Source organism: Halomicrococcus pelagicus (assembly GCF_050954125.1).
This window is the reverse complement of record NZ_JBPBWC010000009.1, coordinates 1-115,343: the sequence shown is the minus strand read 5'-3', so window position 1 is coordinate 115,343 and position 115,343 is coordinate 1. Positions and strand designations below refer to the sequence as shown.

General features: G+C 54.9%; 84 protein-coding genes and 5 pseudogenes (1 of these 89 running past the window's edge). 42 read left to right on the top strand and 47 right to left on the bottom strand.

What is annotated here, in order from left to right; genetic code table 11:
* Positions 1–584: pseudogene (locus ACRYA2_RS16485) on the bottom strand (RNA-guided endonuclease InsQ/TnpB family protein); it reaches 784 nt to the left of the window's first position.
* Positions 585–680: 96 nt separating this feature from the next.
* Positions 681–1,862 (bottom strand): bifunctional sugar-1-phosphate nucleotidylyltransferase/acetyltransferase, encoded by a 1,182-nt coding sequence (glmU, locus tag ACRYA2_RS16480; protein ID WP_433630458.1) that lies wholly within the window; start codon positions 1,860–1,862, stop codon positions 681–683.
* A gap of 473 nt (positions 1,863–2,335) precedes the next feature.
* On the opposite strand from glmU, the gene ACRYA2_RS16475 reads away from it, so the two are divergent.
* Positions 2,336–2,635 (top strand): hypothetical protein, encoded by a 300-nt coding sequence (locus ACRYA2_RS16475; protein ID WP_433630455.1) that lies wholly within the window; start codon positions 2,336–2,338, stop codon positions 2,633–2,635.
* Positions 2,636–2,760: 125 nt separating this feature from the next.
* Here the strand turns inward: ACRYA2_RS16475 and ACRYA2_RS16470 are convergent.
* Together ACRYA2_RS16470 and ACRYA2_RS16465 are read right to left on the bottom strand one after the other, a co-directional pair.
* Positions 2,761–3,030, bottom strand: a pseudogene (locus ACRYA2_RS16470) (transposase family protein); the annotation flags it as partial.
* Positions 3,023–3,799 (bottom strand): SDR family oxidoreductase, encoded by a 777-nt coding sequence (locus tag ACRYA2_RS16465; RefSeq protein WP_433630453.1) that lies wholly within the window; start codon positions 3,797–3,799, stop codon positions 3,023–3,025. The pseudogene ACRYA2_RS16470 and the gene ACRYA2_RS16465, both read right to left, overlap by 8 nt.
* A gap of 747 nt (positions 3,800–4,546) precedes the next feature.
* Between ACRYA2_RS16465 and ACRYA2_RS16460 the strand changes: the two genes are divergently transcribed.
* The gene (locus ACRYA2_RS16460; RefSeq protein ID WP_433630450.1) at positions 4,547–5,782 is read left to right on the top strand and encodes an RNA-guided endonuclease TnpB family protein; all 1,236 of its coding nucleotides are present in this window, start codon (positions 4,547–4,549) and stop codon (positions 5,780–5,782) included.
* Positions 5,783–5,991: 209 nt separating this feature from the next.
* Here the strand turns inward: ACRYA2_RS16460 and ACRYA2_RS16455 are convergent, their stop codons facing one another.
* The 3 genes from ACRYA2_RS16455 to ACRYA2_RS16445 form a co-directional block, all read right to left on the bottom strand.
* Positions 5,992–6,726: a DICT sensory domain-containing protein gene (locus ACRYA2_RS16455; protein WP_433630449.1), complete on the bottom strand. Its 735-nt coding sequence runs from the start codon at positions 6,724–6,726 to the stop codon at positions 5,992–5,994.
* Positions 6,723–7,139 (bottom strand): DUF7344 domain-containing protein, encoded by a 417-nt coding sequence (locus tag ACRYA2_RS16450; protein WP_433630446.1) that lies wholly within the window; start codon positions 7,137–7,139, stop codon positions 6,723–6,725. Before ACRYA2_RS16450 ends, ACRYA2_RS16455 begins: the two co-directional genes overlap by 4 nt.
* 431 nt (positions 7,140–7,570) lie before the next feature.
* The gene (locus ACRYA2_RS16445) at positions 7,571–9,082 is read right to left on the bottom strand and encodes a M1 aminopeptidase family protein (RefSeq protein ID WP_433630443.1); all 1,512 of its coding nucleotides are present in this window, start codon (positions 9,080–9,082) and stop codon (positions 7,571–7,573) included.
* A gap of 232 nt (positions 9,083–9,314) precedes the next feature.
* Here ACRYA2_RS16445 and ACRYA2_RS16440 point away from each other — a divergent pair, with 232 nt between their 5' ends.
* Positions 9,315–10,124, top strand: a complete 810-nt coding sequence (locus tag ACRYA2_RS16440) for an FkbM family methyltransferase (protein ID WP_433630440.1) — start codon at positions 9,315–9,317, stop codon at positions 10,122–10,124.
* 352 nt (positions 10,125–10,476) lie between these two features.
* Positions 10,477–11,697 carry an RNA-guided endonuclease InsQ/TnpB family protein gene (locus ACRYA2_RS16435; RefSeq protein ID WP_433630437.1) on the top strand — a complete coding sequence of 407 codons (1,221 nt, stop codon included), beginning with the start codon at positions 10,477–10,479 and terminating at the stop codon, positions 11,695–11,697.
* A gap of 11 nt (positions 11,698–11,708) precedes the next feature.
* On the opposite strand, the gene ACRYA2_RS16430 is transcribed toward ACRYA2_RS16435, so the two are convergent.
* Positions 11,709–13,058 (bottom strand): polysaccharide deacetylase family protein, encoded by a 1,350-nt coding sequence (locus ACRYA2_RS16430; RefSeq protein WP_433630435.1) that lies wholly within the window; start codon positions 13,056–13,058, stop codon positions 11,709–11,711.
* 240 nt (positions 13,059–13,298) lie between these two features.
* Here ACRYA2_RS16430 and ACRYA2_RS16425 point away from each other — a divergent pair, with 240 nt between their 5' ends.
* Together ACRYA2_RS16425 and ACRYA2_RS16420 are read left to right on the top strand one after the other, a co-directional pair.
* Positions 13,299–13,592, top strand: a complete 294-nt coding sequence (locus ACRYA2_RS16425) for a hypothetical protein (protein WP_433630432.1) — start codon at positions 13,299–13,301, stop codon at positions 13,590–13,592.
* A 186-nt stretch (positions 13,593–13,778) separates the two neighbouring features.
* The gene (locus tag ACRYA2_RS16420; RefSeq protein WP_433630429.1) at positions 13,779–14,783 is read left to right on the top strand and encodes a hypothetical protein; all 1,005 of its coding nucleotides are present in this window, start codon (positions 13,779–13,781) and stop codon (positions 14,781–14,783) included.
* A 417-nt stretch (positions 14,784–15,200) separates the two neighbouring features.
* On the opposite strand, the gene ACRYA2_RS16415 is transcribed toward ACRYA2_RS16420, so the two are convergent.
* On the bottom strand, positions 15,201–16,001 hold the full coding sequence (locus ACRYA2_RS16415) for an FkbM family methyltransferase (protein WP_433630426.1): 801 nt from the start codon (positions 15,999–16,001) through the stop codon (positions 15,201–15,203).
* Positions 16,002–16,180: 179 nt separating this feature from the next.
* Here ACRYA2_RS16415 and ACRYA2_RS16410 point away from each other — a divergent pair, with 179 nt between their 5' ends.
* From ACRYA2_RS16410 to ACRYA2_RS16395, 4 genes are all read left to right on the top strand, one after another.
* The gene (locus ACRYA2_RS16410; protein ID WP_433630423.1) at positions 16,181–17,704 is read left to right on the top strand and encodes a lipopolysaccharide biosynthesis protein; all 1,524 of its coding nucleotides are present in this window, start codon (positions 16,181–16,183) and stop codon (positions 17,702–17,704) included.
* Positions 17,705–17,974: 270 nt separating this feature from the next.
* Complete coding sequence (locus ACRYA2_RS16405; protein WP_433630420.1) at positions 17,975–19,693, top strand: asparagine synthase-related protein; 1,719 nt, start codon at positions 17,975–17,977, stop codon at positions 19,691–19,693.
* Between the two features lie 134 nt (positions 19,694–19,827).
* Positions 19,828–21,204 (top strand): DUF1616 domain-containing protein, encoded by a 1,377-nt coding sequence (locus tag ACRYA2_RS16400; RefSeq protein ID WP_433630418.1) that lies wholly within the window; start codon positions 19,828–19,830, stop codon positions 21,202–21,204.
* Positions 21,204–21,791 carry a metal-dependent hydrolase gene (locus ACRYA2_RS16395; RefSeq protein ID WP_433630415.1) on the top strand — a complete coding sequence of 196 codons (588 nt, stop codon included), beginning with the start codon at positions 21,204–21,206 and terminating at the stop codon, positions 21,789–21,791. Before ACRYA2_RS16400 ends, ACRYA2_RS16395 begins: the two co-directional genes overlap by 1 nt.
* A gap of 126 nt (positions 21,792–21,917) precedes the next feature.
* Here the strand turns inward: ACRYA2_RS16395 and ACRYA2_RS16390 are convergent, their stop codons facing one another.
* From ACRYA2_RS16390 to ACRYA2_RS16370, 5 genes are read right to left on the bottom strand one after another with little or no spacing between them, the layout of a single operon-like run.
* Positions 21,918–22,832 carry an NAD-dependent epimerase/dehydratase family protein gene (locus tag ACRYA2_RS16390; protein WP_433630412.1) on the bottom strand — a complete coding sequence of 305 codons (915 nt, stop codon included), beginning with the start codon at positions 22,830–22,832 and terminating at the stop codon, positions 21,918–21,920.
* Between the two features lie 40 nt (positions 22,833–22,872).
* Positions 22,873–24,858, bottom strand: coding sequence for a hypothetical protein (locus tag ACRYA2_RS16385; protein WP_433630409.1), 1,986 nt, complete (start codon positions 24,856–24,858; stop codon positions 22,873–22,875).
* Between the two features lie 41 nt (positions 24,859–24,899).
* Entirely contained in the window at positions 24,900–25,967 is a 1,068-nt protein-coding gene (locus ACRYA2_RS16380; protein ID WP_433630406.1) for a DUF354 domain-containing protein, read from the bottom strand.
* Between the two features lie 22 nt (positions 25,968–25,989).
* Positions 25,990–27,033: a glycosyltransferase family 2 protein gene (locus tag ACRYA2_RS16375; RefSeq protein ID WP_433630403.1), complete on the bottom strand. Its 1,044-nt coding sequence runs from the start codon at positions 27,031–27,033 to the stop codon at positions 25,990–25,992.
* The gene (locus tag ACRYA2_RS16370; RefSeq protein WP_433630400.1) at positions 27,033–28,397 is read right to left on the bottom strand and encodes a nucleotide sugar dehydrogenase; all 1,365 of its coding nucleotides are present in this window, start codon (positions 28,395–28,397) and stop codon (positions 27,033–27,035) included. The genes ACRYA2_RS16375 and ACRYA2_RS16370 overlap by 1 nt, the downstream gene beginning before the upstream one ends.
* A 510-nt stretch (positions 28,398–28,907) precedes the next feature.
* Here ACRYA2_RS16370 and ACRYA2_RS16365 point away from each other — a divergent pair.
* The 3 genes from ACRYA2_RS16365 (at position 28,908) to glmS (ACRYA2_RS16355) (ending at position 33,838) form a co-directional block, all read left to right on the top strand.
* Positions 28,908–29,495 (top strand): DUF7344 domain-containing protein, encoded by a 588-nt coding sequence (locus tag ACRYA2_RS16365; RefSeq protein ID WP_433630397.1) that lies wholly within the window; start codon positions 28,908–28,910, stop codon positions 29,493–29,495.
* Positions 29,496–29,752: 257 nt separating this feature from the next.
* Positions 29,753–31,189, top strand: a complete 1,437-nt coding sequence (locus tag ACRYA2_RS16360) for a helix-turn-helix transcriptional regulator (RefSeq protein ID WP_433630394.1) — start codon at positions 29,753–29,755, stop codon at positions 31,187–31,189.
* 834 nt (positions 31,190–32,023) lie between these two features.
* The gene (gene glmS, locus ACRYA2_RS16355; protein ID WP_433630391.1) at positions 32,024–33,838 is read left to right on the top strand and encodes a glutamine--fructose-6-phosphate transaminase (isomerizing); all 1,815 of its coding nucleotides are present in this window, start codon (positions 32,024–32,026) and stop codon (positions 33,836–33,838) included.
* 3 nt (positions 33,839–33,841) lie between these two features.
* Here the strand turns inward: glmS (ACRYA2_RS16355) and ACRYA2_RS16350 are convergent, their stop codons facing one another.
* Positions 33,842–34,042, bottom strand: coding sequence for a hypothetical protein (locus ACRYA2_RS16350; protein WP_433630388.1), 201 nt, complete (start codon positions 34,040–34,042; stop codon positions 33,842–33,844).
* 348 nt (positions 34,043–34,390) lie between these two features.
* On the opposite strand from ACRYA2_RS16350, the gene ACRYA2_RS16345 reads away from it, so the two are divergent.
* Positions 34,391–34,885 carry a DUF7344 domain-containing protein gene (locus ACRYA2_RS16345; RefSeq protein WP_433630385.1) on the top strand — a complete coding sequence of 165 codons (495 nt, stop codon included), beginning with the start codon at positions 34,391–34,393 and terminating at the stop codon, positions 34,883–34,885.
* Positions 34,886–34,898: 13 nt separating this feature from the next.
* On the opposite strand, the gene glmM is transcribed toward ACRYA2_RS16345, so the two are convergent.
* A complete protein-coding gene (glmM, locus tag ACRYA2_RS16340; RefSeq protein WP_433630383.1) occupies positions 34,899–36,215 on the bottom strand; it encodes a phosphoglucosamine mutase in 1,317 nt (438 codons plus the stop codon).
* A gap of 81 nt (positions 36,216–36,296) precedes the next feature.
* A complete protein-coding gene (locus tag ACRYA2_RS16335; RefSeq protein WP_433630380.1) occupies positions 36,297–36,536 on the bottom strand; it encodes a hypothetical protein in 240 nt (79 codons plus the stop codon).
* A 383-nt stretch (positions 36,537–36,919) separates the two neighbouring features.
* On the opposite strand from ACRYA2_RS16335, the gene ACRYA2_RS16330 reads away from it, so the two are divergent.
* Positions 36,920–37,807, top strand: a complete 888-nt coding sequence (locus ACRYA2_RS16330; protein WP_433630377.1) for a sulfurtransferase — start codon at positions 36,920–36,922, stop codon at positions 37,805–37,807.
* A gap of 315 nt (positions 37,808–38,122) precedes the next feature.
* Here the strand turns inward: ACRYA2_RS16330 and ACRYA2_RS16325 are convergent, their stop codons facing one another.
* Together ACRYA2_RS16325 and ACRYA2_RS16320 are read right to left on the bottom strand one after the other, a co-directional pair.
* The gene (locus ACRYA2_RS16325; RefSeq protein ID WP_433630374.1) at positions 38,123–39,778 is read right to left on the bottom strand and encodes an ArnT family glycosyltransferase; all 1,656 of its coding nucleotides are present in this window, start codon (positions 39,776–39,778) and stop codon (positions 38,123–38,125) included.
* Between the two features lie 258 nt (positions 39,779–40,036).
* Positions 40,037–41,455, bottom strand: a complete 1,419-nt coding sequence (locus tag ACRYA2_RS16320) for an aryl-sulfate sulfotransferase (RefSeq protein WP_433630371.1) — start codon at positions 41,453–41,455, stop codon at positions 40,037–40,039.
* Positions 41,456–42,643: 1,188 nt separating this feature from the next.
* Between ACRYA2_RS16320 and ACRYA2_RS16315 the strand changes: the two genes are divergently transcribed.
* Positions 42,644–43,840: an orc1/cdc6 family replication initiation protein gene (locus tag ACRYA2_RS16315; RefSeq protein WP_433630368.1), complete on the top strand. Its 1,197-nt coding sequence runs from the start codon at positions 42,644–42,646 to the stop codon at positions 43,838–43,840.
* A gap of 314 nt (positions 43,841–44,154) precedes the next feature.
* Here the strand turns inward: ACRYA2_RS16315 and ACRYA2_RS16310 are convergent, their stop codons facing one another.
* The gene (locus ACRYA2_RS16310) at positions 44,155–44,415 is read right to left on the bottom strand and encodes a PKD domain-containing protein (RefSeq protein WP_433630555.1); all 261 of its coding nucleotides are present in this window, start codon (positions 44,413–44,415) and stop codon (positions 44,155–44,157) included.
* 127 nt (positions 44,416–44,542) lie between these two features.
* Here ACRYA2_RS16310 and ACRYA2_RS16305 point away from each other — a divergent pair, with 127 nt between their 5' ends.
* Positions 44,543–44,977, top strand: a complete 435-nt coding sequence (locus ACRYA2_RS16305) for a hypothetical protein (protein WP_433630563.1) — start codon at positions 44,543–44,545, stop codon at positions 44,975–44,977.
* Between the two features lie 347 nt (positions 44,978–45,324).
* Here ACRYA2_RS16305 and ACRYA2_RS16300 read toward each other — a convergent pair.
* Positions 45,325–45,645 (bottom strand): annotated as a pseudogene (locus ACRYA2_RS16300) (M14 family metallopeptidase); the annotation flags it as partial.
* A gap of 967 nt (positions 45,646–46,612) precedes the next feature.
* On the opposite strand from ACRYA2_RS16300, the gene ACRYA2_RS16295 reads away from it, so the two are divergent.
* Positions 46,613–47,098 (top strand): hypothetical protein, encoded by a 486-nt coding sequence (locus tag ACRYA2_RS16295; RefSeq protein ID WP_433630365.1) that lies wholly within the window; start codon positions 46,613–46,615, stop codon positions 47,096–47,098.
* A 439-nt stretch (positions 47,099–47,537) separates the two neighbouring features.
* Positions 47,538–48,620, top strand: coding sequence for a PGF-CTERM sorting domain-containing protein (locus ACRYA2_RS16290; RefSeq protein ID WP_433630362.1), 1,083 nt, complete (start codon positions 47,538–47,540; stop codon positions 48,618–48,620).
* Positions 48,621–50,351: 1,731 nt separating this feature from the next.
* Here ACRYA2_RS16290 and ACRYA2_RS16285 read toward each other — a convergent pair.
* Positions 50,352–50,918 carry a metal-dependent hydrolase gene (locus ACRYA2_RS16285; RefSeq protein ID WP_433630359.1) on the bottom strand — a complete coding sequence of 189 codons (567 nt, stop codon included), beginning with the start codon at positions 50,916–50,918 and terminating at the stop codon, positions 50,352–50,354.
* A 644-nt stretch (positions 50,919–51,562) separates the two neighbouring features.
* Between ACRYA2_RS16285 and ACRYA2_RS16280 the strand changes: the two genes are divergently transcribed.
* From ACRYA2_RS16280 to ACRYA2_RS16270, 3 genes are read left to right on the top strand one after another with little or no spacing between them, the layout of a single operon-like run.
* Positions 51,563–51,838, top strand: coding sequence for a DUF8044 family membrane protein (locus ACRYA2_RS16280; RefSeq protein ID WP_113277695.1), 276 nt, complete (start codon positions 51,563–51,565; stop codon positions 51,836–51,838).
* Position 51,839: 1 nt separating this feature from the next.
* Entirely contained in the window at positions 51,840–52,904 is a 1,065-nt protein-coding gene (locus ACRYA2_RS16275) for a DUF4350 domain-containing protein (RefSeq protein ID WP_433630356.1), read from the top strand.
* A 59-nt stretch (positions 52,905–52,963) separates the two neighbouring features.
* Positions 52,964–53,962 (top strand): AAA family ATPase, encoded by a 999-nt coding sequence (locus tag ACRYA2_RS16270; RefSeq protein WP_433630354.1) that lies wholly within the window; start codon positions 52,964–52,966, stop codon positions 53,960–53,962.
* Positions 53,963–54,439: 477 nt separating this feature from the next.
* Here the strand turns inward: ACRYA2_RS16270 and ACRYA2_RS16265 are convergent, their stop codons facing one another.
* From ACRYA2_RS16265 to ACRYA2_RS16230, 8 genes and pseudogenes are all read right to left on the bottom strand, one after another.
* Positions 54,440–55,066 carry a DUF7344 domain-containing protein gene (locus ACRYA2_RS16265; RefSeq protein WP_433630351.1) on the bottom strand — a complete coding sequence of 209 codons (627 nt, stop codon included), beginning with the start codon at positions 55,064–55,066 and terminating at the stop codon, positions 54,440–54,442.
* 197 nt (positions 55,067–55,263) lie between these two features.
* Complete coding sequence (locus tag ACRYA2_RS16260) at positions 55,264–56,121, bottom strand: M14 family metallopeptidase (RefSeq protein ID WP_433630349.1); 858 nt, start codon at positions 56,119–56,121, stop codon at positions 55,264–55,266.
* Between the two features lie 169 nt (positions 56,122–56,290).
* Positions 56,291–56,899, bottom strand: coding sequence for a hypothetical protein (locus ACRYA2_RS16255; protein WP_433630347.1), 609 nt, complete (start codon positions 56,897–56,899; stop codon positions 56,291–56,293).
* Positions 56,900–57,316: 417 nt separating this feature from the next.
* A complete protein-coding gene (locus ACRYA2_RS16250; protein WP_433630345.1) occupies positions 57,317–57,532 on the bottom strand; it encodes a hypothetical protein in 216 nt (71 codons plus the stop codon).
* 89 nt (positions 57,533–57,621) lie between these two features.
* Positions 57,622–58,248, bottom strand: a pseudogene (locus ACRYA2_RS16245) (RNA-guided endonuclease InsQ/TnpB family protein); the annotation flags it as partial.
* 377 nt (positions 58,249–58,625) lie between these two features.
* Positions 58,626–59,546 (bottom strand): DUF7982 domain-containing protein, encoded by a 921-nt coding sequence (locus ACRYA2_RS16240; RefSeq protein WP_433630343.1) that lies wholly within the window; start codon positions 59,544–59,546, stop codon positions 58,626–58,628.
* Positions 59,543–60,004, bottom strand: coding sequence for a DUF8163 family membrane protein (locus ACRYA2_RS16235; protein WP_433630342.1), 462 nt, complete (start codon positions 60,002–60,004; stop codon positions 59,543–59,545). The genes ACRYA2_RS16240 and ACRYA2_RS16235 overlap by 4 nt, the downstream gene beginning before the upstream one ends.
* Positions 60,001–61,470, bottom strand: coding sequence for a DUF58 domain-containing protein (locus ACRYA2_RS16230; protein WP_433630340.1), 1,470 nt, complete (start codon positions 61,468–61,470; stop codon positions 60,001–60,003). The genes ACRYA2_RS16235 and ACRYA2_RS16230 overlap by 4 nt, the downstream gene beginning before the upstream one ends.
* A 279-nt stretch (positions 61,471–61,749) precedes the next feature.
* Between ACRYA2_RS16230 and ACRYA2_RS16225 the strand changes: the two genes are divergently transcribed.
* On the top strand, positions 61,750–63,873 hold the full coding sequence (locus tag ACRYA2_RS16225; RefSeq protein ID WP_433630338.1) for a hypothetical protein: 2,124 nt from the start codon (positions 61,750–61,752) through the stop codon (positions 63,871–63,873).
* Positions 63,874–64,161: 288 nt separating this feature from the next.
* Here the strand turns inward: ACRYA2_RS16225 and ACRYA2_RS16220 are convergent, their stop codons facing one another.
* A complete protein-coding gene (locus ACRYA2_RS16220) occupies positions 64,162–65,982 on the bottom strand; it encodes a hypothetical protein (protein ID WP_433630335.1) in 1,821 nt (606 codons plus the stop codon).
* 1,206 nt (positions 65,983–67,188) lie between these two features.
* Between ACRYA2_RS16220 and ACRYA2_RS16215 the strand changes: the two genes are divergently transcribed.
* Positions 67,189–67,587: a DUF7344 domain-containing protein gene (locus ACRYA2_RS16215; protein WP_433630333.1), complete on the top strand. Its 399-nt coding sequence runs from the start codon at positions 67,189–67,191 to the stop codon at positions 67,585–67,587.
* A 552-nt stretch (positions 67,588–68,139) separates the two neighbouring features.
* Here the strand turns inward: ACRYA2_RS16215 and ACRYA2_RS16210 are convergent.
* Positions 68,140–68,919 (bottom strand): helix-turn-helix transcriptional regulator, encoded by a 780-nt coding sequence (locus ACRYA2_RS16210; protein WP_433630330.1) that lies wholly within the window; start codon positions 68,917–68,919, stop codon positions 68,140–68,142.
* A 738-nt stretch (positions 68,920–69,657) separates the two neighbouring features.
* Here ACRYA2_RS16210 and ACRYA2_RS16205 point away from each other — a divergent pair.
* The 6 genes from ACRYA2_RS16205 (at position 69,658) to ACRYA2_RS16180 (ending at position 78,346) form a co-directional block, all read left to right on the top strand.
* Positions 69,658–69,924, top strand: a complete 267-nt coding sequence (locus ACRYA2_RS16205; RefSeq protein ID WP_433630328.1) for a DUF7344 domain-containing protein — start codon at positions 69,658–69,660, stop codon at positions 69,922–69,924.
* Positions 69,925–71,048: 1,124 nt separating this feature from the next.
* Positions 71,049–71,687, top strand: coding sequence for a helix-turn-helix domain-containing protein (locus tag ACRYA2_RS16200; protein WP_433630326.1), 639 nt, complete (start codon positions 71,049–71,051; stop codon positions 71,685–71,687).
* A 982-nt stretch (positions 71,688–72,669) separates the two neighbouring features.
* Entirely contained in the window at positions 72,670–73,860 is a 1,191-nt protein-coding gene (locus ACRYA2_RS16195; protein ID WP_433630324.1) for a DUF1616 domain-containing protein, read from the top strand.
* A 3-nt stretch (positions 73,861–73,863) separates the two neighbouring features.
* Complete coding sequence (locus tag ACRYA2_RS16190; protein WP_433630322.1) at positions 73,864–76,902, top strand: FtsX-like permease family protein; 3,039 nt, start codon at positions 73,864–73,866, stop codon at positions 76,900–76,902.
* A 785-nt stretch (positions 76,903–77,687) separates the two neighbouring features.
* On the top strand, positions 77,688–78,101 hold the full coding sequence (locus ACRYA2_RS16185; RefSeq protein ID WP_433630560.1) for a thioredoxin domain-containing protein: 414 nt from the start codon (positions 77,688–77,690) through the stop codon (positions 78,099–78,101).
* Positions 77,984–78,346, top strand: a complete 363-nt coding sequence (locus ACRYA2_RS16180) for a DsbA family protein (RefSeq protein ID WP_433630553.1) — start codon at positions 77,984–77,986, stop codon at positions 78,344–78,346. Before ACRYA2_RS16185 ends, ACRYA2_RS16180 begins: the two co-directional genes overlap by 118 nt.
* 890 nt (positions 78,347–79,236) lie before the next feature.
* On the opposite strand, the gene ACRYA2_RS16175 is transcribed toward ACRYA2_RS16180, so the two are convergent.
* Together ACRYA2_RS16175 and ACRYA2_RS16170 are read right to left on the bottom strand one after the other, a co-directional pair.
* Complete coding sequence (locus ACRYA2_RS16175) at positions 79,237–79,941, bottom strand: ABC transporter ATP-binding protein (protein WP_433630320.1); 705 nt, start codon at positions 79,939–79,941, stop codon at positions 79,237–79,239.
* A gap of 107 nt (positions 79,942–80,048) precedes the next feature.
* Positions 80,049–82,481 carry an FtsX-like permease family protein gene (locus ACRYA2_RS16170; protein WP_433630318.1) on the bottom strand — a complete coding sequence of 811 codons (2,433 nt, stop codon included), beginning with the start codon at positions 82,479–82,481 and terminating at the stop codon, positions 80,049–80,051.
* Positions 82,482–83,437: 956 nt separating this feature from the next.
* On the opposite strand from ACRYA2_RS16170, the gene ACRYA2_RS16165 reads away from it, so the two are divergent.
* Together ACRYA2_RS16165 and ACRYA2_RS16160 are read left to right on the top strand one after the other, a co-directional pair.
* A complete protein-coding gene (locus ACRYA2_RS16165) occupies positions 83,438–85,084 on the top strand; it encodes a sodium/phosphate symporter (protein ID WP_433630315.1) in 1,647 nt (548 codons plus the stop codon).
* A gap of 267 nt (positions 85,085–85,351) precedes the next feature.
* A complete protein-coding gene (locus ACRYA2_RS16160) occupies positions 85,352–86,686 on the top strand; it encodes a glycosyltransferase family 2 protein (RefSeq protein ID WP_433630313.1) in 1,335 nt (444 codons plus the stop codon).
* Between the two features lies 1 nt (position 86,687).
* Here ACRYA2_RS16160 and ACRYA2_RS16155 read toward each other — a convergent pair whose 3' ends face one another.
* The 3 genes from ACRYA2_RS16155 to ACRYA2_RS16145 form a co-directional block, all read right to left on the bottom strand.
* Entirely contained in the window at positions 86,688–87,821 is a 1,134-nt protein-coding gene (locus ACRYA2_RS16155; RefSeq protein WP_433630310.1) for a glycosyltransferase family 4 protein, read from the bottom strand.
* 436 nt (positions 87,822–88,257) lie between these two features.
* Positions 88,258–89,928: a hypothetical protein gene (locus ACRYA2_RS16150; RefSeq protein ID WP_433630308.1), complete on the bottom strand. Its 1,671-nt coding sequence runs from the start codon at positions 89,926–89,928 to the stop codon at positions 88,258–88,260.
* Positions 89,929–90,442: 514 nt separating this feature from the next.
* On the bottom strand, positions 90,443–91,717 hold the full coding sequence (locus ACRYA2_RS16145) for a sulfatase-like hydrolase/transferase (protein ID WP_433630306.1): 1,275 nt from the start codon (positions 91,715–91,717) through the stop codon (positions 90,443–90,445).
* A 95-nt stretch (positions 91,718–91,812) separates the two neighbouring features.
* Between ACRYA2_RS16145 and ACRYA2_RS16140 the strand changes: the two genes are divergently transcribed.
* Together ACRYA2_RS16140 and ACRYA2_RS16135 are read left to right on the top strand one after the other, a co-directional pair.
* Positions 91,813–93,339, top strand: coding sequence for a flippase (locus ACRYA2_RS16140; protein WP_433630303.1), 1,527 nt, complete (start codon positions 91,813–91,815; stop codon positions 93,337–93,339).
* Between the two features lie 292 nt (positions 93,340–93,631).
* Positions 93,632–95,107 (top strand): sulfatase-like hydrolase/transferase, encoded by a 1,476-nt coding sequence (locus ACRYA2_RS16135; RefSeq protein WP_433630300.1) that lies wholly within the window; start codon positions 93,632–93,634, stop codon positions 95,105–95,107.
* On the opposite strand, the gene ACRYA2_RS16130 is transcribed toward ACRYA2_RS16135, so the two are convergent.
* A complete protein-coding gene (locus ACRYA2_RS16130) occupies positions 95,098–96,030 on the bottom strand; it encodes a hypothetical protein (RefSeq protein WP_433630297.1) in 933 nt (310 codons plus the stop codon). The genes ACRYA2_RS16135 and ACRYA2_RS16130 overlap by 10 nt on opposite strands.
* 123 nt (positions 96,031–96,153) lie before the next feature.
* Positions 96,154–97,626, bottom strand: a complete 1,473-nt coding sequence (locus ACRYA2_RS16125) for a sulfatase-like hydrolase/transferase (RefSeq protein WP_433630295.1) — start codon at positions 97,624–97,626, stop codon at positions 96,154–96,156.
* Positions 97,627–98,381: 755 nt separating this feature from the next.
* Here ACRYA2_RS16125 and ACRYA2_RS16120 point away from each other — a divergent pair.
* Entirely contained in the window at positions 98,382–99,830 is a 1,449-nt protein-coding gene (locus tag ACRYA2_RS16120; RefSeq protein WP_433630293.1) for a sulfatase, read from the top strand.
* Positions 99,831–99,846: 16 nt separating this feature from the next.
* Here ACRYA2_RS16120 and ACRYA2_RS16115 read toward each other — a convergent pair whose 3' ends face one another.
* The 4 genes from ACRYA2_RS16115 to ACRYA2_RS16100 form a co-directional block, all read right to left on the bottom strand.
* Positions 99,847–100,974 carry a glycosyltransferase family 4 protein gene (locus tag ACRYA2_RS16115; protein ID WP_433630290.1) on the bottom strand — a complete coding sequence of 376 codons (1,128 nt, stop codon included), beginning with the start codon at positions 100,972–100,974 and terminating at the stop codon, positions 99,847–99,849.
* A gap of 233 nt (positions 100,975–101,207) precedes the next feature.
* Positions 101,208–103,010 carry a glutamine--fructose-6-phosphate transaminase (isomerizing) gene (gene glmS / locus ACRYA2_RS16110; protein WP_433630287.1) on the bottom strand — a complete coding sequence of 601 codons (1,803 nt, stop codon included), beginning with the start codon at positions 103,008–103,010 and terminating at the stop codon, positions 101,208–101,210.
* A 4-nt stretch (positions 103,011–103,014) separates the two neighbouring features.
* Complete coding sequence (locus tag ACRYA2_RS16105) at positions 103,015–104,172, bottom strand: sugar phosphate nucleotidyltransferase (protein ID WP_433630284.1); 1,158 nt, start codon at positions 104,170–104,172, stop codon at positions 103,015–103,017.
* Positions 104,173–104,296: 124 nt separating this feature from the next.
* On the bottom strand, positions 104,297–104,545 hold the full coding sequence (locus ACRYA2_RS16100) for a winged-helix domain-containing protein (RefSeq protein WP_433630551.1): 249 nt from the start codon (positions 104,543–104,545) through the stop codon (positions 104,297–104,299).
* A gap of 843 nt (positions 104,546–105,388) precedes the next feature.
* Between ACRYA2_RS16100 and ACRYA2_RS16095 the strand changes: the two genes are divergently transcribed.
* The 4 genes and pseudogenes from ACRYA2_RS16095 to ACRYA2_RS16080 all read left to right on the top strand — a co-directional run.
* Positions 105,389–105,733 carry a hypothetical protein gene (locus ACRYA2_RS16095; protein ID WP_433630281.1) on the top strand — a complete coding sequence of 115 codons (345 nt, stop codon included), beginning with the start codon at positions 105,389–105,391 and terminating at the stop codon, positions 105,731–105,733.
* Positions 105,730–106,137, top strand: coding sequence for a hypothetical protein (locus ACRYA2_RS16090; protein WP_433630279.1), 408 nt, complete (start codon positions 105,730–105,732; stop codon positions 106,135–106,137). The genes ACRYA2_RS16095 and ACRYA2_RS16090 overlap by 4 nt, the downstream gene beginning before the upstream one ends.
* A complete protein-coding gene (locus ACRYA2_RS16085; RefSeq protein ID WP_433630276.1) occupies positions 106,130–107,095 on the top strand; it encodes a hypothetical protein in 966 nt (321 codons plus the stop codon). The genes ACRYA2_RS16090 and ACRYA2_RS16085 overlap by 8 nt, the downstream gene beginning before the upstream one ends.
* A gap of 651 nt (positions 107,096–107,746) precedes the next feature.
* A pseudogene (locus tag ACRYA2_RS16080) lies at positions 107,747–108,411 on the top strand (RNA-guided endonuclease InsQ/TnpB family protein); the annotation flags it as partial.
* 671 nt (positions 108,412–109,082) lie between these two features.
* Here the strand turns inward: ACRYA2_RS16080 and ACRYA2_RS16075 are convergent.
* From ACRYA2_RS16075 to ACRYA2_RS16060, 4 genes are all read right to left on the bottom strand, one after another.
* Positions 109,083–110,336 carry an RNA-guided endonuclease InsQ/TnpB family protein gene (locus tag ACRYA2_RS16075; protein WP_433630273.1) on the bottom strand — a complete coding sequence of 418 codons (1,254 nt, stop codon included), beginning with the start codon at positions 110,334–110,336 and terminating at the stop codon, positions 109,083–109,085.
* A gap of 1,599 nt (positions 110,337–111,935) precedes the next feature.
* Complete coding sequence (locus ACRYA2_RS16070; RefSeq protein WP_433630270.1) at positions 111,936–112,121, bottom strand: hypothetical protein; 186 nt, start codon at positions 112,119–112,121, stop codon at positions 111,936–111,938.
* Entirely contained in the window at positions 112,118–112,336 is a 219-nt protein-coding gene (locus tag ACRYA2_RS16065; protein WP_433630549.1) for a HalOD1 output domain-containing protein, read from the bottom strand. The genes ACRYA2_RS16070 and ACRYA2_RS16065 overlap by 4 nt, the downstream gene beginning before the upstream one ends.
* A gap of 214 nt (positions 112,337–112,550) precedes the next feature.
* Positions 112,551–113,195 carry a helix-turn-helix domain-containing protein gene (locus tag ACRYA2_RS16060; RefSeq protein ID WP_433630267.1) on the bottom strand — a complete coding sequence of 215 codons (645 nt, stop codon included), beginning with the start codon at positions 113,193–113,195 and terminating at the stop codon, positions 112,551–112,553.
* Positions 113,196–113,386: 191 nt separating this feature from the next.
* Here ACRYA2_RS16060 and ACRYA2_RS16055 point away from each other — a divergent pair, with 191 nt between their 5' ends.
* The 3 genes from ACRYA2_RS16055 to ACRYA2_RS16045 all read left to right on the top strand — a co-directional run.
* The gene (locus tag ACRYA2_RS16055) at positions 113,387–114,040 is read left to right on the top strand and encodes a helix-turn-helix domain-containing protein (protein ID WP_433630264.1); all 654 of its coding nucleotides are present in this window, start codon (positions 113,387–113,389) and stop codon (positions 114,038–114,040) included.
* 152 nt (positions 114,041–114,192) lie between these two features.
* Positions 114,193–114,600: a DUF7344 domain-containing protein gene (locus ACRYA2_RS16050; RefSeq protein ID WP_433630261.1), complete on the top strand. Its 408-nt coding sequence runs from the start codon at positions 114,193–114,195 to the stop codon at positions 114,598–114,600.
* Between the two features lie 293 nt (positions 114,601–114,893).
* The coding region (locus tag ACRYA2_RS16045; protein ID WP_433630547.1) for a bacterio-opsin activator domain-containing protein at positions 114,894–115,343 on the top strand (450 nt) is incomplete at its 3' end.

Below are 115,343 nucleotides of genomic sequence, written 5' to 3'. Positions count from 1 at the left end.
TTTGCAGACGAGGTGCAGTTCCCACCGCTCGTTCGCCTTGTCGTAGACGGCTCGAACTTGTTGCAGGTTCTCGACCGTGACGCCGGGGCAAGTTTCGTATTCAACAACGATGTACTCCCACGATCTCGGGTGTTCCTTGTGATTTGCGCCCTTTGAGATCCTGATTCGGTTATTCTTGGTGTCGTGGCGGATGCCGTTTTGTTTCCACGTCACCGTGCTACGCGGGTGTTCTTCGTGAACGCAGTTGCCATCTTGGTCGTAGTAGTTGCGTTTGCGGTAGCCGGGTGGATTCGCTCGACTGTCAGTTTTCCTCTTTTCGTACCACGAGTTGAAGGCTTCAGCGAGTTCCTCCAGAACGCGCTAACTGGACTGACTGTGCAGTCCCTTGTATTTGAGTGACCTTTCAACTCGTCTTTGAGATCGCCGTGGTCGGGAATCTCGCCCGTTTCCTCCCAGACATGGCGGGAGTGGTAGTTGGCGACGTTCCAGAGTTTGCTGGCACTCCACCCATGCCGGTTGAGCGAGTCCTCTACCTGACTATGGTTGAGGATTTTCGCTCGATGAGTGCGGTGGACTTCCACCATCGTGAAACGTCTGTATAATAACCCCAGTGGTAGTGTCGCTGATCCGCAGTACAGCGTGTGCCGGACCCTCGACGTGCCAACGCAGATAGGTGCTCGCTACTTGTCCCGCGAGACGGTCTCATTAGGCATTGTCGTCGCATCCTCCGACAGCGTCACTCCTGGATAAAGGCTGGTGTCGATGCCTGTCTTTGCGCCATCGCCGACGACAGCGCCGAATTTCCTGCGGCCGGTCGAAATGCGCTCGCCCTTAACCGTATGTTTGACGTCTCCACCGTCGTGGCGGAGGTTGGCGACGTTTGTCCCAGCACCGAAGTTCACGTCGCGCCCGAGGACGCTGTCGCCGACGTACGAGAGGTGGCCGACCGTTGCGCCCGGCGAGAGGACACTGTTTTTCACTTCAACGCTGTGACCGACCTTCCCGCCCTCGTCGACGAGAGTCGCGCCGCGGATGTAGGCGTTCGGACCGACGGTCGCGCCCGACCGAATAAGGGCAGGTCCCTCAACGACGACGCCCGATTCAACGGTCGCACCCTCCTCGATAACGACATCCCCCTTGACGGTGGCGTCCTCGCTCACGTCGCCCCGGAGGTCCCGGTCCAGTTCCGCGATCTTCCACTCATTGGCCTCAAGCAATTCCCAGGGGCGACCCACGTCGAGCCAGCGATCTATCTCGATGGAGGTCACGTCAAACTCGTCGACGACGCGCTCGACAACGTCCGTAATCTCGTACTCGCCGCGCTCGCTCTCGGAGACATCAAGCCACTCGCTGGCACGTTCCGGAAAGACGTATGCTCCGGTGTTGGCGAGGTCGGTCGGCGGATTGGCAGGCTTCTCGACGATGCCGGTCACTTGATCGCCGTCGGTCGAGAGGACGCCATAGTTCCGCGGATCTTCAACCTGATAGGAGCCGATGCTGGGGGCGGCGTCGAACAGTCGGCTGACCGCGTCGGTGTCGTAGAGGTTGTCCCCGTTTAGGACGGCGAACGGACCATCGATATGTTCGCGAGCGGCTCGAACGGCGTCAGCGGTGCCACGCTGGCGCTCCTGGACCGCATACTCCACCGGGATGCCGGCGTACTCCTGGCCGAAATATTCCCGGACGGTGTCGGCCTCGTAGCCGACGACCAGGACGAGTTCGTCCGCACCAGCCTCGACGGCGGCGCGGGCAGTGTGTGCGACTAGGGGCTCTTCGGCGACTGGCAACATAGGCTTGGGACACGACTCGGACAGCGGTCGCATCCTAGTCCCTTGGCCCGCAGCGAGAACGATCGCTTGCATGGCCTCTACTTCCGGCAGGGGACGTATTATTATTCACGGGCTAACGGTCAGCGGTTGGAGAGACTAATGCAGTAAGGCCATCACATCGCGAGAATCGATGTCAGAAAACACGGTGACGGCATCGAATTCGGGACTCAGAATCGGGGCAAATCATCGCTGGTGTGGGGCAAGTTCTGGAACGAATTCGACCATTTGTGGGCCAGCAAGTACGACCAGCTACTTGGGTTATCGTAAGTACCTCCGAACGCCATGTACTCCAGGCCAGCCCCAATGGTTCCTCGACTCCAGTCTCTAGAGGGTGAGCAAGCGCTGACCCACTCCCCTATTGGTAAGACAATAGGACAGTAAGAGTTCAGGGTACGGGGCAGCGATATTAACGATCTTGTAGAGAGCAGAACTATCTGGAACTGTATTCCGGCTTTAAGTTGGAGCCGCACCGACCAATGATCAACATGAACGCAGCTGAAACGAGTATGTCCGACGCGAGGCGCCGCCAGCAGCCTGTCTCCGATATGGTGGACACCTTCGTCAATCTCTCCGTCGACGACGACCTCCAAATAACGGTCTGCGGCGTGACGATAGACTGTCACGTTCACCACATTGACCGCACCGACAGTCGGTTCACGCTGCTACTCGCGACGTTCGCCGACGACTACCTCCGCGTCGAGACCCAGAGGGTCAACGGCTGGCTCGATCCACAGGTCGACCGCCTCAAGCCGGTCGCCGAAGAACGCCAACCGCTCGGCGAACTTGACGCTATCAGGCCAGTCTGAGCACAGTTAGAGACCAACAGGAGGAACATTGATGCAAACGGTGGCGGAGGAACTATACAGTACAGACAACGCATTGACATCCTCCCATGGCTGAAGCCGTGGGATGCCTCCGGTAGGGATGTTGGCTACGCCGCACCCACAGAGGCAAGTTTCCCGTCGCCGGTACTCCGGTTTGTGCGCTCCTTGTTGGAACTTACTCTCTCGGGAGAGCGTGGTAACTCCGACCAGTTGTGGTCGTCCCACTTGAGGCGCACAGGCCGTGCCATCGACCCGACTTCCAGACTCGTGCTAGCCTGCTGATCGAGGAACATCCGTGAAGCCCCAAGGTCGGCGTGGCCTTCATAGCCGCACGGACACCGGAACAGGTCACCGTTCCGCTCCGTCGGGTCAGTTTGTGTTCGTCATCCCACCGTCGACGACCAGTGACTCGCCGTTCACGTAGTCGGCCATATCGCTCGCCAAGTAGAGCGCAGCGTCCGCGACGTCCTCCGGTTGCCCGAACCGCCGAGAGGGGATGGTCTGCATGTACCCTTCGCCGGCCTCGGTACCCAGGATGGGGACGTCCTCGGTCGTCATCGCCGTGTCGATGAGACCGGGATGGATGGCATTGACCCGGACGCCCTCCGGGCCCAATTCCGCCGCGAGAGAGTACGTGAGGAGCCTGACCGCGCCCTTCGACGCGCAGTAGGTGACGAACGAGGCCGACCCGGCGAGGCCGGCGACGCTCGACATGTTGATGACGACTCCACCGTCATCCTCGACCATCCGCCTCGCGGCCGCCTGTGCGCCGAAGAAGACGCCCTTGACGTTCACGTCCATCAACCGGTCATAGTCATCCTCAGTGACGTCGAGGAACTCCTGGCTGCGGAAGATGCCGGCGTTGTTCACCATCACGTCGACACCGCCGAGGTCGTCGGCGGCCGCGACCGCCGCCGCCAGGTCATCGGTGTCCGTCACGTCACACTCGACGAACCGCGCCGTCCGATCGGTCTCATCCTCGATTCGGTCGTGCGTCGGGTCGCCGCCCTCACGGGGTTCCTCCTGGAGGTCGGCGACGACCACGTCGGCTCCCTCGTCCGCGTACGCCAGCGCTATCTCGCGTCCGATACCGCTCGCTGCACCCGTTACGACCGCCACCTCGCCTTCGAGCAAGTCCCCTGCCATAGGCTTGCCACGACATATGAACACATAAAACGTCGCGGCGATTCACCGGAACTGGTTCGGACGCGACGGTGTTTGTCCCTGGGCCACCTACTCAACGGGACCACGACGACCGACCATCTTTCTACAAGCAGGGAATCCCGGCCTTTAGGCCGGGAGGGAATGCGACACGATACTGACCAACCGCTACTCAGTGGCCGGGCCGGAATCCAACTCCCGTTGCGCGTGGAGTAGCATCCCGCGCCACGTCAGGCCGTGGCGCTTCTTCGTCGCTTTTAACTGTAATTGAGGGCGCTAAGCCCCCTTCCTCAAGCGTGAGCGAAGCGAGCGGTAGGGAGGGGATACAGCGCCCGCACGGTTCGCAAGCAGTTCTCCGTTGCACTTACTACCCAAGCGGTTGACAGTGGGGAGTACGATACTCACCACGCTTCCGTCGGTGTTCAAGCGCGACACAAAGCGCGCACCGTCGGTTGTGGCCGAGTGTCCATCAGGTAGGAGTGGGACACTCCGAACCACCCGTAAAGGGAAGTCGCCTGCGGAGTCTGGAATCCCTGTGCCTTCGGGTACAAATTCCGACACAGAAACAGGAAGCCCTGTCCGCACCAAGCGAGGGGCGGGTAGCCCCGAGCGCGGTAGGGCAGGGTAGTTCACGCTCTCGTACTGTTCCTCGTCTACCTCGATATTGATGTTCTTCACGTTTCATGGTTTGTGACCGACGGTGATAGGTATGACTAACACTATTGTAACATTGTGTCCGAGACGGTGACGAAGACGCTACAGGCCACGCTCGCAACGCCTACCACGGGCAAAGAGCAACGCCTCCAGCGTCTCTTGGACACCTACCGCAACGCACTCCACGACGCCTTCGACAACAGGGCGGACACAATGTCTACCGTCAACGACGTTGTAACGCCCTACGACCTGCCGTACCAAGCCAAAGACGCGCTCAAGTCCTACGTCCCGAAACTTCGGAAGACGTACAACGCCGAAGAGTTAGACGACGAGCATCCGCTTCGACTCGTCAATCGAGCCGCGAAGTTCGACTACTCGGAGGAGCGCGAACACGGCTTCGTGTGGCAAGCCCCGCAACCCGGTCGCGGGACGAACTTTTGGATTCCACTTCGGATAAATCCCGAACAGGAATCCCTGTGGTTCGACCTGCTCACCGAGGACGTGAAAGCGGGCGAACTGCGCCTACAGCGACACCGCACGTCGTGGGAGTTGCACGTCACCGTCGAGTACCCGGTCGAAGAACCGACAGAACCGGACAACCCGACGTACATCGGTTTCGACGTTGGTGAGAGCGCGTTGATTACGGGCTGTGCCCTCAAACGCGACGTGCCACGGAAACCGATGCTCGTCAGCGGCAGTCGAGCGCGACACCTCCGCAAAGAGATGTTCACGGCCCTCCGGCGGCTACAGTCGAGAGATGCCGCCGAGTGGCGCGTGGATGAACGATTTGACCACTACCAAAACGCCCTGACGGATATTGTCGAGAAAACCTCTCGACAGGCCGTCAAATACGCCCGTTCCTTCGAGAACCCGGTTATCGTCCTCGAAGACCTGTCGTACATCCGTGAGCGGTTGAACTACGGCAAGTTCATGAACCGCCGCCTTCACGCGTGGGCGTTCGCCCGGCTACAGGGCCGAATCGAAGACAAAGCAACCGAGGCGGGTATCCGCGTCGAGTATGTCAACGCGGCGTACACCTCGCAGACGTGCCACACTTGTGGTCGTCTCGGTCGGCGGAGTCAGCAAGCGGAGTTTGTGTGTCCGCACGACGACTGCCACGTATCGGAGTTCCAAGCAGATATTAACGCGGCGGTGAACATCGCCGGTCGCGCTAACCCGTGGGGAGAGAGCGTCCGTTGGGAACCCGGACGCGATGACTCGCCTCGGGATGGGAGCGCCTGTGACAGCGCCACAGTCCACCGAGAGACGAGTCCGAAAACCGGGCAGATGACGCTCACGGCCTATTCGGACTGAAACCTGCCAGATTGGATTCCCCTCGTAGGGGAAGCCCCGCCGTTTACGGCGGGGAGGATGTCACGTCGCACTCGCCCAGTCGAACTACACCGTGGGGACGTGGAGGGGAACGCCGCGACGATAGCGGCAGCCGTCGATCGCTGACGCGTCAGCGGACGCCACGAGCACGAGCATGAGCACGTAGACCGACGAGTACCGGCGACGCGCGGTCAGGACTCAACGTATGTCTGCCGGAGGTACGCGACGACCTGGTCGACGGTCGCTGGGTCGTACGTCCAGAAGCCGTCGTACGTGCTCGGTCCGCGCTGCTCGGCGAGGAGCGCGCACTTAATATCGTCCTCCCCGCCACCGTCGTACGCGAGGAACCAGACGTCGCCGATTTCGTCGTTCGATTCGACGTGCCAGGTGATGCCCGTGTCGTCGGGCGGCGTCCACTCCGGTCGCCCGTAGACGTGGACCGACAGTTGCGGCCGGTTCGCCAGCAACCGGTAGACGGTGATCTGCGTGCGAAACGCCGTCAGCGACTGGAAGCCGACGTGAATCTGGCCCGTCCCGTATCGCCACGCTCGGTCCTCGATCTCCCGCGACGTTGCGAGCAATTGCCGCCGGTTCATCGACCGGAACAGGGTGTCGTCCAGTAGCGCGAGGAACGCCCGGAAGTCGGCCGTGTCGACGTCGGCGGTCCCGGACAGTGAGACGGGCGGCGTCAGGAACGCCCGGAGCGTCGCGATGCCGACGACGGCCCGGAACCCCTCGCGGTCGCGGACGACGACGAAGCCGTCCCCGCCGACGTCGGGTAGCAGTCGGTGCGTGACGGCGACATTCCTGGTGGCGAACCGCTCGGCGAAGTCGTCGTCCGCCGTCGCTGCGTACACGACGAACTGCTTTTCGTCCGCCGCTACCTCGTCTATCTTCGCCTTGAGGAACGGACGGGAGGAACTCATACCTCTCCGTTTCGATAGTCGGTCGTAGAGCGGACATCCCGACCGGTCCGTCGTTCGTACGCCCGTGACCACTGCACCAGTTCGAGCACGCGAACGCGAAGCGCGGAGAGTTCGATGACGGTGTACGCCTCGTCGCACTCCACGAGTCCGGCGTCGACCAGCATCGGCAGGTGAACGTGGTACAGGTCGCGTCGGACCCGTTCGCGCTCCTCCGGCCCTGCCATTCCGCGTCCGGCGGCGTAGAGCCATCCGGTGAGAACGTCCGCGAGTTCGCTCGTCTCGATGGACTCCCGGTCGAGTAGCACGTAGAGCGCGTACCGTCGCGGACGCTCGGAGAGCGCCCGAAACACCTGTTCGTCGATAGAGGTGTCCACTAACACGTCGGGGATTCCATCGGCACCGTTTCGGTCCATTGCCACTCTAGTCGTCAGTATCGGCGCACCGGCCGGTAAGTGTTTTGTTACCAACCACCATCGTCGGAGTCGTACGCCGGCCTCAACCGGTCAACGGAGAGCAGGACGGTCCTCTCGGGACCGATAACGTCGCCACTCGACGGTGGAAGACCCCCGAGAACGGTCGGGGGAACGACGGAGCGACGGCTGGTCGACGAGAACACCGGGGAGAACGAGCGTCGTCTCCGCTCGTATCTATCCGTTGTCGCGAGAATCACTAAAGGCCAGTCGGCGGAGGGGAGGGTGCCGTGACGAGCGCCGAAACCGGTCTCTCTCTCTCCGGGGGTCGCCGCCCAGTTCCTGGTCGACCGCCACCGACGGCGACGGTCGGGAAGCGAACGACCCGTCCGCGAACACCCGAACCGTTGCGGCTTCGGGTTCGACGCGTCGACCTACCGCCGGTCCCGGAACCGCTCCGCGGCGTCGGCGACGCGACCGCCGAGCGTCAGTCCGACCGCCAGTCCGACCAGCGCCAGCGCGCTCCACAGCGCCAGCGCCGAGGAGAGATACTCCGCCGCTCCCGGCAGTCGGGGGCGGTCTCCGGGGGCGCCCCGGCCGTCGCCGGGCGGTCCGTCGACCTCGGCGGCGGCGACGCCGAGTTGCTTGACGCCGGGACGCTCCGTCGTCGTGACGTACCGCTCGAGCCACGCGTCCAGCGACCGGCCGGCCACGTCGGCGACGATGCGCTCGAAGTCGGCGTAGCTCATCGCCCCCTTCTGGCGGTTCATCCGGTCGAACACGTCGCGCAGGTCGCGGTCGCCGTCGGTCGCCTGTCGAATCCGGCGGTCCAGCGCCCAGAGGACGAGCGGTCCGCGGTAGTACGGCACCTCGTGGCTCGACCACGTCGACGGCTTCGAGAGGGTCGCGTCCGCGAACGCCTTGCCTCGCAGCGTCCGCGCGACCGTCGCGCGCTCGACCCGTCCCTGTCGCATCGAGGCGTTGGCGGCGAAGTAGCCGGCGCTGGCCTCGCGGAACCACTGCATCCGCGTCTCCAGGGAGAACGACTGGCGCGTGTGGACGTACTCGTGCACCCAGAGATTCGACGGGTCCGAGAGTTCGGCGTCTTCGTGGACCCAGAACTCGTCCGTCTTCGCGGCGGCGAACCCACCCCGCCGGATGGGGTCCGGCAGGACGAACGCCAGCACGTCGTCGGGTGACTCACCCGGGAGCCGCCGGCTGGCTGCCGCGAGCGCGTCGAGCGCCTCGGGGGGTTTCGTCGCTGGCGTCGCGTTCGCCGCGACGACCACGCGGAACCGCTGGCCGTCCGCGCGTCGGGTGTACTCCTCGTACTGGCCGACGTAGAGGAACGACCCGCCGAGGACGCCCGCTTCGACGAACTCGACGCGCTTCGGGTACGACTCCCGCTGGAGCGGTCGGCGATAGCGCCACTCGCTGCCGTCCGCCGGCAGCCACGCCACCGCGAGCTTCGGCGTCGGCACGAGCGTCCACGCGTCAGTGGCGGCGTACTCGCTTCCTTCGGAGTCGCCGCTCCCCGCGGCGGCGTCGACGCTCGTCTCGACCGTCATCGACGGCGACGCCGTCTCGCCGTCCCAGCGGTAGCCCGAGTCGCCGTCCTCCGTCTCGTCCGCGACGAACCCCTCGGTGGACACCACGTTTCCAGTGTAGTCGAGTACCCAGAACGACCGCGCTTCCGCCGGCGCGTCGAACGAGAGGTGGAGACGGACCGTCTCGAGGTCGTCGCCGCGTTCGACCGTGACGTTCACGCTCGGCGGCGACGCGGCCGACTGCGACTGGAGCGACGCTGCCGAATCCGGTCGCGCAGCCGGAGCGGCGTCCGTTCGCGCCGTCGCCGCCGCCACGGGCGCGAACGCGGTCGCGACGACGAGGAGCGCGACCAGCAACGAGACCGTCGGTTGGGAAACCCATCCCCCGGGGCGCGTCATCGACTCGGGCGACGACTCCCGACGGGTTTGTTATACGACGCCTGCGGCGCCGTTGGGGCGGTCGTACGGCCGGTCCGTCGGCGAATAGGGCAACGCCAGTTCCACGTGACCGCGGACGGGTCGGCGCCCCACCCCGCCGCAGGTCGCGCTCGTTCGCCAGCGGAGGCGGCGAAAACCGCGCATCGGGATGACCCCCACACTCAAGGCTCTCGGGAGAAAATACACCCAAACAATGTCATCAAATAACCTCGCGTCGGTCGTCCTCCGGGCCGGACGGAAGGCGCTCGCTACCCCGCCCGCGAGCACCGCCATCCGCCGTCTCGGCCTGCAGTCGACGCTCTCGCGGGCGTACTGGTGGCTGAACTACCGTGCCGCCGGCGGCACCCACGAACGACGGGTCGGGGACGTCGAGGTCGCGTTCCGCGCCGACTCGGCCGACGAGTTCCGCCACTACCAGACGCTCGTCGACGAACGGCCGGTGCTCGCGGATCTGCTCGGTCGCCTCAAGCCCGACGACACGGTCTTCGACGTGGGCGCGTACGTCGGCACCTACACCTGCTTCGCGGCCGCGGCGCTCCCCGACGGCCAGGTCGTCGCCTTCGAACCGCGCGAGGAGAAAGCCGCTCGCGTCGAGGCGAACCTCGCGCACAATGGGGCGACCGCGGACGTGCGCCGCGAAGCGCTGACGGACGAGAGTGGCGAGGGCGCGATGGCGACCGACGGCGTCGCCCAGCTTTCGACCGACGGCACCGAATCGGTGACGATGCGCCGGGGCGACGCGCTGGTCGAAGCCGGTGAGGTACTGCCGCCGAACGTCATTAAGGTGGACGTCGAGGGTGCGGAGGTGGACGCTCTCCGCGGACTCGCGGCGACGCTCGCACGACCGGCGTGCCGGCTGGTCTACTGCGAGGTGCATCCGACGTTGCTCGACGAGTACGGCGCGAGCGAGGCCGACGTGCGCGAGATGCTGAACGACTGCGGTTTCGCGGTCGAGACGATACACGACCGGGGCGAGGAGTACTTCCTGCGCGCGGCGAAGTAGACGTAAGACGCGAAGTGGAAGGGGACCAACAGGCGGTGACCGTTGGTGCGACCAATCAGCGTAATTACCTGAAATAGGCACTAAGGGCCCCTTCCTCAACGAACGAGCGAAGCGAGTGAGTAGGGACGGGATACAGCGCCGCACACTTGTTCATACATGCTGCACTGGCTGGCCCACAGGCCCACCGCATCCTACTGGAGTCTTTATAGAGTGTTGTGTGTATCATACGTGTGGCAACGCGCAAGAACATCACCGTCCGCGACGACCAAGAGGAGTGGATTCAGGACAACCACCTGAATCTCTCCTGATTCGTCCAAGACAAGTTGGACAAACTCATCGAAGAACGTTCTGAATGATCTACAGCTACAGGTATCGTCTCCGACCGTCCGACGCGCTCGAAGAACGGTTAGCAGAGACTGTCGATACCTGTAGGCAGGTCTACAACCACTTCCTTCACCACTTGAATCGGAACGATGACACCTCGTCGTATTCCGAACAGAAGCGACTCCCCGACCTCAAGAAGTGGTGGAACTACTTGAAACACGTTCACTCGAAGGTGCTACAGAAGGTCGTCCAGCGGGTGTACGATAACCTCACGACGCTCCGTGGCCGCAAAGAGAACAGCCACCGCGTCGGGACACTCAAGTGGAAAGGACAAGGCGAGTACCGTTCGTTCACCTATAGTCAATCCGGCTTCGAGCTCAAGAACACGAGTGGTCGGACCAAACTGTGGCTCTCGAAAATCGGTGAGATACCCTTGGCATTCCACCGGGACCTCCCGAACGGCGCCAAGATAAAGACCGTCACGGTCAAACGCGAGGCGACCGGCAAGTGGTACGCCATCCTCGGCGTCGAAACTCCCGACGGCCCGCCCGAGAAGCCGGAGACGCCCAAGCGGTGCGTCGGTATCGACGTTGGTATACTCACGTACGCCCACGACACCGATGGCACCGCCGTAGGGTCGCTCGACCTCTCGGACGAACGCGAGCGGTTGGAACGCGCCCAACGCGACCTTTCACGGAAGGAACACGGGTCGAACAACTGGAAGGAACAGCGGCGCGTCGTGGCCGAACGTCACGCCGACCTGAAGAACAAGCGCCGTGACTTCCTCCACAAGTTGTCGAACCATTACGCCCGAGAGTACGACCTTGTGGCGGTCGAAGACTTGGACGCCGCCGAGTTGCTCGAACTGCCGGGCAACTCACGGAACCGCGCCGGCGCGGCGTGGGGAACGTTCCTGCGGATGTTGGAATACAAGTGCGAGCGCGAGGGGACGCATTTCGTGGCGGTCAACCCGAGAGGAACGACCAAGGAGTGCGCGGCGTGCAGCGTCGAGACGGACAAACCGTTGTGGGTCCGCGAACACTCTTGCCCGTCGTGCGGGTTCACCGCCGATAGGGACCGGAACGCGGCATGGAACATTCTTTCTCGCGGCATCAAGCGATTAGGAGCTGGACGCTCCGAATCACCGCCTGTGGAGACTGCGCTCGCTGTGGATACCTCAGTATTTGCAAAGCGCGTCGTAGAAACAGGAAGCCCCACTCGCAAGCGCGAGCCGTCAGGCGAGCGGTAGGGTGGGGTAGTTCACTTGGGCGTCTTCTGCAAGAGGCCTTGCTTGTCGAGGTCCGACGGCGTGACGACGTCGACGTTCTTCTTCTTGATGTAGTTCAGAATCGTCTTGAAGTCCTTCATCGGAATGCCGTTCTTGCCGCCGATCCGGTGGAACAGCAGCGGCGTCAGCTGCTTGTATTGAGCGGCCGCGTCGATCCGTTGCTTGACCGTTCGCATGCTCGTCTGGCTCTTCTGGTGGGCGTACATGCGGGAGACGAGCGTGTCTTTCGTGATTAGCGGGAGTGCGTTCGGTGACGCGCCCCAGCTGAATGTGAGGTCGAACATGTCCTGGGCGAGTTTGAACGTCGTCGGGCCGACGACGTTCTTCGGGACGGCCATGTACTTGTGACCGTCGAATCCAGCATCCCGCAGGTAGTTCTTCGACTGCTGCATCAGTTGCTTCTGTTTCTGCTTCGAATATCCTGGCATCGGCTTGGCCTGGGCGTTCGGGTGGCAGATCACGTCCCAGCCGTTTTTCTTGCTCATCTGGTGCAGCTGCTCGTAGGACATGAAGTCGCCGTTGCCGATGGCGTCCGTGATAACTGCGGCAACGCCAGGGAAGTCGTATTCCGGCTTCTTCATCAGCTGATACGCCTTCTGGTACTGCGACGACAGTCCATCGTCGAACGTCAGCATCACTTTGCCCTTCTTGGGCTGTTTGACGGTCTGCAGATCATCGACGAGGAACTTGATGCGGTTGGAGGATTTCTGGTCGCGCGGCCGGCCAATGATGCGGATTTTGTAAATACTCGAGAGATCAAAGTTATTCGGATTCGTCACACCCGTCGTTCCGAGGTTCACGCGAACCCAGGTATCCTTTGGACCGACGAGCGTCCGCTTCATCTCCATCGTACGCTTGCCAATGTCGATGAGGCGAACAGATATCTTCGAGTACCGGTGTGATTTGCACTTGAACGCGAGTGAGAGGCTCTTGTTGCTAAAGTCAGCGAGGTTGTTGTTCTTGCCGAACTGGGCGGCAGCGGCCTCGATCTTCCCCTCGTTCGTCTTCTTCCCGCCCGTAACGAAGGCGGCCTGCGAGCCGGTGTAGGCGTTCTTGCTCTTCTTGAGCGTCCCCATCTGGTCAAGAGCGGACCAGCGGCTGAGGTCCTCAAAGTCCGCGAACGCCTGCGACCCGTTCGAGTTGGAGGAGGTCGTCTTGTTGTTTGTGGTTCCGTCACCACCGTCGTTGGTTGTGGTCGTCTTCGTCTGAGACGTGGTTCCGGAGGGCGTGTTGGTCGAGTTATCGCCACTTATTGCGGAACATCCCGCAAGGCCGGTCGCACCGACAGTAGCGAGGAACGTACGTCGAGTCTGTTTACTCATCGCTACCTCATCAAAACAGACACGGGTATTTTCTTATATGGCGCTTAAGCGAACTGTGACGTGGATTATACGACTGTGAACATCGTTCACCAGATACCGTTCACAACGTTTCCGACGGCTCAGAACCTGAAATACAACTCGACTAGGTATCAGTAATTAATGTTCCCCATCAAGATGGCCGAGTTGATGGCGTCAGACAGACGAAATTGGAAGAAAACAAGCCGTCATTCATATCTCCAATTGACGAGTGCTGCCGTCGCGGCTACTTTGGTCGTCGGCACCGCTGCCGCAGGCGATGACATCGCGGAACGATACGGAATAGTCATCGAAGTAACAGAAGAAGGAGCAGACCCCAACGGGAGCGAGTCGATCATGTCCGTCGTCGAGGAACTGGCCGGCGACGATACGCTGCTGAAGTTCCTCCCAGGGCAGTACTACGTGGACCAGCAGGTTTGCCACGTCGGCTTTAACAACTTCGAGATGGTCGGCCACGACGCGGAGCTCGTCGGCGAACTTCCACGACTTCGACGATGAGGGCGACTGGAACTACCGACTGTTCCGCCTCGGCATCGACTACGCACCGGGTGCCGACCTGCACGTCAAGGGGTTCACCGTCGACCAGACGCGCGAGGACACAGGCATCCGGGCCGTCGACGCGGTCGTCGCCGACGGGATGGTCGTCCGTGACGTCGACGTAATCGGCCATCACGACAGCGGCGCGTGAGGACCCGTCCGGTTCATCGTCACCGACTCCGACGGCTCTGGCCTCGTCGAGCGCTTCGCAGCCCTGGGGGTGCCGCGCTGACGAAGAACGCTCCGGGTGACCGACTCTGGAACGGTCCCTCGGGCATCGTCTGCAACGGCACGAACGAGGGCACGATGATGTTCCACGACTGCGTTCTCCGCGGGTGCCCGGACAATGGTCTCTACGCCGCCCACGGTACCGGAGCCATCCGCGTCGAAGGCGGTCTGTTCCAGAACAATCTGGGCACGAACGTACGCCTCAGGGGCCACGACAGCTACATCAAAAACGCGACGGTCGTCGTCGACGGCGAGGATAGCGGTTGGGCCCAGCGCGGCGTCCATCTTAAAGCCGGCAACCTCCTCGTGGTCGACAACGTCGACTTCCAGACGAACCTCCGTGAGAGTCCCATCATCTGGATCACCGACGGTGCGGAGTACAACTACATCGTCAACTCGACCATCACGGTCCAGTCCGACGAGCCGACCGCCACGGTTTCCGTCCGTTCCTCCGCGGGGAAGACCCGCATCAAGTGTACCGACATCGACCACGACGCGGGCGGCGGTCCCGCGGTGAAGATAAAGGAAGGGAAGGACAACGGACCGGTGTTCCTCGAACACGTCACCGTCACCGGCGAGGCACCCGAGAACGGAACCCGGGGCGCGATTTACAACGCCCGCGACAACTGCGAGTTTCGGGACGTGAACGTCGACCACAGCAGCAACGAGGGCCGCCACGCGCTGATAAACAGGGGCGCGAACTGCCTCGTCTACCAGGGGAACTACGTCTCCCCCGACGTTCCCATCGTCGACCACGGCGACGACACGTGGATCAAGGACGTCAGCGCTCGCTCGCGTAACGGTCGTGCGGGCCTGCACCTGACCGACGACGCCGAGGATATCTACGTCAAGGAGAGCGACATCGAGAACGGTATCCGCGACGACAGCGCCGACGGTTACAGCGGGTACAATAACAGCTTGTGAACTACCCTGTCCTACCGCGCTCGGGGCTACTCGCCCCTCGCTTGGTGCGGACAGGGCTTCCTGTTTCTGCGTCGGCACTTGCACCCGACGTGGGCACAGCGGTCCCAGACTCCGCAGGCGACTTCTCTTCACAGGTGGTTCGGAGTGTCCCACTCCTACCGAATGGACACTCGACCACAACCGACGGTGCGCGCTTGGTGTCGCGCTTGAACACCGTCGGAAGCGTGGTGAGCATCGTACTACCACAATTCGACCGTGTGGGGAGTACGTGTGTCGGTGAGAGAGAGAGAGTACGAATGACGATGACGGCGCTGTATCCCCTCCCTACTCGCTCGCTCCGCTCGCTCGTTGAGGAAGGGGGCTTAGCGCCTCAATTCAGCTAATATCCGGTGCTGCCCGCACGAAGAGGCTCGGACGCTACTCTCGCACGGCGCGGACGTGGTAGGCGTCCGAGCGCTCGTTGAGGCGCTCGACCGAGAAGCCGTGGTCGCGGAGATACTGCTCTATCTCATCGGTCGAGGTGCCGTAGTCGGCGCTCAGGCCGTGGTGGAGTTCTGCGTAGACGACGCGCACGTCGTCAAGCCGGTCGCCGAGCCCCCGTAGCACGCGCAGTTCCGCCCCTTCGACGTCCACCTTGAGGACGTCCGGCGGCGGATAGGTGCCATCGTCGATTAGCGACTCGCCGCGCCGGACGTCGATGGACAGGTCACCGTTCGTGCTAAGGGCGTGTTTCCCCGCGCCGTAGTCGTCGCCTTCGACCGACAGCTGCCCCGAGCCATCTTCGTCCGAGAGCGCGAATTCGGCGACCCGCCAGCGACCGGCAGGCGCGTTCACCGAGAGGTTGTGGCGCAGCCGTACGGCGTTCGTCGGCATGGGCTCAAACGCGACGGCGACGCCGTCCCGGAGTCGCCTGCTGACGAAGCAGGTGTGGGTTCCGATGTTCGCGCCGACGTCATACACCACATCTGAACCGCGAACGTCGGTGAGCAACGACTCAACGACGGATCTCTCACCGACGAGTGAGGTAACGCGCTGGTACTCTGTGCGCGTGTCAGCGGCGAACTGAATGGTGTGGCCACCGACCGTCGCCGACGCCGACCAGAGGTGAGTGGCGAGCTTCGCATGCCAATAGAAGGAGGAGAGATATGACGCTATCCCGGCCTGCTTGCAAACCGTCCAGAGGCGGCTCTGGGCTGCCCGGCGGGCCAGGTCAGGCATGAATGAATGAATGTCAAGAGGCTACGTATAAATATATGTCACCGCTAATCCGATGCCGGCGGGCAAAGGAATGCGGCTTAGCAGGTCCATAATAAAGTCCGCGAGCACAGTAGCAGTCGACGGGATACTACGTCCGGTGAGCCGACGAGTGCTCGCTAGACGACCTTGAGAATAGACTGATGACGCCGAAGGAGCTTCTCGCGCGGTTGCGACGATTGAAGCGGCGGCTGACCCCCGGTGGCGACGTCTCCGAACGGGCAGTCAAGAGTGGTATCTGGGCGACGATGGCGAACGTCCTCGGGCGCGGGCTCCAGATGGTGAAACTCGTCATCCTCGGGAATATCCTTGGACCGAAGCAGTTCGGCCTGGTCGCATACGCTCTGTTGACGTTGGCGGCGATGCGGCGGTTCTCGAACCTCGGCATCAAGGAAGCGCTCATCCAGAAGGAAGAGAACGACATCGACGGCTACCTCGATACGGCGTGGACGCTGACCGCGCTCCGCGGGGCGATACTGGCTGGTATCGGTATCCTCGCCGCGCCGTACATCGCGCGCGACTTCTTCGGTGCCGGCAAGACGGCGACGCAAGTCATCCAGGCGATGTCGCTGGTACCGCTGATAACCGGCGTCCAGAACCCTGGCATCGTCTACTTCCGGAAGGACCTCGACTACGACAAGCAGTTCGTCTACCTCGTCGGGAAGGCGGTCGTCTCCGTGTCGGTCGCCGTCGGACTGGCGTTCGCGTGGGAGAACGTCTGGGCGCTCGTGTTCGGTGACGTCGCAGGTGTGCTCGCGGCGACGCTGCTGTCGTACGTCCTCCACGAGCACCGGCCCTGGCCTGCGTTCGACGTGCCGAAGGTGCGGGAACTAGTCGGGTATGGCAAGTGGATTACGGCATCGGGGATCGTCGTTTTCCTCATCACGGAGGGCGACGACGTGTTCGTCGGCTGGCTACTCGGCAGCGCGGCGCTCGGCCTCTACCAGTACGCCTACAAGATATCGAACGCGCCGGCGACAGAGGTGACGAAGGTCATCTCGAAGGTTATCTTCCCGACGTACTCGAAGCTCCAAAACGACGCCTCGAACCTCCGACGAGCGTTCTTCAAGACGGTCCAGCTGACGACGTTCGTCTCCATCCCGCTCGCTATCGGCATCGTCGCCGTCGCAGAGGCGTTCGTCCGCGCGTTCCTCGGCCCGCAGTGGTTGCCCGCCGTCACCGTGATGCAATTACTTGCACTGTGGGGGCTGTTGCGGTCCATCGGCGCGACGACCGGCCCGCTTTTCCAGGCAGTCGGCAAACCCGAACTCGCGACGAAGATCCAGGTGGGCAAACTCGCCATCATGGCGGCGACCATCTACCCGGCGACGGCAGCGTACGGCATCGTCGGCGCGAGCGCGGTCGTCGTCGGCAATGCCCTCTTGTTCTCCGCGCCCGTCTCGTCGTACCTCGGCGTGCGCGTCGTCGACGGGAGTTACCGGCGGTTGCTCACCATCGTCGGCTACCCGCTGATCGCCAGTGGAATCATGTACGCGGCGGTGGCGTTCGTCGGAACAAACGCACCAGTCGCGGGCATTCCGAAGTTCGTCGTTATGGTCGCTACGGGTGTGGCGACCTACGGCGCGACTATCCTTGCAATGGAGACGTGGGGCGGGTACGGTATCCGCGACGTGCTCAGTACGGTGACCGGTGCAGTCGGAGAGTGACACCGGTTCAACGAGTGATCTAACCTTAGAGAGTGGATAGAGTCCATTCCATCCCAGTTTAATCAAAATTTAGCTGATGTTATCTACTGTATAGTTAACTCCTCTAGTGACGATAGCGTTAGCAAAGCTACCCGTGGCACAAGTGAACTGCGCAACAGACGGCGTTACCCGACGAGGAGTCGTCGCGAGTTGGGAGCCGATGGTGGACGGACAACCCGTCGCGAGCCGTACTGGCGCAGCTGGCATTGACCACGGAGCGAGGCTAGAACGATGAACAAGGAGATATTCGGCGTGTTCGGTGACCGGGAAACATTCACCCGGTTCCGGTCCGAGCGAGAGTTTGATGACGTTGTGGAAAGCGATATTGCGACAGTCGGAATTCGAGATACCGGACTCGGAATTCCAGGTCGAAGCGCATCCTACTCCAGCGAAGAGGGGAATTGCGTCATCTGGGGGGAGGCATACCCCAACAAACGCGGCTGGTCAGAGCCGGCGCGCTGGCTGCTGGAGCGCTACGCCGAAGACGGCGTCGACGCTATCCGCGCGCTCAACGGCTCGTACCTCGCATTCATTGAACACAACGGCGAGGCGATTGTGCTCACCGACCCAATTCGGTCGTGGGAGTGTTTCTATACCGACGATCCTGGTGTCCGTGTGTTTGGGTCGGACGCTGCTGCAGTTGCCCGCACCGTCGAGGATACGTCGATGCGCCGGCGCTCGGTCGGTGAATTCCTCCATATGGGCGTCGTCCTTGGGAACAAGACACTGTTCCATGAACTACAGCGGACGCCGTTCGACGGCTATCTGACGGCCAATGAGGCGGGCGAGCTCGACCGATTCGTCTACGACGAGCAGGAGATGGACTACGCCGGCGAACTCGCCGACCGAATGCAGCGGGCCATACGGCGACGCTCGCGCCAACCGGGCGACAAGGGCCTGCTACTGTCAGCTGGCTACGATTCGCGCACGATACTCTCGCAGTTCGGGGAACTCGACCACACCTACACGGTCGGAATGCCGGATGCCCAGGAGGTCAAGGTCGCTCGCCGGCTGGCGAACCAGTATGGCGTCGATCACACGACGCTGGTGACCAACGACCGCTACATCGTACCGGGCGAAGAGAAGGTTCGAGCCACCAACGGCATCAAGGAGTCCATCCACGTCCACCACGCGGGCTACAACAACGACATTGAAGTCGACACGATGTATCATGCCCTGCTGTTCGACACGCTACTGAAAGGGTTTGCCCAGAAGCGCGTCGAGGTAGAGTTGTTCGGCAAGACCGTTCCCTTGGGACAACTTGAACAGAACCCCGACGCCGTCACGGCTTCGCTGGATAACTTCGGCTTCAAACCCGACAAGAGTCGACAAATAGCCGAACAGTATACTGGAGACTCGGAGGCCGGTGAGAAGTTCGTCCGACAAGCCATCGCCGACGAGTTCGACCGCTGTTGGGATCGAACGGACACAACCCAGAATGCGCTGTCCCTGTTCAGTATCAGCAACCAGCCGACCATTCCGTCCCGGACACATCTCGCAGACCACTATCTCGAATCGTTCATCGCCGCCGACACGGAGCTACTGGAGTGGCATCTCCAGACACCACCAGAATACCGGACGACGAAGACGTTCATCCGGGCTATTCAGCAACTAGATGGCGACCTGTTCCGGCATCGACCGCCGGACCGTCCGTACACGTCTGACCTCCTATCGGGCATGGAGCAGTTCGCCCGGCGTAAACTACCGTTCGTCAGTGAGTTCGAGCCTGCGTGGCCGGACCGCGATACGGTGTATGACCAATACAACTTAGACCAGCGGCTATTCCCCGAGCACGAGACCGTTCATGAACTGCCTTCGCGGCACAAACTGCGCATCAACGATATGGTCGGCTGGGTGGCCCAGTGCTCGGAAAAGGCCGTCAACCCGACAGATGTGCTCCACATGCCCGCAGACGAGTACCCGAACGACAGCATTGCCTCCGAGCAGTAGGCGATGATCCACTCCGGTCATCGAACTGGTCCGGTCGCCGATTCTCGCCGCCATATTTTTCCGACACGACGGCATCGGCCTTCGGCGGCTTAAGAGCCGTATAATAAAACCCGTCGAACGCATCTCTATTGGCAATGAGTGCGAACAGCCGCTGGTGGTTCGTCGATCTGCTGGTGGTCCTCGTTCTGGCCGTGGTCGGGGGACTCGTGGTGCTTGCCGATCTCGGTGGGCGACTGCGTGTCGCGCTGGTCATGCCGCTTGTTGTTTTCCTGCCGGGATACGTGCTACTGTCGGCGCTATACCCCTCGGGCAATACAGGCGGCGGTCGGCGGACCTTCGGGACCAACGAAACGGACGCGACGTACAATCTTGGCGGCCCTGAGCGCCTTGCACTGTCGGTGGCGCTGTCAGTGGCCATCGTCCCGTTGGTCGCCGCGGCGGCGAACTTCACACCGTGGGGCATTCGGGTGACCCCAATTATCTATGGGATCATCGTTTTCACCGTCTTCTTCGCGATAGTGGCGTTCGTCCGGCGACTGCGTGTACCATTCCAGGAGCGGTACTCACCAAGCGTCCCTGCGATGCTATTCAGTCCAATCGGACGCGGCGACGATGGCGGTCGGCGCGCGCTACTGAACGTCGTCATCGTAGTGAGCTTCCTTCTGGTTGCCACCACAGCGGCGTACGCGATGTTCAACCCGCCGCAGGGTCGGGAGTTCACGGAATTCTATGTCGAGACAGACAACGTCAGCAGCGACACCAACTCGATGTACCAGACGACGTATCCACCTGGTGAGACCTCTACGCTGCCGGTCAACGTCGGCAACCACGAGGAATCGCGGACGAGCTACACGGTCGTCGCGGTGCTCCAGCGCGTCGAGGACGGGGAGGTGACCGAGCGACAGCGCCTCGGCGAGCGGTCGGTCACCGTGGACCAGGGGAAGACCAAACAGGTGAACCTGGACGTGCAACCGGAGATAACGGGCGATAACCTGCGTATCAAGCTATTCCTCTACAAGGGCGACCCGAGCGACGCGCCTTACCGGACGACCCGCCTCTGGGTGTCGGTCCAGGAGTCCCAGCGGGCGAGCCGAACGGAGACTGACGCCGGAGACGGGTCGCAGGACGACGGGTCGGCAGGAGACACCGCTGCACCACCGTCGGACACAACGACCGCCCGGACGACGCGACCGACGACAGACACCACGAGCACGACGACTACCTCCGGATTCCCGACTCCGACGACAGGAACAACCGCACAGACTACTAGCGGAACCACAGGGGACACAGGAACAGCCACTGGAACCACTGGAATCACCGGAACCACGGGAACGACCACCGGAACTACCGGGGGGACGACAGGGATCACCACTGGAACCACCGGAACCACTGGAACTACCGGAACCACTGGAACTACCGGGGGGACGACGGCGACCACCACCGGAACCACCGGAACGACGACTACCGACGGCTTCTTCGCCCGCGACCGGCCGGACGGTGGCGGCCGCTGATGTGGCCGTGGGAGCATCTCGCCTTCGGCTACCTCTGTTACTCGCTGGCCGTCCACCTCGTCAGACGGAGAGCGCCGGAGACGCGTGAAGTTCTCGTGCTCGCGGTCGCCAGCGTCCTCCCGGACCTGGTCGACAAGCCGCTATCGTGGTCAGTCGGCCTCTTTCCGTCGGGGTACTCGATATCTCACTCCGTCTTCGTCGCGCCGGTCGTCGTCGCGCTCGCGCTCGGCCTGGCCGGCTGGCGGCGTCGCCTGCGCTACGGCGCGGCGTTCGCGGTCGGCTACTGCTCGCATCTCATCGGCGACGTGATTTACCCGGCCGTCCTCGGGGAAGGACTGAAGCCGGAAGTGCTGCTGTGGCCCATCGTCGAGATGCCGGCCTACGAGAACGACTACGGTCTCGTTGAGCGCTTCGTCGTCTACTTCTCCGAGTACTTGGAGATGCTGGCGGAACTGGAGCTCTCGCCGGTGCTCGCGTTCGAACTGGTGCTGGCGGCCTCGGTCTTCCTGCTGTGGGTGTACGACGGCATGCCGGGCGTGCCGACGCCGTACTGGCTCTCCACGGGAAAGCAGCGGGACCACTCGTGAACCGCCGGAGCGCTCGCGGACGGTAGGCGACCGCGAAGCGTTGAACCGCTCACGAACCGGCGTCGGCACCGTCGCCGCGTTCTCGCGCGAGCACCACCGAGCGCCTCGAGAAGAGAAGTCGGTCGACTACTGGTACTGCTCGCAGACGCGCCGAACGCCCTCTTCGAACTGTATCTGGGGTTCCCAGCCGGTCGCCTCCGTCATCTTTGAGATGTCGGCGCAGGTGTCGTGGACATAGTTCTCAAGCGGGATTGGTTCGTACTCGGGTTCGACGTCAGTTCCAAGTACGTCGTTGATTATCTCGACCATTTCGTTGAATGAGTAGGGGTCGCCGGTGCCGAGGTTGTAAACACCGGTGAGTTCGTGGTCGGCAGCGAGTTCGAGGCCGCGGACGATGTCGGAGACGTGAGTGAAGTCGCGCGTCTGCGAACCGTCGCCCCAGAGGACGGGCGATTCACCGTCGGCAATCTTATCAGCGAACTGTGAGATAGTGTTCGCATACTGGCCCTTGTGTTCCTCTGTACCGCCATAGCCCTGGTAGACCGAGAAAAAGCGCATCCCCGCGAGCGTCAACTCGTCGTAGAAGTCGCTGTAGTACTCGGCGTAGCGCTCGCGTCCGAGCATTGAGGCGTCGTAGCCTGTGGATGCCTCGAGGTCCATGTCCTCCGGGGACGGTTCGGTGCGACTGCCATAGGCCGAGGACGTCGAAGCATAGACGAAGGTGTCACAGCCGTCCGCCTTGGCCTGCTCAACGACGTTGATGAAGCCCTCGATGTTGACACGGGCACCCTGGCGAGGGTTCTCCTCAAGCATCTGGCGACTAGAGAGGGCCGCCAAGTGATAGACGACATCAACGTCGGTGGGGAGGTCCTCGTCGAGCACGTCCGCCTCGACGTACTCAACGCTCTCGTCGAGATTTTCGGGAGTGCCGAGATATCCGTTGTCCAGAGCGAGGACCTCATTGTCTTCGGCGAGGTGGTTGGCGAGGTTTGACCCAATGAATCCAGCACCGCCGGTGACGAGCACGCGCTTGTCCTGCATACGTGGGCCTGCACCGGGGTGAAAGAAAAGGTGTTCGCTTCTATGTCGTCCGATTTGAGCACATAACTACCTGTCCGTTTGAATAGAGGACGCTCTGACCCGGCCGACAGATCCGGTCGCGTTCAACGGTCCGGCGAACCGGGACGCTGGCGTTCGCACTCTCGTTGACCATTCGGAACTTCGGTGCGCCCTCGGACTGGTAGGTACGGTAGACGGTAATCGGGTGGTTGGTCCGGCCGCCATTGACCGAGAGGTTGGCTGCGTCAGCCGGATACGCATGTGTTCTAGTGAACACTGTCTGATAGGGATGGTCCGTACGGAGCACCTGGCTGGGGAGAACATTCGACGATTCCGGAGAGCCAGTCATGTCCGCGATAGAGTGGACGGCGGCCATCTCCGGTTCGGTATAAGTGAGTCGTTCCTGCTCGCTGGGGAAAGCAGGGCTATCGAGTGTACCGTGACCGGACATCATCATCATCGGCGGGTAGATGAAGGCGACGAGCACCAGCATCGCAACAGCGACGCGGCGATCCAGGTTATGGACGAGGTAGCCGACACCGAGTGCCGAGAGCACTGTCATCGTCACGTAGAGGAACGCGAACCACCGCTGCGGGATGAAGTTGCGAATACCCATCAGCGGGAGCCCGAGCGTGAACACGGTCATGACGACGGTTGCAACCAGCAATGTGAACACGGAATGGCTGACCCGCCTGCGCCGGAGCACGTAGAGGCAACCGATGACTGTGAGTCCGAACAGAATGATAAATCCGAGCGTGTTGACGTACTCGACAGCCTGTTCGAAGAGCGTCGGCGGTGGGAGCGGGACACCCTCCGCGCTTGGGTCAACAGTATTCAGGAATCCTGCGCTCGACCGCAGCGTCTCCGCAAGATACAGTAGGACAGTTTCGAGGAACGAGTCGCCGTTGTACGGCGTGAACGACCACATGAACGTGATGAGGCCGGCGTCGAACGCCAGCAGTCCGGCGAGGTTCACTGGCTCCATCTGGCGGTAGACCCCCGGCCTGTTCGCGGTCGCCTGGAAGAGGTCGAGTCGGAGCGCGAACTGCGCGACCAACCCGGAGCCCAGGACGACGAGCATGATGAACGTCGAGACTTGGTGAGTGAGGATGATGGCGACCGAAAGGAAGACAAGCAGCGCGAAGTCACGTGCGCCGTACTCTAATTGCATGATACGCAAGAGAGCGTAAAGGATGGCGACGAAGAAGAGGAGACCATGGCTCGTCGGAATCAGGTGGATACCCCACTCGATGAAGTAGTCGCCGACTGAGTAGAGCATTGCCGCGAAGACGGCCCAGCGTACTGGGACTAAGAGCTTCGTCGTGGCGTAGACGAATAAGATGGACATCGGTACTGCGACGCCAACGGAGAGATAGAGGGCATTGCGCAGTGATACATCATACAGCATCGCCGACGACGCGACCAACAGGTGGTATAGCGGCGCGGCGATATGCTTGTTGCCCTCCATCGCCGTCAGGGAGTGCTGGCGCAGGACGCCGCCTGCCAACTGAGTCGTATGCGTCCAAATGTCGATTCCGATGTACGACGGAGTGGTGTACACCGCCATGAACCGGACGACGAACGCCAGCGTCAGCACCTCGACGAGGAGCAGGGACGGAAGAAAGTGTTCCTCGTCGGTGAACAGTATTTGGAAGATGATGAGCGCCCCTGTGATCGCCGAGAAGAGGTGGAAGGGGAGCGAGCGCTCGCCGGTGTAGAGGCCGATGGCGATGAGCATCGCTGAAAGGACGAACACAGCGCTCGGCAGGAGTTGCGCCACTGGCCGTGAGACGGAGGGGAATTCGACCGCTGAGTAGCGGTCGTCGTTGCGTACCGCCAGCAGGTACACAATGCAGCCGAGGCCGAGGACGATGGGGATAGTATTGACGTATATCTGGTCGAGGACGAACCGTAGCGGGAACATCAGCAGCGCCAGAGCGAGACCGATGATGGCGGCGTCGACGTCGAAGCGGCGTTGGCGAAGCCAGCCAGAGACGTTTCCAGCCATCGCTCATCGCCTCCAGTCGAAGCAAGGTTCTGTTTTCATAGTTAAATCTCTGTATTCGTTTCTGCAGTCGCTGCGCTGTCGCGGTTAGGACGCGCGCGATTCTCGATAGCGCGTACGATCACGTCGGTCGTATCCACTTTGTCGGCGAGCAACCGCTCGCGGCGGGCCGCCCAGTCGTCGTCACCGTCCAGTATCTCGACCGAGGTCGAGAGCGCCTCGGCGTGGCGGCGGTCACCTTGGAAGTTGAAGAGCAGGTCGTAACGCTTGTCGAGTTCATCGGTGTAGCCCATCGACAGTGAGTTGACGTAGACCGCGGGCGTCCCGAGGACGGCGCTCTCGGCGGCCATCGTCGCTCCCTCACCGACGAACAGGTCGGCGTACGCCAGCAGGTTGTGCATCCGGTGCGGGGCGACGGTTGCGCGGTACTCCTCCAAGTCCGGCGGGAGGTCCGCCTCTGACGTTATCAGTACCTCCGCACCAGCGTCTTCGAGGCGGTCGACGACCTCGCTTGCGTCGTCGAAGCCGGCATGACCTACATCGTGCGACGCCCCCCAATCAACGAGGCGGAGGACGACGAACTGGTCATCGGGGTCAAGACCAAGATCGCGAACTATGTCAGGGTCCGGCGTGAACCGGTCAGGGTGGAGGTAGGCGAGTTCATGATAGCCGGCGTACCGAACCTGCTTCGGGCCGACGCCACGCTGATAGCAGTCGGGCGTATAGACAGCGTCGGCGAACGGGAATGCAAGGTTCTGGATGAGGTCGGCATGCTCGGTGTCGTAGAAGATGACGCTTCGGGAGCGGGTGAGCGTCGCGACGTGAGCGGCCGCGACACCGCCGATGGCTGTTATGACGTCAGGGCGTCGTTCGAGCGCGTGGCGGAGCAGCCGCGCCTCGTAGGTTGCCTGCGTCCGGGCGAGTTCCGACAGTCCAGACGCCGAACCGGCGAGCACCTCATGGTCAATGTCGAACCGCTCTAGCAGTTCGACCGCCATCTCCTTCTCGCGGGCGAACACGTCGACGTCGTGGCCGGCGCGCTCCAGTTCGTCGATAGCATGCCGGAAGAAGTGGACGTGGGCCGGATGCTGGATAGTAACGAACACCCTCACAGGTTACCCCTCCTGTCGACGTTCACGGCTCCTCCCTCCGATCAAAGACGACGCCTGCGGCCAGGCCGACGACCGCGACGAGGAGCGAGATGAGGATGCCGTGACTGTCCTCGTCGTCGCTCGCGCCCGTCGCTTTCGACGCGACGGCGCGGACGGCCTGGACGACGGTCGCCAGGACGCCGAGGAGACCGACGGCGTAAGCCGCCCCGGTCGGCCGGGAGCGGTAGCGCGTCGCTAGCCGCCAGAAGAAGTTCCGCAGGAGCATCAGCGACACCTTCGGAATGTAATCAATGTAGTCGATGTTGCTCTCCTCGTCACCGTAGCTCGCCGGCATTGGCACGTCGACGACGCGCATACCGGCGACGTTGAGCTTCACGAGCAGGTCGTTACAGTAGCCGTAGTACTCGTACATCGACCCTATGTCGACAGCCTCCAGTGCCGCCAGGGAGATGGCAGTGTAGCCGTTCTGGGGATCCGAGAGATCCCAGTAGCCGCTGGCGATGCGGGTCAGTCCGGTCAACAGCCAGTTGCCGACCAGTCGGAACGTCGGCATGTTGTCGCGAAACTCCGGGTTAGTGAGGCGGTCGCCTTTCGTGTATTCCGCGTCGCCAGCCGCTATGGGATCGATGAACCGGGTCATCATCTCAGGGTCCATCTGCCCATCCGCGTCGATGGTGACCGTCACGTCGACGCGGTCCTCCCGCGCGGCGAGGTAGCCGGTCTTGATTGCGCCGCCGGCACCCCGGTTCTGCTCGTGGCGGATGGCGACGATGTATGTCCCGTCGCCGTCGGCCCTGGTAGCGTCGTCCGCCACGTCCTCACGGTTCTCGCCCTGCGGATTGCCGGCGGCGGGCCGGGCGTTTCCGCGGGCAACAGCCGGGCCGCCGCGCGGCGGCCGTTCGACGGCGGCGCGCTCGCGAATCTCGGCCCAAGTGTTGTCGGTCGAGGCGTCGTCGATGACGTACGCACGGTCGACGAACGCGGGCAGGGAATCGAGCACGTCGCCGACGAACCCCTCCTCGTTGTATGCTGGAACGACGACGCCGATTGTCTGCCCCCCGTACATTATACCCTCCGGTACGCGAAGCCGGCCGTCTCGACGTCGTCGGGGTCGAATGTACCTGCCACGTCGACGAACGCAGGGTCGTCGTTCATCGCCTCGGCTGCCGAGGTCAGGTTGACGTCCTCGAACTCACTATGGGGTGTCGCGAGGACGATGCCGTCGAAGCCTTGGAAGTCTATTTCCTCCTGGACGGTGACGCCGAACTGCTTGCGCATCGCCTCGTCGTCGCCGTTCGGGTCGTAGCCCACGACGTCGATATCGAATTCCTGCAGTCCCTCGATGATACCGTCGACCTTCGAGGTGCGGATGTCGGCCACGTCCGCCTTGTAGGTCAGGCCGAGCACGAGGATACGACTGTCACGCAGCGTCTTCCCCGACTGGTTCAGCGCCTTTATCGTTAGGTCAGCGATGTGTTCTGGCATCGCCTCGTTGACGTCCCGTGCGGTTTCAGTAAGCCGCGGAACGAATCCATCCTGCTTCGAGCGGTGGATGAAGAAGTACGGGTCAACGGGGATGCAGTGACCACCGACGAGACCAGGGTAGTAGTGGTGGAAGTTCCACTTCGTTCCCGAAGCTTCCAGCACCGATCGGGTGTCCAGTTCCATATCCATGCTGTCGAACGCCATCGCCAGTTCATTGACAAGGGCGATATTCAGGTCGCGCTGGACGTTCTCGACGACCTTGCTCGCTTCAGCTACTTCAAGCGACTCCGCATGGTGGACACCGGCGTCGATGACTGTCTCGTAGAGTTCTGCGATGTCCTCGCATACCTCGTCGTTCTGGCCTCCGACGACTTTCACCACGTCGCGCAGGCCGTGCTCGGGGTCGCCCGGCGTCGCGCGTTCGGGCGAGTAGCCAACGAAGAACTCCTCGCCGCAGGTCATGCCTGATGCCGCCTCGATGGCCGGGACGAGTACCTCGCGGGTCGCACCCGGGAACACCGTCGATTCGAGGATGACGGTCGTGCCGGCCGTCATCGACTCGCCGACCGTTCGGCCAGCCGCCTCGATGAAATCGAGATTCGGCTGTCGGTTCTCGTCCACGGGCGTCGGGACGGCTATCATCACGTAGTCCGCGTGAGCCATCTCGCCGGGATCGGTCGTGTACGTAATCTCGCTCTCTGCGATCGTGTCATCGCCAAGATCTCCCGTTGTGTCAGTACCCCCGCGGAGTGTCTCTACCTTTCCGTCGTCGACATCGAAGCCGACGACACTGTAGCCTTCTTGATCGAAGCCGACCGCCAGCGGGAGACCAACGTATCCCAGGCCGACGACGCAGATGGTTGCGTCACGGCTATCGTCTACGTCATTCTCCCCGCTTCCGGTGTGTTTTGGCCGGTCGTCGATGTCGCCTATAGTCGAGTTCATAGATGCTGTCTCCGTCGTTACGCTCTCTACTCCGACCACGCCGTCTACGGCGACACGGGCAAAAACGCCGTGCGGTGACTGTTTCGGTCGGACGCGAGCCTCGCTTCAACGATGAAACGCGGTGGGCTTTATTATACAGTAGCTAAGCCGTCAACGGCCGGAAATCAGCGCGCTGGCTCCACTCGGCCACGTTGCTTGCTACCAAGGGCAAGCTGTGCGACCGAAGGCATCGGAGAGAGACTGTACGCCGGGCGAAATGGCAATCTACTAACTGATTTCGCCGTCACCAAGGCCAAGATGACCGCCGCCATTGATGGACATCGGTGCATCCCGCACCATAGTTGAAATACAATTCCACTAACATAAACCGCTATAATCGCCTGATTGCACCGTGATAAACTCGGCACAACGGTTGGGAAAGTAGAAAATACACTCAAACGGAGTGAAAATTCGGTGCAACGGCCGGGAACGCCGACCCCCTTTTTCATCCATCTACGACAATGGTATATCATGAGTAGAACAGAGAGTGAAGTGAGAACGGGCGTAGCAACCGAAAAAAGAGACAAATCGAGAGATCTCACCGCCGACCAGGCGTATCATCTCCTCCAAAACCAGCGACGACGGAACGTATTACGATATCTCCGAGACGCCGACGGACCGGTTGAGATGCGCGACGTCGCCGAGCAGGTCGCCGCATGGGAGAACAACACAACGGTGACGGCGCTCTCCTCGGATGCACGCCAGCGCACCTACATCCCACTCTACCAGTCTCACCTTCCGAAACTCGACGAAGAGGGCGTCATCGACTATGACCAGTCACGAGGCATCATCGAGCCGACGCCACTAGTTGAGGAGCTGAACGAGTACCTCAGCCCGTCGACCGCGACGGAAACTAACGATGAGGAAGACGAACACGCGGGCGCATGGGGACGGTATTATCTCGGCGCATCCGGCGTCGGGACGGCCGTCTTGGTCGGAGCTACGCAAGGCCTCACCCCGTTTGCAGCACTGTCATCGACGAGTGCCGGTGTTATCGTCCTCGCCATGTTCTGGACGCTGACACTAGGTCAGGATCTTACCGACCGTCAGAACAATTGACCCATACGTCGAAGAAGTAAAATAAACGTCGTTACTTGACGTTCTGCACGCTCTTGGTCCGGTAACCACCGGGAGACTACAGATTTAGCCATTCCACGTTTCTCTTGTCTCTCCGAACCGAGGGTAAAATATATCTATAACTAAAAATAACACCGTTTTAGAGTGGAGATTCCAACCCCAAAGGAAAAATACTCGACGACAAAATACCAAACACAGGACGAGTTACCCGTCGAAACAGGGGCCAGTCCCAAACAGATATGAGTACCAGACCAGTCGCCGCGTTCGTCGTGTGTCTCCTACTGTTGTCTACTACGGTCACATCCGTTGCCGCAACGTCACCTGGAAACCAGCTCATTATCAAGAACTCCTCGTACACTGGTCCTGGCGTCGTGGACGGGGAATACAACGTTACCCATCTCTGGCAGTCTAAACCACACAACCTAAGCGTGTTCCTGTACACGGGGTCGCAGTCGGGACCGCACCGCGTGTGCGCCGAGCTACAAGGGCCAGGGAACAACTCGACGGCGCTCGGCTGCCAAGAAACAACGTTGTCACCGAACGCGAGTCAACGCGTGAACTTCACATTCGCCAACGTCACCGGGAACGTGACCGGCGACCAAACACTCGTCGTCACCGTCAATCAGGCCGACAAGAAAAACAATGAGGTCGTCGCTCAATCGAAAAAACAGATCACGATTCTCCGACAGACCGGCGATCCTGACGGTGATGGGCTCACTAACAAGCATGAAGTAAAATACAATACGAACGTCAGCAAGCGGGACACAGACAATGACAGTCTCAGCGACTACGAGGAGGTCAAGGAGTACGATACCAACCCGCTCAAACCCGACACTGACAGCGACGGTCTCCGTGACCCTGAAGAGGTGAGCAAAGGGACCGACCCGCGCGCCAAGGACACCGACGAGGACGGCCTGCTAGACGGCAAGGAGGTGAAAATTGGGACGAACGCGTCGAATCCTGATACGGACGGCGACGGACTGACGGATCCTGTGGAGGTGAAGGGGTCAACCGACCCGACGGAGAAGGACACCGACAGTGACGGTCTTGACGACTACGAAGAAACGTCTAAGTACGACACTGACCCGACCGAGGAGGACACCGACAACGACGGTCTCAATGACTCCACAGAGATCGCAATAGGGACCAACCCGACCAACCCCGACTCCGACGACGATGGTCTCGACGACGGCAGGGAGAGAAAGCTCGGAACAAACCCGATGAAAGCCGACACCGATGGCGACGGACTGAGTGACGGATTCGAACAGAGGTTCGGTACGAATCCGGCCAACTCGCTGATAACAGGCGGACTATATCTGGTGTTGCTGGGAGTAATCGGGGCCGCGGCGGTGCTTGCCGGGCGCTCGAACCGCAACTGGCTCGCAGATCTCCGCAACGACGGTGACAATCCGCCTAGCGCCTCCCCGCAGCCGACGGCCGAGTCGCGCGAAATCGTGACGGACGCGGACCGTGTGCTTGAACTTGTGCGAGAGCACGGTGGTCGACTCCCCCAGAGCAAGATAATCAAGGAGACAGATTGGTCGAAGTCAAAGGTGAGTCGCCTACTCTCGAGGATGGAAGAGGACGAGCAGATTAGTAAGATAAATATCGGTCGCAAGAACATCGTCGTCCTTTACGGCAACGAACCGGACGACGAACCCGTTCCAGATACGTGACGAGTCGTCCTTGTCACGACGCATGTGAACTACCCCGACCTACCGCGCTCGGGGCTTCCTGTTTCCGCGTCGGAACGTGTAGGGACCGGTGCCACAGCGGTTCCAGACTCCACAGGCAGTTCGGAGTGTCCTATTCCTACCGGATGGACACTCGGCCACACCCGCCGATGCACGCTTCGTGTCGCGTTTGAACACCGCCGGAAGCGTGGCGAGCGTCTTCTTACCCCATTTGACCGCGGTAGTAAGGGCATGGCGCACAGTGAAAGTGAGCAAAGACGGCGGGTAAGCCCCCTTCCTCAACGAGCGACTGAAGGGAGTGAGTAGGAAGGGGGCTTACCCGCCTGCATTTCAGCTGAGAGAAACACGAGCGGTGCAGAACGATGTCTCCCGGAGAATCAGGCGACATCTCACCGCTGGTATGTCGCGAATCAGCTGTCGGTACTGTGGTCACAGGAGATACTCCTACCGCCAGTCATGGTCGACGTGACGGCTGAAAGCCAACAGAAAAACACGTCGTCTGTCGATTCTACGGTGTCTAACGCTGGGCTAGTGGTTTAGAGTAGCAAAGCGAAAATCTGGACTGTATTGTCTCATGTTTACAGCGAGGCTAATTGTGGCCTTAATCAGTCTATAGTAATGGGGGTAGGGTGAAATAACCAGGATAAGGGCCAGTGCCGCGTCCGAGAGGGCGTCGGCATGGCAGGAGGTACACACCCATGAAACACCCAGACACCACAGACGAACATATGACAACTCGTTTCGGAACGGTTCCCGCTAGAGGCGTCCTCGTACCATATCACGAGCAGGCCACAGTTCAGCAGGAGGCAGTGTAGAATGTGTGGAATCATCGCCCGAATCGGCGAGGGCGACGCCATCACGAAATTGGTTTCCGGGCTTGAGAACCTCGAATACCGGGGCTACGACTCGGCCGGCGTCGCAGTCCAAAACGGGTCCGGTATTTCTGTGTACAAGCGCTCCGGACAGGTCTCGGAACTGAAAGACAGTCTCGTCAGCAGCGTCCCGAAAGGGAACGTGGGGATCGGCCATACGCGCTGGAGCACCCACGGCCCGCCGACGGACGAGAACGCTCACCCGCACACGAGCCAGACTGACGAGGTCGCCGTCGTTCACAACGGCATCATCGAGAACTACACGGAGCTGAAAGAGATGCTCCGCGAGAAGGGCCACGAGTTCACGAGTGACACCGACACCGAGGTCATCCCCCATCTCTTCGAGCAATACCTCGAGGACGCTCCCGACAATGTGACGGCGTTCCGGCAGACGGTTCGTGACCTCGAAGGGAGTTACGCGGTGGCCGCACTCGTTGACGGCGAAGATGCAATCTACGCGGCCCGACAGGGGTCGCCGCTCATTCTCGGACTCGACAATGGTGAATACTACCTCGCCAGCGACGTGCCGGCGTTCCTCGACCACACGGAGGATGTGGTCTATTTCGAGGACGGCGACATGGCGATTCTAGAACCGACCGGCGTCACCATGACCGACATGGAGGGCAACCGAATCAACCGAGACGTCGAACACATCGACTGGGACCCGGAGGACGCCGGCAAGGGTGGGTACGACCACTACATGCTCAAAGAGATCAACACCCAGCCCAACGCCCTCTCGAACACCATCGAGGGACGCGTGCAGGACGGCGAGGTCAACCTCGAAGACTTCCCGCCAGGCACGTTCGATAACGTAGACGACGTTCACTTCGTCGCCTGCGGGACGAGCTACCACGCCGCCCTGTACGGTCAGCAGCTCCTGTCCAATGCGGGCATCCGCGCGCAGGCGTTTCGGGCGAGCGAGTATGTCGATGCTAGCCCCGGCCCCGTCTCGGAGAACACGCTCGTCATCGCGGTCACCCAGAGTGGCGAGACAGCCGACACCCTCGGCGCGCTCAGACAGGCGAAAACAGAGGGCGCGCAGGTCATCACAGTGACGAACGTCGTCGGGTCGACCGCGGCCCGGACCGCCGACGAGGCGCTGTTCATCCGCGCCGGACCGGAAATCGGCGTAGCCGCGACAAAGACGTTCTCCTCACAGGCGGTGACACTATCACTGCTGTCGGTCCGCCTCGCCGAAGATATCGACGGTGCGTCGCTGCCGGGCGACGTCGACGAAATGCTCGAGACGGTCTACGACCTGCCGAAGCATGTCGATCAGGTACTAGAGACGACTAACGCCAGAGCTATCGCGGAGAAGTACACCGATAGCGAGTCCTTCTTCTTCATCGGTCGCGGGCTAAACAACGCCGTCGCGAAAGAAGGCGCGCTCAAGTTCAAGGAAATCACCTACGAGCACGCCGAAGGGTTCGCGTCGGGTGAGCTCAAGCACGGCCCGCTCGCGCTGGTGACGCCGGACACGCCGGTGTTCGCGGTGTTTAGCGGCGACGGGGACGGGAAGACAATGAAGAACGCCGAGGAGGCACAGGCTCGCGGTGCGCCCATTGTCGCAGTGGCCAGCGCCGACCACGACGTGATCGACATCGCCGATTCCCACCTCGAGATTCCGGAGACGCACCCCGTGTGGGCCGGCCTGCTTGCCAACGTCCAGCTCCAGCTTGTGTCGTACTACGCGGCGCGACTGCTCGATCGCCCTATCGACAAGCCGCGCAACCTCGCCAAGAGCGTCACCGTCGAGTAGCGGTCACGGGTCTGGGTTTACTTTTCGGAGTCGCCTTTCGGACGCGCGAGCGTGTAGCAACGCCAGTGTTGCGAACGCCGCGGCGGTGGCGAGTGCAAGAGGGACAACAAGTTCCCGTTCAACCATCCAGGCAAGCATCGTGGCGGCGACGCTGCTAATTGCGAGAGCAAGATACCGACTGCTCCAGTCGAGGGCGTCGATCATCGTCCGGACGTCGTACGAGCAGGTCATTATTATCTGGTCGCTAAGACTATGATGGTCGGCGAGGGCCCGTAACGGCCGTAAATCATTACTTTATCCGCGATTTAGAAATAAATCCGTCCCGTCGCCGTGGCATCGTCGTCGGGACGTCTGTCATCCACCCGTTCTGTCCCGTCGAGCCCCATCACCGTCAAGCAACGTGGGGCGCTACTCTTCCGTCCGTCGATGCCCTGGTCGCGGAGCGACTGCTGGTTCAGCGACGAAGACCCGAGATGACTTGAAAGGACAGCATCAGAAACCCCAGTTTACACCTAACGACGGAGCGGCAGATTACGTGGGAGGAGAATGTGGATGATTGGCTTCGAACCACTAATTACGCGCACCAGCGACAGGGACGAGAGCATCGACTCTGAACCACCAGCCAAGGCGTGGCGCGAAGAGTGGTCCCGGTCGACCGCAGTCGACGCGCCGGTGTCGCTGAATCGCGTGTTGTCGGTCCTGTCCCATCACGACCGGCGCCAGGCGCTATACTACCTCCACGAGTGCGGCGACGACGCGTCGGTCTCGAGGCTCGTTCGGCACGTCGTCGCCCGGCAGTCGAACGGCGATCTGGCGTCGATCCCCGACGAGACCTTCGAGCGGACGTATCGGTCGTTCCGGGAGACCCACCTCCCGAAGCTCGCACTGGTCGGTCTCGTGGACTACGACATCGAGGAAGACTGGGTCGCCCTCTCGGGGAACGCGGACGTCGTCCCGAACGCGTTTCTTGACCACCTGCTGGAGTTGACCGCGAGCGCGGAGCGGCCGGACGGGACGACCGCAGTCGACTGCGATGCGGGCTGGTGAGAGTGAACGGTCGCTACGGCCGGTGGTCCTCGACGAACGAGACGGCGGTGTCGAACACCTCGTCGGCCGTCTCGGGGTCGCGGGCCTCCGCCGCGATACGGACGAGCGGCTGGGTGCCGCTGGCGCGGATGAGGAACCAACCCTTATCCAGCGTGACGCGGACGCCGTCAACCGTGTTGGCGTCGTCATAACGTTCGGTCACCGCATCGCTCAGCCGGGACATCAGTCCGGTTTTATCGTCAGTCTCGATGTTCGTCCGGCGGATGGGGTACTCGCCGATATCGGCTGCCAGTTCCGACAGCGGCCCCTCGTTCGCGACAAGTTCCGCAAGCCGGCATGCAGCGAGCGAGCCATCCGGACAGAGCGTCTGGTCGGGCCATATCCACGCGCCGGACTGTTCACCGCCGAAGACGACGTTCGATTCAGTTGCGCGCTCTGCGACGTACACGTCACCGACCTGCGTGCGCTCGACGGTCGCGTCACGCTCGGCAAGTACATCTTCAACGATGAGACTGGTATCGACCGGCGTGGCGACAGCGTCGCCCGGACCAGCGCGCTGGCGGGCGAAGAGGGTCAGAAGGACGTCGCCCGAGCAGAACTCACCATTCTCGTCGACAGCCATCATGCGGTCGGCGTCACCGTCGTGGGCGATGCCGAGGTCCGCGTCGGTGGCCGCGACGTGCGCACATAGCGATTCGCAGTTCTCCGCGGTCGGTTCGCTGGGACGGGCGGGAAACCGACCATCCGGCTGCGCGTTCAGCGTCTCCACGTCACAGCCAAGTTCGTACAGTGCGTCCGCAGTGACCTCGCCGGCCCCGTTGCCCACGTCCACCACGACCGAGAGATCGAGGTCACCGGCAACGGCGTCAACAAGCGTCTCGACGTGGCGTTCAGCCGCACCGTCCCATCGTGTCTCTATCCCTGAATCGTCCCACGCCGCGAGGTCGAAGTCCTCCGCCTCGACAGCGTGCGTAATCTCCTCTCGCTGGTCGGCGTCGAACGCTTGGCCCGACCGATTCCAGAGCTTAATGCCGTTGTCCTCCGGCGGGTTATGGGACGCCGTCACGGAGACGCCAGCGTCGGCGTCCCGCCATGCGACACTCCGAGCGACCGTCGGTGTCGCCGCAAGGCCGAGGCGTACTACGTCCGCCCCACACTCCCGAACACCGGCCGAGAGAGCGTCCGCAAGGAACTGCCCGCTTCCCCGAGGGTCACGTCCGACGACGACGCGCTCGGCACCCGTCGAGGCGAGCGCACGCCCGACAGAGAGGGCGAGGTCCGCCGTGACGAGTTCACCGACCGGTCCCCGGACACCGCTAGTTCCGAACATAGTTCAGTCTCACTCCGGGAGCGGAGAAAAGAGTTCGCTTTCGGTGAAACCGTACGAAAGAACAGTTAGGAGACCAGGTGGTCACCCAGAGTCGTCGAACGCTAGTGACTCAACACTCTCCTCGGAGATGCCGAGGTCGAGCAGACGTTGACGTAGTCGCTGCTGGTCGTCCGTTGAGAGCGCACGTGGGGTGTCCATACCGGAGTCCGTCGCCTGGGCGCTAGCGCGGGCGGCGAGTGCTGCATACTCATCGGCGATGAGTTCGGCCTCCAGTTTCGGCACGGACCGGGGGACTTGGGGCGTCCTTGTTTTTCCTGACATCGTTCGCAGGACCTCACGGACGGTGCATAAGTGTATTTACCGCCGAAGGACTTGTTTTTCTTCAGTTTCCGGACGCGGTTGCTGTATTCGATCGCTCCAGGTATTTCGCTCGATCAGTCATCGAAACACGAAAGAGCGGTGTATCGTCGCAGATGCTGAATAACACATAGTTAGTGAGTAGGGTCGGGTCGTTCATTATCGTCTCCGACGTGACACGGAGTCGGGCGTACGCCCCATTCGATGCAGCGTCACTGCCTCCGTCTCAAGGGTAGCAGCGGCGAACGTCATAGATGCTAGCAGCGGCATTCATCCCCGGGTCGGTCACCGGGGTGACCGGAGCGGCCACGACTGTTTTGATGCTACACGTTGACTCTGGTGCGGCCATGAGTCAATACGAAACAGACGTGCTCGTCAGCGCCGACTGGGTCGAAGACCACCTGGACGAATTCCAGAGTGACGACCCCGACTACCGCATCGTCGAAGTGAACAGTCCCGAATCGCCGGACGAGGACTTCCCGTCACGCTATGACCAGGGCCATATCCCAGGCGCGATCGGGATGCAGTGGGACGAAGATCTCTCGGACAAAACCGAGCGCGACATTCTAAAGAAGGAGGAGTTCGAGCAGGTGGTCGGCGACGCCGGCATCGACGAGGGGTCAACCGTCGTCTTCTATGGCGACGGCTGGATAGCAAACTGGTTCGCACTGTTCGCCTACTGGGAATTCAAGTACTACGGCCACAAGGACGCCCGCGTCCTCGACGGCGGAAAGGACTACTGGGTGAACGAGGACTACCCCCTGACCGAGGATGAACTGGAGTTCCCGACCCAGGAGTACGAAGCCCGCGGGCCATTCGAGAGCATCCGGGCGTACCGCGACGACGTCGAGATGGCGATGGAGAGCGGGCTTCCGCTTGTCGACGTGCGCTCGCCAGAGGAGTTCACGGGTGAGATGATAGCACCTGCAGAGCTTCAGGAGACCGCCCAGCGCGGCGGTCACGTCCCGGGCGCAAGCAACGTTCCCGTTGCGGATGTTCTGAACGACAATGGGACGTTCAAGTCCGCCGACGAACTCCGGGAGCTCTACGCCAATCACGGAGTGGATGGCGAGGAGTCAGTCATCACCTACTGTCGGGTTGGCGAACGCTCGTCCATTGAGTGGTTCGTACTCCACGACCTGCTTGGGTTCGACGATGTGCGAAACTACGATGGTTCATGGACGGAGTGGGGGAACCTCGTTCGCGCACCTATCGAGACTGGCGATAGTCAGTGACGGTCAAGCGTGTCGCAGATTACGGGATCACGGTGACCGTCGGCAGAAATGATGGGAGTGACACCGAGCGTGCTTTGACATCCTCCCACCGCTTCAGCCGTGGGATTCCTCCAGTGGACATCTCGCACACGCAAAATGGGCGCGTGAAAGACTAGGCCGAGCAGCAAAACGTGAGTCTCGAAGAAGCCTATCAAGAGATTATCGAAGCAGGGTTGGAAGCAGTAGAACATCCAAGCAAGCCGTAGTACATGGATTGGTTGGCCGTGTTGTCGCTCACACCCACCCCTGAAGGGGTGAGCTTCCGCTCGCTACGTGTCAGGCCGGCGCGCCGGAGAGCGACTGCTCGGGTTGGGGTCCGTCCTCGGGCATCTGGACATCCCTCAGGGGTTCCGTGACGCGGAACACCATTGCACCCTCGTTCTCGTACACCATCTTGTACCGAGTCGATTCAACGAGACTATCACGCATCCATGGCTGCTGGTACGTATCGGCACCTCGGACCGTGTAATGGCCTTTCGGCACGTAGATGTAGTCGGGATTGACGTCGTTCGCGATCATACTCTCTGAGAGACAGGCCATACCGGGACAGCGCGAGAGGCTCTTATACAGTTGCAAGTGGTGGCGGTACTGCTTGTGGCCCTCCCACTCGACCCCCCATGGCCCAACGAGGATGGCACGGTCGGTCAGTAGTGGGAACCACTCAGCAGCGTCGCCAAGCACGACGAAGTCAGCGTTCGACTTCGTGTTGGCCTCAATCCAGTTCATCGCGGCCTCATCGTCTTCGTCGATGAAGGCAGGCTGACTGTTACTTCCCTGGTGGGAGTGTAACATCCCCGCGGCGAACGCGCCGCCGACCGCAGTTGAGAGGATCGCGAGCACGCCGACGACGACGAGCGGAGCCGACCCCCTGTACCGGGATGACCACCCGCGAACGCGGGGAACGACAACCTCGAAGACAAACACGGACGCCATCATCGCCCCGGCTGGGAATTGGAAACGGGTCTTCCCGAGCATGAACGCGGCAGACACCAGCCACAGCGGGAGGAAGATGCGCCGCTTCGCAAGCAGATACGCTCCGCCAGCGAATGAACCGAGGAAGAATATTAGCGGGGGGCTAAGATCAAGGGGGTAGACGAGCTGTCCGAACAGTCGCATGAATCCGCCGCCGATTCCGGTGTGAGTTCCTGATGCGGCGGTAAACACGTCAATACCGTGCGTGGCCACAATCTGGGTCCACCACGGAGAGGCCAGCAGGATTCCGCCCACAGCGACGGTCGCGCCACTCACCAGCCCGGACACTGATCGATTGAAACAGGCGTACATGACGAGATACGTCGTCCCGAAGAAGACGGTATAGACTGGATGTGTGAGGATCGTCAACCCGAACAGCACCGCTGACGGGATGAGCCACGTCCGGTTGCCGGTCCGGAACAGCTGCAAGCCGGTGTACGCACCAGTGATTGTGAACAGGAACGCCGGTGCACGGACGATACCGCCGGCCGAGAGGTGCCACTGGAGCGCCGGGGGCGTCACCGCCAGCAGCATCGTGGCGAAACCGGCCTGGGGTGTCGTCTGGAGCACCTCGCGTGCCAGGTAGTAGAACGGCAACAGGTATAGCACGATGATGAATCCAGGCAAGAGACGGCTGAGCGTGATAGGGTCGATGCCCGTTGTATCCATCAACACTGCTGAGACGTAGTACATCAGTGGCGGGTAGCCGAACGGTACGCCATCGGCGGTGTATTCCGGAATCTTCGTCGGCAGCGCGTACCCGTGTGCGCTGATTTCCTCGGCTATTTTGATGTACAGTCCAGCACCGTAGGCTGGATACGGATGCGTCGTCAGATAGATAGTGTACACTAGCAGTCCGGTCGCGATCGCAGTCGCGAGCCAGACACGCTCGTCATCAGCGAGATCAAGCAGTCTCGATACAACGTTCCGGCGTTCCTGCTCGTTGACTCTATGCGACATCCGGTATCACCTCGGTATCGATACTCTGCTCATTGATGCGTATCGGGCGTCGAGTACGTTTCCTCGCTGTTCTCATCATATGTCTGTCAGTGTATTCGCTGTGGGTTGCGTTCAATGCGTTGGCATTCGTCGTCCGTGTTGGCCGGGTCGCGTAGCATTGATCACGGTCGACGTATCCGCCCCGAGTGCGTCGGCGTTCAGGATGAGAGTCCTGTCGGGGGCGACGGCGTTCGGTCGGATGTGCAGGGCAGAAGCCTATCATTGTTTCCGTTCGACGTTAATCGTCCACGGGACGGACAGCGACCGTTCCGACCAGCGCCATTCGGTGATAGCCCAAGCGAGCACGCTCAGGACGGTCACTAGGAGCGCGGCCAGTTCCGTCGGTCCCATCCAGGCCGGGAGGACGTACATGAGCGCGTTCATGTATCGGCCTGGGACGAGATTCTTTATACCTACCCAGATACTTCCAGCTATACCTTCTTTCTGGTTGTCGTTTACCTGACCACCACTCTCGGAGTTGCTCGCCTCCTCTGATCCCAGTCCGAGCGACTTCGCACTCTGGCCGCCCGTACTCTCGTCACCCGTCCCAAGGCGTTCGGCCTCGTAAGGGAACGCGATGTCGACCGACCAGACAACCTTGCCTTGGTCGTTCACCTCAACGACGCGGTTGCCGTTCGAGTCGGTGATGAGTGTGTTCCCATTCGGCAGACGGTCGGCGTCGCGCGGCCATTGCGTCCGCGCGTCCTGCCACGTCCACGATTGGTTCCAAGAGCCGTTCTCGCGCTGGTACTCGACGACCCGGTTATTCTCAGAGTCGCCGATGAGAACGGCTGGCCCGCCGTTGGAGGCGTTGATGTAGTCCGGATTATGCTGCTCATAGAGGACGTCATGGTTATCGTCCGATCCGAGCGTCCAATTCTTCACGACGCCCGTCTCGCGGTCGAGGAAGACGACCTGGTCGTGGTTGCGGACGCTGACCATGATGCGGTCGTTCTGGACCACCTCAACGTCGTTGATATGCGTCCAGTCCTCAGGGTACGGACCGCCGCTCGTCTGGGGGTCGAACGCCTGCTGGGCATCCCACGACCACTCAACGAGCCCAGTTGTCGTGTTGACGACGAACACCCGGTCCTGGGCGATGTCGGCGACGACGTACCGTGTGTCGTTGAGGCGGTCGCCGTCGTGCCACCGCGTCGAGTGTTTGCCCGGCGTGACACGACTGAAGATCGGCGTCACTTCGCCAGTCGAGAGGTTCACCCGCTCGATACCGTTGCGAGTACACACTTCCTGCCCACACTTGGATTTACTAATGTGGTCGGCGTAGAAGTACTCGACCGTGGCACGAGTGCCGTTCACCTGGTCGACGTCCCAGTAGCGCGTATGGCTATCGTTGTAGTAGAGGACCGTTCCATTTGGGTTGAGCCCGACGAGTTCCGCACGTGATCGCGGGCCGTCCCCTGCTTTCCCCGTCCACGTGTTTGAGTCCGTCGCGACGACCGTGATACCGTTACGAGGGTCGGCGACCGGCTTTTCGCTGCCGCCGTCGGAGATGTTCGCCTGGCGGAGCTGTTTGTCGGTCTGCCCCACTGAGGAACTGGCCGCTCCGTTCGCCAGAGCAAGTAGTGAGAGAACGATAAGTGAAACGAAGCCGAACCGATAGAGCTTCTTGGAGGGCATCCTCTATCTCAATATAGATTTCCCCACTTTTTATTATCTCGTGTCTAACTTGCTTCCAGACGTGTGAACGGTTCTGAACGACGGTTTGAACTATTTATGTCGGAGTAAAATTACCTAGTGCTCAGCGTTAGTTATCGAATTTGTAGAACAACGATCTCGTTGAACCCGTTATGTGGTATATTATTATACGTATACATAATGTCTCTGTCGCCTAGTCAGTTCACGTCATTGCTAGTCGTGCTATTCGGTAACAATTAGCTCTAAGACACACACACCGTGTTTCCAGTGAAATAGGGAAAAGGAGGGGGAGGGTGGAAGAGAAACGAAGGCTTGGAGAAAACAAAAGAGGAAGGAGAAGAACGGGAGTGAAGAAAGAAAACGAGTGTCGGGGGAAGAAAGCAGGGAAAACACCTAGGCGAGAGAATTGAGCTATCGGATTAGAGATGCCTTTCACTGGAAACACGGTGTGCTGCCGACCCGGATCGAGATTTCAGCGTTTTCCTTCGGGAGGCTAACCACCATCTTTTCTCTCGATCAGCTCATTCCGAATAAATCAGGCCGCTGTCGTAGGTTTCACTGGAAAGGAGGTGTGTGGTATTCCTAAATCCCACCTTCAAAGCTGGAAACGAGGGTTTTCACCGGAAACGAGGTGTGTTTCACTGGAAATGAGGTGTCCAATACAGAACTGATCTTTAGCTTAGTTCTATTCTTTCTCTCTCCCGCCTTCCTTTAGTCAAATCCTCACCTTCACTCGCACCGTCTTCTCCTTTCTGGTGCTGTGGAGATAGAGACACCATGTTTCCAGTGAAAACCGATAGAGTGCAAGCACCGAAAAGAGCGAAAACCCTGATTTCATGTGGAACATTTTGCGACTTCGTCGCATTTTCTATTTTTGATTTCGATCTATTTAATGGACTATAGACCTTTATCACACTTAAAACAAACGGTACCTCGGTAGGATTAGTCAGCGTTTCTACCGTCTTTTGCTCCTCTCATCCCCCACCCTCAACCGCCATTTCACTGGAAACACGGTGTGTGTCTCTCGACTCTCTCGCCATTTCGTTGGTCCCTGCTCTTAAGCCGGCTTCTTACCCGAAGTCTAGCCCACTCGTTGCCAGTATCCGTATCTGCCGTTTTCATCGCCTTTCCCCGCAACAGTAAAGGGATTTCACTGGAAACGTGGTGTCTATGAGCGACGCCGACTCGGACGATCTGTTCTCCCGCGAAGACATAATCTTCGCCAAGAAGGAACTCCTCGAAATCAACCATCTCCCTGACCACGGGCGAATCGTTGGACGCGATGACGAGATTTCAGCGCTTGCAAATGCACTTAATCCGGCGCTGTTCAACCAATCTCCGAGTAACGTCCTCCTCTACGGCAAAACTGGCACTGGCAAATCACTCTGTGCGAAACATGTCTCCCGCCGACTCGTCGACGAAGCAGACGAGGAAGGTGTCTCGGTCGGCGTGGCCTACGTCGACTGTGCCCAAGACAGCACCGAGACCCAGGCGGTCCAAACCATCGCCAGCGGGACGAACACCACCGCCACCGATATCTCTATTCCGGATAAAGGAATCTCGACATCGACGTACTATAAACGGCTCTGGCGTATTCTCGACGAAGAGTACGACGTAGTCATTGTCATCTTGGACGAGATCGACAAGCTAGAAAACGACGACATCCTTATGCAACTTTCGCGCGCGGGCGAAGCCGGAAAACTCGAACGCTGCAAGCTCGGCGTTATCGGCATTAGCAACAAGATCAAGTACAAGGACCGAATGGACGAGCGAGTAAAATCGAGTCTCTGCGAGCGTGAATTCGTCTTCCCGCCGTACGACGCCAACCAGTTGCGGTCAATCATGGAGGCGCGCAGTGACGCCTTCCGCGAAGGCGTCCTTGAACCCGGAACCATCCCGCTCGCCGCCGCCCAAGCCGCCCAAGAACACGGCGATGCTCGGAAAGCTATCGACATCCTCCGGTATGCAGGCGAACTTGCGCAGACGGAGAATGCTGCTACCGTTCGGGAGGAGTACGTCAAGAAGGCTCGCGAACGCGCAGAAAACGACCGGTTCCGCGAGCTCATCCGCGGTGCAACACCACACTCAAAGTACGCGCTTCAGGCGCTTGCTATCCTCTCGCTGGACAATGACGAGGACGCTTTCAGGACAACTCGCGTCTACGAAGTGTATGAACAGGTTTGCCGGCAGATGGACAGTGACCCACTCTCTACGCGACGTGTCCGGGATCTGCTTCGCGAGCAGGCTTTTCTTGACGTTATTGAGCAGACGCGTCAGAGCGGTGGGAGCGCAGAAGGAAGCTATACTGAACATCGACTACTCGAAGATCCTCAGGTCGTCAAGAAAGTTCTCGTCTCAGAAACATAGTTGTAGTGATACAAGAGCGGGCGCTTGAGAGTCGATCTGAACCAGTTTCCGTTCACCGATCTACCCGAAATCACGTATCACAGAGTCATTACACCCACTGTAATCCCGACTTCCAACGCACCTGCTTCGATATAGCGCTTTTGACTTTATAGCAAGTGCGAGACGAAAACCCACGGCCTTAGCCGTGGATAGCTCAAGATCCTCAAGAAACGAATTTTCCCTGGAGTTCAGCCATAGAATGTCTGTGAGATTGACAGAACATTTTCGCCGCAAGTGGTGAGAGAAACGAGGTCAGTTCAGCTAGCGAACAGCCATTATGAGGTCGAGACAACAATTTTGGCAGTATCCGTAGCACCGTCGTCACTCTGGACTTGCAGCCTCACGGTAAATTCTCCACAGACACGCGGCGTCATCGTAATTTGCTGTCCGGTCTTCTCGATCTTTCCGTCGCTGTCAAGATCCCACCGGTACTTCGCAATCTTACCGTCGGGATCTTTCGACTTGGATGCGTCAAATGTTATTTCCGTATCCCTACTCACACGATTACCAGCGTGTGTTGCCTTAATTTGAGCCACAGGCGGTTTGTTCCGTTTATCTGCCTTCTTGTCTCCCTGTGGTGTTGTCGTAGTCGTTGTAGTCTCGCCACTAGTTGTCGATGGCGTCCCTTGAGACGTCGTAGTTTGCGTCGTTTTCTGCGCTGTGGTGGTTGACGATGTCGGCGTCTTCTCAGATACCGTCGTAGTCGTCGACTTACTGGTTGTTGTGGTGGGTGTCGGTTGGGCTGTTGTAGAGGTGGTTGATGCAGAGGTTGTTTTCTTGGTTTTCGTCGTTGTTAGGTTGCTGTCCGGTGTCGTGGTCGCTGTTTTCTTCGATGTTGTCGACACCGTCGTTTGGTCTTCGGTTGTCGTTGTCGACTCTGTTGTCGTTGTTGTAGTCGTTTTTTCGGGGGTCGTAGTAGTTGCCGTCTTTGTCGTCGTAGTCGTGGTGGGTGTGGTAGTGGTTGAGGTGGTAGTCGTGGTGGGTGTGGTAGTGGTTGAGGTGGTAGTCGTGGTGGGTGTGGTAGTGGTTGAGGTAGTAGTCGTGGTGGGTGTGGTAGTGGTTGAGGTAGTAGTCGTTGTTGGTGTTGTTGTGGTTTGATTTTGTGAAGTGAAGAGTTTGTCTTGGACGAGTTGTCGAACGAGCTGCTGATGCCACTTGATTCGTTTCTTTTCGGCTGTATTCTGGGATGTTACTTCTGCCAGATATGCGTTTGCACCGGCATCTCGCGCTGCCTTATGTGCGAGCATCCCAGCGGGTTCATCTCCTGGGCTGGAGAAGGGGACGGTTGTGAATTCGTATGCTTTTCGCGAAACGTAGTTTTTGTTCAGGTGCTTGGCCGTGGCTTTGGCTTCCTGTTCAGCTACCTTGTCCCAGGAACGGAAGATGGCTTGTCCGACACCGCCAATCATGTTGCCGTCCCAGATACCCCTCGATGAATGTAGGTCGATGAAGACGTCCGGCTGGAATTTAGCTACAACGCCCCAAATGGCGCGTGCGAGTTTTGTTGTGGGTTTCTTGCCGGTCGGGAATTGACGATTTAGATCGTATCCTCCACTTCCGGTTCGTCCCCTGGCTTTGACAGCGTATGCATTTGCCCGCGGGATTACTATGAGTGTCCCACGGTCAATATTCCACTTTGCTATCTTTGCTGCAGCAAGAAAGCCAGCTTGTTCATTCCCGTGCATTCCGCCGACGACCATCACTGTCGGACCAGCCTCGGCTGCAGTAGTAATGTACACTGGTGTTTCTCGTTTTGTGTTAGCCATAAGAGTCAACGAGTTACGTGTCAGATTTCCATCTTCCTTGGCACTATTCGTTTGTAGTGCGTTCATGCCGAGTAGTCCGACACTGCCTGTTGCCGTCAAAAACATCCGTCGTGAGGGGGTCATGGATTTCAGTCCTACAATCAAAGCACTTCTATTTTAGGTTTTCGATACTGGATAAATATTACAACTTATTCACAGTTACAACAAACCATTATATAATGTCTGTGTTTATCTGAAATATAGGCACTAGACTCTCTCAAGGAACGACCAAGGGAAGTGAGCAGAAAGGGAAGACAGCGCCCCATACATCGCAAAACAAGTTTGACAACCTCTGACAGATAGGATGACAGGCAAATAAGCCCCGTCCGTAAGGGCATAGAGGAACCGCTGTGTTCGTTTGCTTTTACTGTCTACTGAAGGTTCACGCTCCGTCGTCTTGTCCAGGCGAACGCGTGCGGACAACTGGCAGTTGGTTCGGTGTTTGCCACGGCGAAAGCCGAAACCAAATAGGTAAGCCGACCGCGCTGACGAATACAAAAACAACGCTATCTCGAAGCCGTCACAGGTACGAGTATTGGCTTCGTAGCAACGTCATTACCGTCGGTCAGACACCTTCAACTCCCACCTATCCGAAGTGACGAGAGTAACAGAAGACCCTCGAGAGCCTACGTCTGTAGGCGCAGGAGGATATCACCAATCGATACTATATTATGGGAATTATAAGGCGATCTCACCATATCTACAACTGCTTATCGGTACTAAAATAGGGCTTGGAAGCAAAAGAAATAGATACTCTATGGAACGACGAATGTTCATAACCGGTCTAGGTATAAGTACAGTAACGCTTCTGGCGGGTTGTTCAAGCGATGAGGGCACAGACTCGACATCTACTAGTCCAGCGAGTACGACCACCACACCCGAATCGACGAGTCAGTCAGTTTCTGAAACAACTGACGGGACAGCCTCAATGACCGACGAAGAGAGGTCAACAACGACCAGTGAAGAAACTTCAACAGAGACCACGAGCTCTACTCAGGAGGTAAGAACTACTACGATCGGAGAACCTGTTGAAATAAAGAACGGCCTTCGAATGACAGTTTCAAATCCTCGTCTTGTGGACTCTTATACCATCAACGGCGAGGAGGTAACTCCGAAGAAGGGGAATGTCTTGGGTATCCTTACATTTAAATTGCAAAACACGAATGAGAGTGCCCAGGCGTTACCTAGTATGGAGGCGCCTTCCGTTCGGACGGAAGAAGGAAAATATGGGTTAATCACTGGCGTTGGGGAGAAATGGGAGATGTTTACATCTACAGATATCGATCCAGTGAGCTCAAAATCTATGAAGGGTGTTTTTGAGGTCCCGAAGTCAGCCCGGTATTCTGGTGGACTTGCGGTACAGCTCTCGTACAGTATTTCCGGAGAGAAGCGGACTATCCGTTGGAAACGGTAACGATCTCCTCTCCGATTCTGCTTGCGGTTGTTGTCCTAATGGCACTGCAGTTCCTTCTCCCGTGTCGGTTGTGAGAACGACCCTGTTCGTTGAATTTCTGTCTTTCTATCAAACCTATATAGCATAAAATAAGTTATATCTGATACTATAGGGGGCATAAATGGTAGTTCTGAATATGAGTATTTCTATGATAATATTTGCGTATTTTCTCGCTAGATTCGAAATCTACCGTATCTATGACCAATTCTTTATCTTCTATACTAATACCTACTTATTTATGAATTTATACCTACTAGACTGGTACGATATATTGATGGTATATATTATAGAAACAACTCTGTCATGTTGTTCATCATACACAAGATTTAAACTTAAGGCAAGTATTTTGTTAAAATACGGTCCCTAACCAAGCTACTGCCATAACAGAACAAAGATGAACATGAAGAAATTCCTGAGCATACTCCTCGCCGGTATGCTCTGTGTTTCAGCATTCGGTGTCGTACAGGCTGGAGACACGGCGAACGTCTCCGAGAAAAAAGAAAAACCAACGCCTCCTGATGAATTCATCATAGAGGCGAAAGAGGTAACAATGGAGAACTGGTCGTTCGTGATCGGTCCAGATCAGGAAGTCGACCGGACAGTTACCATAGAAGAGACTACAATCAAAAATAAGGAATTCACTATCTCACTCAAGAAGCTGGCACAGAAGCCCTCCATGATGGAGACTGCAATGATGCCTGCGAAAAAACAGGCTCAGAAGCAGGCTAAAAAGCAGATCAAACGAAAAAAGGGAGAAACTGTTCGCATTCGCATTAAGAGCGTCAAAATTCGAAACGTCGCCATCGTTGTTGACCTCCCGGACAAAATGTCGAAGATGAAGCAGCTGGCGAAGAAAATGCAGAAGAGCCATAAAAAGCATATGGCGTCAGACAAGAAGGGTCCGAAGGCCAATTATCGCCTTAAGATCGAAGAAATGCATATCGATAAATGGTCCTTCGTCGTGGGCACTGACCGCACTCCCGAGAAGACGCTGACGTTCGGTGACTTCACGATGAAAGACCGCGTCATCCGTCCGGCCCAGCTTGTCGCAGGCGACCAGCAATCCAAAATGCTGGAAAAAATGGGCGGCAACTCCGACATGCCAAACAAAAATGTCGGAACCTACTGTGTCCTGATTCAGAACGTTCACATCGAAAACGTCACCATCCTCTTCGGCAACGCGAAGATGCCCGACACCCCAGATGAGTCCGAACCGACAGAGGACGGAAAGACGACCGATTGTAACTGCGAAGACGGCGGTGAAAACGGTCACTCGGACACGACGACTACCGCAGACGACGGTAGTGAGACCGGTGACTCAACGACCACAACCGACGAAAGCACTGAGGATGACGGCAACGGAAGTGACGAGTCCACCACTACGGAAACCACGACGAGTAGCAGTGGACAGCCTGGATTCGGCGTTGCCGTGAGCCTAATCGCGATCCTCTCCGCCGCATTCCTCGCGTATCGTCGAGAATAACAAGGGTACATAGACCCTTTCTTCCAATTCTGAGTGTGGGACCGCTCAGATCACAAAATCCTTCTTTTTAGTGGGACACGGTCAGTGGAGCGAGTACTGTCCAAGACTTGTACGTTGTAAACTATCCCTCCCACATGGGTACGAACTCGACGGCGACTACAATGCCGCGAAGAACATCGGCAAACGATTGCTAACTGTACCCGAGGGCAAACGTCCCTCGGGATTGAGCGACGGTCAACTTGCCCTGACGTCCGGGACGCTAAACAGGTACGGGGATTACACCCCCGACGACCCATCCGGGTCGGCAGACTGGGAGTCCACGGACAAGCCCGCCCTCAGACGCAAGCGTAAGCGGGCGTCAGGGCGGGGTAGTTGACTGGGAAATAGTTCCTTCCCCTATAGGATATTCTACAAGCTGAGTAGGGCGAGTGTCTCGGGGCGTGCCCCCGAGGGTGACGCCCGTCAACAGGTTTACCGTACCACGTCTCGTACCGTGGTTTAACGACCGTGACGTGGGTTAACGACCGTACTCCGAAGCGGTCGTTCTCGGAAGTGGGGAAATGCGACTCCTCTCAAAACCCGCCATCGGCGGTGAGACGGGTGTTGTCGGGTCGTGGTGGAGCGACCGATCCTCACGGATACCAGCGAGGTGTTCGGGTGTTACTTCCAGCCGACCCAGTTCGGGAAAGTCGAGGGGAAGTACATTCGCCTGCGTCTGTCCGTCCGTTTCTGGACGACACAGACAAAACGGTGAAGCCTCGGGGCGTGTCCCTGAGGTACTTCACGCCGTACAGCAATTCGTGACATCCTCCCACGACTAAAGTCGTGGGCTTCCCACGCCCGCACTGCAATGCGCTGGTTTGGGAACTTACGTTTACGACCCGACGTGCCGATGGGAGTGCCACGCCCCCGTTACTCCTATCCCGTGAAGGATTCGGAGTTATCTGATTGTTTTATGTCGGTTTGGTGTCAGAAGGCTTACTTATTTGATGAGGCAAACACCAAGTCAACTGCCAGTTTTCGGACCGTCGAATCCGATGGGGTACCATCGAATCGACAACTACAGATACGTAGTGTAGGCACTCAAGCCTTTCGATTTCAGCGTTTAAAGCCGAAGACGGCGATTCATCCCACGACTAAAGTCGTGGGTTTTCTCGCCTGCAATTCATAAGATTACTCTCGTATGAAACACGGCAAGAGAATCGTGGCTGGTCTCTACGACCACGACTCTCCCACTGGTCGGATGACACACCCAGATACCAGCAGTACACCCGACGACTAAACAAATACTCTCCAAGGATAAAATATTACCGGAAAAAGTATTTTCTATTATGAATAGGGGTTAAAATACGAGAATAAAATCGAGGGAGAAACACCATTACAAAATCTGGGCTTCCCACGGCACAAAGAAACTCGTCTATTAGAGAGATCGCAGGTGCTAGTGCCCCCGCCTTTAGCGTGGGGATACAGCACCGTCATTAATTACTTCCATTGTCGAATGGAAATCTACACCCCCATTGCGTTGTTTCAGTGAACCGTCTCGGTGTCACGTGGTTCGAGACGCCGACGGCGTCACGTCATCACGAGCGAGCTTCGCTCTCTCGAACGACCCCGAGGCACTCGGCCTGCTCCGCCTGTAGATGCAGACTTCCGTGAAGTGGTAGCGTCAGTTGTTGCAGACCTAACACTTCTCCTGCTCGGGAGTCCGCCGTGTTCACGCGGAGGCGGATGTCAATCCTCCTGTCTTTCAAGCCGTTTCATAGTAAGTGTCTTGCAGAGGTGTCGGTACCCTGGCGCGTCGTCGGCGATCCAAAGCAGGATAGCGATGATGAGAAGCAGCAACTGTAATGTGAAAAAGGAGGATGTTTCTATCTGTGTGAAATGTGCAATGAAACTTTGCTGGGTCTCATAGTCGGGTGTCGGTAGTATCGGCCATAGCAGGAAACTAAGCCTTGCAAACTCGCCGTTCAGCAATGGATTAAGGACATCGCCAAACAGGTGACTGAGATACCCGACGGCGAACGCCATCACGGGAACGGTGGTAGTACTGCGTACATGCACAAATAGATACCAGAGGCCGCCGAGGATCAGCGCGCACGTCAGGAGTGAGTGAAAGAGGCTTCGTCCCGACGGAAGGACACCGAACGTCCACGCAAGTGGTTTGCCCAAAAGATCTGGGAACTGTGTCCCGATGAGGAGAACGACCGTTTCGGTCGGTGATGGCGGGAAGGACCGTCTGTATCGACAGAGTAACGAGTACAGAATATACCCAACAGCGAAATGTCCCCAGGGCCACATAGTACTGGGTTTCAGACCCGGACTGTTAGAGGCTTCGCTCTTGCCAGGTTAGCTGGTTACAAACGCTAAGTCTCCACCTTCAACGGAGCGAGCGGCGTCAGCCGTAGTTGACATCCTCCCTGTCTTAATGGGCGAGGATTCCAACGCGGGACAGCGAGCCGGTCCCGCGTCCCCGCTGGCAACTTCTCGCCTGCCGAACGGGGTCCGGCAAGGCGATACCGGGTGTGTGGCGTGTTCGGCGTCCGAGTGGACGCAGTATCCGCTTGCGCCGGGCATCCCGTTCGTCTCTCCGGGATGGAGGGGATGCCCCCGGTCGCAGGTTTTCCCGCGTCGGGGCACGGGCCGTGCCATCGGCCTGCCTGCCCTTCGTGCCACGGTGGGCAGGCACAATCGGGCGAGGGTTGCTTTTTGTCTGCCGTGTCACCACGACCTCGGTGACGCCCTCTCTGGAACGGTATGATGGCCTTCGTCTTCCGGGCGGATGCTCCTTGAGGAAGGGGACTTAGCGCCTAAGTCCAGTTAAAACGGGCGGTTGTGGCGGAGTTGTCGGATTCATCTCCGCCGTGAACGGCGGGGCTTTCTCCTCGAACTGTGTAAGTCTACACCGATACCTTAGTAAGACCAACCATCCATTAAGAAATTAAATGGCGACACAGCGTCGACAACGGTTCATCCATGGCCAAGTTGCGTGGATGCTCGGATCTATCCTTGTCCTTGCGCTCCTTGACGCGATAACGCTCGAACTGTTCTTCGTTCTCTCATTTATTGGGTTTCTTGTGCTGATCGAACTCACTGCACCGATCGCTGTCACACCGACATGGCGGCGTCGGCTAAAATGGCTTATCGGACTCGGATTGATCGTCTTCGGTTACATCGTTGTTCGCCGTATACTTGCGATTCTCCCGTCGGGGGTACTCTAAGATGGTGTGGCAAAAACTTGAGTCAACTCCAGCACGCATCCTTGCGGGGTTCATACTAGTCATAGTAGTGGCAGTCATTGTCGCAGCGAGCACCTCTGCGGCCTCCTTCGGCGTCTATAACGGGGCATGGGATGGTACATCGAAATTCCAAACCCAAGTTGAGAAGACTGGTGCCTCAACGACGATTGTTCGTAAAACGACGACATACACTGAAACACGCCCGAACAATACGGTCTCAATAGTGCTTTCACCGGATCAACCCTATGAAGAGGCGTCGCAGCGACACCTCCGGCAGTTTGTTCAAGAGGGTGGAACGCTCGTTGTTGCAGGAGATTTTGGCAGTCATACGAATCCGTTGCTCCGTTCCCTTGGAGCGTCAGCCCGAATCGACGGTCACGGACTTCGTGACGAACGGTACAATTACAAATCACCTGCGATGCCACGTGCACGGAACGTCTCGGATCATCCGCTTGCTGCGGATGTCTCGGCTCTCACGCTTAACCATGGAACAGCAGTTCGGCCGAATAGTGCGACTGCAATCGTCAACAGCTCAGGATTTGCATATCTTGACACGAACGGCAATAGCAATTTAGATTCACGTGAAACCGTTCGGACGTGGCCTGTTGTAACTGTTGAGTCAGTCGGTGACGGCCGCGTTATCGTTGTGAGTGATCCTAGTATCCTCATTAACTCAATGATCGATCAACCCGGGAACCGTCAGTTTGTCCAGAATCTTGTGTCTACGCACGACCGAGTGTTACTCGATTATTCCCATTCTGCGTCGTTGCCGCCACTAGCGGTTGCAACATTGGTGCTTCGAGAGTCTGCATTCCTGCAGCTGTTCGTTGGTCTCCTTGGAATCGGCGTCCTCTTTGTCTGGATGCAACGGCCTATACTTCCTGTGCTCGTAACCCGTCTTCGTCGAGGAGATGGAGCCCTGCAGTCGGCTTCAACGACTGAGCTAGACGCTGAAGAGCTTACGGCGTATCTCGCGCAACAGTATCCGGAGTGGGAAAGAGATCGACTTGAACGTGTAGTGGCCGCTGTTCGTGACAGACGACGATAGTTCTTGATACGTGGCCCGATACCCATAATTTATCCCTATCGTCCAAGAGACTACTATTGATGACTACGCCTGAAGAAATTCACTCTCAGCTTCGCAATGAAGTAAATGAGGTTTTGATCGGTAACGAGGAGATCATCGAAGGTCTCACGATTGCGCTTCTCACACGCGGACATGTCCTCTTAGAGGGTGTGCCTGGAGTTGCCAAGACGACAATTGCGAATCTTTTCGCCCGTGGAACTGGGCTGGACTATAACCGTATCCAGATGACGCCGGACTTACTCCCTGCAGACATCACTGGCACCCACGTGTATCGAGAACCCAGTGGCGAGTTCCAACTACAGCGCGGACCCGTGTTTTCGAATTTACTGGTATCTGACGAGATTAATCGTGCAACGCCCAAAACACAGAGTGCGCTGCTAGAAGCGATGCAAGAGGAGACAGTTACAATCGAAGGCGAGACCTTGTCGCTTCCAACCCCGTTCATGGTGGTTGCAACGCAGAACCCGATCGAGATGGAGGGAACATACGAACTTCCGGAAGCACAACGTGACCGCTTCCAGCTGAAGCTCATCGTCGAGCTCCCCGATGAAACTGACGAACGGAAGCTTCTCGACCGCTTTGACGGCAACCCCACACTTGGCCCTGAAGAAGTCTCGCAGGTAGTCTCTCCGAATTCGATTTTAGATGCTCGCCAGACTGTCGCTGATGTCTACGTCGCCCCGTCAGTAAAGGACTATATCCGTGAAGTAGTCGCTGCAACTCGTGACACCTCAGATCTTGAATACGGTGGTTCGCCGCGAGCTACAATTGCGTACATGCAGTCCACGAAAGCTCGTGCAGCCATCAATGGTCGTGACTACGTCATTCCGGACGATGTGAAGCGGTTAGCGGTTCCAGTACTCAACCATCGCTTGACGTTGAGCACTGACGCTGAACTTAGTGACCAGACGACAGAAACTGTTTTGAGAGAGATTTTAGACACGATTACACCGCCAAGCAGCGATTCATTTACTGAACAGAAAGAAACAGCGACAGTCAATACTTCCGGCTCTAACTAACTAATTGTAAATATCGTTTCACAGAGCAGTCAACCACATGATGACGAGGATCCAAACAGACAATGAAAAGAATACTGCTGCTCCAATTCCTTTCCAGGTGTTCGTAGTTTCAATGGAATTTTGAGACTTACTCGCCATCATTTATCCCCATACGATGCTATGATAAAGACAATCGCATATAATATACTTATCGGTGAGTTCCTATTGAATACCTAACAATAAATGGGGCAGCTACACTATGCAAGCCTTTGTAATGGGGTGGAAGGAAACCGCTGTACACTGCCGACTACCAGGTTCGGGAAGGATGTTCACTACTGGTGGTAGTTTTGGCGCGCGTACACCGGTAACTACTGGTTGTGACTCGTACAAATTAACTGTATCGCTATATACTGGCTTTCTGCCTAAACGTGACCTCGGGAGTCTCCTTTGGCTTTTCCAAAGAAGCAGTGAACTACTCGGAATACGATAATCCGTGTCCTAATCCTGGGCGAGCAGTATCTGGGCGGCCGACAGAATTCCAAAGAGGGCAACAATCACTGCAGCCCATTGTTGTATTCCGACAACAGTAAATAATGAAATGTTAGCCCAGAATCCGAGAAGGACAGTAAGGCCGACTACTGTGAGGTACTGATACGCTTTGAGCCACGGCGTCGATTCTGAGCTTGCTTGCTCATCCGTATTTGAGATGACACTGTCGTCGGTTGTTTCCACTGTATCGTTCACGGCGGCATCTAGATAGGGTTTCAGCTGTTCAGCCAAGGGAGTGAGCTTGACGTTACCGCGACTTTGATCGTACTCAATCACTCCCTCTTTGTCTAGTTTCGGTAAATGAGACTGATAGAGTGAAATATAGACTCGCTGGCGCTCATTCGATGAAAGTTCTGCGAGCGTCGTGTTGTTCTCCCACGCCGCTACCTGTTCTGTGACGTCACGCATCTCAGCCGATCCGCCATGGTCCTGCAGATAGCGAAGGACGTCACGACGTCGTTTGACTTGGAGGAGATGGAAGATCTTGTCGTCGGAGATCTCTTTCAGGGTTTCCTTTGTACTTGCTTCTTCGTCAGTACTATCTGACGATTTGGTGGTGTTGGGCGTAGCGCTCATGAGTTGTGGTGGTTTGTGTTTGGGCGGTAGGCTCGTCTTGCTGCGATCTTGCTGATTCCGCGCTTATTCTTACACGGGGACCATTTCTCGACACCGTAATTTTCTTCATAAGCGTTTTAAAACTATTGGTCCGTGCTAGAGTAGGAACTATAGACGATACTGACATACTTTCCGTGAAAACGGGGACCGAAGCCCGTCTACCGCTTAATATCAATTCCTGACTGGCGGATGAGACTCGCAACCATCGCTGTCATCCACTTCGTTTCCGTCTTCAGATTCGTTCCGTACCGAGTCGTCTCAACAAGATAGCCAGGAATTTTCAGATCGCCAGCTACCTTATGCGTGAGAAGTGGCCGGTCAGCATCAAGGGTGTTCCCGATCTTGAAGTTGTAGATTGGCCGCTTTGAGTCAAGCTGCTGCTTGTTCATGTACTGCACCGTCTGGCTGGCGTTCTTTCGCGCCTGGCCTATGTGCGTGGGATAAATCGCTTGTCCCACACCATTTGGTCCTTCTTTTACACCGAGTATCCCGTGAGAACTGTGAAGACTGAAGAAAACGTCTGGATTCGCTTGTTCAATCCGGCGCCAAATTGCGCGTGCTAGCTTTGTCGTCGCTTTTCGTCCAGGGGGGAAGTGATCGTTTAGATCCCCGTTCTTGCCAACATAGGTCCCTCTTTGAATGGCAACAGGGTTCACCTGCGGAAGTACAACAAGCTTGCCGGAGTCAATCGACCACTGGCGGATTTTGTTTGCTGTATTCCAGCCAACCGGTTCGTTCCCCTGCAGACCCCCGACAACAACTGCTGTCGGACCGGGGATCTTTGACTCGACTGTATAAGTGGGGAACTCCATTTCGGTTCCTTTGAGAACCTTATTTTCCGAACGTTCCAGCCTCGCTGGACAGAACTCGTCCTTCTCCCCGAGAGTGGTTCCAGCTTGGGAAATTCCGAGAGTCGCTAGACCAGCGACGCTCCCCGCTTTTGTAAGAAAGTTCCGGCGTGAGTTACTATCTTTGTCTTGCTGTTTTTCCGTTGTACTCTGTTTTCTACCTTTCATGTATGTTTAATTTATGGGATGGATAGCTATTTTACCTTATAACGCCCGCGGTATCGCATTCCAATTATTCAATATTGTGGGACATACATTAAATTTACTACCCAAAGACTAAATATAGAACAAACAAATAGAATAATTAATAGAAACGAGGCGATTTTAAATGGGGTTCTCAATCCCTCACATCCACTGGACATCCCTTGACCGTACCTCCACGCATACCGTCTGAAACCCAGTAAATGGAGAAAAGAAGCGCGACAAACGAGAGCACTGAAAACGAATGGCCATCGAACGGAAGCAGCGCCAGAAGGCTCGTTGCACCGATTAACGAAAGCACGCCGGCAATAAACGCTGATCCACATGCAGCACATCCTGCACCAAGTGTACCAAGAACAGCCCCGAGTGCACCACCAGTTCCACCACTAACACTCACTCGATGCTCCCGAAAGTGATACACGACCATCGCGATATTTGTACCAAACAAACCCGCGCTTATGAGGAGAAAAACAGTTGTGAACGTCGAAAATGCAGTTCCAACTACTGGATACAGGTTGAAGAGTACGGCTAGCCGTCGATCAAGTGGCAAACTACCACCAATGATAACAGCCTGAACCAACGGGATGTTTTGTGAAAGGACGAACAGTGACAAGCCCATAAGAGAGGAAATGACCGCGACAATTGCATACGAAGGAATAGAAAGAACAAGACGTACTGCGCGAACCGTTATCCGCCAGTCACTGAGCTGAATCGGAAGTCGCTCACGAATACGTGCAGCACTCATTCTCCCATCCTCCCGGCCATTCTGGGACGAATGTCGCTGACTATCATACGGTATGACTCTTAGCGGAACAATATGAAATTTCCGAAACCAATACTATAAAATATTCCCACTCTACTATTTAAATACGTTGTGTACTATCATACCTAAAGATGTGGGTCTCCCAAGAATAATATATTACTTCTGGCAGTTATGATGATTGAGAAGATAAAGTTCGCGGACTATCGGCCACTGGCGCTCCCACGAAGCCAATACTCGCACCGTCAAGGAGCTTCCCTCACGGCCGTGGAAATAGTGTCTATCAACCCTACAAGCACAGTATTCCCTCTCGCGTGTTCCCCGGCGGCACAAGACAAACAGATCAGGACGTGATTTCACGGCAATTCACAGCAACGTTCCTTCCACGAACAGCTAAGGGGCTTACCGATTTGAATACCACGTATACTCCTGGCTCTCTTCGGGAGTATATCCGCTCTCTAACTCTTCTACTCGTTGTTGGAGGTCGTCAATTTGTTCACCGAGCGTGTGGATAGTAGTGCCGAGAAGCCCGATTATGTATCGTGTTTCTGGATCAATACCGCTCTCTGCTTGTAGCTCATTAAGCTCGTGCAAGATTTCGTCCCGATCCTCAGTCATAGTACAGTAGGATTGAGAAGGATGTCAACTAATTCTTTCGGTAAATCGCCTCGGGAGCAAGCCCCGAGGCTTTCGCGTGGACTCCCGTTTTATGCCTCACCCGAGGCAGGGGGTGCGTACTCCCCGCTCACGTTCAGCGTCCCGCGATTCAAGCGCACATCTACGGGTGCGCCTCCATCGTCTGCATTTTGCCGACGACGGAGATACTGCAAACCAATGTTCTTCGAGGCGTTGTAGTCGGCGTGGTTCTCGTACCCGCACTGCTGGCACTCGAACGACTCTCGGTGACGATTGTCGTCGTGGGTAAACCCACACGTCGAGCAACGCTTCGACGTATTGCGTGGATCTACCTTCACGGCTTCGACACTATGTTCTTCGGCCTTGTATTCGACGCCCTCGTAGAGGCGTCGGAACGCCCAGACGTGTTGCCACGTCGCCTCGGGAATATTCTCCCGAATGTGGGTCAAGTCCTCGAACACGATGTGCGAACAATCGTTTTCGACAGCCTCCTCAATGAGTTCGTTCGCCACCCTGTGCAAGTGTATCTCGAACCGTCCGTACTCTTTCTGCCCAACGGACTCAATGTTCTCGTGGGCGTGTCGAGACCCACGTTGCTGGAGCGACCCACGACGCTTCTCGTACTCTCGACGCCAGTGGTTGAACTGGTCTGCCGACCAGAATCGCCCAGCCGAAGCGACTGCGAGGTTGTTGACGCGTGAACTACCCTGCCCGACCGCGCTCGGGCCTCCCCGGCTCTCGCTTGTTGCAGACAGAGCTTCCTGTTTCTGTGTCGGAATTTGCACCCGAAGGCACAGGGATTCCAGACTCCGCAGGCGACTTCCCTTTACGGGTGGTTTGGAGTGTCCCACTTCTACCTGATGGACACTCGGCCACAGCCGACGGTGCGCGCTTTTTGTCGCACTTGAACACCGACGGAAGCGTGGTGAGTATCGTACTCCCCCCTGTCAACCGCTTGGACAGTAAGTGTCACGGAGGAACTGCTTGCGAACTGTGCGGGCGCTGTCTCCCCTCTCTACCGCTCGCTTCGCTCGCGCTTGAGGAAGGGGGCTTAGCGCCCTCAATTACAGCTAAACTATTCAGGAGTGTCCCAGGAACAGTGAATCCGGTAGTCAAACCGGTCATCATCGCCGTCTGTCGGTTGTCGCTCAACCGTAATCGGTTGGTCAAGCCCCTGTGCTAGACCAACCGCGAGAAACGACTGAATCGGATGATCAAAGCGGTCGACAGTCCCGTATGAACTTCCCGTAATAGCAAATGTAATCCCTATTTCGTCACTATCGAGTTCAAACGTCACGTTTTCCACAAGCTCGAAACTTTCGACGAGTGCATCCGTGAGCTGTGACGCTAGCTCCCTCGGCGAATCTGCAATCGTATCGACCTGGGATTCAAACTCCTCGTAGAGAGCTGCCCCAGTCGGCTGGAGCACTAGTCCACGCCCAGCATCATCCTCTGGAATGACGAAGCCCGCATCAAGCGAGGAAGCGTCTGGAAGCGCATACTCCGCGTGCTGAGGAACGAAGAGTCGTACAGGAGCGAACTCATCATTGGTGGCACCCTCGCTCGGGGCGTAAATATTCATATTCTGCAATCCCAGTTCGGTCCGTAACGTTTCTCCCCACGCTGCTGTTGCTGCATACACGCGCTCGCTGACGGCCGCAGTGACGAATCGTTCCGGTGTCAGATAGTACGTCAGAACTGCCGCAAACAAGCCAGTTCCAGCAAGAGCAAACAATATCGTCCGTGATGCTGGGAACAGTACTGCAGCAAGACCCGCCACCACACCGCAGACGGCAAATCCAATCGCTGTTCGTCGATACTTGGCTTGACGGGCACGTTGATACTCTGCTCGAAGACGTGCATTCTCCTCCGTCAGGAGGTCCAGCTGCGCCCTGAGTTCTTCCGTTTCTTCTCCCGATCCTTCCACTAGTTGGTCACCAGTTGTCGCCGATTCATCTGTTGTCCGTGGCTTTGTCGATGTTGTGTTCTTACTCATGAGGTTTCACCCACCTCTACAACGCCGCGCAGCACTCGATCGTAGCGATGGAGGCCGTAGATTCCAACTGCGATACTACTGGTAAGGATGAGGGCCGGCAGCCAGATCGAACTCTGCCAGCGAAAGAGGATCCAGACGCCGCCAGCGAACACGACTGCACAGCCGACTGATAGGAGGACTCGAAAGCGTATCTGATCAAGTGCGAGCGTTGGGCTCACAAGGACGGCAAGAAGCCCACCTTCGCACAAAAGTACAAAAAGAGCGGCGTTCGTTGGAGCGAGGAGTGCAGCGACGATAATCTGGCCAAACGCCACAGTGTACGTTGCTGGGAGAACATACCAAAGGACGGTGAACAGAACACCTGCTAGCAGGCCTGGTATTCCAGTCGCGGCCGTCGCTCCAGCAGTGACGATGAGTGCTCCGAGACCGCCGACCAGCAGCTGCGCTCGGTCGGTCATGAGCTCGCCCTCCGGTTTGCTCTCCCGGACGCGGTCTGGCTGTCGAGAACTGCGTTGAGGCGGTCCTGGGGACCAACTTCGAAGGCAGTGACATCTCTTGTTTGCATAAGATCACGCCGAAAGGACTCGAAGTCGAGATAGCGAGTGTAGGCTGTCGATACATCCGTCAGCGTCCCCGGTTCGAAGAGGACCGTCGGTGTCAGGAAGACGAGCACCTGTGTATACTGCTGGCGTGCCAGTTTCACTGCCTCTCGGAGTTCGACACGATTTGAATCATCCGTCAGGAGAACCGCGATATTCGTCTCTGGGTCTCGTGGCGGTTGTGTTCGTATCGTGTGATAGAGTGGCTTCTCATTGATGCGATGGATGTACTGTGTGGTTGAGTCGAAGAACGGTCGGAGGTGTGTTGCGAAGGGTGACGACTCGTTTTGGAGCCGGGACGCTCGCTTCCGTGCTTGATCTGGGGTTGAAACTGCCTGTGACGCCGTACTCTCCGGAGTGTATGTCATTGTGGCGTCCCCGTCGCCAGTTCTGATCGTGTAGAGAGTATTCCGAAGTCGTTCATAGTATTCTTTTCTCGCCTCAGGCAGCATTTGGACCGTCAGTCCACCATCAGCGACAGCCCTGAGCCCGCATGGTGAATCTGTCTGCTGGGCGTCGGCAATGAAGCCGAGTGCGACCTGGCGCGCGTAGTCAAGTTTCGTCTCACCGGGGTCGCCCATCGCCATCGATGACCGGTGATCGATTAGTACTGTAGTTGTGAGATTTGTTTCAGCCTCGAATGTCCGGATGTGTGGCGCATCCATACGCGCGGTTGCCTTCCAATCGATCTGGCGGGCAGGGTCGCCAGGAACGTACTCCCGTATTTCTGCTGGATCAAAGCCAGACCCGCGATCATTGGTTTGTTGCGGTCCGAAGGGGGCTGCGACTTGTGATCCTCCAAGTCCAATATGAATATCACGCGGCTGCCGTGGATTCACCGTCACGGTCGGCGTTGAACCCTTCGAGAATGTCGTTTCAAAAAACCCGGCTCGGCCGCTTGCTGTCACCGTCGCCTGATTAAATTCGTATTTGCCGGCGACCGGCCATTGCAGTCGAAATGATTGTCGTGCTGAATCATCGTTCACGGCTAGTTGTGTTTTTCGCTGCTCTCCGCTATCAGCGGCAGCTAACGGCGGTGTCGACGAGATAGAGAGCTCAACGGGGCTGGGCGAGGGAGCAGTTACCTCAAGGACGACCTCGACATCAGAGCCGGCAACAACAGTCGTCGGTGATACAGACTGAACGATTGTCAGTTCGTCAGAGAGTTGGTGAATTGTTCGAACGAACGCTGCCTGTTGCGCGAGAATGAATGCGCCGATTCCTGCAGTGCCAACGAGGAGAAGCGGTTGAGCTACCACCAGCGCTCCAACAGTAAGGAACCCACCGAGGCCGAGAGTTGCCCAGAATCGACGCGTTACCCGCATATATTAATCAACTTGAAGCCATCTAATTGAAGGTATTGATTCCGGTCCAGTTAATAACAGTATAAGATATGTTCTCCCGTGAAACGCAACGAATCAAGCCACGCTAAAATTATTGATACTTGCACTACTTTTTGATAAGATGATGAATAGGCTATGAGAGCCCATTGAAAATGGCGGTAGGACTCCTCGAAACGGACTTCTATTATTGGGCGCTGTAACTTTTGCATCTTTCTGTCTTGAGCGAAAAATACTTTCAAGAGCCACTGCAATCAATAGAGTATGTCCAACAACACGCCCTCCCACAGTACACTTTTCTCCGTCTTTTTAGCACTGCTCTTGCTTGCTCCGGGCCAGGCCGTGGCCGGGACCAATACACACTCTACTCCCTCTATCAGTGAGGACATTGACTGGTCCTCGCCCCAAGCACAGGAAACGACAACCAACAATTCATCGCAGTCCCAGCACGAAAATCCAGATGAAGTCGATAAAAAGGGCGAACTCAGTGACGTCCAACGATGGCTTGCTGGACGCCTTGGCTCCCAACTTGGATCGAGCACGGTCAAACTAAGTCAAGGTGAATACCAGCAAGCAAAATCGGTGCTGGGCGACGATTATAATAGTAAGCTCACGCGATACGTCGACGTTGCTGGCGAAACAGATAGCAAGAAAGACGATCAGACAGCAAAGCAGTTCCAACAGGCCAAGGAGAACCAGCGCCAGTACGCATCCTCGGTCCAGCAGTTTCGCCAGACGTACAATAAGTATCAGACAGCGAGGCAGAATGGGAACGACGAGCGTGCCCGAGAGCTCGCCCGTCGACTTGATCGACTCCAGTCACAGATCAACCACACTGGAAATAACCTCACGAAAAACTATAAGAATATCTCCAACACAACGCAAGCTGACCTCCAGAAAGAAACAGGAACCGTCAACAATATTACCCAGAACGTCACCCAGCAGCAAGCAGAGGTCCAAGAACAGGAATTTACAGAAACCGAACTGACCACAGACGTCAACACAACCGAAATTGCGTATCGAGACCCACTTGACGTGTCTGGCCAATTGACGAGCGATAACGGCACTGAACTCGCCAACCGAACGATACTACTCAAACTACGGCCCGGCCGGGTAATCAAAACAAAGACCTCCGAAGTCGGGACCTTTTCATTTGTTGCACGCCCTCGCAAACTTCCCCTCGGACCAAACACGGTCACCGTCCAGTATGCCCCCAAAAATAGCTCCGTCTACCTCGGCTCCAATTCGACAACTAACGTCTCTGTCCATCAGACGGAGACCACGATCGAACTACAAAACACGACGAAGACAGCTGCGTACAATGAGACAATCAATGTCTCCGGCAGGGTAACAGCAGTTGATCGCGGTGTGACGAACGTACCTGTTACTGTGCTCGTCGACGGTGTTCAAATCACGACCGTGAATACGACCGAGAATGGATCATTTGCCGCGTCGGCTGCTCTTCCCGCCAAGATCAACCCGGGTTCGAAAGACATCCGTGTGGCAGTGCCGCTGAGTGATCAGGCGCTTGCGTCTACGAATGCAACTGCTCCATTCACGGTCCAACCGACAGGGACCACTCTCAACATTACGAACGTAAACCAGACCGGGCAACAGCTCATGATTACGGGGGCTCTCACAACTGCGTCTGGGGAACCCGTTCCGAACAAAGTAGTTGCGCTACAACTTAATGGACAGCAGCTTACGACGGTTATGACCAATGCTCACGGCCAGTACCGTGCGAACATAACCATTCCAGAAGCTGTCCTGAACTCAGACAAATCGACGGCAAAGCTTTCAGCTCTTTATTCAGGACGCGGAGCGAATCTGAACAAGAGTCAAGCCAGTTCGCAAGTACCGCTTCCGGCCTCGGAGAAAGAGTCGGACAGCCTCTTCTCTCAGACCACGTACCTCCTCGCTTCATTGCTCGGTCTGGGATTACTGGGTATTGCTGCACTCATGCGAACAGGACTCTTGACACGGAGCTCTGAGACAGACTCGACACCCTCCGACACCACCGCTTCCAAATCGCCGGCCAACACAGAACAGGACCCCGAGCCAGAACCAAAGCCAGATCAATTCGCTGAAACGCTTCTTGATCGAGCGAACTCGGCACTCTCAGACGGCAATAGAGAGCAAGCGGTCGAGCTCGCGTACGCTGCTGCCCGTGACTCGCTTACTACAACGGTCGACGTTGATCCGAAAGCAACGCATTGGGAGTTCTATACTGCCTGCCAGGAGGCAAACATCGCCGACGAAAACCTTGAGCGGTTAGCCGACTTGACAGAAGCATACGAGCACGCCGCATTCGCAGCCACCAGTACCTCCTCCATGGCGGCAGAAACAGCCATCGAGCACGCCACGTCGCTCGTCGAGACACGCAGCTGATTCTTGGCCAGTTGTCTTCTGGTCTTTAGACAGCGACCAACAGGGAATCCTCTATTCCTCACCTAGTGGCGCTCGCGTCGGGATCTCCCCGCTTGTCCTCAGACGAAACCTGCAATCGTACGATGCGCCTCCTATTCTGGTCTCATCGGCCATTAGCTAACCGCTAAAGCGACAAATTCAAAGAATTCATCTCTAAACGTCTAGCTCTCGAATCAGTACTTGAATATCTCACTACTGTAGGAAACTCTCGCCAAAAACGATGGAACGGAGGTGATGCCGTTAGGCTACCTACAGGAAGTCCAGGAACATGCTCAGCGACAGATCGCTGTGCTTAGTCCCACTTTTTCCACACTTCTTTTTCTTCTTCTTCTTGCACTTCTTTCCTTTCTTCCCGTGGTGATGCTTCTTCTTTTTCTTCTTCTTGCCGTGGTGGTGGCCCTTCTTTTTCTTCTTCTTGCCGTGGTGGTGGCCCTTCTTTTTCTTCTTCTTGCCGTGGTGGTGGCCCTTCTTTTTCTTCTTCTTGCCGTGGTGGTGGCCCTTCTTTTTCTTCTTCTTGCCGTGGTGGTGGCCCTTCTTTTTCTTCTTCTTGCCGTGGTGGTGGCCCTTCTTTTTCTTCTTCTTGCCGTGGTGATCTTTCTTCTTACCGTCGTGGTCTTTCTTTCCGTTCCCACTACCGCTTTCGTTGACTGCGGTTGCTTCGGCTGCCTGGATGTTCTCGTTCACTTGGTAATTGAGCTGTTCTGCCGTTGCATTGCCGTTGTTCATAGCGAATGCAACTGCACTGAACTGCTCGTTGACGTTCAGCTGCTGAATAACCTGCGTCTGCGTAATATCGACACTGGCCGTCTGTTGGGTCCCATCATCGTAAGCAACCGCCCAGGATTCGTCGCCCTTCGCGTCCGTGCCGCTCATCACCTTGCACGCCTCGTGATGGCTATTATTGACGTTCACTGCGGTTGCTTCGGCGACCTGCGCATTGAAGTTCGCCTGGTAGCTGGCCTGCGTAGCCGTCGCCTCACTATCCTGGAGCGCAACGGCGACGGCCGCATTCTGCATGTTGATGTTTTCTTGACCAACCCTCTGCACCTGCGTGATGTCCGCTGACGCAACCTGGTTGGACTGGCCGTCCCCGTCCTTCGAATGCGTCATCTCGACATCCGAGACATCAGCCTCGATCTTAGCGCTCGCTGTGACCTCTTCAATCGACTTCGGGTCGACGTTTATCGCGGTGGCATCGGCAATCTGCTGGTTCACGTTATACTGGCAGCTGATCTGCCATGCTTTTGCGACACTGTCGCTGCCGACGGCGATCGCAACGGCAACACCCTGTTCGTTGACGTTGACCTGTGTAACGTCTTGGGACTGGATAACCGACGATGAGGCAGTCTGGGAATCACCATCACCACTGTTTGCCGCCAGCGCTTCAGCAGACTGGTAGTTGTTGTTTTCCTGGTAGCTCCGTTGGTACGCTCGGGAATAGCTACTGTCCTCCGCGATCGCGACAGCAGTACTCTGACTATTGTAGTTGAATTGCTCGACCTCTTGGTCTTGCTCGATCGTCGCCTCAGCAGTCTGCTCGCTCTCGTATGTATCGTCGCTGACAACCCAGCCAGCGAACTCCCGGCACTCTGTCTCCTCAGCGAAGACGATGTAGACGTTCTTAACGCCCTCGAACTTCTGCTTCTCCGTCTCCGTGCCTACGTTTATTGACTGGGCACTACCAGCCTGCGTGTTTTCGTTGTTCTGGTACGTACGCTGGATGGCTTCTGCCTGACCGCCGTTGATGGAGATTGAGACAGCGTTACTCTGCTGGTTGACGTTCAGCTGGGAGACATTCTGGTACTGGATGACCTCTGACGACGCCTGCTGTGACTTCGCGTTGAGGGTGCCTTTGTTGTCCTCAACCCACGACTCAAGGTCGGTCGACGATGTGTCCAGACCAAAGAGCAGGTAGACACTGTCCCCGTCCACATCCATTACGTCGTTCGACTGCGCGCTCGCACGGCCGGCAAAGTTGGTAAGAACACCAGCACCCATGCCGGCTGCGGCGACTCCTTTGAGATAGCCTCTCCGTTTAACCTTGCTACTACGGTTATTGGTTTCTTCCATGACGCGATATAGCAGAAGACGGATTCATGTTTTGTTATGAGCTGCCTGCTCTCAATACTGCTGTAGTAGGCGTTAGCTATACTATCGTGCATAGCAAAAAATAGTGGTTTGACTGTAATTCTATCTCCTCAGGCAGTTTCCTGTGGAGGGAAACCGCTGTTAAAAATGCGTCACCGACAACGCCTTTCGATGCCGACCGACCGGGGAGAGAAACATTGATCCAAGCCCACGTACTCCATCCCATGATGAAATCCCGGGCATCCGCGCTATTCCCGCTGTAACCAGTGATTTCTGGCCAGTAATCACCTTATAATGACATTGGATGCAGTTATGAGATTACCTGTATGCCAACTAAAACTGTCTCTCAATGGCAGCAAAACCCGCTACCAAGCTCACTAAAGCTAATCAAATCGATGAGTCTTGGCCTCAGTGTGCTCCTGGTACTCGCAACACTCTTCGGCGGCGATGTGAACGACGACCCAATGATCTGACAACGGTCAACCAACGTGTTTCGGCCCTCCACTCCCAAGTGACCTCCTCCACACCGTAAATGGCGTGGCATCCCACCATGGGACATCGGCCATCGGCCTTCGAGGTTTTAACCCGCACTCTCACAGGAACCGGCGACACACCGGGGGAATCTCTCGATTTCACTCCCGTGTTAGGGCTGTGGTCCGGTCACTGAGACTCCATCTCCGACCGAGTCATTGGCACACGTGTATTCTCTGGTATAACGCAGTTGCCGCTGCGATCGACGGAGGAGCCATACTATCTAAGGAACGTGGTTTGGGGGCCACGTCCTGTGAACGGACGCATATTCCTGTTCCCAGTATCGGGTGGACGCCAATGCCACGGCATCGCCCGACAATTGCATTTCTATCTCCAATAAATTTAATATTGTGGTAACGGCAGAATTGGTGTTATCTGTTCATCTTGCGGTAGCGAGGAACTTCCCACCGTTTACGGCGGAGAGGAATCGCGTTCGATACATTACAAAATCAATAGCAGAGGCCTAGGGTTTTTTACTCATTTACCACCTAAATCATAGGTTATTAGATTATTACTGAATAGAGGGTCTGAGATGAGCAATGTCAAACGAGTTCGTTGTTCGTTTTATCGGAGCCTCCAACTACCACTCCTTTGTATACTAAATTGCATCAACAAGTAATACTATAAGTGAATGCGAAAAATGCTATAGCGGACTGCATGACTGGCAATGACTCTCAACCTGTCGAAGACAAACAGGTGACCTCTGACGTTCTCTTGAAGACATTATCAAACGAACGGCGACGATATGCTTTGTACTGCCTTGAGAGATACCAAACTCCGATCGCGCTTGCAGATCTCGCCGACGAAGTAGCGCGGTTGGAACACAACGCCCAAACTCTTACTCAAATTCCGGGAGAAGATATTCTGCAAATCTATCTTGATCTGTACCACTGCCATATCCCAAAGATGGAGGCAGCAAATCTCCTTGAATACACCCAAGAACAAGACACAGTACAGCTTCTGCAGGACCTCTCTGAGACAAAATTCAACACAATTATAGAAGATTGTATTGACGGAGATGTTGATCTAATCAATGAAATCCAACCAGAACGATAGTAGGGAGACCAAGATGATTCTAGCGTTCACCTCGCGTTGAAGAGCGAGAATTCCCAACCGCCATTGAAATATTGTGTCTTGATGACATAACCTGTTCTCACAGTCTAAATCAAATAGGGGCGCCGATGGCTGTGCCAACTAGCCGTTACTTCTCTCTTCCTCTTCGACCGCGAGAGTGGGTCGTTTCAGACGAGAGAACAGGGAGACTGCAAACCGTAATATCCCACGCTCGGGATTTCTCTGCCTTTAGGCGGAGAGGGCTGTCAATCCTGCTCTTGAACCTCGATAACACCCTGGTGTTCATCATGTTGGTCACGAACATGGTAAACAGCAGACTGGAACCGCGAGAACTGCTTTTCGCAGAGTGTACATCGATACTGCATAATATACCCACGAACTTATGAAAAATGCAGGTTACGGCCAGATGTCATCTTATCAGGTACTTGCTCTTACTACAAACGGAAGTAGCGGTCTTGCATTCAATGAGACATCCGCAGCACGAATTCTTAGGATAGCATAGCCACCTGATGGCCTTGTTTGGCTTATCTCGGGTTAGATAGGGACCGACAGATACTGTTCAGGTGTCTGTGCCGACGTCCAGTAGTGTTCGAGAAGGTCTTTTCCCCACTGTTGTGCCGCATTAGAGTCGGCGATGAATTCTGTCTGAGGGTCGTATTTACCGTCTAACGTCGGCAGTGAAAGCAGTAGACAGTCATCAGTGATGGTGATCGCAAATGAGACCTCAGTCACACGAATCAGCTCAGGGTTATTGATGTCCTCTGCAGACGGATCTTCAACAAGGGTTTCGAGAACGTCCTCGTCGAATATGATTCGTGTTATGTTGGCATCCGTGGCTGCATCGGCTAACCGTTCGTTATAGACCGGTGTGATAGCGTCGATCGAATTCGCCTTTGTGAGGCACTGTTTGACCTCACAGATGGCATTGGCGGGTCGCGTCTCGGTTGCTCGGATAACGTCGCCGTCAGCAAGTTCTGTGAGGCGTGTCCGGAATTTTGGCGGTAACACGGTCACGTCGTGGGTCTGCCAGTAGTCCGGATCTGTTGCGAGCACTGATTCCGTTTTTCGCTGTCGGTTAATCATGTCGGTAACGACTGTTCCTGTCCCTGTTGGTGACCACCGTTTTGAACGTGGATTATAAATCAACCCTTGCTCTTGGAGTTCAGAAAGCGCATTGTAGACTGCGGATTTACTGGCGAGATCGCGGTCGAGCAGCGCCTGGGTTGAGTCACAGTCCTCGGCCACCGCTAACAGTACCTGCGTACGTGCGTGAGATCGGAGCACGTATTCGATTATTGGCCTGTCTTTCTTCATAGCCGGTTTTGTCCACTCCGCCGTCATTATCTTTTCTAACTATTTTTTGATTTACAGACGGAGGCGAATGCAGTGGGGCTTGACCCCAAGGCGGTTCACTAGGGAGGCGGGCTCCTCGCGCGAATGCAGATACCCGGCCATCGGTCACTTCTCATCCTCCACCTGCCCTTGCTGCAGAGAACAGAGATTCAACAAGAGAACTGTTGTACTTGCCCGGTAGTGAAGTCAAGAATTGGTCATTGAGTCACAGTACGGCACTTGCAGCCATCCAGGTAACTAACAGGAGTCCGACCCAGAGTAGTAACTGAACTATCAAAAACAGCCGAATGGTGAATGCTGAGTGACTTGGCCCCATACTGCTAGCATTTAGCACCCCCTCCATGTTTGTTATACACTACCATGATTCTATGATAAATAGTGGCTATCTGTAGCGGTCCAATATATGTTGACACTACCTGTGTCAACCATTTAGTAGGTTAGGGATGCAGCCGCCTTGAGTCTCTTTCCTATTAGCACAATTACTAGTAGTCCTTACTCGACCCGGGTCAACAAGAAGTGCTCGCCAACTTCTCCTCCCCAACTACCTCATATTGAGTTCCCTCTTCTATATCAAAATAACCACCCATTTATTAATATTTGTCTATCCTCGTATAAAATAGCAGCTCCCTGAGCGGGGATACCCGAGAACAGACAGAGGGGATTTCTCTCCGTCGGCACTCTCTCGATTTCTATCTGGACGTGTTAGCGAACGCGTATCGCCGGCACCTGCTGATCACCTTGCTTGAACAGGACCAGCAGGTCAACATCCAATCGCTGATTCCCGTTGATGTGGCCAGTAACAGTGAGGACGTTGACCTCTTCACAATCCAGATGATCCACTCGCACTTACCAAAGTTGGAGAATGCAGACATCATCGAGTGGGACGAGGAAACAGAGCAGGTGCAGAAGGGCCCTCACTATGAGGACCTCCGTCCGCTCATACAGATGCTAGCAGAGCAATGCTAACTAAACCGCTCCAGTAGTATCCAAGACCAGCTCTTTCCGACGCTTCCAATCCGAGCACGATCGTATTGCTTATTGTCGCTCACTAGAGGCACATGCTGACCTGCATATTGTTGCTTGGCCGTTCGATTATCCTGTGTGTCAACTTCCGCAGCCGAATGTCCACTCTGTTCTACGTTGAGGTAAGCTCCGAAGAATTCGCGGTCGTCCTCCAGGGATAAGACGTGTTCACAGCATGGTGTTTGCAGCGACCCACACAAATAGAAGAACCCCAACCCAGAGTAGTAACTGAAAAAACAGAAATAACCGAATAGTGACTGCTGGCTTGCTTGGTCCCATACTCCTGCCAGTCACGATTCTAGAATTTTGTTCTATACTACCAAGCCCCTGGGATAGGGAACGACTATCTCTGCGAGTCGAATATACGCTGGCAGTACTGAAAAGGTCCGCTTAGAGGACAAAATGTCGCCACTTCGATGGCTTCCCCTAATCAGTATAGCCAATCGCGACCACATGGAAGGCACACCTGTGCAAGAACATCAGAGATACGTGGCTGAATGGGGTGACGCTGAAGGATCCTGATGTGTGATGTACATCTGTACACAACGCTCCGTTGCAACCGACAAAGATGCCTTCTCTACCGTCACAGACGTCTAGCCCTGCGGTAACCACTGCCGTATTCGATTTGCGCCGTTCGGTGAGAACAACGGCGAAGACACAGCAACCTGCTAGAAAACCTAGCACAATCTTCCTGCAAGACGCTTCCGTTCTCGATCGGAACAGAAGGAGAGCGACGTGAAATTCAAATGTTGTCGAAGCAGACACCATAGGGCTTGACACGGAGGCGATTGAGCAGTACTCTATCACCAATTCTGTCGAATACATCGTTTCGCAACGGAGGCCTCGATATCGGTTGCTGTATCATCTGTAGAGCCATTGCTAATGAGGGGAGAGATACTCGTTTGCTGCTAGTTCCAATATTCGGGGGTGGTTGGTCTTGAGACCCTGCTCTTGGCGTGTGTGACGTTCAGGAGACCATGTTTATCGTTCTTTGTTTTCGAGCCGCTGAATTGCTCCTTAGTTAGTCCTCCCTCAACAGCTACGTCTCTTGAGAGCGTGCTGAAGCTATGAGTGTCATCGTTGAGTTCACCATTGAAAAGGAGGACTTAGCATTAGGCCGGGCATTGTCTGGGGCCGGCGATGTCCGTATTGAACTCGAAGAGATCGTTCCCGCTAACAATACCGTCATCCCCTTCTTTTGGGTTGTCGATCCGGATCAAAAAGGACTGGAGGTCAGTGTCGACGAAAGTGAACACGTTGAGAATCTTGCGCGGCTCGATACTCTCGGCCAGCAGTCACTCTACAAGGTCGAGTGGACCGGGAAGCAAGAGGATCTCATGGTAGGCATCATTGAAACAGAAGGGACGATTCTTGAGGGGACGGGGAACGCGGCATGGCATTTCGTTCTCCGATTTCTGGACCACGATCACGTCGGCCAGTTCTACAATTACTGTACCGACCACGAAATTCGGCTTCATATCGAACGCGTGTACACATTGACCGAGGAAGAGCTACGTGGGCGGATGTTCGGATTGACGAACGAACAGCGCGAGGCGGTCGTCCTGGCACTCAAGCGCGGCTATTTCAAAATCCCGCGCGAAGTCCAAATGGAGACGTTGGCAGATGAACTCGACATTAGCCAGCAAGCGTTCTCAGAACGCCTCTGGCGCGGTATCGAAAAAGTCCTCGAAAACCTGTTTAATTGACCTCTTGCTTCGGTTTCCGGCGGGTAATAAACGCTTTGTGTGTACAGACCGTTTTCTCTTTTCTCCCTGTCTTTACGGCTGACGTGCAATGAGTAAAACGAGCTGGGGGACGCAGTTCGAGATAGTAGCGAATACACATCGACGGCGCTTATTAGTTACGTTGCATGAGCACAATCCACAGTATATCGATAAGGCCATCGTTGAGAATCTACAGGTAGGGGAGAAGGAACGAGACGAATTAGCTGAAATGCAGGCGGGTAAGCCCCCTTCCTCAAGGAGCGAGCGACGCAAGCGAGTAGGGAGGGGATACACCCACCGTCTTTGGTTACTTTCACTGCACGCCATAGCCTTACTACCTCGGCAGTCGAATTAGGTCGTAAGACACTCACTCCAATGCGTCCGGTGTTCAAACGCGACAACAAGCGTGCATCGGACGTGGTAGCTGAGTGTCCATCCGGTAGGAGTGGGACACTCCGAACCGCCTGTCACGGGAAGTCGCCTGCGGAGTCTGGAACCGCTGTGGAAACGGTTTCTGCACGTTCTGACGTAGAAACAGGAAGCCCCCACCGCAACAAGTGAGGGCTGGGTAAGCCCGAATGCGGTAGGTGGGAGTAGTTCACAAGCTGAGTTCTACCACAACCATTTGCCACGACTGGACGCAGCAGGATTCATTACATGGAATCAGGAGAGCAACGCGATCACCAAGGGTCCGAACTTCGATGAAATCCGACCCCTGTTAGAGACGATTGAGAACCACTGCGACGAATTTCCTGATGGCGGCGCATAAGAACTATTATCGCCTCGGGGTCAAGCCCCGAGGCTTCCCGTTTCGATGACATAAATAGCAAGTAAGTAGCACTCAGTCACCGCGTATCGCTGATGGGGTACAGCAGGAACATTCCGGTGGCAAGTATAGAACCCCAGGTCGCTATAATCGTTCCTTCGAGGGTTTTTTATCCGAAAAGTACGGAGATAATTACGAATGGCGACTGACGTTGATCCCTGGTTACTGGTCCCGAGTCCTCTCCGCCGTCTTCCTGCAGACCTCACTGCAATCATCGGCTACGTGTGTCTCACCTGCTTCGTCGTCTTAGTACCGGGCATCAACGAGACACCGATTCGCGCGGCAATTGGGCTTCCGTTCGTTCTCTTTCCACCAGGCTACGCATTCATCGCCGCCCTCTTTCCCGAGGCCTCCACAACCCCTGAGCAACAGACCACGGACACGGATGCAGCGACAGACCCGTCTGAGAACGATGAAACCGTTCTTCCGTCGATTGGAACGGGCATTACAGGACTTGAACGCGTCGCACTCTCGTTTGGGACGAGTATTGCTATCGTTCCATTGCTCGGTCTCATCCTCAACTTCACCCCATTCGGAATCCGACTCATTCCCGTCCTCCTCACGATCAGCGCATTCACGCTCGCAATGACGGCTATCGCTGCGTGGCGACGCTGGGAACTCCCAGAAGATGAGCGGTTCTCCGTACCATATCAACAGTGGGGGGCCGCAACGCGAGCCGAGCTCTTCTCACCTGATACACGCGCTGATGCAGTGCTCAATGTCGTGCTTGTCCTCTGTCTCCTGCTCGCCACCTCGAGCGTGATCTATGCCGTCGCAGTACCAAAGCAAGGCGAGTCGTTTTCCGAGTTTTACCTCCTCACCAAGAACGAAACAGGAGACCTCGTCGCCGACGACTATCCGACGAACTTCACAGAGGGCGAGCCCAAATCGCTCTACGTTGGCATTCAGAACCACGAGCACGAGCAGACACAGTATTCGGTGGTCGTCCTCTTACAACGGGTGAACAAAACAAATAGCTCGATCTCTGTCCTGCAAGAACGCGAGTTAAAGCGCTTCCATACAACCCTGGACTCGAACGAGACATGGCGACGCAATCACACAATATCGCCGTCGCTGACGGGACAAGAGATGCGGCTGCAGTACTTGCTGTATCGCGGCAATGTACCGTCGAATCCGAGCGCCAACTCCGCATATCGCGAACTCCACCTCTGGGTGAACGTTACTGCGGCAGACGGCACTCCACAGACGAACAGCCGTTCACCTGACGGACGTCTCACTCCCCCGGCGCACACAGCCCAACCCTCTCCCCAGTTCGGTCACCGCTCGCCCCAAGGGCTCTCACCGGCACCTACCGTCGGTCAGGGGTAAGCGATGAACGCTCGTTCGGGCCTGCTTGGCAGATGGTCACGTCGAGAAAAACTGGCTGTTCTCGTCATCGCCCTCACCGTCGCCTTTCTCACTGGCACAACACTCGTCCTCAGTGCAGCAAGCAACCAAACGACGGCAATCGCGACAGAATACACTGCTAACGGCACAGCAACATACTACGAGTCACCACAGGAGGCACGTGAACGGGCAGCCACCGAACAGAGTGCGATTGTCGTTCCCGTTGCGAACATCACACAGCCAGACGGTAGCCAGACACTGGCTGTTGGTCTACCCAAACAGCGTAGTGGTGCCTTCCAGCGAACAACAGGCATTCCACTAGGGACACCCCCAGCCACAGGTGTTGCCGCTGGGACGGTCCACAATCAGACGGTACAGCAGTTACAGGGCCGAGACGCTACGGTCACTGTGTCCGTCACACCCCGTACGGAGCAATCGAGCGTCTTCCCGTCCCAGTGGTATATCGCAAATACGTCGACTGTCTCGACACTCGGACCAACTGGCGCGTTCGTTATCTCGGCGACAGCCTCACCGTCCCAGGCGACTGGTCCCCAACACGGCGTCCCATTCCAGTCCGTCCTCTTGTTCTTTGTCCAGGGCGCTCAGAGCCTCGTTACACTGCTCACTATCACGAGCATCGGCGGTGGCATCCTGACAGGCGTCACCGTCTTCAGCGTCACCCGAATGAGCGTCCGCGACCGTCTCCCAACAATTCGCATCCTACGATCAACGGGAGCCTCACCCAGAGCAGTCCTACGGATCTTCGTCGTGCGCGCAGGCACAATGACTGGCGTTGGCCTCTGTCTCGGCTACGCCTTTGGTGTTATTCTCACGAATACGGCGGTCAACGTGGCGGTGTTCGCCGGACTGCCGACGTCACTCAATGTTCGTGTGACTGCCGCCGTTGCTCGCCAACTCGCTATCGTATACAGTTGTATTGGCGGTCTCAGCATTCTGTCTGGTGTCTTGGCAGCGCTCCCAGCAGTTCGTCGTCCCCCAGCGCAACTACAGCAGACCGTCGCTCGAACGCAGGTCGGCGAGTCGGGCTCACTGTTTGGTGATAGCGCTCTCTTCCGGCTGCGATTGCTTGACTGGCGGGCCCTTGTTCCGAGTATGGCAACGCTGGCTGTCTTTGCGACAGTCGTAATTCTCGTTGGTTCGCTCGCCGGGATGCTGGCACCCTTGTTGATGGGAACGGGATCGACACTGACGGAACCAGGTGCTGTCCATCCAGTCGCCAGTAGTCTACCAGCACAGTCTGCCGATACACTCCGCGAGAATGGGATCGCTGCAAGCCCGGAAATCCTTGTCTTCTCCATGCATGATGGCCAGCCAGTCGTCGTTCGCGGCGTCAACTATACGGCGTTCGAAGCCGTGTCCGAAGCAGAACTGACGCAGGGTCATCCACCACGGCAGCAAAGACAGGCAGTCGTCGGTGACGATCTCGCGAAGACACTCGGTCTCTCTGTTGGTGACCAGATCACGCTCGGCGGCAGCACAGACCCCGGCATGACACGGGTTCAGATCGTCGGCACCTACACTGCCCCTGGCGCGGTCGACGACCAGCTATTAGTCTCACTCCCGGTCGCACAGCACCTTTCAACGAAACGCCAGGGGACCGTCCAGTTCATTCGGACGAAGAAGCCAGTCGACAACCTCGAAATGAAGGGGCCGACGATCAGTGTGCTCGGCATCACGGCACCGGAACAGGTTGCATCCAATACGTCTGTGCCGGTCCATATCCGCGTCCAGAACTTCGCACCAAAACCAGCAACACGAACGCTGCAGGTGGGGCTCGGGAATACAACAGTGACGGAGACAGTCACGCTCAACGCGAGCGAGCAGCGAACAGTGACAATGCGCGTACCGACATCCGCTCGCGGCGCCCAGACGCTCCGCGTCGCATCGCACACGCAGCCAGTTCGTGTTCGATCACCACAGGCGCTGCAACTTCGCGGCGTACCGTCAGAAGCGCCACCACACAGTGCGCCCCGCGTGCAGGTCCAGACGATTCAGGGGACACCCGTTGAGAACGCCACTGTTCGCGTTGGGACGGACACTGTGACATCAGGGCCGAACGGGACCGTCCAACTGCCGCTTGGAGCAGCCGGCCGCACACAAATTCAAGTCCAGTACCAGAACCGGTCGCTCACGGAGTCGATTCGGGTCACGCCGAACAGCCAACGGCAGCTCACCGCCCGATTACAGCTGTCACCGCCACAGCCAAGTATCGTGACGCGGCCGACGGCAACACTCATAGTGCGGAACCCATGGAATCAGACCCTCTCGAGAACGGTCCAATTGACGGCTAGTGGCCAATCGCGGACGCGTACAGTGACTGTCGCGCCCCGTAATCAGACTACGGTCACATTCCAGCTGGGCCGTCAATCCCCTGGCTCGCATACGCTTCGAGCAACAACTGGTGGTCAGGCCCTTGCAACCGCGAACTACACGGTGACTGGTAGTGACCGCCTCGTCGCAGCGGCAGCAAGTAGCGGACAGCAAACAGGAAGCACCGGCATTGGACGAGCTGTCTCAACCGCCTTCGGGAACCTCAACATCCTATTTGGGGTACTCATTGTGCTAGCTGGTCTTATGACGATCGGGAGCGCAGCGGCGACGTTCGCACAGGCAATCCATGCTCGACAACGGACACTCGGTGTCTATCGAGCGACAGGGGCTCCGCCACGCCGATTGCTTCGGCTTGTGCTCGGCGATGCATTCAAAATCGCGAGTGTTGCCGTCATTGGCGCAACTGTGCTGGCGTTCCTTGCAACACGACTACTTGCAATGATGGGCTATCTCACCATCTATGGCGTCCGTATCGTTCCAACGCTTTCGCCACTGACGCTGGCTGGGCTCACTATCGGTGGATTTGCCGTCATGCTTGTGAGCGCGTTTCTCGTGACGAGCGTGTTCATCCGTACATCTCCAGTGAATCTCCTGCAGAGCTCATCCGGACAGTCCCAGCACCATGGAGAACAGGGCGAGACTGAGTCGATGCCTGGCGATATTGGAGATTAACTCCATTGGGGAGAACCCTATTGGCATCCTCAGCGATCTCAAATCATCATTGTCGACCATCAGCTGATGCTACTCTATAACAGTCTATGCTACAACCAGTGATTTTATAAGACTAGTTGGAAAATAGTACTTCAAGACGAGTTAATATAGTAATAAGGGTAATAAAATTGAACCTGAGAAATTATACTGATAGTATGAGAGCGTAAAAGAAGATTAGATGAAAGACAACCAATAATGTCCCGATACCCACGAGAATCCCGGTCAGCGAAAATCAAATGTATTGCTTGTAATGCACCAGTCGTAGAGACAGTCGATGGTTCATATGCATGCGTCGCCTGTGGCGGCGCCCCCGTGAAACCATCTTGCTCAAATAAAGACAAGAAAATCATTGCAGACGACTGAACGACAGTCAACCAATTCGAGACTAAACGACCTCCATTGTAGACAGAAAGAGAATACTAGACTGGCTTCTCAAACGCCTCCGGCTTAAATACACAGAAACACCTGGTGTCGTAGCGTTTGCTGGTGACTGTACGTGGCGTTTTTGGTCGTCCGATAGGTGAGTGATGGTTCTCTCCTCTTGTGATGGAGGATCTCATCGTATTCACTGCGCTTGCGCTCAGTATTCAGATTTTGTTCTCCTCGTTCTTCATAAGCACTATTGCAGACTAAAAACAACCGGCGTAGTTGCGGCCGCCGGCCTAGGCAGTGCAGTCCCTGCAAGTGCAGCTGAAACACCCAGTGCCCCGGTCCTAGACGACACAGATGCACTCACGTATGCGACCATGGGCACGGACAAAGATAATCCCACGGCTACACTATACGGCAATTTCAAGTGTCCGTACACCCAGGAATTCGTGCGTGGCGGTAACCTCGAAGCGGTACTCAACGAGTACGTCACCTCCGGAGACTTCAATCTCCGGTTCCGCGCACTCGTCTACCAGCCGCCGGGAACATCCTCGCACGGCAGCGACTATTACTATATTTCCGACAGTGACCCGCTTATCTCGCAAGCCGCGCTGGGCGTCTGGGATGTTTCCCCGAGGATTACTGGGGTTTCTTCAATTACATGTTCTCGGACATCATCTCCGGGAACGTCTCATACGGGGAAATGGAAGAGGAGATGCAGGCGGCCGGCGTCGACAACCGCAGCACCATCATCGATCGAGCAGACTCTGGCCGGTACAGCGATGACGTAGAACAGAATCGCTACTCGGCTGATGACCATGGCGTGACGTTCACCCCGACGCTTGTTCTTGACGGCGAAACGATTGCCCCCACCACGGCACTGAGGATCTGCTGGACTGGATCGGCAATCGTATCTCCACCTCGTCGAGTGAATCCAGCGACACGGAGAGCACCTCGGAAGACACCTCTAGCGACGACACGAGCAGCTCAACTGACTCGTCCAGCGATGGGGAGAGCGGCTCCGCAGATTCGTTAAGTGACACGGACAGCAGCTCGACGAACACGTCCAGTGATGGAGGAAGTAGTTCGAGCGATTCATCGAGTACCGAAACCACTAGTACCTCCGACCAGTCATCTGCCGAGTCGGCGTCTACAGACACACAGTCCACTAGTGATACATCGTCGAGCGACGAAACCAGTTCGACGGACTCGTCCAGCGACGAGACAGAGAGTAGCACTGAGCAGTCGTCCGCCGACTCAACGTCCACTGCCAACGATTCTGACTCACAAACTATCTCCGTTGGTGACTTCTGTCGCAAAGTCCTGAATCTCCCAGTCGACGATTCCTAGATCTCGCTCAATCGTTCTCTTCCTGCAGCGAAGTGGGGATGACGGCCAACAGGGATTACGACGCCACAAAAACAGTCGAGAGCGGTTTGTTTGTCGTCGGCCTCATCTCTTACGCGGACGGATGACAGTCACTTCACCCTTGAGTCACGGGCTGTGAAACCCGGTTGGGGTTCATCTTTTGTTGAGCATTCGTCCTTGGACTAGACGCTAGAAGAAGCATCTCGCAACAACTCCCTGCCCAGGCAAGCGAGCGTCAATCTTGAGCGAGTAGGGTGGAGTAGTTGATTATACCATTCACTATTTGTGGGTGGTTGAAACGGGGAAACGAGGGCGGCGAGGGAGGGATATCAAACCGGTTCTGGTGATGGCGCCAGACGCGAACGTTCGTTCGGGGACCCTCGCCATCTGTGATTTCTCCCCGTATAAATAAATACTTTATGGCGATACAAGTAACACGAAACTAGATAGTAACAAGGAGACGCGACGGATAGTCTGACACCGGATTGGATCGATACTAGCGGGGTGAGTTGTGAATATCGTTGCTAACTAGAGGGCCAGTTCATATTGATAGTTCACTCACTGCTCATCTGGAGTTATAGACGGCGGTGATTCAGAAGAAGAACGTGGATCAGTTAATACGCCATCCTCTAGTCGGGCTATCGATTGGAACAGTGATTCTAATTGCGTGTCGTGACTGATTGTGACGAGAGCTGTCTCCGTTGTTGCTTGGAGGCCGAGCAAGAGATCGATCACGTTATCAGTGGTATCAGGATCAAGTTGCCCTGTCGGTTCGTCAGCGAGAACAACTGCCGGGCGATTCGCAAGCGCACGTGCAATAGCAACACGTTGTTTTTCACCACCGCTAAGAGTCGCCGGGTACTGCATCTCCAAGTCCTGAATATTGAGTTTTCCGAATAGAGTGTCAAGCCATTCCTCATCACGCTCGCCAGTATGTTCCTGGGGGAGCGCGGCGTTTTCCCGTGCTGTTAGATCATCGATCAACTGAAAATCCTGGAAGATGAACCCGATCGTCTCCCGTCGAATGCGCGCTCGTTTACGCTCAGGTAGCGACCCAGCGTCCGTTCCCCTGACGGTGACCGTTCCACTCGACGGAGTGTCGAGCAGGCCAAGGATGTTAAAGAGCGTCGTCTTGCCGGCGCCACTTGGACCCTGAATCAGCAGTTGGGCCCCACTGGGGACAGTGAACGAGATATCAGATAGAATCGTTTCTCCCCCCCGTTCGACGGTAACAGAATCTGCCTTCAGTACACTGTTCGTCATCTATACGCACCCACGCCCTCGTCGACAATAACTTTTTATCGAGTCTAATACAACTGAATTCGATCGTCGGCTTCGGACAAGGTCTTCAGCAGGTTCGAGTATCGCTCCTAGCTTGAATCAGATTCGGTCTTCGGGCTGTCGTTGCGTCGTCCTCGCATTTTCGCTGGTGCCGTGGTCAGATACGGATACGAGGCAATACCGGCCCCAAGACACGATAAGAGGAGCGCGCTTACGCCGATCCCGAGGACAAACAATGGCTGGAACGAGAGAGAAACACGGACACCAAACACAACAAGCTGGTCCAGCAGGACAAGCCCCTGAAGTACACACCAGCTAATGAGAAACGCCCCGACTATCGCTGGAATCGATACACGACAGGCATCCACCAGAAGCAGACGGAGCAGCCTCCCTCGGGTCGCCCCCGTTGCACGATAGACACCAAGTGCTTCTCGTCGGGCGTGCACGGCTTGTGCGAACGTCGCGACTGTCCCACCAATCGTTGCAAGCCCTGCGAAGAACACTATCGTGCCCATTACGAACTTGAGGTTTCCAAGGAGACTCTGGACTGCATTCCCGATGCCGGTCCCTCGTGAGTAGTCTGTGGTCTCCGCTAATTGTGACAGCAGTTGGTCGGTGCTATAGACAGTAAATGTGTCTCGGGCGAGCGTCCGATCGTTGCTTCGTACCTTGACGGTGTAATTCCCAGGCGTCAACCGCTCACTGGACGTATTAGTAGTAACGTTTTGCGTGATCGTTGTCTCGCTATGCGGTGAGAGTGTGACTGTTTCATGCACTGTCCGTGCCGGCGTTTCAATAGCTATCGATCTCGTCAGTCTCCGATTCCATGGGTTGTAAATCGTGGCCTCCACTTCCGGCTCTGCGACGACACTCATGTTTGTCGGCGTTGTTTCTACTGTCGCCGTCACCCGTCGAGGCGCCCCGGGTGCTACGCGTACCTGTGTACTGTTCGTTCTCGATCCTGCTTGGACGGTCAGCGAATAGTTGCCCGTCTGCGACGGCATTTGGAGCACAGCAATCCCCTGCTGGTTTGTTCTCGCCGTCACACCGTCAATCTCGACACGCGCGTTCGACACAGGCGTATCAGCCTCAGTCTGGATGAGTACTGCTGGCTTCGCGCCCGGCGGAACCGTTGCAGGAATACTCGGCTCCGCTAATGGTGGCTCTTCATATACTCGTATTGTCCTCGTCTGCGATCCAATCTTCAGTGGAACTGGTCCCGTGGTCGTCGCTGTCAGATTCACTTCGATTTGGCGTGTTTCACCACCCGCTAGCGTTACGGACCGGTTCCGCGATCGAGAGCCAAATTCAGCCGTAAATTCACGTGTTTTCTCCGTCTCTGCGAGATTCCGCACCGTTACTGTCACGGAGAACGGCTCACCACGCATCACGATCTCCGGGACCGAAATCCCGCTAACGATGATATCATTCCCAGCTGACGGCCGCGAGTCCGCGAACCGGCTGAGATTGATGTTAGCCTTGTCCGTTCGAATGAAGTGGACAACCCCTGGCTTCGTCGAGAGATCATGCGCTGTCGCGAGCGGGACAATGAGCTGGTCGTCCGATAGCCCCGGCGCTCGAAATGTCCCGACGATCGTCACCGACGTGATGGCCGGCGACGTCGTCCCACCAATGAGTAACTGCTCGCCGACCTGGACGTCAAGCGTCCGGGCGAGATCCTCCCCGATAACTGCCTCATGCTTCGACTGCGGAGTCCGTCCCTTGGTTAGTGTTGCATCAGACACCGCTGCAAACGCCGTATAGTTGGCACCCCGTGCCAAATACGGCTGGTCACCTCTTACTTGCGAGACGATGATCTCTGGGCTCGCTGTAATGCCTTTATCGCGCAATGCGGTCGTGTAGTTTGCATCAATCCGACTGGCCATCGGATGAGAGACCCCAGGTTCACTAATCGTTCCCGACGACGTTGACGCAAGTGGCGCAAGCACCCCCGCAAGCGACCCAAGAAGAACCACGATCGTAACGAAGATCGTCAGTGTCGCCATCGCTGGAATGAACGCACGCCACCGTAGGAGCGTCGGCGTCAAGAGAGCTCGAAGCTTGGAAGCCGACTCTTGGTCTGCCTGTTTCGTTGACGAACTACCACCAGTCTTCGTGATCCCAAGTTGGGTTGGTGATGTTCGGGTTGCAGGCCACGCAGCGGCGACACCACCAAGCGTCCCCACAACGATGAGGAACACCACCATCGGCCCATGAATTCGAAGCACAGACAGTGTGAGCGTTGGCTTCAGTGTAACCGGCACTCCTAGCGCGGTCGCAGCTATGGTCGCACCACGTGTGAGGCCGACTCCAACGATGTATCCGACTATCGTCCCGATGGCGGTCAGCAATCCAGCACGGAAGCCAAAGAGTAAGAGGAGTTGCCGGGGTTCCCCGCCGGTCGCACGGATGACTCTAATCGTCTGAAGTCTATCGCGGACACTCATCCGGGTGATATTGTAGATGATAACCAGAATCAGCAATCCACCACTGGCAATAGCATATAGAAAGAGCTGCAGCATTCCCTGAATTCCGGTCGTGAAGAACGCGAAAAGGCCAGGACTCGTTACTTCTGGCGTACTGCCCTTAGTTGATTGTTCTGCTTCAGACGCACTTTTGATAACAAGTGCGTCCGTGACACCGAGAGTTCGTACCGTTGTAGTATCACTCACATACCAGGATTGAGGAAAAATCGAGTCATTCTCTGTGTAGGGTGTGACAATGGTTTCGACGGTTTCCGACTGGCCATGAAAGCGTTGCTGAGTCGGTGTTGAAACAGGCCCCTTAATGCCATTTTTATCTGGAGGTGGCGGAATACGGGCCTTCTGCCACGATACCGATGCTCCCTTGAGCATCGTCGGCGCGTCCCGTGGGACCCCAGCAACATATCGGGACGGACCGTCGGTACTAGTTATTGCGAGTGGGAGAACGATATCGGTAGTACTCGCATTCGACCGTGCGGCAGACAAAGACTCGTATTTCGTCGTTTGTATTGAATCGGTATATCTGTCTGAGGTAGATGTTGTGTGCGCTCCAGCGGCGAACAGGACCAGAGTTGTCCCAGAGAGAAACGCGACAGTCACAATGATAATTCCGACTGTTAGATAGTCCCGATGTGTCCATCTGAGCGATAGACTTCTCCTATATCCCATATCTTATTCTCTCATTGCTTTGTAGAGGATGATCCGCGGATATGTACTTGTTTCCCACTTACGCTCTCCTCATACAAGACGATGAGTGTCGTAGCTTTCTCATAGGAAAATCCACTAGAAGGTAGATTGGCTTCGGATTTGTTGCACGTTATTCTTACTAACTTCACACATCGTTATATCCCTTCCGGCTGCTTCTTACCTCAATAAATATGCAGTTAATTATATTTGAACAATAGAATAAGATACCACGAGCTTCCTAAACCTAAGACGGTTAGATTAATAATGCTCATAGTATATCTGCACAAAGATAGAATGAAGATCAAAGGATGGATTTAGTGAACAACCGCAGATCTCCCGTTCTCGTAAGTATCACCGTCTATTCCGTAGCATTAGCGATGCGGACTATTCCGCTGTTTTGGAGTCCGCTGCCGTTCAATGTCGATGGGCTTCATTTCGCAAGAACAGCCAATGAGACTTTGTCCCGCCATCACGCGCCTATGTTCTGGAAGTTTCTTAAACCGGATGAATATGTATTTACAATGCTTCTCGCGACTATAAGCCGACTAACTGGCATCTCTCCCCTTTATATCTCTCAAACCTTTATTGCATGCATTGGAGCCACTCTGTGTCTATTTGTGGTGATTATTACATGGCGTGTTGGAGTTCAACTCGGATGGTCTAATTCAGACATCCGTATTGCAGCATTGCTGGCTGGGGGAGTACTTGCTACAGAAGGGATTTTTCTCGGCCGTTCGACTGCAGTAAGCAGTGAGGGGCTTGGACACTTATTTGTCCTAATGAGTGTGTTTGTTTTCGCTTATGCGTTGATCACGGCCCGTCCAGCATGGATACTGATAACGGGCCTCTGCTTTCTTCTATTTCCTCTTACGCATAATCTAAGCACGATTATTGGGGCATTCAGCTCTTTTTCGTTGTTGACCTTGTGTTATCGAGATTCCTCAACACGAGCAAATCTCTTTGTCGGCGTTCTTATTGTCGGACTTTGGGTGTATGCTGGCATCTATTATACTGCTACTGAAATAAATCAAGTGAGTCGAATTTTTTCAGCTCCAGGCCTCTTTATTGCATGGATTATAGCCCTCATGCTGCTCACAGTTTGGCTTTCAACTACTCAACCACGACTTCAGCGATCGATTCCTCTAATGATGCTATTCGGAGGTGGAGCCCTCGTCATAGTTAATTATTTCGTGCCCATTTTCCCTGGAACAGCTACAGGAGAACAGCTTACTCTACTATTCCTCCTTCCTATTATTGTAATTGGTATTGTCGCTTTCTGGGGGTATCCTTATATAACACAAACTCCTGGTGTCGGTTACGCCATCGCTGCGTTACTCGTTGGAACTCTATCTCTTGTCGGCTTCGCTCTAACTGCAGGACTCACGGTCAAACATCAGGGTCTCGCTGTTCGGGGTCACATTTTCATTCATATCGCCGTTGCTGTTTTAGCAGGGTTGGGGAGCGTCGGATTGACTCGAGCCCGAGGTTCTCACACCTTTCGGATGATGCTTGGTGTGGGTATTATCATTTGTTCTTTCGCTAGTGCCCCGCTTGCGTTTAGTGGACTCCATGCAACGTCTGCCCAGCCATTAATAACACAATCAGAGTTTGAGACCGGAACGTTCGCAGCTAAGCACGTTGACCAATGGACAAGCGACGGTCATATGACTAGGATATCGCTAAGATACTACCCTACGAAAACAAACGCATCAGAAGAAGGTATTTATAGTTGGTTGCATGGAAATAGCTCCGAGCCTAATTGCCCGATAGTTTCTCAGCACTCTTGGACTACGGTTGGTGCTCAACTCTTTCCTGCTTCTCCAGAGAAAATCAGCAAGAAATCGTATAAAAATATATACTTAAAACGCAATGTTGTTTACTCGAACTCCGGCAATGATCCACTTGTACTTTCGATTCCGCGTGGAGAAGATACTACTTGTAGAGGGAATGTATGATGGAAATGTTAGAATCCTAATGAGGAGCCCGACATTTATTGATCGTTTTCTCATAGATTTAGCTCTATTTATTCGGCCTCTATCCTAACATAATATATAATAATCAATGACGATTGCACGAATAGAAAGTAATTTATGCTCGGGAATGATGGTATTTTATACTGAATACGCTTTATCACAACTATGAGGGTGGATAAAACATCCATTTAGATGTTTGGCTGATGAGAGAAGAGAATTATTTCGTGATTAAATAATCACATAGAAACGATGCCTAGCAAAAATAAAAGCTCGTACAAGCTTGAGAAGGACCAAAAAGAAAAGCCTGCAATTGGACTTATCGCAACGGAAGAAAACAGTTCGAAAATATGCCACTTTGTATTACAAGCTTTGGAACGGGACTATCCCGTTTTGGTTATTTCTTCTGATCTAAATCTTGAGGCTGTTCAGTTTGCCGATCGACTTGGAGCCGAAATAGTCACTCCGACAATTGGGAAACCGGACTCAAAGGAACTACGACGAATTCTGGCTACAAATTCAAAAACGAAATCATACCCTGGTCTCATTATACACGAGGGTACAAAGCAAATTGATTTCGACCGGAGTGAGAATGCGCTTGCAGAGAGCGACTATTATATAGATGCAATAACAGAAGCGGAAGTAGAAGAGAGCAAATCTTCGACTACTACACTAGCAGCCATTCCAGCATACAATGAGGCAGCGACAATTAGCCAAGTGGTGTCAGAGTCGAGTAAATATGTGGATAATGTGCTCGTTGTTGATGATGGAAGTCAGGATGATACTGCAGAACTTGCGCGTGAAGCCGGTGCTAATGTCGTCGAACATGAGGAGAACAGTGGGTATGGGGCTGCAATTAAGACTACCTTCGAAGAGGCAGATCAGCGGAATGTCCAACATCTAATCATCATTGATGGTGATGGACAACATGATACATCTGATATTCCTAAGTTAATTGAAGAACAGCGCAACTCGAATGCTGAGATCGTCATTGGTAGTCGGTTTGGTGAAGGGTCTAAGACAGAGATGCCACTGTACCGTCGTATCGGCCTTGCAGTCGTAAATTCCCTCACAAACATCAGCATGGGTGTAGTAAAAAATAAGTCGCGAGTAAAGGATACTCAAAGTGGATTTCGTTCCTATAATGAAACAGCAATTGAGTCATTGGCATCTGATCTAGATATTGGCGACCATATGAATGCTAGTACTGATATTCTCTACCATGCTCACCAGCATGGATACAAAATTGAAGAAGTTGGGACAACGATTGATTATGACGTAGATGATGGAAGTAGTCATAATCCCGTTGCACATGGTCTTATTCTTGTAAGCAATCTTCTACAGACTATCGAAAAAGACCGTCCAATTACCTCTCTTGGCATTCCAGGCTTCGTAAGTGCTTTCCTCGGCCTAGGATTCGGTTACTGGACGTTTGCAAACTACATTTCTACAGAAACATTCCCAATGGGTCTGGCGATCACTGCAGCATTTTTTACATTAGCTGGAATCTTCGCTTGCTTCACAGCTATAATCCTTCACTCGCTGAATACGCAAATTCCCGACTTAAACGAGAAGGCCTCTTCATAAGCTAGTTGTCGTTTTTCGCTATAGTTTGGAAATATTCCTCCGTTTCGATAGCTATTCTGTCCCAATCAAATTTCTTTGCCCGCGATATAGGATCTGTTGGCGGTTCCTCGCCCTTTATCGCACGATCAATGGCATTTGCGATAGCGTTGACAGTAGGTGCAGTGACAAAACCCGCGTTTTTGACAACCTCACTCCCAGCTGAATTAGGATGGTCAACAGTAATGACCGTACAATCAGCCATCATAGCTTCAAGAAAAGTTATCCCAAAGCCTTCGCGGACAGAGGGTGACGCAAATATATCCGCAGCTTGCATATGAGCAAGAACGTCATTATATTCCTCTAAGAATCCAAGAAATGTTATCTGATCTCTACAGTCAAGATTCTCTGCCTTTTTATGAAGTGCACGACGTTGCGGCCCATCTCCAATAATTCCGAGAGTTACATCATTGTCAAGACGGTTGAAAGCTTCCATCAAAAGATCAATATTCTTGTCCTTTATGAGGCGGCCTGCATACAACAAATCGAACCCCTCACTTTTCGGCTCAATATCCTCTATTCGAGTTGTATCTATCCCGTTTGGTATAACTGTCACTTTTTGATCGGTTCCTGGAAGTTCATGGAATTTTCGCGCAGTCATCTTTGAGGGTGCAACAGGAGAATGCGGTACATTCCCAACGACGCCTTCAACTAATTTCCCTATGCTGCCAGTACGGCCCATGTAGTCATACCAATAGTCATCCCATACTTCATGCCAAGTAACCACTAAGGGTGTCTCTTGCAGAGATCCTGCTAGTTGACTCGTTAAAACATGGAAATACGGTGCAACTGGCGTTACCAATATATCATGTTCTTCACCGTACCGTATTATCGGGATAGCAGCACGTATAGCAAATTTGAGTGCTGCAGTAACTGATCGACGACCGTCTTTATCAGTATAGAGGTCACGGTCAGGGCCTATAGACTGTAGAGTTATCCCAGCATGCTCTTGAATTTCTGCCCCCTCCCAACTTTTACGGGTATACACCGTTACGTCATGGCCTCGATTGGATAGACGAGATCCTATTTCGTGAATTCGTTTTTCTGCTCCGCCTTTTGAGAATGGGTAGACGTATGGTGAAAGGTAAGCGATATCCATGTTCAGGTTCTCTACTTATTTCATTATGAACTTGGTGATTTAGATTCCCGTTAAATATTGAGGAATTTCACAACGTAGGATTAATCAATAGTGAAAATACTGGATTTAATGATACATGTCCTAGCTGTTCTTCGGTAATTCTTTCCGGCGAGCTTGGTATGGTTGCCTCTCGTATGATATAGTCGGCTTCGTCATCCTAGTGCGTGTTTTAGACTGAGGTCCCACAGGGCACTGAATCGATTAACCTCCTGTGACACTACCTGGAACCTCCACAAATGTGGGACAGCCTCGATAATCACGGCCTTCATTACCATCGTCTGTAAGCCACTGGATGGCTCAAACAATGGAGAAATAATCCACAGCACTGGAATCGGGATATGGACCAATGTTATTTGCGTGTCAAGGTCATGAACGGCGTTGATACGGTTTCAATAAGTCATCCTATCATCGAATTATTTGCGCGGTCATATACTGATACTGCACCATTCCGATAAACCACGTTATACTCGCGAGACATCACGCGATTCGGCCGCCACTCAAGCCGGAACTTCCGCGACCCCAGCCGGTATATCTCGACATCATGGCGCAATGCCACGGTCTCATAGCCCTTCTCTGGCAGCGTCGCATTCGTCAATTCGTCATGTAGCAGATAGGGTTGATGAACAGGAGGACGCTGATACCAGCGCTTCTCCGTTGCCGCCGCCGCGGGAATATCAATGGCCTCGTCGCCATAGTAGACGTCCATCCATACGCCACGGCCAGCATGGTTGAGAATCCATTGTTTACCGTCTACTTCACCACTATTTAGATAGTACCGCACATCCTCCGGCTGGTTCGGAGTAATTGGGGATGCAACCGCTTGCGTGGCTATCATCCCAATCAAGAGTACTCCTACAACGCCATGCACATGGCTAGCCGACGTGCGCCGTGCAATTCGGACAGCCGCCACGACAACTAGCCCGATTACAAGTGGTTCAATCACAGCCATGTTTCGAGCGAACCCTCCGACTCCAATTGGAAGGCCGACAAACGAGACAACAACGAGTAGCGCGCCAGCACAGACTGCCCCAAGCCCACCTCGTCCAACTGATTGCTTCCACAGCATCCAGAGGCCGGCAATCAGGCCGAGGACAAGAGACATGAAGACAAAGAGAAGATTTACCAGTTGCTTTGAGAGCGGGATGGTTACGACTGACGCCGCTGTTGGCGACGGTAGCGACGAAAAGGAAATCCCTCGTAAGCCGATGGCGCTGAAGATGAGCTTCGGCAGGAAGTCCGTCAAATAGAGAGCCTGAATGACAAACAGAACACCTCCGACCGTCAACACTAGCCATAGATCGAAGGTGGCATGACGGCCACGAACTTTGTCTGTGAGAGTTAGCACGAACGTGGCGGTGAGAGCAACGCCAACGATAACAACCCCTGCTTTGTGCACTGACGCTAGGGCGACCAAGAACCCAACCGCGAGCGCAGACAGCCGGACGTTGTGTTCTGAACTGGCGCGCCAGATGGTGAGCAACGCCATCCAGATGAGCACAGTGCTCAGTGAGTGCGATACCGGCCAGTAGCCGAGTTTCACGGTCGCTGCTCCTAACGCAGCAACGGGAGCCGTGAGGATAGCAGTAGACTGTCGTGACTGAAACCCGATCTGAGCTAGGACTACTGCGGCGATTGGAACCATCACGCCGACAAGAACCGGCATGATAACCATTGCATCCGTAGTGGTGTGGCCAATTATCTGTGCAGTGGCAGCGAGAAAGACGGGATAACTTGCTGCCAGCCGGTAGAATCCAAGACGGATGCCGCTGAGGTCGCCATTTTGGACAATTGTTTGTGAGGTGACCGCGTATGCGTCGGGGTCCATGCCAATGAGGCTGGCCGGGGCAGCGAAGAGGTAGACACGGAGGAGGACAGCGATGAGAATCGCTGCTGTGAGGACGGACACGTAGTGGGGCGTTCGGATTGCGGCGATGAGGAGGACGCAGCAGGCGAGTGCTGTCGGGATTGTTAGCGGCAGGAAGAGTGAACTATAGTAGTGTGATGCGAAAACACCAATGGCGAACAGTGCAAACGCGAGAGATATATACGCGCGAATAAGGCGGTTCATTGTTGACGTGTCTACGGCGATTACTATGAATCCGTTGATGCAGAGTGCGGGAGGAATCTAGCCAGACAATTGATAGCGTAGTATACGACTTAAGCAATGACTATCACGATATACGTGACTCAAGGAAGTGGGTTTCTTTCAAACTATTCTACAACATTAGTAACTTAAAATTATACTGATTGGTAAGTATATATAAATTTTATTAGAAGTATAGGGGAAAAGACGAGAGGTTAAGAACTTATCCGGATAGGCTAATCCAAAAAAATATGCTTAACGGGTTAGAACAATAATTCGATGTCAGATAAACAATCCCATGTAAGGCTACCGGTTGAACTTACTAATAAACTGCAAGAGCGAGCAGAAGCGGCGGGGTATAATGACAAAAGCGAATACGCTGAACACGTGCTTCGGACTGTCCTTGCTGAACAAGACCCAATTGAAGAAAGTCCCGACGAGGCTAATGTCCAATCCCGATTAGAATCACTAGGTTATCTAGATAGATAGAACGAAATAGTCAATATATTTCCTGAACGGTTTCGATTACTTTTCGTTGCTCCTCTCGCTTCGCACACCGGGCATTGAGGATATCAAGAAATGCATCAACAAGTTCTGGATGACTTTCAGCGACATTCTCTTTCTCATTGGGATCAGCCTCAAGATCAAAGAGAAGATGGTCATCCGGTGTTTCAATTAGCTTGAAGCGATCGCCACGAAGAGATCGTCTGTGGGGGGTATAGTTGATCATTTCACTTCTGACTCTAGCTGTTTCGTCGCTCTCAGACATTGATGCAATGAACTGTCGGCCCCAGTTTTCTGGATCAATCTTAGGGTTCACGGCTAGTGTATCGAGTAAATCTGGGAGATCGATAAGTGAGAATTGATCTGTGATAGAACCAGATAAGTCTGGATGATGTGCTGCCATAGGAACTTTAATATTTTCCTCATAAAGCTGATACTCATGACCATTTGTTCCATGCTCCCCCCGTGCTTCGCCGTGATCAGAATGGACAACAAGAATATCATTAGCACTGATTTCATTTCTGATGTCCTTAAGAAATCTATCGGCCGAGCGGGCAGCATCCCGATATCCTTCATCTAGCCATTTCTGTACTCGGTCGGAAAGTTGACTAGATCGAGATGAATTAAACTGATAAAGGGAATAATATGTTTTGAACAAATTCGTCTCTCTTCTAAACGATTGCGGTACAATTGTTGGCTGATGGGTATCCATTAGAAAAATCCAAACAAAATAAGGCTCTGATAGATTGTCAATTTTCTCAAATATTTGTTGTTGGAACGAAGTCCAATGGGTGAACCACTCCCGTTTACCTTGCCATCCGAGAAACTCCTCACGATCAATAGCTTTTAAAAATCGATCAATAGTTTGAACTACAGGAGTCTTTGGAAGTGTATCGATATCGTTGTCGGTGTTAGGATTAAGCTCATAGAACTCGTCAAAGATACTGTCGAAACCCGTATCAGATGCAGTCCATGGATTTGAACTAAAGCCGACCGTGGTGTAGTCTCTTTTTGCAAATCGCTCTGGAATAGTCTCATTTGGGACTATATGAGTCCTAATTCCGTTTCGCCTACCTGCCATCGAAGATTTCTCAGTTCGATAGAACTCGCCAGTCATGGATGGAGGTATAGATGATGGAGTTCGTGGTCCAGGAGCAACCGCCGTTTCAAATTCCAGTCCTTCGTCCGCGAGTTTAGTGAAGGTAGGTATAGCTTCTTGTGAAACATCGCTTCTGAGGCTATCTATTGTAACTAATACTACGTTATGCATAGATTATTATTGGAAGTATATAGTAATAAATCTCTGCTTCTCTTTGTAAGTTCCCGTTTCGAAACGAATAAAAGCTTCGGTAGTAATCTTCGACTGTGGCTAGTCTTACTGACTCAGTTGGATCACTGGCGAAAAGCGCTGGTCTGTTAATGGTAGGATCTCTGTTTGGGCGCTCTCTTGGACTAATTGGAGAAACACTAATTGTTCGCCATCTTCGTCCCGAGATTTATGGTGATATTTCATTTGTATATACTCTCGTTGCTGCACTCAGTAATGTGATCCTTCTTGGAATCCACGAGGGGTTGACTCGGCTAGGATCCGCGGAAGAAGAGCCTGGTGAACGGCTAAACATCATTCTTGCCGGCACAACTATAGTGCTGATTAGCAGCTTTCTAGTCACTGTCGCATTAATTACCGTTCCTGGTGTAATAAGTAAATTTGCGTCAGAGCCAAGTTTAGACCAGTATATCTATTTAGTTGCGCCATTTTTGATACTCTACCCTCTTTCACGAATCGCAATTGCCGTCTTACGTATTCAAGAGCGAACGGCTATAACAGTCCTTACTAAAACATTACTCGCGAGGGTTGTTTCGATTGGACTACTAGTGATTGCTATAATGCTTGGATGGAAAGAAGGTGCTGGAGCTCTGTATTGGCTCTCAGTGCCGTTCACCATTACTGTTGTCGGAGGTTTTTTCGCAATAACGGAGATGGAAGTGACAAAAATTCAACTCCCTCGCCCGAACCAGTATAAGAAACTATGGACTTTTTCATTGCCTCTTGCATTAAGCTCAGTGGTATTTCTTTTCCTTTCCCAACTTGATATACTTATGGTCGGATATTATTTGGATTCTAAAGCGGTTGGATATTACCGCTCTATTCAACCACTGAGACAAGTAACGATGATATTTGTTGGGTCTTTTAGTTTCCTTTTCCTTCCGCTAGCCACCCAATACTATGAACAAAACAAGCTTGGTGACTTGGACAAATTATTTAGCACAGTAACGAAATGGGGTGTAATTCTTACTCTACCGCTTGTACTGGTTTTTCTATATGCATCTAAAAGTATTGTTCAAACCTTATTTGGTCCGGCCTACCAAGCAGCCGCCATGCCGCTGGCTATTCTTGCTGGAGGACTTTTCTATAGAGCCCTGGTTGGACCAAATGGAGATGTAGTAAAAGCAATCAACTCAACAAGAATTGAGTTATACGCAGCAATAGCTGGTATTAGTTCGAATTTTATCTGCAATATTTTACTTATACCCTCCTACGGTATTTCCGGGGCAGCTGTTGCAACTGTAATTGGATATGTTATCTACAATACTGTAGAATTAGGTATAATTTATTCAGAGACTGGTGTTACTCCCTTTTCGTCCAATATTATGAAGCCAGTCATCGTAAGTTTTGTCGGTATGGGGATTATTAGATACCTGATGGAAATTGGTGGAAGTATACAATATCTCATCCTCTTTGGGATTATATCAACAGTAATGGTTGTTACATCAGTTATACTCACGAACAGTGTGGAAGAGACGGATATGGTTCTTCTAGATCGACTTGAATCTCGTGTTGGTCGGCAGTTCGGAACGGTTCATCGAGTGCTAAAATTTGGGATGCAATAATCACTCTTTAGAACTCATTTCTCTCTAAGTGGCTCAATTATTGTTTATCTGGGAGATCACATACTGAGAACAACCTGTTGACGTTGAAAACGAAATATCACTCCCGATAAGGGAACTTGACTTATCACAAGGCAATAATTTTGTATAATAGGTATATAATTAAAAGATGGAAAAGAAACTAAGAAGAGGGTTATTTGCTTGATACTTGTAATAATGGTATTGGCTTTTGTAGCAAAGTATTTCAGAAAGGAGCTCCGTCACTGTAAATATACAGCAACAACATCAGCTTACTATGGAGCCCGATATATACGTGTTTGTGGCAGATTCACTTCGAGCAGATACTGCAACCAGTGATTTGTTACCATTCTGTAACTCAGTCGCGGACGTACGATTTGACCGTGCGTATGCTCCAGGGACATGGACACTGCCAGTGCATGCAACGCTCTACAGTGGAGAATGCCCGACGAAACATGAGATTACGCGGCGTGGAGATACAGTAGGTCCAAAAGAGACTAAAATTCCAGAAAAAGCACGAGATAATGGATACGAAACAGCGTTGTTTTCCGAAAATCCGACTTTCAGTAGAAAAACCGGATTTGACGCTGGAATCGACCAGGTAAATGATGGGATTGACCAGAAGCCATACCGGTCGACCTTTTCTCCAACAACTGCGATAGACGAGATCTCGCCTAGTGCGGCGATCCAGCTTATGGTAGCTGTCGCAAAAGGCTCGAATACGTACAGAGATCTGTTCAATACATTTTACGCAGCTTTCAACCGCATTCGCGATATCGATAGTTCAAGCTATCCACATCATGGAGATAGGGTCCTAAACCACTTATCAGATTATATAGTTAGTATGGATACGCCGAAACTATGCTTTACTAATCTTCTTGATACCCACAATCCTCATCATGCTCCTCCAGAAATTGGGGCTGAATTACTAAATGTTCATATATCGAAAAAAGAACGAGAACTGCTTTCGCTGGCTAACGACAACCGGGAATATTTGCTAGGTGATGGTGAACTCCCAGAAAAGACAGAAAGAATGTTTGGGGATTGGGAGACAGTTTTCCAACGACGATACGAGAATTATCGGTGTCAAGCTAGGTATGTCGATAAGCTACTAGAAAATTGGGCAGAAGAAAACCCTCATCTATGGGAAGAGAGTTTAGTTGTAGTTATTGGCGACCATGGACAGATGTTTGGAGAAGAGAACATGGTCGGTCATCAAACATCCTTACATCCTGCTGGTATCCAGATCCCTATGTTCATTAACTATCCTAAAAGTTGGCCTGAGGCAGCAGATACTCCGGCGGTAGTTGAGAAGCCTGTATCGCTTCGTGGCCTCTCACACGGAATTCAGGGTGTCGTAGACCAGTCAATTGATACTCGAGAAGACTTTGTTCAAAAGGTCGTGGATACGCGCGACATAGATCAGAATATTGTTTCAGTCGTTGATGGGCCGACTTGGAGTGTCGATCCACTCCGAGAGGAAGAGAAGTTCTATAACCAGAAAATCGACCAAGTTGCGGTTCGAAAAGTTGGGATCATAGCCCAAGAATACATGACCGTATACCAGTCACAGTGGGATAGCAATGAGATACAAAGCACTACCTATGAACTAAGTAATTACGATCGTACAGAAAACCCTGAGCTTGAGGCACATGAAATCCCGGAGTCGTATAAGATGTGGCTCCAACGATCACCGGATAACGAAATATCTACTGAGGTTAATTCACGACTTAAGCAACTTGGCTATAGATAACTTTTAAGCATAGCCAAGCGCAGAAAGCTGATCTTCTCGGTCAGTTTCAGTCTTTGTCTGTCGCCAATTGTCAGGGACTCGATCACCGATGTCTTGCGCTTGTGTTTCAACCAAGGGACACGACGTAGATTCTTGAGTGGAAGATTAGGGGGATGCCCGTACACACCCCATTCACCAATCCCATTTCCATGATTGGAAGTGACAATAACACGGTCGGCATCGACGTTGGATAATAGGCTATCTACCTCGTCTAACCCTAAACGTAGATTCTCTTTGTATCCTTCCCAAAGAGTTTCGAGATCAATTTCGTCGTCACGGAGGAGCCCCCACACATCACGCCATTCTTGATTCCCGAATTTATCGATCTGCTTCCCCTGGCTTAGTTCAGGACGTGAGATAAATGGGCAATGAGGTTGCATGTAATGTGCGATAACCCTGTCATGGGACTTTTCTCTTATAAGTCGGATAGTCTCGTCTGTAACCGCCTCCGGTGGGACTGTTCCGGGTTCTATCCAAGCTGTCCGCCATAATTCAATTAGCTCTCCAAAATTAGCCGGGTTCAGTTCACTCTTACTAAAGGGATTACCGCAGATATAGGCAGTGTCCGCTATTTCCGGGTTATGCTCATCTACGAATGTTTTGCGCATCCAGTATGGTGTTGCGCTATCGAGCGAACGAATTTCGCCGACTGTATGCATCCAATTATACTCAGAGGTGAATTCTAAGAACAAATCGAACCGACAAGCATCCAATACGATTAACAAATCCCATTCCCGCTCGTAGATTGAGGTGCCATCAGGACGGAATCTATTTCCAACTGAAAGCAATTTATGTTTCACCGGTCGTGCCGACTCTTTTGCTCCTTCAAGACCTCCGGTACGGATACGTTCATATGAGTTGGCGAGCCAAGACTGAAACTCCATAAAGAGGAAATCAAGGGAAACAACATATTTTTCCTGTACGCCCTTTCATATTTCATCTCCACTTGAGGTGGTTTGTACCGAACCTACATTCTATATCCTATCGGCTAAGTACAGCCGTTTATACTACTCAGTATAACCCATCTGTGAGAGCCGCTCTTTTGTTTGGTCACTTACTTGGCGACCACGAGATGTATCCGGAAGATCCTCAAGAGTACGCACATTCCCATTGATAGCCTCAACTAACGATGTAGGAGCCTTGTCAACATCAATTGGTGACTGCTCTTTAGGGTCCTTTGTGAGGTCAAAAAGGTACGCATCTGAGAGTATGTCATCTCCGGGGGAGAGAGAGCGTGTAATGAGTTTATATTCGCCATTTGTAGCTGAGAATGTATGGCCCTTGTCAGTTAATGCGTCAGAAAGGACAACTCGTGGTTGAGTTTCGGAGAATACTGAATCTAAACCAGAAGATCGGACAAACTCTCCCTGAGGCAGTCCGGCGACTTCAGCGACAAGTTCATTTAACCAGGCAGTTGAAAAGGGAGCAGTGACCGTTTTAGTTTGGTTAACTGCACCGCCAGCACAAATCAAGGGAACGTGGAGAAGCTCGTCGTACATATAATCCCGCGTCTCATCATAGAGGTATCGGTCATTGCCGGATGCATGACCATGCATCCCGCGGTCATAGAGTGCTTCTCCGTGATCGGCTGTAACAATCAAAACTGAGTCCTCCCAAAGCTCGTTTCGTTTTAACTCATCCACGACCTCCCCAATTCTTCTATCAATATACTTAATTGTTGCGTCATACATTCGCTCATACTTCTGGGATGGTTCCTGTCGAATCCGTTCTATATCGCCAAAGTATTGATAAATCTTTGGCATCGACTCGAGTGTAGAATCGTTTACACGATCGGGGTGAATTGGTGCATGTATATCGTTGAAGTGGGCCCATCTGAATAAGGGTTGATCTATGTTTTCTGACTGAGGAAGTGTTTTTATCAATTTGGCAGCTACCTTTTTCCCATCGATAGTTGGCCAGTCGTCACGACGTTGGTATTCACGGTAAGCACAAAACATCGGTGTGTAGAAGAGCTGGCGAGAAATTATACCAGAGTTGCGCAAGCCATCTCGAAAATTACGAACTTTAGATTGTAATTTATCTGTGAAGCTTGTAGGATTGAATTCTGCACCGTTAGAGGTATTGTTCTCAGAAACACCCCATCCAACGCTTCCGACTGCTAAGTTCCTGAAGGAATTAATTCCACGGTCGTATTCCTTCATGGCCGCCAATTGAGGGTTAGCTAATCTAGCTGCTGTATCATAGCCCAAATCAGAGAGCCAACTCCCTATTGACGGTTCTGGAGGTGTACGGTGCCATGCATCCCCGGCGTATCCTGAATCCGTTGAAAGAGCGGCTGCGACGATTCCAGGAAAACTCTCATTTGTCCGAGGTCCTGTTGAATAACATCGGCTCCAGCGGATACCATTGTCAGCAAGTTTGTCAATGTTTGGGGTTGTATTTCGCTCGTAGCCGTAACAGCCGAGACGATCAGCACGGAGACAGTCAACGGAAAGGAGAATGACGTGCTTCGTTGCCATATTGTCTTATGATTATGGTGGTAGTTATATTTTTAGCTTCTTCGAAGAATTCAGCGGCGGGCTTAGTAGTATACAATAGTAGTGAATCAGAAGTGATTGAAAACTCAAATGCTATACGGATCTGTAGAAGATGAAACTCTTTAGAGGAATTCATCGTGATTTCTAATCATTGAACCGGTTGATAGAATCAGTTCGTACTGATTATAGTACGCTCGTATACTGCGTTTCGATATTTCTGTGATTCCCGATTGCGTCCTTGTCCATGATTAACGGCGTTCTATCGGTGTCCAATCATCGTCTGGTGTTTCGCTGCCGTTACCAGGGGGTGGGCGCCGGCGACAGCCTTCTCAGACGTGCCTTCTGACAGCCATCCCTACTTCCCCACTGACGACGCTGACAGTGAGCCGTCACCGTTGCTCGGCTGTGCTTGCCACGACGAGAATGTGTCTGCTGCTGGAGCACGCACTCCGTTACTATTCTTGAAGAACGTGATCTTGCCCTTCGAGAGGGCTTCCATATGCCGGCATGCACGATTCACCAGCTTCCACGACAGCCGATTGTCGACCGCCGTCGAGAGTAAGTTGTGGGGGCCATCCTTCCCCGTCTTCATCACGAGACCTTTCGGGATCCGCGTCGCCCACTGGCGCCAGTGACTGAGGATCTCGACAGCACGCCGGTTACTCAGTCCGAAAGAAGCAGAAGCACTGACACCATTGACAACACCTTTTTATTGGTGCTAACCCCACTTTTGGTATATGGACCATCAGCTAGAAGAGAATCCCAATATCGTTCTGATTGTTATGGACACTGCACGAGCAGACTTTGTAGACAATTCTCTTCCAGCGGAAGTCACTCCGAACATAGCAAATGTTGCAGAAGAAGGGACGGTATTCAGTAACTCCTTCAGTAGTGCACCATGGACACTACCATCACACGCTTCCATCTTTACCGGGGCCTATTCGTCAAAGCACGGTGCACACGCAGGTCACAAACGGTTAGAGAACGACTTAATTAGGCTGCCGGAAGTCTTTGAGGAGGCAGGGTATACGACTGTGGGTATGTCCAATAATCAGTGGATAAGTGAGGATTTCGGTTTTGATACTGGGTTTAATGAATTTTATAAAGGTTGGCAGAGATTCCAAACTCAAAGCAATATAGGTGGCTTACAAGCTGGTGAAAGTTCCCATGGAAAGTGGAATAGAATTGCACGCCAGATGTTATCCGGCAATACACTCTTGAATCTAGCTAATGGATTACATTCGAAACTTATCTCCAATTCGGACAACGGAGCTAAGAGGACTACTTTGGAATTTAAAAATCAGCTATCAAATGGCTATATCGAGACACCGTTCTTTTGCTTCATAAACTTCCTTGAACCTCATCTGGACTATCAACCCCCCAAATCATATGCCAAAGAGTTCCTCCCCGCAGATGTTTCGTTTGATAACGCAATGGATGTTCCTCAACGACCCTGGGAATTTGTCACTAACCAACTATCAATGTCAGATAAAGAATTTGATATACTTGAATCCCTTTATAAGGCTGAACTAAACTATCTTGATAAGAAAATAGGGGAAATAGTGAAGAAATTGAAACGGGAGGGAGAATGGGATAACACTATTTTTACCATCATTGGTGATCATGGCGAAAATATTGGAGATCATGGACTTATGGATCACCAGTACTGTCTCTACGATACACTCATCCATGTACCAACGATTGTCTCCGGTGGAAGTTTCGATAACGGAGAAACGATTGATCCTCTCGTTCAGCTAGTGGACATTGCGCCAACGCTCGTAGAGGAAGCCGGGATTGAGGCCCCAAAATTCGATAGCCAGTGCCAAGGAATCCCGATGCAATCAAATTCAGAGCGAGAGTACATTATCTCCGAATATATGGCTCCCCAGCCGTCAGTGGACGCAATAGAATCGCGAGTCGGAGATCCAAATAATGTAATGAAAAAGTACAATCGATCGCTTCGGTCAATTAGAACAAAAGATTATAAAGTAATCCGAGGCTCTGACGGAACTATAGAGTCGATAAATCTTGGTAATAGAGGTAGTGGTGTTCCAAGTGAGATAGAAGAAGAGCTAATTGAAAAGCTTGACCACTGGGTGCAATCATCGACGAACAATAGCTATGATGGCTCCGTCGATGTTAGTCGAAAGACGAAAAAGCGGCTAGAAGATATGGGGTATATTTGAAAACCTCTAGAGAAAATTAATCACAAAGGGATTCTATGACTTCGTGTGCTTGATCTCGGAAAGCTGCGAATGAATGTTGTTCCGCAGTCTCTAATCCATTTTCGCTTATACGCTCAAGACTTTCAGGATTTGCGATTGCCTCACCTAATATAGTAGCTAGTGAATCCACATCATCCTTCTCGAACAGTAACCCATTGTCCCCGTGTTTTACGTAGTCATGGATCCCTGGTGCATTCGCCCCGACAACGGGGGTTCCTGCTGCCATTGCTTCTAATCCAGTTGTCACGTATCCCTCAATAATCGATGGAATGACGAATAGCAGTGATTCTCTCATCAACCGCCTTTTTTCCTCCTCGCTTACGAAGCCAAGAAACTCGACATTTTCTAACCCTAATTGGCTAGCTAGTATCTCAAGTTCTTCCTGAGCCGGACCAGTCCCTGCAATTTTGAGTTCGTATTCCGGGTACTGCTGTTCAACTGTTTTCCAAGCTCTTAGAAGGCATTGAACGTTTTTTCGTTGCCCTAATCGGCCAAGATAGAGAATTGTTTTACTGTCTTGATTGAAACTATATTCGAATTTGTCAAGGTCAACGCAAGGATTGATTATAGATGTTCTATCATAATTCAACCGTGAATTTATCCGTCTCTCTGTTGAAGAGCCTGCACAGATTATATCGGGCTTATTCATCAAAGCAATAGAATGGTTGAAGAGGGATACTACCGATCCTTTAAGATAACCATCAAATTCACGTGCAAGACCATAATAGATAACATGGATAAAAGCCGCATTGTTTGTATCTTCTCCAGATAAAAAGTGTAGCGGATAAAATGGGACAGGAGTAATATTGTCTAACACTACATCATATTCTTGACTTTCTTCCACCTCTTTAAATTTTTTTGCTCCTCTGAGGCTATTGATAACCTTAGAGATAGGTGATTTCGGAGAGGGATAAGGGAATTCATAAACAGTGACTCCCTCTGGGAGACTAGGTTTTTCTGATATTCTTGGACATAGGAAATCTACGTCCCAGCTTTTTTGTTTAAGTGCAACTGCCAAGTTTAGCATCAGCCTCTCAGCACCGCCTTTGACATTTTCTTCGTGTAAGGGGAAGTGCGAGCGGATAAGAATACGCCGATTGGCCATCATAGGGTAGGACAGGCGAACAGGTAATATATCCTTCGGTATATCTTAGAATATTACCGGAAATGGTTGAACTAACCCCTTGTCCTATCCTATTTTCCTATAAAATTGCGATTCTACAATCCGAAGCTAATCACTATTCATCAGGTCTTCCTTTTTGGTCGAACCTTTACACACTTTTTTGTAAAGCTGACCGATTCCCTCTACCGCTTCTATCCAATTATATACTCTATTTCCTACTCTACAGTCACACTCTTTGCAAGATTCCGTGGTTTGTCGATAGCTCGGCCTTTTTCGTTCGCGATATGGTAGGCAAACAATTGAAGATAGACGTTTGCAAGTACTGGTGTAATATAACCTAAATTAGGTAAACCAAGGAAAGTATCGAGTGTCTCGCTTGCTTCTCCTCTAACGCCAATACCAATGACTGGCGCTTCACGTGCTTGAACCTCTTTAATATTCTTTGCCATCTCGTCAGGCTCCGAACCGGGGGTGAGCAGTGCGATCACTGGCGTCTGGTCGGTGACGAGGGCAAGGGGACCATGCTTGAGCTCACCGCCAGGAAAACCTTCAGCATGGTCGTACGAGATTTCCTTGAGCTTCAAAGCACCTTCCAGTGCAACAGGATGCCCCAGTCGGCGGCCGATGTAGAAGAAGGCATCACTATGGGCAAATCGTTCTGCTAGTCGGCGGACTTGTGACTCGCCATCCAACACGGTCTGGATCGCCTCAGGAAGGTCATGCAGATTCTTTAAGAGCTCTGTGGCGGTTTCGGATTCGAGCTCGTCTCGCTGTCGCCCAAGATGGATTGTGAATAGCGTAAGCGTCACGATCTGGGAGGCGAAGGTCTTCGTTGCGGCTACGCCGATTTCGGGACCGGCGCGGATATAGAGCGTCTGGTCAACTTCACGAGTCACCGTCGAGCCAACAGTGTTCGTCACAGCGAGTGTTCGAGCCCCTGAATCCACCGCCATGCGGAGCGCTTGCAGCGTATCAGCTGTTTCACCACTCTGCGTAACCGCAATGACGAGCGTTTCCCAGGGATCGTAGCTTGTCCGGTACTCGTATTCGCTCGCAACGTGTACCGTCACTCGGAGATTAGTATGGGTCTCAAGTAGCTCGGCTGCATAGCGGGCGGCATAATTCGAGGTGCCACAGGCCACGATCTGGATCTCTTGGATGGATTTCCAATACTCGATCGGTGCATCAATGTCAAGGTCGACATCACCAGTGAGTGAGTCAATCCGTCCAGACAGCGACTGTCGAACGGCATGTGGCTGTTCATGGATTTCCTTGTGCATGTAGTGCTCATAGCCACTTTTCTCAGCGGCATCTGCATCCCAGTCAACGGTCTGTCGATCACGCTCAACCACTGCGCCATCATTCGTGATCGACAAATTGTCTTCAGTGAGATGGGCGACATCGCCATCTTCAAGGAAGGTGACCGTCCGCGTCTGTTCGACGAAGGCCGTGATATCGCTCGCGAGGAATTTTGCGGTATCAGTGTGGCCAACAACGAGTGGACTGTCTTGGCGTGCAGCAACGATTCCGTCGTAGCCGGCGACAGCGACAGCGATTGCGAAACTTCCCTCAAGCTTCTCGACGACTTTCCTGACTGCTTGAGGAAGGTCAGTATCATCTACTAATTCCTCTTCGAGAAGGTGAGCGATGACTTCGGAGTCAGTATCGCTGGTGAATTCGTGCGTTAACGCAAGGTCGCGTTTGTGGTCTCCGTAGTTGCTGATGATTCCGTTATGCACGATCGATATTTCGCCATGACAGTCGGTGTGTGGATGGGCGTTTTCGTCGGTGGGTGGGCCGTGGGTACTCCAGCGAGTATGCCCGATGCCACACGTTGCCTCTGTTGTGGAGGGGAGTGAGAGGTCATCGATCTGGCCGCTCTGTTTGTTGACCTGCAGCGTTCCATCAAGCAGAGCAACGCCGACGGAATCGTAACCGCGATATTCCAGATTTTTCAATGAATTTGCGAGAAAGCTTGAACAATCTTCTGTCCCGACGTATCCTGTTATGCCACACATTGTATTATCCTCTCACCGCTTTCATTGTATCAGATAAATCCTTGTTAATAGTAGTTCCGCTTTCAACTGTTGCAAGCTCGCCAATAGTCGTCCCTGGTTCGACGGTAACGTTCCCGCCAAGCTGAGCCCGATCGCCAATAAGCCCACCAAACGGAACATCTCGATGGATTTCGTCGTCAATCAGGGTAGTGGCCTTTCCGCCTCTAATCACCGTATTCGGGCCAATTTCGGCACCTGCACCAACGACACAGTCACGGAGTACGGCCCCAGGCCCAATCGTCACATCCGGAAAGATCACAGCATTCTCAAGGACAGCGTTCGAACCAATCTCCACATTCTCGCCGACTGCTGTCCGCGGCAACACCCTCACACCTGGTCCGAGTGTCACACTCTCCGCCAACGTCGTCCGTTCCATGACCGTCGCATTGTCATCGACAATCGGCGGTGCTGGCTCTGTTTCGCGATCAAGGAGGTACCCATTGAGCTGGGCAAGATCCCATGGATACGAGATATCGCCCCACAATCCATCATAGGAGACTGGCTGAATTGGTTGGAGGCCATCCTCTTGGGAGAGTGTTACCGTGAGCGCTTGCTCCGGACTTGCATCAGTTCGACGAATCGCAGCAAAAATATCGGGGCCCAGCCCATACACACCAGCGTTAATTTGGCTCGATGATGCACTCTCGTTCTGGGGTTGTTCGACGATGTCCGTGATGATTTGGCCGTCGAAGCGCACAACCCCATAGCGGTTCGGTGTTGCAACACTGGTGACCGCAAGACAGGTATCCTTCGTTTCTTGTCGTGCCGCGGCGACATCCTCGATTATCGAGGGTTCGATGATCCGGTCGCCGTTCAGCGCCAAGAAATCATCGCCGATATGCTGTTCGGCCTGCAGGAGCGCATGGCCGGTCCCAAGACGGCGTTCCTGGACGACATAGCGAATGTCAATATCCCACTGACGGCCGTTCCCAAAGTAGCTCTGGATACGTTGCCGCTGATACCCGACGACTAGAATTACTTCATCGATATCTGTACTAGCCAATGCCTCAACGATATGCTCAAGCAGGGGCCGATTCCCCACTGGTAGCATCGGCTTTGGCCGATTATTTGTTAGCGGTTGAAGACGCGAACCTTCCCCCGCAGCAAGGACGACTGCTTTCATTACTCCAAAGAGCTATCCAAACACTATATATTCTTGGTGTAGCATACGCGTGTATCGGCCGCTAAGAGTACGGGATAGAGGGATCGAATACAGCTATAATTCCCTATAAATGAACTCTGTCATATTAGTCTTGAATTACATGTTCCCCGTTTAGATACGCTTGGCCTTTATCTGTGATTTCATAATGGGTGCTGTCTCCTCCAGTGGCCCGAATTAACTCATGCTCTTCCAGGGGACGAAGAGCTCGGAAGACAGTTGCTCGTGAGGGAGCATCAGAGAGTTTTCGTTCTAAGTTATGGGTGATAGTCGGAGCCGGAAGTGAAAGCTCTGATTCATCTAGAAGTTCCAAAATAGGTATAGAGGCTTTATTCATCCACTGAGCACGATCGCGCACGTCAAGTTATTCGAATAGGCCATACCTCTATGTTTTCATCTAGCTTATATTATTAGTATCTTTTTGATACTGTTAGTCTCAAAGCTTATTACGATGGGACGAATACAAGAGAGTAACGACTGTTCGGTGGGCGATAGTCCAGTAGGAAAACGGATGCGTGATTGAGCACGCACCCGCCGTGCGGTCGTTAGGAGACGAACCGCATGTCCATGTTCGCCGACGCGGGACTAAAATGTCCCGTCCGACAGCCGCAGCACTCGCCAACCACTATAGGGAACCCGACGACACAAAACACGCCAGTAGCCGCTTGCCTACAATACCTGAAACTACCGGCGATCGCCGTTCACGATGTCAGCTGGAACTGGCCGACACAGCTGAATAGCCGTCTAGTCGCTCTCCCTTCTCTACTGGTCACGACTACTGGCCGAGGTGATGGTCAATGACGTCGCCACCGGATTGGGATATCACAGCAGCAGAGATCGAGGAGACGTTTGATCGATGCCCGACTTGCGGGAAGTACGCTGTTTTCGTGACTGACGCGCACTCTTGTAATTCGACACGGTCGACTGGCCTCCCGAACGACGCGGAACGGCGGCAGCGTATTGAGGCCGACCCGTATCCGGGCGATGAAACCGTTGTCGCGATTCAGCACGGACCGAGTACGGCATACGCGTATCACGAAACAACGAGCGACGGCCAGCCGCTGTGCCCACTCACCACCGACCAGCCGCTCGACCACCTCGCACGTGCGGATGCCCAGGCGAACGGTCGTCCGCCATGCCAGCAGTGCCAGCACATCCGTCACGCCCGGGGTGACGAGCGATGACCCACAGCGAGCAAACCCAACGTGTGCTAGCGCTCGCCCACAGTGACTCGATCACAGTCGAGACCGATCACCGAACACTCACGGGCGTCATCTACCGCTGCAACCACCATGAGCCCGAACTGACGCTACGTGGGCCGGAACCCGGTGCACGCGTCCTGTATTTCGTCACGCCAACCTACGACCGCTACCGGCTCGAATACACCTACTACGACGAGTATGACCACCCCCAGATAACTCTCGACCGCTACGGCCGCACACCCGACAGCCAGTACGCCTGGCTTCGGACACACGCCACCGTCGACGCCATCACCAACCCCTCTGAGGGCGGTGAGCAGCCATGACCGCCGGCCACACTCCCAACCCATTGAATCCGCGCCAGCCGGCAGCACTCACCCGCCAACTCTCACCCCGTGATCGTATCCGCCTCACAACCACGAGGCTACCACGCACCATCCTCACCGTCACGCACGTCCAGCCACCGACAGACGCACAGCCGGCCCGGCTCGTCCTCACCGCGCCGCCAGTCACAACCACCGCCCAGCAGTCTGGTCCCCAACGCACATACTACGATTGCATCGCTGCAGCCGCGTCATCGACAATGACCGTCATCGAATCCACCTACACGCCTGCATCCACGACCACTCGCCCTGTTGGTTCGCTCACCACAATCGTTCGCCTCCCCGATTGCTCTACGACGCCAGCTAGCGACGACCGCCCGGCGATGGAGGCGGCTGGCAATGAGTGACACCACTACTTCCGATGTTTTCTCGTCCGATGACGCCGATGACACGGCAGTGAGTGCGCTCGTTGAGCAGGTCCAGCAGCTCACCGAGCGCGTCGCCGACCTCGAACAAGAACTCGCCAACAAGAACGACCGGATCGACGACCTCAAAGCCCGCATCACCGACCTCGAACAGAACCACGACACGGACGTCGGAACACGCCTTGGGAAACTCGAAGCCCGGGACGCCCGTCTCGACCATGTCGACGTTGATACGCGTATAGATAGCCTCCGAGAAGAGCTAGAGACGGAACGCGAGCGCCGTCAAGAGCTTGAAGACCGAATTGAGAACCGGCCGACGATCGAATGGCAGGGCAAAGAGAGCCAAGTCGAGGATCTCTGGGTCGATAACTATCCGATTGGCAAGGTCGTCAAACGTCATGGTGACCGGCTCAATGACCACCAGTCCCGAATCAACGACCTAGAGGACGAAGTCGAAGACATGAACCCCGGGGTTTGCGGCGCGGAAACCACCTTTCACGATACGGTTCTCGAGGAGACTCCGCTTGAGCAAATCTGTGGACTCACTGACGATGAAGCACGGGAACACCTCTGGTCAAACCAGCAACGTGCGCGAAAACTCGCGATGGCAATCCCGAAGATTGCCACAGACGCGCCAAAGGGATACACTATCGACAATAATACGCTTCGATCGGAGCTGACTCGGATAATGGGCAAGCATCCGAACGACAACGACGTAAAGCGCGTCAGGGACTTCCTCAGCGACCTCGGAAAAGACCACGTAGATATTGTCGATCACCGAGGGAGCAAAATGCTCGTTGTGGACAAAGGCTATGCCAAGCAACTCGGGAGGAAATACTTCGCCCCCGAAGAATGCCTCGTCGTAGAGCACAAAAACAACTGGCGAGACCTCTTACACCTGTCGAGTAATCCACCTGCGAAAGCGTCCACAGCAACGTAATCCAGCAGTAGAATCCACTATCGAACAGACCAAAAAATAATCGCGGGGACGACCCAGGCTGATACAGCCTGGGTCAGACACCCCCAATTACAGTAGCAACAATGAGCAGAACCCGTACTTGAGCAGTAGTAGCGTAGTATAAGCAGACGACTCTGCGTTTTTAATTCGCCACAGGATTACGAGACAGACGTAATTCAGACAGGTGACTGTCGCCAGAGGAAACGACAGTAGCGAGAGTCAGCGACGCTACTGCAACCGCTACCGCAGACACGTTCTCCTCCCCTTCGGTCGTCGATGCGCTCGGGCCTACGGGTCGACCCGCAAGGGGTCGCTTCCGTCCGCGAAGCGCGGACTGGGACCCGCGCTTCGCTGTTCCCTCGCTCGGATTGACTATTGAGCCTCCGACAATGGTTGTGGTCAGGATGTATCTCCTGACATGGTTCAGCTAAGATCTATCAGTAGAGTGGTTGCAGCGGTGTTGTTGGTAACAACGTTGTTATCGGCGTCGGACTGCTGACGATAGTGTTAGTACTGGACCGCTGGTGAGGGGTTATTCGCAGTACGCTTATTGAAAGACAATACGATAGCTGGTTAGTATATTATACTAACTTCGAGTGCTCGGAAGCTGGTTCCGGATTTGCTAAAACCTTTAACGGAGTGGTTCTCGGGGTTGACCTGAACGTGACTGGCGCGTTCGCCGCCACCTCCACAGGCGAGTTTCTCGGCAGTGCGGACTACCTCACCCACAAGCGTGACCAGTACGAACAATGCCGTGCCCGCCTGCAACAGACGGGCACTCGTTCCGCGCACCTCACGATTCAGTCCATCGGCAGTACGTTCAGTGAGTGGTCGCTGGACTGGCTCCACAACCGCGCCAACGACCTCATCACGGAAGCGCAAGAAACGGATGTGGACGGCATCATTTTCGAGAACCTTGACTACCTCCGCGAGAACATCGCCAACGGGTCGAAGTTTCAGCAGTGGGCGTATGCGAAGTTCGTGGAACTCGTGGAGTACAAGGTTGAAGCCACGGCGTTGTTCGTGGACACAGTGAATCCTGCTTATACGAGTCAGCGGTGTTCTCACTGTGGGTTTACCACGAGGACAACCGCGACGACAAGGCGTTCTCGTGCGTGGATTGTGGGTATGAGGTGAACGCGGATTACAACGCGGCGAAGAACATTGCCGTCCGATACTGCGGGTATATCCATCGCGGGCAGACGTCTCGCGGTGGATGGGCCACCAGTCAACTGGCCCTCAAGTCAGGGACGTTGAACGTGAACGGCGACTACACGCCTGCCGAGTTACTCGGGTAGAACGGGAGTCCACTGACAAGCCTCGGGGCGTGACCCCGAGGCGGTTGACATCGGCGAGTAACCGACACCGTCAGTCTAAGGCCCAGAACAGCGGAGCGACGGCTCCCGCCGAGCGGAGCGGGCGGAAGCGGGGGCTTGCCCCCCGACCCGCATGCTGGGCCGCACGAGCGACCGCAGGGGAGCGGCATCGAGTAGCGGTTGCGGTGGCGGTGTGGGAGGTATGCTTGAGTGAGGTGCTGACTCTTGCTGGATATCTGTCTGTGTTCGTGAGTGTTGATGTGGAGTGTAGTCTGCAGGCTTCTTTGGGAATCTTGTGTCGGTTGGTCTGGGTGGGGGTTACGGGGGTTGAGGGGTGAGCATGGGGTTAGGCAGCGGTCATTGTTTCGACGGTACACTGGTGTTGTGTTTCTTCGGTGTGTCTTTCTGCTCGGGATTCGGCGCCGATGCGTGATGGGTGGAAGCCGATCTGGCCGCAGGCTTCGCACTGGATCTTGTACATGAGTGCAGTCTCACCAATGGTTCTATCACTAATAATCCTTTAGTTTGACCACAGTATCTGCGCTAGTCCCTCGTGGCCAGTGTGCTCGGTAACTGAGCGATTGGTACCAGTTGGAGATGAGACGGTGACCCGACCAGGGATATACACTGAGGCCAAAGTAGAGGAAATTGAGCTACCCACCGCTAAAGCGGTGGGATTCAGCGTGGACTCCCGTTCTGGCCTCAGATAAGGCAGGAGAATAGCCTCCGTTCACGTTCAGCGTCCCGCTGTTCAAGCGCACGCCCAAGGGTGCGCCTCCGTCGCCGCCAGTTTGGTTGCGACGGAGATACCGCAAGCCGATGTTCTTTGCGGCGTTGTAGTCCGCGTGGTTCTCGTACCCGCATTTCTGGCACTCGAATTCCTCGTCCTCACGGTTGTCAGGATGGGTAAATCCACAGTGTGAACAACGCCGACTGGTGTTTTCAGGGTTAACCTGCTCCACACTGATACCGTATTCTTCGGCCTTGTAATCCACGTAGTCATAGAGGCGGTCGAACGCCCACTTGTGCCCCCACGATGCGCCTGTTCGCTCCCGGATGTCAGTCAAATCCTCGAACGCAATCACCGAACAACCGTTCTCGCGGGCTTCCGCGAGCAATTCGTTGCTAATGCGGTGCATGATCAACTTGAACCGCCCTTCCTCTGTCCGTCCAACGGATTGAATATTCTTGTGTGCCCACCGAGTCCCGCACTGTTGGAGCGAGCCTCGGCGTTTTTCGTATTCTCTGCGCCAGTGGTCGAACTCGTTGCCTGTCCAGAATGTGCCCGTTGAGGTGACGGCAAGGTTGTTCACGCCGAGGTCAACCCCGAGAACCGTTCCGTTCTCGGTGGTCGCCTGTTCCGACGTGTCGGACTCCACCTCCTTCTTGCAGTGGATGTGAAGTACCCAGTCACCGTCTCGGTAGTGTAGTTCCGCACCCGTCGTCTCGTACTCGTCGGAAAAGAGGTATTCTGAGTGCGGTGTGTTACTATCCTCGTCGGGGAGGATGTAGTCGGCTTCGACTCTGCCGTCGGTCGTGGCGAGGCTCACGTAGTCGTCGTGGAACGTCGCAGTGCGTTTGTCGTAGACGACGTGCGGACTGGTGAAGCGTGGTTTTGATGCTTTCTGGCCTTGCTTCCAGCGTGCGACAACACTCTTGCAGGCTTCAGCGGCCTTGTTCCGAGCGGCTTGTACGAGGCCGCCGTTGAAGCCGTCCGTGGCGTCTCGCACGTCGTCGTAGGTTTCGTCATCCAGCGTTGTCTTGCTGGTGGTGACGTACTCGCCTTGGAAGGCGTGGTCTACGACATACTGCGCCGACCAGAGGAAGGTATCTCCGGTATCTTCGAGGAGTGCGGCGTCGTCGCTGTCCACGTCGAGTGCAACGGGGACGGTGCGCCGCACGTCCATATCTTATATGTAGGTGTGTAGGTACTTATTGGTTGGGAGTCGTCCTGCTATCGTCGGTGGATTGTGGCACGGAGCGTACGGATTCATCCCACGGCTAAAGCCGTGGGTTTTCTCCTGCATTCCGGATAACCGCCGCCTGCAGGGGGGTGACTGATTCGTCTACTAGAATCTCTTCGATGCGGTCGAACAGCATCGCGTAGCCGCCCGCGCCTGCGATGTGTCCTGGTGTTGGTTGCCGGTACGTCTGATCCAGTGAACTGCTTGCGTTCAGGTGACTATCGATTCCGATCTGGAATCGCTGCCAATCTCTGCTGCCATCATTCTCTTATCAGAGACGGTGGTACCCGTTCTGGGGGGACAGAATATGTATCGACGACAGTCACGGCCAAAGTCAGCCCGGGAGACGAATGACCAAGAGCTGCGCGAGCATGAGAGGATCACTGATATTGATGTTACGGAGCCGACGCTCACGTGGTTGCAGTGCTCGCAACCGCACCAGCCGATCTCAGTTCGGGATGACGACCGCGTGCTGAACAGCCGGTTTAATCCACAGTTGGATTGCTGGGAGATACTGCTTCTCGTAATGCCACACGAGGAGCGCGAGGCCGACGAGTAATCCACCGGGACGTGGGGTCGAGACGACTGAACAGTACGGACGACTAGCTTGGGTTTTGATTTGGAGTCTCAGGCACGGATAGCGGAACGCTCTCACTCACCGCTGGAGACTGCATTCACTTTGGAAACCACTTCGGTCGCTACTTCGTCCGTCGGAGACGAGGACTCCCTTGCTTGATGAGCCCAGAAGGCGGGAATGAAGCAGGAGAGCTCACGCTGCTCGGTGGAAATGGCGGCCAGCCGCTGATGAGGCTGGGCTCATATGAGTCTGTAGTGCATCCCGGCGTGTTCAGGTGCGGGTCGAACGGTAGGCCCGACGCGATAACTGCCGTCGATGACCGCCCCGGATATCCTCTGGTGGTGCGTCTAAGCGCCTGTACGTCCTATTTCAATATGCTAGTCTGTCGGAGAGAGTTATGCTAGAGAATACACGTCTACCGATGACTCGGCCGGAGATGGGATGAGGCCTGTGTGACCGGGCCACGGCCCTATCACGGGAGTGAAATCGAGAGATTCCCCGGGTGTGTCGCCGGTTCCTGTGAAAGTGCGGGGTGAAACCTCGAAGGCCGAGAGCTAATATCCCATGGTGGGATGCCACGCCCTGACGGGCGTGGAGGAGGTCACGACAGACTCACGTTCTCCTTATGATCGTCAGTTAATCTGTTCGAGAAATCGACGGACACTGTCGAAGTTCGCTCCCCGCCTTACTTTGTCTTCGTTCCTGTCAAATTCGACGAGTTCTTTATTTGCTAAGTCGGGAAGCAGGATGTGATGGAATTCGTAGCAGACTGTGCGGTGCTCCTCGTAGTCAAGTGTCTCGCTCTCATACAGTATCGGATCTGCAGGCCTCGACCCGTCTTTCAGTAGAGCACGTAAGACTCGCCACTGTTGCGCTGCGAGTACTCGTTGGACTCGGTCACTGGTACAGCAATCGTCAGCCACGGTTCTATTACCTGCTATCGATCCAGTTTTCCTCGCAGTTGGTCACTCTGCATGCTCGTTCTTTTCGACTTCTGTGACGATCACGTCCCAGTCAGGATGTTCGACGCCATTCCGACATTCGAATGCGCCTTCCACGTCGATTCCATTCTCGTAGGCCTTGAGAAGAAGTGCTTTTAGCTCAGCGTTCAATTCCGCTTTCGATGTGAGCGGTGTCGCCTCGGAAGTCATTTTCCCGTGGTCCGCCCGTATTTTTCTGCTGTTGGTTCGTGGCCTGGTGTGATAGTGACCACACCGTAGCTGTGCACGGTTATCGTGTGGTCCTCGTGCGTAAACGTAACGTGGGTGTCTCCAGTCGTCCTGGGGCGAACGCGGACGAACTCATCTAACGTCTCTGGATCAACAGTAGCATGGAGTGAGTCCAGTTCAACTGGGTCAGCGCCCATTACTTCCGCCAGCGTTGCGATTACAGCTATGCTTGCGGGTGTTTTCTCTTGATCAAATTGGGTGCGAACAGTTGCAGTGTCCTGATGATATTCGACCGCTTCCACTCCGACCCCAGACACCACTGCGTTCATTTCTACCGATTCTAGTGGTCTGAATCGGTTTAGTAGGGGCACTGATTATACAGAGGGTTTAAATATGAATCCGTCAGAACGATCATGGCACACTGACAAGCGTCGCTCCAATGAGGCGTCGATGTCCGCGTCGGAGTCGTGACGAAAGCGATTGCTGGGTGATGTCGAGTTCGTCAGCGATCTCTTCAAGCGACGTCTTGCGCGGGGTATCGAAGTAGCCACGCTCGTAGGCCAACACTAGTGCCTCGCGCTGGGTTTCGGTCAGCTCGTAGCCCTCCCCCTGGATCGGAAGCATTGCGTGGACAGCGGTGATCTCTATCGGGATGTCGTTATCCTGGCAGTACTCTCGAAACTCAGCGATATCTTCCTGGCTCTCGCTGCGCACTTCGAATCGCCACTCGTCTTTCATTCCAATCCCGGAGAGCACGACGACGTTGGCCTTGGCCAGGGCACTCAGGACGCCAAAGTACTCTTGCTTCCACTCTGCACGCATGAGATACTCGTCCTCGACGCTATCGACCAGTTGGATGCCCGTCACGCCAGCGTGTGGTTCGAATGCGGCTTCGATGTTCTCGGTTTCCACGCCACGCACCCAGAAGTACGGGATGATCAGCGTCTCGTGTGGAATCAGTCGCTCCAGTTCGACCGTCACACCCGGCAAATTCTCGAAGACACTCCCCAGCGGGAATTCCTCTGCCGGGCTCGTAAACTCCATCACGGTCGCCATGCAGGAGTCTTCATCCGACAGGCGCATAATCGACGTGGCTGGTGTATCATGGCTTCGAGGCCAGTCAATACACGGCAGGTGGCCGGAAGAGTGTATTCTGCGAGCGAGTCGTACTGTGAGAATGCTGGTGCATGGTGCACCATGTCATCTCCTTTTGTATGCTCCAGACCAACTTAGTCCTACAAGAGCGTATGAGTGTAATCGCGGAGGTTCGAATTCCACCCGACGATTTCGAACTCGGGCAGATACTTGATCTTGATGAGGTATCGGCTATCGAACTTGAAACGCTTGTTCCGAGTGGTGACGTTACTGTGCCGCTCTTCTGGGTCTACGATCCCGTTGATGGGGTTCTCGATACCATTGAACGCTATCCGACTGTCAACAGCTTAACGGAGGTGGACGTGTTCGAAGACCGGACCCTGTTCAGGCTTGATTGGGATGCGAGCCAAGATCATCTTTTTCAGTGCATCCTCGACCACGGGGGGCAGATATCGAGTGCGACCGGAGCATCTGAAGGGTGGGATTTCGAGATTCGGTTCTCCCACCGCGAGGCATTGAGCCAGTGCCGGACGTGTTGTGAGGACGCGCACATCTCGCTGGAGATCATCCGGGTATACAATCCCACGGACCCCGGGGTTGGTCCGTGGTACGGCTTGAGCGAGCCACAACGGGAAGCGCTTCTGCTTGCCGTTCGGATGGGATACTACGACATTCCGCGAGGTTGCACGACCGAGGAGCTCGCGGACGAACTCGGGATTTCTGATCAAGCAGTGACTGAGCGACTGCGTCGTGCCATTGGTGCGTTCGTTCGACATGCACTCCTCACCCCTGAGCCAGAGGCGTGACTTCCTCCCCACCCTACTCGCTCACCGCTGACGCGGTTCGCTCCGTGAGGGTGGGGCTTCCTGCTTCTATGACGCGCTTTGTAACTAGATCGCCTGGCCCCATTGTGCACCATGCAATAGACCCAGGCAGTTGGGGGCTTTGCTTTGTAAGTATGGATGAGAACATAGAGCGGGAAGCACCTGATCTACAGCAGATCGACGATCTCTCTAGTTTGGCGGTTCAAGAGCGATCTCTTTCCGTTGATAGGATTCTGTCGGCAGTAGCGAACGAACACCGACGCGCTATCCTTTATTCACTGACCAGTGCTTCCGATCGGACATTGGAATACGATGCGCTTGTCGACCGCGTTGCAGACAGGATGGGAGACGAAAATGCGGAGGAGGGATCCGACGAACATCGACAACGTGTCCGGATCGCACTTCATCATTCTCATCTCCCGAAACTGGCGGAGGCCCAGATAATCGACTATGAGGCTGAAGCGGGCCACGTCCAGTTTGATGGCGGTGAACTGGAACAAGCGATCCTGACACTTGTCGAGTCCTATGACGCCTCTCAGTGAACAAGTACCATACCGTTTTCACCTCGTTCAACCAAACTCACGGTGACATCTCTCACGACCAACGCCGTGGGCTTCCCACGCCCGAATGCGTTGGTTTGGGTTCTCGGTTTCGGTGTTCGTATAGAGGGGGCTGGTAGCGACCGCGAATACCGTATCGGTATTCCCACTGTTTGAGCCAAGACGTACTTGGTACTATTTCGTGGTCCGAGCGATCAGGTGTCCGGGAACAGTGACTCATGAGCACGGTCCGATCAGTAGCAGACCTTTACAGCTGGAAGTCGAGGGTACAGACGATGGCTACCGAGGCGACGTTTACGGTTCTGTCAGACCAATTCCCCTTGGGGACAGTGTTCAACCAACTGCCGAACGTGACGGTTGAGCTGGAGCGACTTATCCCCGCGCGGGACGTGGTGGTCCCCTACTTCTGGGTACGGGGAACCGAAGTCAACGACATCGAGAGCGCATTCCCCGAGCACCCAGGCGTGCAGGAGATTCAGCTCGTTGACTCCGTTGAAGACGAGTACCTGTTACGCGTCGAGTGGACGCTGGACTACGACGACGTGCTAACCGTATTGACGGAGACAGAGGTGCCGCTCATCGAGGCCAGTGGCACAAACCAGCAGTGGACGTTCGAGATCCGCGGCGACGATCGAAGCGACATCGCCGACTTTCAACGACGCTGTCGAGAGCTGGACATTCCGATCACGTTGACGGAGTTGCACGCGCTCACACCGGTTGAGACG

Excerpts from the sequence above, each read along its gene's own strand:
- glmU (WP_433630458.1), bottom strand. The coding sequence starts at position 1,862 with ATGCAAGCGATCGTTCTCGCTGCGGGCCAAGGGACTAGGATGCGACCG.
- ACRYA2_RS16475 (WP_433630455.1), top strand. The coding sequence starts at position 2,336 with ATGTCCGACGCGAGGCGCCGCCAGCAGCCTGTCTCCGATATGGTGGAC.
- ACRYA2_RS16465 (WP_433630453.1), bottom strand. The coding sequence starts at position 3,799 with ATGGCAGGGGACTTGCTCGAAGGCGAGGTGGCGGTCGTAACGGGTGCA.
- ACRYA2_RS16455 (WP_433630449.1), bottom strand. The coding sequence starts at position 6,726 with ATGAGTTCCTCCCGTCCGTTCCTCAAGGCGAAGATAGACGAGGTAGCG.
- ACRYA2_RS16450 (WP_433630446.1), bottom strand. The coding sequence starts at position 7,139 with ATGGACCGAAACGGTGCCGATGGAATCCCCGACGTGTTAGTGGACACC.
- ACRYA2_RS16445 (WP_433630443.1), bottom strand. The coding sequence starts at position 9,082 with ATGACGCGCCCCGGGGGATGGGTTTCCCAACCGACGGTCTCGTTGCTG.
- ACRYA2_RS16440 (WP_433630440.1), top strand. The coding sequence starts at position 9,315 with ATGTCATCAAATAACCTCGCGTCGGTCGTCCTCCGGGCCGGACGGAAG.
- ACRYA2_RS16435 (WP_433630437.1), top strand. The coding sequence starts at position 10,477 with ATGATCTACAGCTACAGGTATCGTCTCCGACCGTCCGACGCGCTCGAA.
- ACRYA2_RS16430 (WP_433630435.1), bottom strand. The coding sequence starts at position 13,058 with ATGAGTAAACAGACTCGACGTACGTTCCTCGCTACTGTCGGTGCGACC.
- ACRYA2_RS16415 (WP_433630426.1), bottom strand. The coding sequence starts at position 16,001 with ATGCCTGACCTGGCCCGCCGGGCAGCCCAGAGCCGCCTCTGGACGGTT.
- ACRYA2_RS16410 (WP_433630423.1), top strand. The coding sequence starts at position 16,181 with ATGACGCCGAAGGAGCTTCTCGCGCGGTTGCGACGATTGAAGCGGCGG.
- ACRYA2_RS16405 (WP_433630420.1), top strand. The coding sequence starts at position 17,975 with ATGAACAAGGAGATATTCGGCGTGTTCGGTGACCGGGAAACATTCACC.
- ACRYA2_RS16400 (WP_433630418.1), top strand. The coding sequence starts at position 19,828 with ATGAGTGCGAACAGCCGCTGGTGGTTCGTCGATCTGCTGGTGGTCCTC.
- ACRYA2_RS16395 (WP_433630415.1), top strand. The coding sequence starts at position 21,204 with ATGTGGCCGTGGGAGCATCTCGCCTTCGGCTACCTCTGTTACTCGCTG.
- ACRYA2_RS16390 (WP_433630412.1), bottom strand. The coding sequence starts at position 22,832 with ATGCAGGACAAGCGCGTGCTCGTCACCGGCGGTGCTGGATTCATTGGG.
- ACRYA2_RS16385 (WP_433630409.1), bottom strand. The coding sequence starts at position 24,858 with ATGGCTGGAAACGTCTCTGGCTGGCTTCGCCAACGCCGCTTCGACGTC.
- ACRYA2_RS16375 (WP_433630403.1), bottom strand. The coding sequence starts at position 27,033 with ATGTACGGGGGGCAGACAATCGGCGTCGTCGTTCCAGCATACAACGAG.
- ACRYA2_RS16370 (WP_433630400.1), bottom strand. The coding sequence starts at position 28,397 with ATGAACTCGACTATAGGCGACATCGACGACCGGCCAAAACACACCGGA.
- ACRYA2_RS16365 (WP_433630397.1), top strand. The coding sequence starts at position 28,908 with ATGAGTAGAACAGAGAGTGAAGTGAGAACGGGCGTAGCAACCGAAAAA.
- ACRYA2_RS16360 (WP_433630394.1), top strand. The coding sequence starts at position 29,753 with ATGAGTACCAGACCAGTCGCCGCGTTCGTCGTGTGTCTCCTACTGTTG.
- glmS (WP_433630391.1), top strand. The coding sequence starts at position 32,024 with ATGTGTGGAATCATCGCCCGAATCGGCGAGGGCGACGCCATCACGAAA.
- ACRYA2_RS16350 (WP_433630388.1), bottom strand. The coding sequence starts at position 34,042 with ATGATCGACGCCCTCGACTGGAGCAGTCGGTATCTTGCTCTCGCAATT.
- ACRYA2_RS16345 (WP_433630385.1), top strand. The coding sequence starts at position 34,391 with ATGATTGGCTTCGAACCACTAATTACGCGCACCAGCGACAGGGACGAG.
- glmM (WP_433630383.1), bottom strand. The coding sequence starts at position 36,215 with ATGTTCGGAACTAGCGGTGTCCGGGGACCGGTCGGTGAACTCGTCACG.
- ACRYA2_RS16335 (WP_433630380.1), bottom strand. The coding sequence starts at position 36,536 with ATGTCAGGAAAAACAAGGACGCCCCAAGTCCCCCGGTCCGTGCCGAAA.
- ACRYA2_RS16330 (WP_433630377.1), top strand. The coding sequence starts at position 36,920 with ATGAGTCAATACGAAACAGACGTGCTCGTCAGCGCCGACTGGGTCGAA.
- ACRYA2_RS16325 (WP_433630374.1), bottom strand. The coding sequence starts at position 39,778 with ATGTCGCATAGAGTCAACGAGCAGGAACGCCGGAACGTTGTATCGAGA.
- ACRYA2_RS16320 (WP_433630371.1), bottom strand. The coding sequence starts at position 41,455 with ATGCCCTCCAAGAAGCTCTATCGGTTCGGCTTCGTTTCACTTATCGTT.
- ACRYA2_RS16315 (WP_433630368.1), top strand. The coding sequence starts at position 42,644 with ATGAGCGACGCCGACTCGGACGATCTGTTCTCCCGCGAAGACATAATC.
- ACRYA2_RS16295 (WP_433630365.1), top strand. The coding sequence starts at position 46,613 with ATGACCGACGAAGAGAGGTCAACAACGACCAGTGAAGAAACTTCAACA.
- ACRYA2_RS16290 (WP_433630362.1), top strand. The coding sequence starts at position 47,538 with ATGAAGAAATTCCTGAGCATACTCCTCGCCGGTATGCTCTGTGTTTCA.
- ACRYA2_RS16285 (WP_433630359.1), bottom strand. The coding sequence starts at position 50,918 with ATGTGGCCCTGGGGACATTTCGCTGTTGGGTATATTCTGTACTCGTTA.
- ACRYA2_RS16280 (WP_113277695.1), top strand. The coding sequence starts at position 51,563 with ATGGCGACACAGCGTCGACAACGGTTCATCCATGGCCAAGTTGCGTGG.
- ACRYA2_RS16275 (WP_433630356.1), top strand. The coding sequence starts at position 51,840 with ATGGTGTGGCAAAAACTTGAGTCAACTCCAGCACGCATCCTTGCGGGG.
- ACRYA2_RS16270 (WP_433630354.1), top strand. The coding sequence starts at position 52,964 with ATGACTACGCCTGAAGAAATTCACTCTCAGCTTCGCAATGAAGTAAAT.
- ACRYA2_RS16265 (WP_433630351.1), bottom strand. The coding sequence starts at position 55,066 with ATGAGCGCTACGCCCAACACCACCAAATCGTCAGATAGTACTGACGAA.
- ACRYA2_RS16260 (WP_433630349.1), bottom strand. The coding sequence starts at position 56,121 with ATGAAAGGTAGAAAACAGAGTACAACGGAAAAACAGCAAGACAAAGAT.
- ACRYA2_RS16255 (WP_433630347.1), bottom strand. The coding sequence starts at position 56,899 with ATGAGTGCTGCACGTATTCGTGAGCGACTTCCGATTCAGCTCAGTGAC.
- ACRYA2_RS16250 (WP_433630345.1), bottom strand. The coding sequence starts at position 57,532 with ATGACTGAGGATCGGGACGAAATCTTGCACGAGCTTAATGAGCTACAA.
- ACRYA2_RS16240 (WP_433630343.1), bottom strand. The coding sequence starts at position 59,546 with ATGAGTAAGAACACAACATCGACAAAGCCACGGACAACAGATGAATCG.
- ACRYA2_RS16235 (WP_433630342.1), bottom strand. The coding sequence starts at position 60,004 with ATGACCGACCGAGCGCAGCTGCTGGTCGGCGGTCTCGGAGCACTCATC.
- ACRYA2_RS16230 (WP_433630340.1), bottom strand. The coding sequence starts at position 61,470 with ATGCGGGTAACGCGTCGATTCTGGGCAACTCTCGGCCTCGGTGGGTTC.
- ACRYA2_RS16225 (WP_433630338.1), top strand. The coding sequence starts at position 61,750 with ATGTCCAACAACACGCCCTCCCACAGTACACTTTTCTCCGTCTTTTTA.
- ACRYA2_RS16220 (WP_433630335.1), bottom strand. The coding sequence starts at position 65,982 with ATGGAAGAAACCAATAACCGTAGTAGCAAGGTTAAACGGAGAGGCTAT.
- ACRYA2_RS16215 (WP_433630333.1), top strand. The coding sequence starts at position 67,189 with ATGACTGGCAATGACTCTCAACCTGTCGAAGACAAACAGGTGACCTCT.
- ACRYA2_RS16210 (WP_433630330.1), bottom strand. The coding sequence starts at position 68,919 with ATGAAGAAAGACAGGCCAATAATCGAATACGTGCTCCGATCTCACGCA.
- ACRYA2_RS16200 (WP_433630326.1), top strand. The coding sequence starts at position 71,049 with ATGAGTGTCATCGTTGAGTTCACCATTGAAAAGGAGGACTTAGCATTA.
- ACRYA2_RS16195 (WP_433630324.1), top strand. The coding sequence starts at position 72,670 with ATGGCGACTGACGTTGATCCCTGGTTACTGGTCCCGAGTCCTCTCCGC.
- ACRYA2_RS16190 (WP_433630322.1), top strand. The coding sequence starts at position 73,864 with ATGAACGCTCGTTCGGGCCTGCTTGGCAGATGGTCACGTCGAGAAAAA.
- ACRYA2_RS16185 (WP_433630560.1), top strand. The coding sequence starts at position 77,688 with ATGGGCACGGACAAAGATAATCCCACGGCTACACTATACGGCAATTTC.
- ACRYA2_RS16175 (WP_433630320.1), bottom strand. The coding sequence starts at position 79,941 with ATGACGAACAGTGTACTGAAGGCAGATTCTGTTACCGTCGAACGGGGG.
- ACRYA2_RS16170 (WP_433630318.1), bottom strand. The coding sequence starts at position 82,481 with ATGCTGCAGCTCTTTCTATATGCTATTGCCAGTGGTGGATTGCTGATT.
- ACRYA2_RS16165 (WP_433630315.1), top strand. The coding sequence starts at position 83,438 with ATGGATTTAGTGAACAACCGCAGATCTCCCGTTCTCGTAAGTATCACC.
- ACRYA2_RS16160 (WP_433630313.1), top strand. The coding sequence starts at position 85,352 with ATGCCTAGCAAAAATAAAAGCTCGTACAAGCTTGAGAAGGACCAAAAA.
- ACRYA2_RS16155 (WP_433630310.1), bottom strand. The coding sequence starts at position 87,821 with ATGGATATCGCTTACCTTTCACCATACGTCTACCCATTCTCAAAAGGC.
- ACRYA2_RS16150 (WP_433630308.1), bottom strand. The coding sequence starts at position 89,928 with ATGAACCGCCTTATTCGCGCGTATATATCTCTCGCGTTTGCACTGTTC.
- ACRYA2_RS16145 (WP_433630306.1), bottom strand. The coding sequence starts at position 91,717 with ATGCATAACGTAGTATTAGTTACAATAGATAGCCTCAGAAGCGATGTT.
- ACRYA2_RS16135 (WP_433630300.1), top strand. The coding sequence starts at position 93,632 with ATGGAGCCCGATATATACGTGTTTGTGGCAGATTCACTTCGAGCAGAT.
- ACRYA2_RS16130 (WP_433630297.1), bottom strand. The coding sequence starts at position 96,030 with ATGGAGTTTCAGTCTTGGCTCGCCAACTCATATGAACGTATCCGTACC.
- ACRYA2_RS16125 (WP_433630295.1), bottom strand. The coding sequence starts at position 97,626 with ATGGCAACGAAGCACGTCATTCTCCTTTCCGTTGACTGTCTCCGTGCT.
- ACRYA2_RS16120 (WP_433630293.1), top strand. The coding sequence starts at position 98,382 with ATGGACCATCAGCTAGAAGAGAATCCCAATATCGTTCTGATTGTTATG.
- ACRYA2_RS16115 (WP_433630290.1), bottom strand. The coding sequence starts at position 100,974 with ATGGCCAATCGGCGTATTCTTATCCGCTCGCACTTCCCCTTACACGAA.
- glmS (WP_433630287.1), bottom strand. The coding sequence starts at position 103,010 with ATGTGTGGCATAACAGGATACGTCGGGACAGAAGATTGTTCAAGCTTT.
- ACRYA2_RS16105 (WP_433630284.1), bottom strand. The coding sequence starts at position 104,172 with ATGAAAGCAGTCGTCCTTGCTGCGGGGGAAGGTTCGCGTCTTCAACCG.
- ACRYA2_RS16100 (WP_433630551.1), bottom strand. The coding sequence starts at position 104,545 with ATGAATAAAGCCTCTATACCTATTTTGGAACTTCTAGATGAATCAGAG.
- ACRYA2_RS16095 (WP_433630281.1), top strand. The coding sequence starts at position 105,389 with ATGACCCACAGCGAGCAAACCCAACGTGTGCTAGCGCTCGCCCACAGT.
- ACRYA2_RS16090 (WP_433630279.1), top strand. The coding sequence starts at position 105,730 with ATGACCGCCGGCCACACTCCCAACCCATTGAATCCGCGCCAGCCGGCA.
- ACRYA2_RS16085 (WP_433630276.1), top strand. The coding sequence starts at position 106,130 with ATGAGTGACACCACTACTTCCGATGTTTTCTCGTCCGATGACGCCGAT.
- ACRYA2_RS16075 (WP_433630273.1), bottom strand. The coding sequence starts at position 110,336 with ATGGACGTGCGGCGCACCGTCCCCGTTGCACTCGACGTGGACAGCGAC.
- ACRYA2_RS16070 (WP_433630270.1), bottom strand. The coding sequence starts at position 112,121 with ATGACTTCCGAGGCGACACCGCTCACATCGAAAGCGGAATTGAACGCT.
- ACRYA2_RS16065 (WP_433630549.1), bottom strand. The coding sequence starts at position 112,336 with ATGGGCGCTGACCCAGTTGAACTGGACTCACTCCATGCTACTGTTGAT.
- ACRYA2_RS16060 (WP_433630267.1), bottom strand. The coding sequence starts at position 113,195 with ATGGCGACCGTGATGGAGTTTACGAGCCCGGCAGAGGAATTCCCGCTG.
- ACRYA2_RS16055 (WP_433630264.1), top strand. The coding sequence starts at position 113,387 with ATGAGTGTAATCGCGGAGGTTCGAATTCCACCCGACGATTTCGAACTC.
- ACRYA2_RS16050 (WP_433630261.1), top strand. The coding sequence starts at position 114,193 with ATGGATGAGAACATAGAGCGGGAAGCACCTGATCTACAGCAGATCGAC.